Here is a 115,343-nt window from a genome sequence, read left to right on the forward strand (position 1 = left end):
GGGACCCACGCGTTCCCATCTCGAACACGACCGTTAAGCCCTCCAGCGTCGATGGTACTTGAACCGCAGGGTTCTGGGAGAGTAGAACGTTGCCAAGCAATTGAGAGAGCCTTACTTGGAGAAATCCAGGTAAGGCTCTTTTTTACATACATGGATGCCTGCGCCTGCATCCCCGAAGTATTCACCTGAAGAAAGTGCTAACTGTATAACCTACAGTTATTTTCAGCAATTTGCTCGAAATAATTGGATTAGATGGAAGAGCTACAGCTAATATCAGGCAAACTCGCCATCTCAGCCAGTCTAGCCAAAATTAACTACATAAAATCCATCTAGTTTAATAATATTGGCAATTGTAGCGAAATTAACTGTACAAAATCCATTTGTTCGACGGAGGAGCGAGCATGGTCGAGGGTGAATGGTGTGGAGTAGTTAATGACTTCAAGCCAAGCCCCAAGAATTCAAAGAATTTTTGTCATTTTCACAAAAATATATGAAGAATCCTAATAATGGCTTCATTTTATAATACAATAAAGCTTAGTTGACTTTTAGGGGAGTGATACATAGTGGAGAACGCCTATGTTCAGATAGGTACAGCGATGTTTCGGACAGGGATTTTGGGATATGGCGGCGGGCCGTCGATTGTGCCATTAATTCGGTATGAAGCGGTGACGCGTTTTAAATGGATGAAGGATGAGGAGTTCATGGAGGTGCTCGCGATTGCGAATACGCTGCCGGGACCGATTGCGACGAAGTTGGCAGGTTATTTGGGGTATCGGCTCAAAGGGGGCTGGGGGGCGGTAATTGGACTATTGGCACATATTCTGCCTACATGCGTCGCGATGGTGGGGTTGTACTCATTTATTACTTTTTTCAGTACGTCGCATGTGATTAAGGGGATGATTGCTGCTGTAGTGCCGATTGTCGCGGTCATGCTAGGTGTGATGGCGTATGAGTTTGGTGAGAAGGCGATCAAAGGGTTAGGCTGGCCGGCGGGGGTTACCTTTTTCATCATAGCCTTCTTGCTGCTACAACCTTTATCGGTGCACCCCGCTATCGTGATATTCATGTTCCTCCTATATGGGGCCTTCCATCACAAGCTAAAGGACAAGTGGATGAAGAGTAAGAAGACGCTTGGCAAGGGTGATGGCGTATGATGGATTGGTGGCATTTACTCGTTAGTTTCTTTCTTGCCAATGTATTTGGCTATGGCGGCGGTCCTTCGTCGATCCCGCTGATGTTCCAAGAGATCGTGACGAATCACAATTGGATGAACAGCAGTGAGTTCTCCAACATGTTGGCGCTGGGGAACGCGCTGCCAGGACCGATTGCGACGAAAATCGCCGCATACGTAGGCTATCAAATCGGCGGTTGGATCGGCGTGCTGATTGCGGTGGCGGCAACGGTAGTTCCGTCCATAATAGCACTGATTATTTTGCTGAATATGTTGCAGAAATACAAGCAATCCCCTGTAATTAAAGGAATGACGCTGCTGGTGCAGCCCGTTATTGCGATTATGATGGTGCTGGTCACCTGGAGCAGCTGGGTGGAGTCTACGAAAGCGATTGGGTATCTACAGTTTATCGGAATCGCCGCGGTGGCCTTTTATTTAATCCAAATGCGTAAGGTACACCCTGCTTTTGTGATTCTTGCGGGGTTCGTATATGGGGGGATTTTTCTGTCCACGTAATCTAATCTCACACATTTTTGGCGCTAAGCACAAAGCTTGCGCCTCTTTTCGTTACGACACCAAACTTGATGTCACGTTTATTGACGCCCAAGATAGGCGGACCGTATAGTGATGTGAGAAGGGATAGACGTAAACTGATCGATGATCTCGGAATCTGGAAACAGCAAATCCCTATTGGGTGATGCTGTTTTGTCTCCACATTAGAAAGATGTTTTCGGTTCCCGAAAATATCTTTCTAATTGGCGATAAAACCTACCATATATAGGGATCTTTGGTCGGAGACCAAAGTCTCTCCACTTATAAACGCGGTCGCTCATATATGAATGGCCTTGATTGAGGTTTTCTCATATCAGGGTTTGTCTAACGGAATAAGGAGGTCGGGGACCTGTGCGTACACAAGAGAAGGATGCTGTCGAGATGGTCCAAATCGTCAAGCAGTTCGGTTCCGTGCTGGCGAATGATGAGGTGGATTTCAGAGCGAGGTCTGGGGAGATTCATGCGCTGCTTGGCGAAAATGGTGCGGGCAAGAGCACGATGATGTGCATGCTGTCCGGCGTATATCGGCCGACGAGTGGGGAGATTTACATACATGGCGAGCAGGTGCGAATTCGCTCACCGAAGGATGCGATGAAGCTGGGGATCGGCATGGTGTTTCAGAACTTCCGCCTCGTGCAGACCCTGACGGCTGCTGAGAATATTGTGCTTGGGGAAGCTGGCTCTTTCTGGCGCGGCCCTGGCTGGTTGTCGAAGAAATCGGAGGAAATTGAGGCGATTTCGAAGCATTTTGGGCTGCTGTTTCCCGTAGATCGGCCCATCTGGCAGCTATCTGTTGGCGAGCAGCAGCGAGTGGAAATTGTAAAGACGCTCTATCGAGGAGCGGACTTCATTATTCTAGATGAGCCAACGTCGGTGTTGACACCGGGAGAGGTTGATCAGCTTTTTGAGACGCTGAACCGGATGAAGAAGGAAGGCAAAACGGTCATTATGACGACGCATAAGCTCAAAGAGGTGATGTTCGCGGCGGATCATATCTCGGTCATGCGCAAGGGCAAGATGATTGCGACGATGGCGAAATCGGAAACGAGCGAGCGTGAGCTTGCTCAGTTGATGGTGGGCGAGATGAGCTTAGCGAGCCGGGCTCAGTTGAAAGCAAAAGTGACCGGCAAGCCGATGCTCACGGTCAAAGGGCTTGATGTCTATGCGGACCATGGACGCAAGGCGCTGGATGGGCTTCATTTTGAGATAAATAAAGGGGAGATTGTCGGTGTTGCAGGCGTTTCGGGGAACGGGCAGAAGGAGCTTGCGGAAGTGCTGACCGGGCTTCGTATGTGGAAGCAGGGGGAAGTCCATTTTGACGGAAAGATGATGCGGAATGGTTCGGTTCGGGGAGCGATTGAGCTTGGAATCGGGCACGTCCCGGAGAATAGGATGCGCAGCGGCCTTGCGGGGAGCTTGGACTCGGTGGATAATTTGTTGTTCAAAACATACCGTTCCTCGGAACGGTCGCGATTTGGTTTGCTGCGAACAGGGAGCAATCGGAATTGGTCTCAGCGGTTAGTCGAGATGTTCGATGTGAAAACGTCGGGAATCGATTCGCCTGTTCAATTCATGTCAGGTGGGAATCAGCAGAAGCTGCTTTTTGCCAGGGAGATTGATCAGGGTCCTAAGCTTATGATTGCGGTGCATCCGACACAGGGACTCGATGTAGGTGCGTCGGAGGGTGTGTATCAATTGCTGGAGGATTTGCGAAGCAAGGGTCGCTCTGTTTTGCTGATTTCGGAGGATTTGGATGAGGTGCTGGGGCTAGCTGACCGTATTCTGGTGATGTACGATGGGCGCATCGTCGGGAATATGCCGAGGGAAGCGGCGAGCCGCGAGCACATCGGTATGCTGATGGCGGGGTCGGAGGAGGATGCAGGATGAGCGAACAACGAACAGCAGGCAGCATTCCGATCGAAAATAAAGCGAGTAAACGCGGAGCTGGGTTTCGGTTACCATATCGTTTGGAAATCGATCCCGCAGGGGCGAACAGTCCTTGGTGGGTAACGATTATCGCCATCGCTTTGGCGTTGGTGGCTTGTGGGATTTTTATAGCGTTGAATGGGATGAACCCCTTCATGGTCTACAGCAAAATGGTGAAGGGGGCCTTCGGCTCCACCTTTGGATTGACGGAAACGTTGGTGAAGGCGATACCTTTGCTCCTTTGCGGGCTGGGTGTGTCGATTGCCTACCGCATCTCCGTGTGGAACATCGGGGCGGAAGGCCAGTTTGTGGCAGGGGCGATGGCGGCGACGGCGATTACGGTGTATTTCCCACATCTGCCGATGTACCTCTCGATTCCAGCTATGATGGTTGCGGGTATCGTGGCTGGCGGCTTCTGGGGATTGCTGACGGCGATACCACGGAACTATTTTCAGGTAAACGAACTCATTACCTCGTTGATGTTAAACTATGTGGCGTTGCTGGCGCTGAACTATGTGGTTTTCGGACCGTGGAAAGATCCCAAAGGCTTTAACTTCCCAGGATCTCCTATGTTTACTGCTGCGCAGTCCTTACCTACCTTTGGTACGACGCGGCTGCATGTGGGGCTGATTTTTGCCATCGTCGCTGTGCTGATTTATGCCTTCGTTGTCCGGTATACGCGGTGGGGCTATGAGCTGCGGTTGATCGGTGCCAATAGTGAGGCGGCAAAAAATGCTGGCATTCGTATTTCTAGACACGTGCTGCTGGTAATGGTGATTAGTGGCGGATTGGCGGGGCTTGCTGGCATGGGGGAAGTCTCTGGCGTAGCGCACCGTCTCATGTATGGGATCTCTCCCGGGTATGGGTACACGGCTATTATTGTGGCTTGGCTGGCGAAACTGAATCCGATTGGGCTCGTGGTTGCTTCGGTGCTCTTCGGTGGGCTCATTGTTGGCGGGTATAGTGTGCAAACGATCGGGCTTCCGTCTTCTATTTCCTCGATGATTCAAGGAGCGATTCTGTTCTTTCTCATTGCTGGAGGGATGGCGGGGAAATTCCGTATTCGACGCAATAGTTGAGGGCACTGGGGATGAGATGGATCGGTGCGAGAAATGTTGGGGAGTGGGGGAAAAGTAATTTTAGTTAATGGTGTTAATGAACGGTTAAATAAGGGGGTGTAAGGGATGGATGCGATCACACAAATCATTGTTTCGGCGATCTCTTCGGGTACACCGTTGCTTTTGGCCGTTTTGGGCGGCATCTTGATCGAAAGATCCGGCATCATGCAGCTTGGCGCTGAGGGCTTGATGTTAATGGGTGCGGTGACTTCGTGCCTCGTTTTCATACATACAGGAAGTTTAGTACTCGCTATTCTATGTGTGCTCGCGGTAAGTGGGGTACTCGGAGTACTTCATGGTTTCTTGTGCGTAACACTGCATGCGAATCAAGTTGTCTGCGGTTTGGCGATGACGATATTCGGCGCGGGGCTAAGCGCATATTTAGGTAAGCCTGTGAGTGGTCAGCCACTTGTAGGTGCGGTGCCAAAGCTTGATATGCCTTGGTTGGAGCCGGTACCGGTGATTGGCCAAATTTTTGCCCATATGGATTTGTTTACATGGTTAAGTTTTGTACTCGTACTGGCTATGCACTTGTTCATCCATCGCACATCATGAGGGCTTCATCTTCGTGCAGTCGGGGATAATCCGGCTACGGCGGATGTCATGGGGACTCCTGTGATCGCGATTCGTTACGGCTGCATTGTCGTGGGTTCGATGCTGATCGGGATTGGTGGGGCAGATTTGCTGCTTGTTTATACACCGACATGGAACGAGGGGATGACCTCCGGGCGTGGTTGGATTGCGGTGGCGCTCATTATTTTTGCGAGGTGGAATCCGATTCGTGCCCTCGTATGCGCGTATTTCTTCGGCGTGTTGGATAGTCTGGGGTTCCGTGTGCAGCTAATCGGCAGCCATATTCCTTCTTATTTTCTGAAAATGATTCCATACGTCGTCACCATTCTGGTGCTGATGTTCCTCGGATGGCGGAATAAAAATAAGCCATCTGGTGCGCCTGAGGCGCTTGGTGTGCCTTATATACGGGAGCAGAGATTTTAGTTTATGGGAGACGACTAGGAAAACAGGAGAAAAATTAGGAGGACAAATCATGAGTGAATTTGAGGTTCATATTCCATATTTAAAAAGATGTGTAGAGCTTTCTTTGCAGGCCAGAGAAGCTGGCAATACGCCGTTCGGTTCGTTGCTTGTGGGGCCAGATGGCGAGATTCTGCTAGAGCATGGCAATGTTGAGATTACTGAATCGAATTGCACGGGGCACGCGGAAACGATGCTCATGGAGGCAGCCTCCAAGCGATACAGCAAGGAAGAGTTGTGGGCATGCACGCTGTACACCTCAACGGAGCCCTGCGCGATGTGCGCGGGAGCGATTTATTGGGGCAACGTGGGACGCGTGATCTTCGGCATGTCGGAAGCCATGCTTGCAGGGCTGACAGGAGATAATGAGCAGAATCCGACGTTGATGCTGCCGTGTCGGGAGGTTTTTGCCAGAGGGAACAAGCCGATCCAGGTGATCGGTCCTGTTCCTGAGGTTGTGGGGGCGGCCGTCGCTGCGCATGACGGGTACTGGGATTGATAGGAGAGCCATCAGGATGTTTGTTGTCCTGGTGGCTTTTTTTGCGTTATGTGTGGGGGAGGGGCCGGCTCTTCGGAGGGCTGTGTGGAGGGCTCCGTGGCTTCAATGTTGTATTTTGTACAACATGATTGGGTGTTTTTGCCCTGAAAAGGGGGTGAGGTTGTATTCTGTACACAACATTTTCGGCGAAATTGACCTGAAATGAACCGAATTGAAGAATAATGTTGTACGTTATACAACTTGCGAAGTGATTTAGCTTGTTTAAGGGCTCGAATGTTGTATGAAATACAACATTCGGATGAGGTTGGGAGAGGAGTGGAAGGTAGGGAGTAGAGGTGAAGCGTGGAGGTAGGGAGTAGAGGTGAGGAGTGGAGGTAGGGAATAGAGGTGAGGAGTGGAGGTTAGGTGTAGAAGGTGAGAAGTGGAGGTAGGGAGTAGAGGTGAAGAGTGGAGGTAGGGAGTAGAGGTGAGGAGTGGAGGTAGGGAATAGAGGTGAGGAGTGGAGGTTGGAAGTAGAAGGTTGGAGTGGGCTGAGGAGTGGAAGCTGAAGAAAGAAAACTAGTTGTGCAGGAGGTTGATTGTGGAGTAGACAAGCAGTTCGCTTAATGTGTGTGGACAAGGGATAGAAGCCACGCCGCCCGCCGATTTTAGCAAAAATACAAAAAAAGTTAACGATGTTATGAAAGATTACAAACTTCTTTCATATAAATTGACCCATAGGGATGGCGCAATTACAATGAAACAAATCTTGGAAAAGAATGCATGGCATTTAAGGCAGAAATCGAGGTGTCGGGGTTATGAAGATCACACGGAAGCAAGTCAATGACATGAGTCAAGAAGCGTTCATTGTAGCGTTTGGTCCGTTGTTTGAACACTCGCCTTGGGTGGCAGAACGGGCTACAGGATCTCGGCCGTTCGCCGAAATCAAGGATATGATGAGTGCCCTTGAACAAGAGGTAGAGCGAGCGAGTCGTGAAGAGCAGCTGGCGCTGCTTCGGGCTCATCCCGATCTGGGTACACGCGTCCGGATGACCGATCACTCGGTTCAGGAGCAGTCAGGTGCCGGTCTCAACCAGTTAACCCCTGAAGAATACGAACAATTTCTTTCTTTAAATAAACAGTACACAGACCGATTCGAGTTCCCTTTTATCATGGCGGTGAAGGGTCAGACCAAGGATACAATACGCGAGGCGTTACGTCATCGTATACAAGGAACTCCGGAAGTGGAGCTGCTTACCGCACTACAAGAGGTTTGTAAGATTGGGCGATTCCGCCTGGCAGATATCGTGATGAATGAAACGGAGGAGAAAGCGATGGAACAAGCAAAAGGCGCAGAGAGAATCATGTATTACGGGAAAGGTGATGTTTGGGTCTATCGTTCCTATGCTAAGCCGCTCACGAATATCACGCTGATTCCGGAATCGGGTTTCACAGGGCGAGATAATGTGCTGTTCGGCATGAACATTAAAGTAGCGGTGAGCGGAGAGAAGCTGTTCACATCATTTAGCGAGGGAGATAACACCAACGTTGTGGCAACGGACTCGATGAAGAACTTCATTTTACGCAAAGCAGGTGAGTATGAAGGAGCTACGGCAGAGGGGTTTTTGGCTTTCGCGAGCCGGCTCTTCCTTGAAAAGTATCCATGGATGACGGGGATCAAAATGAGTGCAGATCAGGTGGCATTCGAAACATTGCCGGTACCAGGCGCGAATGGCTTCGAAGCAGGAGCTTTGGTATATCGCTACTCACAAAATGAGCACCCAAGCGCTTTCGTGGAGCTCGTTCGCGTTGCAGGCGATATTGTCCTCGCAGATCACTCTGCTGGCATAGCCGATCTAAAACTGATCAAAGTCAAAGGAAGCTCGTTCGCTGGTTTCGTTCGTGATGAGTACACGACACTGCCAGAATCGTCGGATCGCCCTCTGTTTATATTCCTAGACATCGCATGGAGCTATGAATCAGCTGAAGATGCTTTCGATGCTGATCTAGGGCGATACGTAGCCGCTGAGCAAATTCGTGATATTGCGCATACCGTATTCCATGAGCAGCATTCGCCATCGATTCAAAACCTCATCTATCGCATCGGGCAACGTTCGTTACTGCGCTTCCCGCAGTTGAAAGAAATTCGCTTCGAGTCCAACAATCGGACGTGGGAAACGATTCTAGAGGAAGTTTCTGTTGGGGAAGGCAAAGTGTTTACAGAGCCTAGACCGCCGTATGGTTTCCAAGGCTTTTCGATGACAAAGCGTGATCTGGAGGGCCTATGAGCGTAGGAATCACATCGCATGTTCTGGATGTAAGCAACGGCCGACCAGCGGTTGGCGTGAGAATCGACTTATTTCGGCTTGAGGGGGGCGCGGTAGAGATGCTTCGTTCCGACGTTACGAACACAGATGGCAGATTGCCAGGGCCGATGCTGAGTGGGGATGATTTTACAAAAGGGACGTATGAGCTTCTCTTCCATGTAGGTGACTACTTCAGAGGGAAGGGTGTGGAGCTCCCTGAGCCGGCATTTCTAGATCAAGTACCGATTCGTTTCGGTGTTGCGGATAACACTTCCCACTATCACGTTCCCTTATTAATTGCACCGTGGGGGTATAACACGTATCGCGGGAGTTAAGGCAAAGAAGTCATCGTTAATTGAATAGAGAGAGCTTCGAGGGAGGGTTTCGTAGGATGAATCGATTGGATCTTATCATTCGCAAAGGGACTGTGGTCCTGCAAGATGAGTGTCGACAGCTAGATATTGGCATACAGAACGGCAAAATTGCAGCATTAGGCGAAAACCTCGTTGTCTCGGAGCAGACACCTATTTATGACGCAAAAGGCTTAACGATCCTGCCGGGCATGATTGATGCTCATGTTCATTTCAATGAACCTGCTCTTGGTCATTGGGAGGGTTTCGTCACAGGCTCAGCCTCGCTAGCTGCTGGCGGATGCACGACCTACATCGATATGCCGCTCAATGGTGTGCCGCCTACTGTTCGGCTCAGTGCCTTAGAGCTAAAGTTGGACGCAGCCGAAGGGCAATCCCATGTTGATTATGCCCTGTGGGGCGGGCTCGTTCCTGGCAATATAGGCGAGCTTGAAGGGCTGGCACAAGCTGGCGTGATTGGTTTCAAAGCCTTCATGTCCTGCCCAGGCGGAGAGGGAGAAGATATTTTCACGGAAGTGGATGATGAGACGTTAGTTAACGGCATGAAGGAAATTGCGCGCTTAGGTTTGGTGCTCGCTCTTCATGCTGAGAGCGAGAACATTGTCTCCAAGCTCGCTGCGGAGGCTGCACAAGCAGGCAAGCGCAGCGCATTGGATTTCATCGCGACAAGGCCAATTGCCGCTGAATTGGAAGCTGTGAACCGTGCACTAGGCTATGCGAAGCAGACAGGCTGTAAGTTGCATTTCGTACATATCTCTTCCGCAGAAGCAGTGCAGGTCATTACGGAGGCGAAGGCAGAGGGCATGGACGTTACGGTGGAAACGTGCCCGCACTATTTGGCGCTAACGGACGTGGAGGTCGAACGCCTCGGGCCTGTTGCAAAATGTGCGCCACCGATCCGCACAGCGGAAGATCAGACTCGTCTGTGGGCAGAGCTGAAGGCAGGTCGGTTCGACATCGTCGCATCGGATCACTCTCCTTCACCCAAGCACATGAAGCAAGGGGATTTCTTCGCAGCATGGGGCGGCATTTCGGGAGCGCAAAGCTCGCTTGAGCTCATGTTGCACGAAGGTCATCTCCGCAGAGGAATTCCTCTGCCGGAGCTCGCTCGTATGCTAGCGCTAGAGCCAGCTAAGCGCTTCGGGCTATATCCTCGCAAGGGAGAAATCGCCATAGACGCTGACGCGGATTTAGCTTTGGTGGATTTGGCAGCAAGCTATACGCTGCAAGAGAGTGACCTGCTCTATCGCCATAAGCAAAGTCCTTATGTGGGCAAAACGTTCGGCTGCAGCGTGAAGGCAACCTTTCTGCGAGGCGTTACCGTGTATGAAAGAGGCGTGGGAGTTGGAGCAGCGTTAGAGGGAGCTTGGTTGCGTCACAGTGCATCGATCGGAGGCGGGCTAGATGGCTAAAATAAAAGGGCACCCACAGGAAGAAATGCTAGCTCAATACGGGGAGCGTATGCTGCTAGCTTTGGAGTGGTTAGCGACCTTCGGCGCCGATCCGGAAGGCGGTGTGACCCGACTTTTGTATGCAGAGCCTTGGCTTAAGGCGCAATTAGCACTGATAGACAACATGCAAAGCATGGGCCTTAAGGCAGATTTTGATGAAATCGGCAATGTGTACGGTAAATTGCAAGGGTCGAATCCATCATTAAAGCCGATGCTTACAGGTTCACATATCGATACGGTCAAAAACGGTGGGAAATACGATGGCGCCTACGGTGTCATCGCTTCGATGATGGCGCTTGGTTATTTGAAGGCCGTATACGGAGCACCGAAACGGACCTTGGAGATGGTCTCCTTTTGCGAGGAAGAGGGGAGTCGGTTTCCATTGGCTTATTGGGGGTCCGGTCATGTGACGGGAGTACTCTCCTTAGCTGAAGGCGCAGGCCTTGCTGACCCAGAGGGTGTGACGTTACTTGAGGCGATGGAGCGCGCGGGCTTTGACATAGATCAAGGCCAGCTCCATCCAGCAAAACGTGATGATATAGGCGGATATATTGAAATTCATATTGAGCAAGGCGCAGTCCTTGAGTTTAAAGAGAAGCAGATTGGTGTTGTAACAGCCATTGTTGGCCAAATTCGAATGACTGTCGTCGTTACGGGGATACCCAATCATGCGGGAACGACCCCAATGACCATGCGCAAAGATGCGCTGGCTGCCGCCGCCGAAATGGTCGCGCTAACAGAGAAGATGGCACTTGCGGAGGGTGAACCTTTGGTAGCCACCGTAGGGCGCTTAGAAGTGAAGCGTGGAACATCGAATGTGGTGCCAGGCGAGGTCGAATTTACGTTGGATATTAGGCATACTGACAAGCGAAAGATTGAGGATTTTCGTGCGGAGCTGATATCGCGGTTTGTGGAAATCGCCGTGCGAAGAGAACTTTATATAGATACAGTGGAACATCTAAATGCCTTACCAGTGGCCATGGATAGCGGGATATCGGCAGAAATTGAGGCTGCCTGCGATTTCTATGGCTACGAACATATCCGCATGCCAAGCGGGGCGGGACATGATGCTCAACTATTCGGACCGATCTGTCCGTCGGCCATGATTTTCGTGCCAAGTCGGGCAGGCATTAGTCATAATCCCAAAGAGTTCACGAAGCCGGATGATCTTATTGTCGGCTTTCAGACACTCGTTCATGTGTTATATCAATACGGCTACGGGGGAAAAGCAGATGAGAACTTATAAAGATTTATCACCATCCCTTCGAACGATTATGACCCCAGGTCCAGTCGAGGTTGACCCTAGGGTGCTGCGCGCGATGTCGTATCCCATTCTGGGGCAGTTCGATCCCGAATTTACCGAGCTTATGAATGAAACGATGGAGATGCTTCGGGACGTATTCCAAACGAATAATCAATGGGCGTTCCCGATCGATGGGACTTCCCGTTCAGGTATAGAGGCCGTGCTGGTAAGCATCATCGAGCCAGGAGATAAAGTACTCGTTCCGATCTACGGACGGTTTGGAAATTTACTGGTAGAAATTGCCGAGCGCTGTGGGGCTGAAGTGGCAATTATTGAGCAGGAATGGGGAGCCGTGTTCGATCCCATTGACATCATTACAGCCATTGAGCGGGAGAAGCCCACCATTGTGGCTATGGTTCACGGTGAGACGTCGACAGGCTGTATCCAAAAGTTCGATGGGATAGGGGCTGCCTGCCGAGAAGTGGACGCCCTTCTCGTCGTGGACGCTGTAGCCACCATTGGCGGTGTTCCCGTGAAAACCGACGAATGGCTGCTGGATGCGGTGATTGGAGGCACGCAAAAATGTTTATCCGTTCCATCAGGCATGTCACCGATTACGTACAACGATCGTATCGAAGCGAAGGTCATGCGCCGAAAAACGATCGAACGGGGATTGCGGGAGAAAGGTGCTCCTATTTCCTCGGTTAAAGCTGTGGCGAGTAACTATTTCGATCTCGGCATGCTGCAGGATTACTGGAGCCCAAAGCGGTTAAATCACCATACAGAGGCTACGACGATGTTATATGCACTACGTGAAGGTTTACGCATTGTGCTGCAGGAGGGACTGGAAGAGCGATTCTCGCGCCATAAGCGTCATGAAGCAGCTTTGGTTGCTGGCTTGCAAGCGATGGGGTTAACGCTATATGGTGATCCACTGTGTAAGCTGCCAGTAGTAACTTGTATACGTATTCCCAGCGGGGTTGATGGGGAAGACGTTCGATCCATGCTGCTGAACAGCTTCGGCATTGAAATTGCCTCTTCCTTCGGTCCGTTGAAGGGACAGATTTGGCGCATCGGCACGATGGGTTTTAGCTGTAATCAGAAAAATGTGCTCCATGTCCTTGGGGCGCTCGAAGCAACACTTCATTGGTATGGTGTGGATGTATCTGTCGGGAAGGCGCTGCAAGCTGCACTAGCGGTATATGCTCATAAACGGGAGGAATAATCATGCTAAACATCATGCCACGAGCAGAGCGAGCCATGATTGCTACGCCACATTATTTGGCTAGTTCCGTGGGGAGTGCGATTTTACAGCAAGGCGGCAATGCCTTCGATGCAGCAATTGCCATTAGCGCGACCCTAGGTGTCGTTTACCCGCATATGACGGGGCTCGGGGGAGATGCTTTTTTCCTCATGCATGAGGCGGCAACAGGCGCTTATACCGGATTTAATGGAAGCGGGAAGTCCGCTGCGAAGGCTACACCTGATTTTTATAAAGAGCAAGGGATGAATCAGATTCCACAGCGCGGCATTTTAAGCGCAATAACAGTTCCGGGAATGGTGGATGCTTGGTGGCAAGTGTGGGAAAAGCACGGCAAGCTTCCTTGGGCGAACCTATTGAATGCAGCCATTGGCTATGCGGAAAAAGGGTTCCCGATCTCCCGTAACTTACTGTTCTGGATGCGTAAAGATGAGCCGTTCATTCGGGCTTCTGTGCAGCTGAGTGCTTTGTATATGCGAGATGGCGAGCTTCTGAAGGAAGGCGATCGGCTGATCCAGCCTGACATGGCAAGAACGCTGCGTTTCATCCAGCAAGAAGGAAGAGATGTGTTCTACTCGGGCTCGCTCATGCAGACCATTGTGGATAACGTGAAGCTGGATGGCGGGCTGCTTACGGAGGAAGATTTCCGCAGCTTCGCGGGCGAATGGGTGGAGCCCCTATCAACGACGTATCGTGGATACGACATTTATCAAATGCCGCCGAACTCGCAAGGGTTCACAGCACTCATGATGATGAATATGTTAGAACATGTTGATATGAGTGCTGTGCCTAGAGCATCGGCGAACTTTTACCATCTGATGTCGGAAGTGATCAAGAAGGCGTTCAAAGACCGCGATCGTTATTTAACGGATCCACATTTTAGAGAGATACCGCTTGAAAGATTGTTGTCGAAATCGTATGCGCAGGAGCTTTGGAGTGAGATTCAGGCGAATCCATTGAAGGTTAGTGAACATCTTTCACCAGCGATTGGTCAGGACACTGCCTATGCGGCTGTTGTAGATGAAGAGGGGAATTCGGTATCTTTTATCCAAAGTCTCTATTTCGATTTCGGGGCAGCTTACGTACCTGGCGATACAGGCATTATTATGCAAAATCGCGGCTCATTCTTCTCACTTAATCCTGCCTGTGCGAATGTGTTGGAGCCACATAAAAGATCGTTCCATACATTGATGCCCGCCATGGTAAGTAAGGGCGGAAAGCCTTATATGCTGTTCGGTACGCAAGGTGGAGAAGGGCAGCCACAGACGCAGCTTTCGATACTTACGGGGGTATTGGATTACGGTTTATCGATTCAAGAAGCCATTTCACTTCCACGTTGGGTATATGGACGTACTTGGGGAGAAGATGGGGATGCGTTGAAGCTGGAACATCGGCTTGAACCCGAGGTATATACAAAACTCAAGCAATGGGGACATCGCGTGGAGCCCGTGAAGTCGTGGGACGGCATTATGGGGCAGGCGCAAGGCATTGTCATTGATGAGCAGGGGTTCATGAGTGGGGCGGCGGATCCGCGTGGTGATGGGTTGGCGATTGGCTGGTAGCAAGGATAGAACTGGGAGATCACAAGGCGTGAAAGGAAAGGGATAAGTATCAGGTAGCAATTATAAATAGAAGGAGCGATGAGCGATGGAGGCCTATGACATTTTGCAAGCTGTGGAAAATAATACGGGAGCTCGTGTATTAGCGACAGTGATTCATGTGGAAGGTCACGCTTATCGCAAGCAAGGAACTGTCATGCTGCTAATGGCAGATGGAAGCACGGTAGGGAGTATTTCTCCGGGGTGTTTGGAAGGTGATCTCGCTGCTTACGTGCCAGGCGTATGGGAATCGCAGAAACCGCAATTGGTCGAATACGACATGAGGCCTGCCAATGATTTTGGTTGGGGGGAGACGATTGGGTGCGGCGGGTTGATCCGTATTTTGCTTGAGCCACTTGCTGGAGAGCTGCTGGTTAACCTGCTGGTCGTGAAAGACAGATTAGATCATGGTGCAGTTGTGGAGCTCATTCGCACCTATGCCGATGGGTATTCAGATATTAGATATGCGCTGCAGGGATCAGGTATAGAAGAGGAAGGGCTTTCCGCAACTTCTGCTGTGAGAGAGCCGTTTCGCTTAGTGACGAGTACGCTGTTTATGCCAAAGCCAAGAGTCATTGTGTTCGGTGCGAATCCTGATGCGATCCCGCTCGTACAAATGGCAGCAAGCAGCGGTTTTCGTGTGGTGGTCGCGGATTGGCGTGAATCGTTCTGCAACGCAGAGCAGTTTCCAGGGGTAGAAACGATGGTCGCTTTTCCTGAATCGTTAGTCGAAAAGCTTGCGCTGAATGAGCGAGACTACGTCGTGATCATGAGTCATCAGTTCGAGAAGGACATCGCCTTCTTCCGAGGCATTATGGCTTGTCACTTACACTATCTCGGTATTATGGGCTCGAAGGAGCGTACGGCGAGAATGCTGGAAGGTTTCGAGCGCCCCGACTGGCTGCATGCGCCAATCGGTTTAAACATCGGCTCGGAAGGCGCGTTCGAGAATGCGATTAGCATTGTATCTGAGCTGATTGCGATCAAGCGTGGCAAACATGGAGCAGGTGTGTGGTCAGCGTCCTTAGCTCATGGGCGGGACGTAGGGAGCTTTTGCTCATGGTGAAAGTGGTGGAGAAGGTGAAACCGGAGAAGATGGTGAGATCAGGGGAGAAAAAAATCGTTGGCGTCTACTTGGCAGCTGGAAGCAGTCGGCGTATGGGGACTGCGAAGCAGTCCCTCGAGTTGGCGGAAGGTATTCGTCTCGGAGGTATTGCCTTGCTGAAAGCGCTAAGCTGCGCTGCGTTCGAGCAGGTGGTTGTCGTTGTACGCGAAGGCGATACGCTGACGTGGTTGCCGGAAGAGGCTCGTCATGAGCTCGAAAACTCGAGATGTCGAATTGTGGTGTGTCCAGAGGCTAGTCTGGGCATGGCACACTCGCTTCGCACGGGCATTCAAGCGGCAGAGGAGCTGGAGGCTGAAGGTGCGATGGTTATGCTGGCTGATCAGCCATTCATCGAGGCAGTTATGTTGGATGGGTTGATTGATGCTTACGAGGCGGGAGTGGAGTACGATTATGTTGCTAGTGGCGATAAAGGGATCCCAAAGCCACCAGTCATTCTAGGGAGCAGAATGTGGTCAGCTATTGCTTCGTTAGAAGGTGATGCTGGCGCGCGAGCACTGTTCCATTTGCCTGCATTTCGCGGGCAGATCATCGAGGCGGCGGAGCTGACATTTATGGATATTGATACCGCCCAGCAATATGAAGAGGCAAAAACGATCTACAAACCATAGAATACGTTAGATTAAGTAACATAAAATTAGCGAATGAGTGCATTGATACGAATGATGCGCTATTTTTTTATATAAAAAAACAAAATGATGTTATGTTAGTTGACGTTGTTTTCGAATATTGTTTATAGTAGATCTAATTTATCGGAACGATGTTCCACAACATTTTGGAAATGGCGCGCAACGAACACACTAACCACGCAGCAAGCCGGCTTCTCGCGGCAAACTCATAACGCATAATGAGCACGTGGTCATTCAGAATCTCTGAGGAGGGTTGAATATGTCAGTTCCGATGCATCAGCTGCCCGAGCAGCAGCCTTCCGTATGGCAACCGACAAGTGTGGAGGAAGCGATTCAATTGAAGCATAAATGGGGTAAAGATGCTGTTCTTGTTGCTGGAGGCACTTGGCTTCGCACGCGCTGGGAAAATGGGCTCGCCCCGATGCCGCAGCATTTCATTAGTCTTGGACGAATTCTTGTTCTCTCGGGATTAACGGTTAATTCCCAAGGTCAAGTTCATATAGGCCCTGCACTTAGCATAGCAGATTTGATGAAAAATGAGCTGGTTCAGCAGAAATGCGGACTGCTCGTGCAAGCTTGTTCGGAGATTGCAGCCCCGTCGATTCGGAACTTAGCCTCGATCGGAGGCAATGTGATGACACGTACAGGAGATCTAATTCCTGCACTGCTTGTGATGGATGCACAGATTACGTGTACAGATGGACAGAACGAGCGGATGATTGCGTTGAAAGATTGGCTGGCTGCTCCGCAAGTAGCTCTTGATGAGATCATGACGGGGATTATTGTGTCGACAGGGGGATTGGAAAGCAGGGATGGCACGGAGAACACCGTCAAGAACCCTGAGGATGCCAAGTCGAGGGATGGCCAACTAGATGCTGCAGAAGAGCAGGAGAGCACCCATGAGTTCTACCTCAAGGTTGGACGCAGAGAGGCATTCACGCCATCGGTCGTTACCGTCGCTGGTAGGCTATCCCTTCAAGCGGATGGGACGGTTCGCAACATCGCTTTAGCGGCTGGCGGCGGCAACGCGGTTCCTGCGAGGTTTACAGATCTGGAAGCGGGCATGAAAGGGAAACCGTTAAACAAGGCGGCTTTGCAGATGCTCCACAAAGGGGTAATAGCTGACTTCAACGCTGTGGCGGATGATTATGCCGGGGTAGCTTACCGTAAACAAACGGCAGCGAATCTAATCATTTCGGAGTGTTTCAAAGCTATGCGCAAAGGGGGCGGAGCCTATGCTCCTTAATCGGAACGCGAAGAAATGGATCATTAGACCTGATGGCAAGGAGAAAGTGACAGGGGAGCTCCGTTATCTCACCGATTTAACAGCGCCAGGCATGCTGCACGGCAAAGTGCTGCGGAGTCAATATCCGCATGCTTGGATTCTTTCCATCGATACAAGCAAAGCCAAACAATTACCCGGCGTGCGCGTGGTCTTAACAGCTGACGACGTACCAGGATTGAACCTATTCGGAATTGCTTTTCCTCATCAGCCGGTGTTTTGTCAGGATCGTGTTCGATATATCGGGGATGCGTTGGCATCCGTTGCGGCTGATACGGAGGAACTAGCGGAATATGCACTAAGCCTCATTGAAGTCGTGTATGAACCGCTCCCACTTGTTGATGATCCAGAAACCGCGCTGGAAGCGGGGACGATTATGCTGCATCCTGAAGGGAATTTGCTTCATCAAACCTCCTTACAGCATGGGGACACGAATATTGACACAGTTTTCGAAACATGTGCACACGTCGTAGAGGAGACATACTTCACACCTCGACAAATGCACACCTATATGGAAACCGAAGGTGGTCTCTTTATTCCTGAAGCTGATGGGAGGCTGACCGTTTACTCGCCGACCCAGCATGGTTACAAGGATCGCTTCCAGTTAGCGCGAATCCTTGGCATCCCAGAAGAGCAAATCAGAGTCGTTTCTAGTCCGATTGGCGGTTCGTTTGGTGGGAAGGATGAGCTCAATGTGCAGCCTTTCGGGGCATTAATGGCACGAAAGACAGGCAAGCCGATCAAAATGCACAATTCCCGCCGTGAATCCGTCATCTCCGGCATTAAACGTCATCCGATGCGGATCACGATGAAAACAGGCACAGATGCACACGGAAGGCTGATCGCGCACCAAGTTCGCATCCTTGCCGATACAGGAGCGTACGCGACACTAGGCTGTGAGGTACTGAATTTTGCAACCGAGCATGCGATTGGACCTTACACGATCTCGCATGTCGACGTAGAAGGCAAGAGCGTCTACACGAATAACGGTGTATCCGGTGAGTTTCGAGGCTTTGGCGGCAATCAGGTGATTTTCGCCGTGGAGAGCCAAATCGAACGCCTGGCCGAGAAGCTCGGCATGGACGCGTGGGAGCTGCGCAAGCTCAACTTGCGCCAGCCAACCGATCCGGGCCCGATGGGCCAGCAGATCGTGGCCACCGAAGGCGCCGCCCAGGTATGGGCGAAGGCGCTGGAGTCGCCGCTCTTGGCGAAGCGCGCCAGCAGCGCACTCGGGTCAGAGCAAGAGCCGTGGCTGCGCCGTGGCGTCGGCGCTGCGCTGGTGATGCACGGTGCCGGGCTCGGCCTCGGCATCCCCGATCATTCCGGCGGCCGCATCGAGCTCACGCCGGAGGGCAAGATCCAGGCCTCCTTCGGCTTCGAGGAGTTCGGCCAAGGGCTCTATGCAGCACTCACGTTGATGCTGCAGGACTGCTTCGGCTGCGCCGCCGATGACATCCGCATTGTCATCGGCGATACCGACCGCGTGCCGAGCAGCGGTTCGAGCACGGCCTCCCGCGCCACCACGATGATGTGGCGCGCGCTCCAGCGGCTGAAGCCAGCCTTCGTGCTGGCGCTGCTGGAGCAGGCTTCGCTGCTCTGCGGCGTTCCGGCCGCAGAGCTCACAACCGGCGTAGGCGGGATTCATCACAAGGGTGATGAATCGGGGGAGCCGGTTGTCACGTATGCGGAGGCTGCTGCGGCAGCAGCTACGCCGATCCTCGCGCATACGGAGTTCGACTACCCGACGACGCCCGAAGGGCGAGTCGGGGCGCACTACCTGTACTCTTACGCGGCCGCTATCGTAGAGGTAGAAGTCAATATGCTGACCGGACGGGTCAAGGTGCTGCAGACCGACCACGTCATCGCCGCAGGTCCTGTGATTAATCCGATGGGCTTCCTTGGACAAATCGAGGGCGGCAGTGTCATGGCCTTGGGCTATACGTTGACTGAGGATGCGGTTATGAAAGATAGCCGATATGTCAGGCATAATCTCGACACCTATCTTGTTCCCACTTTCAGCGACAGCCCGCATCGCATTCAAGTTGAGGCCATTGAAGCGTTGCCAGAGGGAGATACATTTGGCCCTCGTGGCGTTGGAGAAATCGGTTCTGTCGGCTTGGCTCCTGCCATTACGGCTGCAGTACGGCAAGCGACAGGCATCTGGGTAAATAAGTTGCCCATATCACCAGAAGACATCGTGCAGTCCATCGATTGGTTAGAAGGGGTGGAGGCCAGTGATTAATACATCGTTTGTGCTAGATTGCTCTATTAACGGGAAGGCAGTTTCGATCCCAGTGCCTGCATCCAAAAGGATGTCTGCCATTCTACGGGATGATCTGCTAATGACCGGTACCAAGGTTTCTTGTGAAATTGGGCGCTGCGGCGCTTGCATGATTCTGCTCGATGGTCAACCTGTGAATTCCTGTTTACTGATGGCGTATCAAGCATCGGGCAAGGAGATTACGACCATTGAGGGAATATCGGCAGGCGAAGAGCTGCATCCGATTCAACAAGCGATGTTAGAGGAGGGGGGATTGCAGTGCGGCTACTGTACCGCCGGCATGGTTGTAACCTTAACCGCGTTGTGGGAATCGAATCCTGCTCCAACGAGGGCTGAGGCCGAGAAAGCACTATGCGGGAACATTTGCCGGTGCACAGGGTATGAGGGGATTTTCAGAGCGGTAGAGAAATGCGGATTGTCCATAAAAAGAGAGGGGTAGAAGCCATATGCGAAAAATCATACTTTCTTTAACTGCCATTATGTTAGTCATTCTTAGCGCCTGCTCCACGACAAGTTCCACAACAGAATCGAGTACGACTCCAGCATCCTCGGCAGCTGCTTCTACGGCAGCAACAACAGAGAAGAAGCTGCCAAGAGTTGCTTTTGTCTATATCGGTGTGCCGGGGGATGGCGGATGGACGTTCGAGCATGATCAAGGCCGTTTGATGATGGAGAAAGAATTAGGAATTAAAGCGACGACGGTTGAAAATATTCCAGAAGGCCCTGACGCTGAGCGTGTATTTGAAGAGTTGGCTCAGAAAAATGACATTATTTTCGGAACCTCCTTCGGGTACATGGACCCCATGGTTGCGGTAGCGGCGAAGCATCCGAATGTGAAATTCCTGCATGCCACTGGCTACAAAACAGCACCAAACCTAGGCACTTACATGGGACGTGAATATCAAAGTGCTTACCTCGTCGGTATGGCTGCTGGGAAAATGACGAAAAACAACCATATGGGCTATGTCGGAGCTTTCCCGATTCCGGAGGTTATTTATACCATCAATGCGTTCACACTAGGTGCGCAAAGTGTGAATCCCGATATCGATGTCTCTGTGGTGTGGAGTAACACATGGTTTGATCCTGCAACAGAGAAGCAAGCGGCTATCTCCTTGTTGGATAAAGGTGTAGACGTGTTGGCAGCTTACCAAGATTCACCCGCAAGTATTCAAGCTGCTGCTGAACGCAAAGTATGGGGCATCGGGAACGATTCCGATATGGGCAGATTTGCACCGGATACGTACATATCGAACCCGAAATGGAACTGGGGCCCTTATTACGTGAAAACGGTGAAAAGTGTCATGGATGGTACGTGGAAAGCAGATAGCTACTTCGGCAGTATGAAAGAGGGCATCACAGACATTGCGCCGCTTGGCAAAAATGTGCCAGCGGATGTTAAAGCGCTAGTGGAGAAGAAAAAAGCGGAAATTCTCAACGGCACGTTCGATGTATTCCAAGGGCCTATCGTGGATCAAGATGGTAAAACGCGCTTCGAATCCGGAAAGAAGATGACGGACGAAGAAATTCTTGGCACGACTTGGTTTGTTAAGGGCATTAAAGGTGTTATACCTAAATAAAGGACGAAGGATGTGACTGGCGATGACAATACAAGATATCGCATTAATTCACGAGTGGCACCCGGTGTTGTTGTCGTCAGCACTCACGGATAAGCCGGAGGCTGTTGTTGTACTAGGGGAGAAAGTAGCGGTATTCCGCACCACGCAAGGCGTCCACGCATTTAAGGATCTATGTATTCATCGCGGTGTGCCGCTCTCACTGGGGAAAGTAAGCGGCGATGAGTTGGTTTGCGCGTACCATGGTTGGTCTTACAATGGCTGTGGTACGTGTACCAAGATTCCTTCCTTACCGAAGGAACAGGCCATTCCTTCGAAGGCCAAAGCTTTCGTTTACGCCTGTGTAGAAGCACATGGACTAATCTGGGTGTGCCTAGGGACACCTGCAGAGCTACTGCCTAAAGTGAGTGCCTATGTGCCAGAGGGCTTCAAGGAAGTATTCATGGGGCCCTATACCTTGCAAGCCGCAGGTCCTCGCATTATTGAAAATTTCCTCGATGTGTCCCACCTTATGTTCGTGCATGAGGGGCTGCTGGGCGATAGTGATTTCGCTGAAATCAATGATTATCACGTGTTGGAAGAGGACGGTGTTCTGCGTTCCGAAGAAATCATCGTGTATCAGCCGGATGCGGATGGGACAGGGCGCGGGGTAAATAGTCGTTATGTGTATGAGGTGTTCGGTCCTTTATGTGTAGCTTTTACGAAGAGAGACGACGTGTCGGATCATATCTTTCGGCTGTTTCTGATGGTGCTGCCGGTTACGGAGCAGACTAGCGTGGCTTATATGCTGAAGCAAAGAAACTATGCGTATGACGAGCTCGATGAGGTGTTCATCCAATTCCAAGACAGGCTCATTGAGCAGGATCGGATCATGGTAGAGAACCAGAAGCCGGAGCTGCTGCCGCTAGATTTGCAAGCTGAGCTGCATTTGAAGTGCGATCGTTTGAGCATTGCTTACCGCAAACGCCTGCGCGAGTTAGGTGTCACCTTCGGGACGGCTTAGCGAGAATTGTCGGATCTGGGAAGAGTAGTGCGAATGACATGCATACGAATTAAAAAAAGGATTGTATAATTAGCATGTGGCTAATATGCAATCCTTTTTTGTATTTGGTAAAATAAGACTAATAGATTACCACCAATAGTTAGAAGGCTCATTGGCATTTTGTTTTCTTGTGTCTGAAGGAGTTGTAAATGTTTTGATAAGTGCAGCTGTTTCTTCAGCAGATAGAGGTTGAGCCACCATAAAGGAATCTGCTTGCTTGCGCAGTTCTGCGCGTTTCACTGCTTGTACGGAACGTTGCAATTCTGGGTTCAATTGAATAATCGCCATTGTTTTAGCTCCCTCTTTTTAAATAATAGTTTACAAGAGTGATTATAGCAAAATATTGGAATTTAGGGGAGAGTTAATTGAAAATAGTAGTGAAAATTTCTGTGAGTATGTATATGGTGCTCTTCATTGCCTTGCAAATCTGGTGTTCGTTTGTAACCTTCCATTTTCCCTATAATGGTATCTATTTGGACACGGCTCGTACAGACGAGTGGATTGTCAGTAAACTTGAGGCAAATAGCACGAATGATAAGATACATATCGGCGATAAAGTCATTGCGATTGATGGTAAACCACCAGGTGAATGGTCAACCGTCAAGCGGTGGAATGTGGTTGAGAAGGCGAACTCAGTTGTGATTTGGAGAGATGGCGTCGTAGAATCGATCGATTTGCGGACAAGCCGACCTGCCCTGTTCGATATTATTTCGCTCGCCGAGGAATTCGTCTGTCTATTCATGTGCGTACTATTATTAGTAAGGGAAAGTCGTTCGCCTTCGGCACGTTTGCTCGCTTTCTCGTTTCTTAGCGCTGCCCTCATCTTCATGAGCTTAGGAGCATCCATGCGGGGGGATTTAATAGGCAAGTTGATGATTGCTAGTTCGATGATGGTGCTGCCCATTGTTTTTCTACATTTCCTTGTGGTGTTTTTCAAAGAAAAGGGAGACATGGAGCTGCCCAAGGGTCATTTTAAATATTTGTACGGGATCGCCTTCCTAGCTTTTGTATTGAGAGGTCTATACTTCTTTCCATCGATGGCTTTCGTATATCGGTATGACGGATCGGTCACGATGGGATTCTTCATCATTGTTATTTCCCTAAATATTTCTCTATTGGCAACGTTGTTTGTAAAGGTGAGGAAAGCACAGACGCCGCTCGCTGGTATTATCAAAAGTGTGTTCTACTCCTTGCTCATTTCGTTTCTACCTATTATCTGTCTTTCGTTCCTCCCACAGCTCATTATCGGAGATTGGATATTCGATCCTATTTATACAAGTTGGCTATTATTAATATTTCCCATCACATTCTCTTATTTAATAGCTTCCGATCAGTTATATGATATTGGCCTTGTCGTACGGCGTGTTTTATTTGCTTGTCTGATGGCCGTAGTACCCGTCAGCTTGTTTACTGGCGCTTTTGCTATTATTTTTCATGGGGAAACCAACGGAAAGCAAATTTTGTTCGTATTCCTAGGCTCGATCTTCCTTCTTTCTGCTATGTTGTATGCAGCCGAATATTGGACGACGAGATTAGAGCCCTATTTGTTCCCGAGAAAGTATGTACTGAAATCAGCGCTAAAAAAGATTTCAAAAAATTTAGGAACCATCTCCAGCTTCCGTGATCTGAAGGATATCATTCTAGTGGATATTGTGGGCACGCTGCAAGTGACAGGTGGCGCCATTGTTTTTCGGCATAAAAATGATATTGAAATTTTCTGCGAAGGTGAAGTTGATACGGCAGAAATCCAGCGTTTGGTGAATTCATCTGCGATGCTCAAACATCCTTACTATACATTCTTGGAAATGAACTGCCATGAGGAATATACGAGCTATCTTATCGTAACTCGGAAGAAGACGAACACGCGAATCGCGAAGGAAGAGTTGCATTGGCTGCAGCTAATCACCTCCTACTTGGAAGTAAGTATGGAAAATGTGTATCTGATTCGTAAGTTAACAGGCAGACTTCAGCAAATGGTTTCCCATCTTCCGCAGGAAGAACATCTCTGGTTACGGAAGGTGATGTTTGAACTGCAGGAGGAAGAACGTGTTCGGATTGCCACGGATCTTCATGATACGACGATGCAGGATTTATTCTTCCTTAAGCGAAGATTAACCTCATTGGCTGAGAAACCATCGATGCGTCAAGAGGATCGCGAACAGTTGAACAGCATGAACAATTTTGTGGAAATGATCAATGCCAGCTTGCGTCAGAGCTGCTTCGAATTGAATCCACATCTGTTGAAAGAGGTAGGGTTGAAACAAACCTTGAAGACGTTCGTCGAGAAGGAATCGTATACGACGCCGTTCGAGATTTCCTTCCGAGCCGAGCAAATTTCCGAAATCGAAGGGAAGGATTTATCGGCCAAACGGCATATCTTCCGGATTGTACAAGAATTGCTGAACAACGCTAAAAAACATTCGCAGGCGGCTAATGTCAGCTTTCATCTGTGGGAAGAAGATCATTTCTTTTATTTAAGTTATCGGGATGATGGCGTAGGGTTCCATGTGAAGGAAGAGGTCGCCGTTGAAATCGCCGCATCCGGTATGGGGCTTGCTTATATGAGAAGCCGTGTGCTGCATGTAGGCGGGAGCTTTGAACTGGAGACCGCTGAGGGGGAAGGGACCCATATTTTAATCACAATACCAACTGAGGAAGTGATGTCAGCATGAGTGAAATCGTCAAAACATTAGTGGTCGATGACCATCCCTTATTTGCAAGAGCGACGAAGACGTTGCTTGATGAGATAGATCGTATCGAGGTGGTCGGAGTTGTTAGTAATGCGAAGGAATGTTTGGAATATGTGAAGTTACATCAGCCTGGTCTCATATTTCTAGACTATCAGCTTCCCGATCAGACAGGCACAGAGGTTGCTGCACAGCTCAAACAATTATACCCGCACATTCATATTGTTATCTTCACCGGCATTGAGTTGGCAGGTATTTACAATAAATTGATTGAAATGAAAGTAAGCGGTGTATTGTCGAAAGAGTCAACGGAGCGGACGATCAAGAATATGGTGTATTGTATTTTGGATGGATATACGATGATTCCGCTGTCTGTTTTCAACCAGATGCAATTAAACGAGGCCGATGCAGGCGAAGAATGTGAACTGCAAGAGGAAGAAGTGCTCATGATGAACATGCTGGTTAAAGGGGCTACACACGAACAAATTGCTGAACGAATTTTCATGAGCAAGCGTACGGTTGATAATTATTTGCGTAAAATTTATGACAAATGGGGCGCGAAATCAAGAACAGAGGCTTTGGAAAAGTTTATCAAAAGTAAATATTACACCTGAAAGTAGGCGCTTCGCATGCAGGAGATTCAGCAGCACATGGCACGAATGATGGATGATTATATGTTTGATGAGGATTTGAAAACGCTGCTGAGATCTTGTATGTCAGATAACGAGACTTCGAGTCTGTCTTGGTCCAAAGTCACGTTATGCACACACGCTATGCTTGGTGGGGATTCGTCTAATATCCATCGCCGAGCAGCTTTGACAGAGTTAGTTGTTCTTATCCTGGATATCGTCGATGATCTGCAGGATCAGGACAGCGATAGTAAGCCTTGGATGCGCGTGGACACGGCGAGTGCGTTGAATGCTGTATTAGCGCTAATGATCGGTGTGATAGGTGAATTGGGCAGGATGAATGCCAGCGGAACAATGTTGGTCGAAATTAGCAAAATTATCGCTAGGTCGATTAATGGCCAGCATAAAGATGTGATTAATGCGGTTTCCACTGTTGATGACTATTTATGGATGACGCAAGAGAAATCGGGTTCGTTATTCCGTCTTGCTTGCTTCCTAGGCTATTCTGATACAGCCTGTACCGAAGGAACGATAGAGCAGCTGCATCAGATCGCCGATTGTGTGGGACTTCTCCACCAGATTCAGAACGATGTGCGGGATCTTGTTCGCTATGATGAGAAAAGTGACCTCATGGCGAAGAAGCGGACGCTTCCCATCCTGTATCTACTCTCCATTGAGGATGAAGAGTTCTCACCCGTGAAGGCTTACTACAGGGGGGAGATCACGGCTGAACTTTTTGCGGAAAAGGAAGACGAAGTGAAACAGTTGATTCAGGATTCCGGCTGCTTGGAATATGCACGCATCGTTCAATCCGTGTGTATGCAGAAAGCAGAGGAGATATGGGCAGAGCTGCCGGCGTTGTCGCCATGGAAGGAAGAGTTCCGGGCGCTCACATGGGGCGATTTCGTAAAGCAGGGTGTAGAAGTGGAGCAGGCCTAGTGCCTGCTCTTTTTGCTGTGCAGCGTGCCCTCACCATGAGAAAATGATATGAAACGCAAGAATGTTGAATTTGAATCGGAGGCGGGGTCTGATAGAATTTAGATGGAGTTGGTTTCGGAAGGGAGGAAGCGCATGTTTCAGATCCTCATCGTGGATGACGAGCATATTGAAAGAGAAGGGATTAAGCGATTAATCCACAAATATAAACTGCCCTTGGCTGTGTTGGAAGCTGAGAATGGGGAAGAAGCCTTAGAGATGCTAGCTTCGCATCCAATCGATATTGTATTAACCGACATCAAGATGCCATTTATGGATGGCCTTACTTTGTGTGAGCGGGCACGGGCGCAGTTCCCTGAGTTGAAAATTATTATTTTTAGCGCCTATGGGGAGTTTGAGTATGCACAGAGGGCGATTCATTATCAGATATCCTCGTATTTGCTCAAGCCCATTGATGTGAGTGACTTCCAGAGAGTCTTTGATGAAGTCATTGCGCTCTGTCATAAGGATCAAGAACAAGAGAAGGAAGAGTTGCTCTTAGAGATTCTTCATGCTGCGCAAGCTTCTTCATCACTCACTCGCAAGTTAGATCTTGTCGGGCTTCATTTTAGTCAGGTGTCCGTTCAATTGATTCTGATAGACTACAGTTCATCGGTCTTTGATGTAGAGCACGACTTGCTGCCAGAGAGACTTCAGACCGTCATTCGTGCGCCATTCGATTATTTGAATTTGAATGAAAGTCAGAGCTTGGTTTGTGTGCGATGGGATCACACGGTGCGTAAGGAAGATCTGGAGTCGTTAGGCAGTAAGTTAAAAGCAAGCATTGCGGATGCCTACAACGAAACCTATACGATGGTCATTTCTAGGCTAATCAACACAGGAGATGAGTTGGCTCCCGAGTTTAAGCTCATGGAGAATGTGCTGGACTACAAATTTTTCTTCCAAGAAAGCACAGTGCTCTATACAGATGAAAGCCAAGGGCAAGAAGAAATAGCGAGCACCATCCCTAAGCTGATGGAAACTCTGTATTGGCACTTAGAAGTCAAGGATGAATTCGGCCTACGCCAAGGTGTTGAGCTATTCTTTAAGACGATTGACGGGAGCGGGCAGCATTCCGCGATTTACGTGAAGTACATGTGTACAGAGCTAGCTAAGAAAATAGGGGAAGCGGCAGGGAAAACAGACGTCCACGCGTTTAAGTCAATTGTGGAGGCTATATTCGGGTGTAAGTCCCTAGCCGAGCTAAAAGCGCAGATTCAGACTGTTCTTGGTATGCTAGACGGCGATGCGGATGTTCATAATCCGGAATTCAGCAAGAAAGTGATTAAGGATATCCGGAAACTGATTGAAGATAACTACACATCGGATATCAGCTTGCAATGGATTGCGGAGAAGGTGTTTCTTACACAGACCTATGTGAGCTACCTGTTTAAAAGGGAAGTAGGGGTAACGTTTGTTAAATATCTAACAACCATTCGGATGCATAAGGCGGAGGCACTGCTGCGGGAAACGCATCTAACGATTGCGGATATTAGTCAGCAGGTCGGCTATATGAATACGTCGTATTTCTGTAAAACATTTAAACAGGTTCATGGGCAAAGTCCAGCCAAATTCCGAGAAGGAACGAGCTGATATGAGAACTTTCCTCGCTTATTTCCAAAACTTAAGATTTAAGCAGAAGCTGTTTATCTCCTATATGGTCGTTTCCATTATACCTGTTGTCGTATTGGGGATGTTTTCCTATCACCAGGCTAGCTCTTTCTTACTCCAACAGGCGAAACAGAATTTGGACGGAGCGATTAGTCAAATCGCCGAGACGATTAACTATCGCGCGAAGCAACATGAAGCGATCATTAATTCGATCACACAGAATGTTGTATTTAAGCGCATCTTTATTAGTAACGACGGTGACTTCCCAGTCTTGTATCGGGATTATGTGGATCCGTTCTTCAGTAATATTCTTGATTTTAATCAGGATATCTTACAAATATCAGTGTTTACCGAGAATCAGTCCATTCTGCGAGGTGAATATATTCTGCCACTCGATTTGACATCCGATCTGAAGTGGGCGAATCAGCGGACACATTCGAAAGAAACGCAGTGGAATATTAAGAATGGCAAGCTCTTCGCTACAAGGCCGTTCGTGAGTGAAGAGGGAGTCCCGTTAGGGAAGGCGCCCGCCGTGTTGTTCCTGAGTATCGATGCCGATAGTTTGTTTCAGAGTTTGGATGATATCAAAACGAATGCCTATGGGATTTTGATTTTAGATAAAGAGGGCAATCAAATTCTAACTAAAAACATGAAGATGAGTGTAGAGCTTCCGATCTCCTCGCTGCCGTCCTCCCAGTTAAGGGAGCGAATCGGTTCATTTTCGATGCAGGGGGCGGATTACATGTACATCACAGCAGATATGGCAGAGCCGGGCTGGAAACTCGTTTATTTTACACCTAAAAGCGGAATTTCAGTGGATGCAAGGAGCATTGTCAGTGCGACAGCCTTGATTGTCTTGGTTTGTTTGGCCGGACTGCTGCTCATCATCTGGATATTCTCCAACACCTTCGTCAAACGTATTATTAAGCTCAATAAGAAGATGATGATCGTCGAAAATGGTAATTTGAAGATTGACGTATCCAGTCAGTCTAGGGATGAGATTGGCCAATTGACGAATCGGTTCGGCAATATGCTTGTGAACATTAACACCTTAATCGAAGAAGTGTATCAAAGTAAGATCACGCAGAAAGAAGCGGAGCTCAAGGCGCTGCAGACGCAGATAAATCCACATTTTCTATATAACACCTTGTCGATTATTAATTGGAAGGCTCTAGAGATTGATGCGATGGAAATTAGTCAGATCACGAATACCGTTTCACGCTTCTATCGAACGGTTCTCAATAAGGGGAGAGATTTCATCCCTGTCCGAAATGAATTGGAGAATGCGAAGGATTATATGCATATCCAAAGTATCATGCACAATTATCGTTTTGATTTCATTTGCGAAGTAGATGAAGCGTTATTGCGATATGACATGATTAATCTTATTTTTCAGCCGATTTTGGAAAATGCGCTAGAACACGGTATTGATAAGCTCCGTAAGGGGGATGGGCGCGGCTGTATCACCTTGCGAGGTTACAGGTCGGGAGAGGATCTGGAGTTCTGCATCGCAGACAATGGACCAGGCATGAGTAAGGAGTTGGCCGAAGAAGTTATTCAAGTGAGCTCGATCGGGTACGGGTTGAAAAATGTGCATGATCGCATCCAAATTCGTTTTGGTCAAAGCTATGGTTTGCGAATTGAAAGTGAACTTGGGCACGGCACCAGCGTATTTCTGAACTTTCCCGCCTATACGGCGGAGGGGTATTCAAGGGAAGATGCCTAGTAGTTGAAGCAACACCTATCAAGTCGGCGTAAAGACGTCCGGACTGAATAGGTGTTTTTTTACGTAAAAAAGTGTTACATATCGCAAAAATGTTGGATATTTGCAAAGTCAGTCATGCGCTAAAATTACCTTATTGGATGATTGATTGAAAGGAGTTGGAGTTATTGGGGGATAAGAAACCGCTGCTCATCAAGCTGATACGCAGAGATAAACTGCTGCTGATGATGTTTTTACCGGTGTTTCTGTATTATTTCATATTTTGTTACTTACCGATGCCGGGGATCCTTATTGCATTCAAAAACTTTACACCGGGACATGGTGTATTTGGAGGCGAGTGGGTAGGGCTCAAATGGTTGGACCAGTTCGTCCATTCTCGTTATTTCTGGCGACTGCTGAGGAACACTTTCCTACTTGCGTTTTATCCGTTAGTCATCGGATTCTCGATACCGATCCTTTTTGCCATATGCGTAGTTGAAATTAAGAATGGCCTCTTCAAGCGTTTTGCCCAAACGGTGACCTACCTGCCGCACTTTATCTCAACGGTTGTTATCGCGGGGATGATCATTAACTTCCTGTCTCCGACAGACGGTATTGTGAATACGTTCTTGGATTCGATGGGCATGGCCAAAATTAATTTCATGATGGCGCCCGAATGGTTCCGATCTATCTTCACGGCGTCAGGTATCTGGCAAAGTTTTGGTTTTAGCTCCATTATCTACATCGCGGCTATTATGGGGATCGATCAGGAAATGTACGACTCTGGAAAGATTGATGGCGTTAACAAATTCCAAGAGGTGTGGCATCTCACACTGCCAAGCTTGAAGCCAACGATTGTGATTCTGTTTCTACTCTCTATCGGCGGCATTATGAGTGTGAATTTTGAGAAGGTGTATCTGCTCTACAACGGTGCCACGTATGAAACGGCCGATGTGATCTCGACTTATGTATACAGGCAAGGGATTGAGTCACAGAACTTTGGTTTTGCTACAGCAGTGGGGCTATTCAATTCCATTATCAGTTTCATCTTAGTATATGCGGCCAACCAAGCGAGTCGTCGTGTGAACGACATGTCTTTGTGGTAGCAGCGCCTCAAGAAAGGAGGTCTTCATGGTTAAATCATGGACGGACCGTAGTTTTTATGTAATCGTTTACAGCCTTGTCGCACTTGCGATTGTTGTAACCTTATATCCATTTATTTATGTGGTGAGCATCTCAATGAGCTCGGTAGAAGCCATAGACAATAAGTTAGTCACGTTCTTACCTGTTGATTTGAATTTTGATGGGTACAAAATGGTGCTGGGGTATTCCGAATTATGGAAGTCGTACTACAACACCATTTGGTACACCGTTGTGGGTACCATCTTTAATCTGGTAGCCACTTGCTTAGCGGCTTATCCGCTTTCGAGAAAGACGTTCTTCCTTCGAAGAAAACTCAACTTCTACATCGCATTCACGATGTACTTCTCTGGCGGATTGATTCCTCTTTATATGGTGATCACGGAATTAGGACTATACAACACTAGGTGGGCGATGATTCTGCCTGTTCTTGTAAGTACCTTTAACGTCATGATTTTACGATCTGCCTTTGAGGCAATTCCGAACGAAATATTTGAGAGCGCAAGCATGGATGGAGCTAAGGATTTTACCTTATTGTTCCGCATAGCCATCCCGCTTACCAAGCCGACCTTAGCGGTGCTGACCTTGTACTATGCCGTTGCTCATTGGAACGATTTCTTCAATGCGTTGCTGTACCTCGGGAAGTCGGAACTACAGCCACTGCAGATATTCCTGCGAAGGGTACTCATTATGGCTTCACCCGAAATTATGCAGAAAATGGGGGGCGAGACAGCGGCTAAAGCTCTGGCTGTTTCGACACTACAGGTCCGCTACGTTTCGATTGTTGTCAGCATTTTACCGATTATTACGATCTATCCGTTCATTCAAAAGTATTTTGTACGTGGTATCACGCTAGGTGCAGTCAAAGGGTAGCAATGCTCTTGCTGGATATATAAGTGGGCTTTATACATTGAGGGAGGGTTTCGTATATGAAAAAAACACTCAAAACAACGGCAAGTCTGTCTCTGATTACAGCCTTATTTGCAATGGTAGCTGCAGCTTGTACAAGTGAGGGGAGCTCTACGCCTACGGCTAGCTCCGCGGCAGCAACGATGAAACCAGATGCGAGTGCTGCTGCAGCACCAGCGGGCTTCACGTACACAGGTACAGGGCCAATCACCGATAAAGCGGGATCGCTCAAAATTCTAGCAACGAATGCGTGGACGAACAATGTTGATCTAAACCAAGCTCCGATCGTCCAAGAGTTGAGTAAGCGAGCAGGCATTACGGTCAATTGGGAGCTACTTCCGCCATCGACCTATCAGGATGCGATTAGCCCGCGACTTGCTGCAGGGGCCGATCTCCCCGATGTGATCTATCAGCTGGATCAGGATCAGACGATGAAGAATATTCAAGGTGGCTTGTTCAAACCTCTGAATGATTATATCGATAAATATGGCGTGAACATCAAGAAGTTGTTCGAGAAATACCCTGCGCTGAAAGCAAGCTTAACAACACCGGACGGGAAGATTTACTATTTGCCCCAGCTGGCTGTGACAAAGAACTATATGCCTACGTTTATGGTGAACCAGAGATGGTTAGATAAGTTAGGCTTACAGGATCCAACAACGCTCGATGAATTCACGGATATGCTTCGTAAGTTCAAAGCGAATGATCCGAATGGCAATGGCAAGCAGGATGAAATCCCATTCTCGGTAGCGCCTAATCAACTAGCGAATGCATTTGGACCGGTATTCGGATTAGATTTAGCCAATAACTTCTATGCAGACAAGGATGGCAAGGTGCATTATTCGTACTATGAGCCGAACTATAAGGAATATTTAACCTACTTAAATAGTTTGTACAAAGAGGGATTGTTAGAAGCGGATTTCGCCAGCGTCACCGCGGATCAGATTACCTCGAAATTTTCACAAAACATAACAGGCGCTACGTTTAACTTTAGTTGGTATACCTCAATGGTGTACAGCAAGCTGTTCAAGGATTATGATCCTACGAAACCGCTGATTAAAGGAATCGCTCCATTCAAAGGGCCGCACGGCGATCAATTCTATATAGGACGGAACCCGATTACCGGTATCTTCGGCGTATCTAAGAATGCCAAGGATCCTGAACTGGCGTTCAAATTCTTGGATTATGCGAGCAGTGAAGAATCCAAAGAGATGTATGTGTGGGGATTGAAAGGACAAACGTTTGATGTGGTTGATGGCAAGAAACAATTTACGGAGAAAGGCAAGGATAATGATTTCATTCAGAAATTCGGTATCAATCCAACGAACTTGCCAATCGAGCAATCCGTCGATGCAACAGATGTACTGGTAGCACCGTGGCATGCTAAGATTGATAAAGAGATGGAGAAATATATCAAAGCACCGTTCCCATTCGTATACGCGCTGAAAGCTGAGGCTGACAAAGAGAATACAGTGATGCCGGATATTACGACGTACGTTAATGAAATGAATATTAAGTTTATTACCGGCAAGGAAAGCCTGGATAAATTCGATAGTTATATCAAGTCGTTGAAAAGTATGGGTGTTGAGGATGTCATTAAAGGCAGACAAGCGCAATATGACCGATACCTGACAGCCAGTAAGAAATAAATAACGATTGTCGTTTGTGTAACTAGCACAGCAGCCACGGAAATGGCTGCTGTGTTTATCCATTTACGGCGACGAATCCAAAAAGGGCGGTTTCAGGATGAAGAGATCCACCTATATGCTGCTGTTCATCGTGATTTGTATCTCGATTCTTGTGCTCATGATCGTTGGCAAGGGAGGAGATCCAGGGCTGACACCAGCAGCATCACACACGAACAAAGCGGGGCAAGGCATAGCGCCAACCACCTTACATCTCTTGTTTCCTTTGGAGAAGCCAGCTGCTCAAGATGAAGTTATCCAAGCCGTTGAGAGCAAGCTTGCCAAGGACGGCTTGCCGATTAAGCTGGAATTTACGTATATTCCGTATGATCAGTACTGGAATAAGCTGTGGCTGAATGCGGCAAGCGGGGAGCCTTATGATATCGCATTATCGGCATTTTCGAATATCGCAGATTTAGTTTCGAAGAAAGTACTAGCACCCTTGGATGATGCGCTTCGTGATTATGGTGGTGCAATCGTAAATAGCACGCCGGATTATGCCTTTCAAGGCGTAACGATTAATGGGCATATCTATGGGATTCCTCGTGTGATGCCAATTGCTGAGTTTCAGAGCTTCGTGCAGATTAGAGGCGATCTGCGAAAGAAATACGGTTTACCGGAAATTAAGACGGTGACTGACATGGATATGTACTTGGAGACGATTCATCAGAATGAACCGACGATTACACCGTATTTTTACGACACAGGCCGTTTCTTGCTTCGAGAATATGGGGATGTCGCTTTTTTTGCGGGGGGTTACTTGAATGCTCCTGTGTATATTGACCCAGCGGATCCTCAGCTGAAAGTCAGGGATACCTATGAGTCTGATTTTTTCTTTCATATCATGGGGAAGATGCATGAATGGCAAGAGAAGGGCTACATTCCATATGGGCCGTCGGACACCTCGAAGTATCCAGATCCAGAGCTTGCTTTTAACTCGGGTAAAGTGGCGGCAACTTGGAGTGTTGTTATGAAGCAAACCGAGCGGATAGATGCGTTCAAAGCAATGCTTCCAGCGGGAGAGTTAGAGAATGTGTACTTACATCCAGAGAAGCCGAAGTATTTATATACGGGTGCTGACAATATTCTTTCTGTATTTTCGACAAGCCAGCATGTGAATGAGTCTGTTGCTTTCTTGAATTGGTTGAGAAGCAGCCAGGAGAACTACGATCTCTTCACGTATGGGATCAAGGATGTGAATTACAAGCTGAAGGACGAAGCCATCGTTTATGACGGTATTGCGCCCGAGCATCAATATAACCCCATCAGCTGGACATGGAATGATATTCGGTTTGCTCGGTTTAGTACCTATATCTCACCTGCCTATAGCAAAGAGCTGCGGGACTGGGATAAGGAAACGATTGTGTCCCCAACGCTCGGCTTTGTGCCTGATCTGGCTCCCATTAAATCGGAGATTGCCCAGCTCAATGTCATCATTACGGAGTATTTGCCGATACTGTATGATGCGAAAGTGGATTGGAACGCTACGATGGCTAGCTTCAGAGCCAAATTAAAAGATGCTGGCATGAATCATGTTATTTCGGAAATTCAACGTCAATTTGATACTTACCGAGCTAGTAGAAAGGGTGAAAAGCCATGATTACCGTTGCAGCAGATGGGAGCGGCGACTTCATTAGCATACAAGAGGCTGTTAATCATATTCCCGCGGGGAGAAGAGAGCCAACAACCATCCACATTAAAAGTGGTATTTATAAAGAAAAGTTATATATCGATAAGCCGTGGATTACATTGGTTGGCGAAGGGGCGGAAACGACTGTAATCTCCTATGATGATTATGCGAAAAAGGTGTTTCCGAGCGGAGAACCGTACCATACGTTTCATTCTTACACGGCTTACATAGGCGGGGATCATATTACAGTGGAAGGGATCACCTTCGAGAATACAGCGGGGAGCGGGGACATCGTGGGGCAAGCCCTAGCTGCTTATGTCGATGGGGACTGCGTTGCCTTTCGCGGTTGCCGATTTCTCGGGCACCAGGACACGCTGTTCACAGGGCCGTTGCCACCGAAACCGCGAGATCGCGGCAGCTTTGGCGGTCCAAGGGAGGATGTGCCTAGACGTCCAGTGAGGCAGTATTACGAACGCTGCTACGTGGAGGGGGATGTCGATTTTATTTTTGGTTCGGCGACAGCTGTGTTTCAGGAATGTGAGATTGTCTCCTTGGGACGTGGCTGGATCACGGCAGCCTCTACCCCGGCGGAGGTTCCATATGGTTACTTATTTCTCAGGTGTAAACTAACCGGTGATGCGCCTGAGCAGTCTGTTGGTCTAGGAAGGCCATGGCGGAATTATGCGAAGACAGCGTTCGTAGATTGCTGGGTAGGACCGCATATTAAGGCTGCGGGTTGGGATCGATGGAATGAACAGGAACCAATAGATGAAGTAAGGTACATGGAGTTTGGGAGCGTTGGCCCTGGGGCTAATACTAGCGGTCGCGCGGAGTGGGCACGGGAGTTGAACATGCTGGAAGCGGAGAAGCTGACTGCTCAGCACGTTCTTGCAGGTGCCGATGGATGGGATCCAATTGCCCGCAGCGGGGGATAAGACAATAGATGTGGCTTATTGATCTTGTCGCCGCTGATTTGGATCGTTTAAGCAAGGTAGGAGTGCTTATTTGTCGTTTACATGTTCGAAATTCACGCTGTTGAAGGTATAAGCACACTTGAAGGTCTTATCCTACTCAAAAAGTAATTAGCTGAATAAATAAGCAAGGTTAGCTTGCTTAATGCCGTCAGGAGGATAGCTACTGACGGTTTTCTTTGTAAAGGAGCGGCTGTTTGTTGACAATCATTCTCATTAAAACTATAATAAATACTATATAATAATAATTTTAAATAAAGTTCGAGCGAAGATATCTCGAGTATGTGCAGCATGTGAAAAAATAAAATAAAGTCCCCATCAATGAAAGAGGAGGTTACCCTAATGGTCAAACATGATCTGAATCAAGCATTACAACGGATGCGGGCAAGGAACATCACGTTAACCCCGCAGCGGCAAGCGTTGCTAACGTATCTTTATGCGCAGGAAAGTTACACTACGGTGAAAGACATATGCGAGGCGATGGTCGGTGAATATCCGCATCTGAACGCGATGACAGTCAATAGCTCTCTGCACGTTTTTAAACAGCTGGGATTAGTGAATGAGTTGACGGTTGGCGGAACTTCTTTACGATATGAAGCGGCTATATGCTTGTAGGTGAATCCCCGTATAGATTTAGTATGCAATCAGTCGGCCGTTATCATGCCATAGTCCATATAAGTTATTCAAACGGGTCTGTTCAATAAACTTGGTTAATCGATTCTGATACAACGTTGCATCGTGGCGTACAGATTGAATATTGTCGATTTTGACTCTAACATAGAGCTCTGGCAAGGATTGAAAATGGCGATATAGCACTTCGTCCTGCCGTAATTGCGTTAAGATATCTTCATGTATGATGAAAGATGCAGTGTTCATATCGGGCAATACCTTATATCCTGCTTCTGTCATGAGGCCTAATTTATCTAACCTTCTGACGCGCTCTTTATTGAGCTCTGTCCAGTTACTCTTCTTTTTCCTTGGCGAATATCGGTGCGCTGTTTGCGTCTCATCTAATTTTTTAATGGTGCTATCAATCCAGCCGAAACATAAGGCTTCTTCTACAGAATCTAAGTAACTTTCGGAATGTCGACCTGTAGGAACTAACCAACAATATTCTTCCGTGCTGTGATTCTCACTTAGCCAATTTCGCCAATCTTGTCGTGTGTGTACGTTCACAATTTTATCTATGATCATAGTTTCTGGTCACCTCTAATTATTATTATAACCAAACGCACTGACAGCTGTATGTCAGTGCGTTTGTTGTTTTTCCATAAGAATGAAGTCATGTCGAAAAATATGAATGCTCGTCATACAAATTAAAGAACAAGGGACGATCTCATATAGAGATGTGGAGAAAGGGTTGAGAAACGCATCTTTCCTCATTAACAGGTAAAAGCTAGAAAATGTGCCTAAAAAGCGAACTATTTAAAAGAAATAAGAGAAAATCGTTCGTTTTTTCAAATTGACATGGCACGTTAGTTGGTAGTAAACTAGGAAAGCGGGAAATGAAGCCGCACTAATTGAAAATGTCGAATCAACTCGTATAAAATCAGGAATAAGGCCTGGAAGTATCTACCCAAAAACCATGAATTTTTGGACTACGAGGAAGCGAATGAGGGGAACCATAGGAAATGATGGTCTTTTTGCATTCGGTTCTTTTGCTGTCCAGCGTATAGAATCGTGAATTCTAGCACTGGGCATTTTTTATTATTAGATGAAGATTTTAAAAGTCGGCTTTCAGAAAGAGGTTTGAGATGACGGTACGTGTTGGTGTAATTATGGGAAGCCAGTCGGATTGGGAAACGATGAAGCATGCTTGTGATATGTTGGACGAACTGGGTATAGCGTATGAGAAGAAGGTTGTCTCCGCGCATAGAACGCCGGATCTGATGTTTGACTATGCAGCATCGGCTATCGAACGCGGGCTACAAGTCATTATTGCCGGGGCAGGCGGTGCGGCGCATTTACCAGGAATGGTAGCAGCCAAAACGGAGCTTCCGGTTATTGGTGTTCCAGTCAAAACGTCCACGTTGAATGGTATGGACTCTTTGCTCTCTATTGTGCAAATGCCAGGCGGCATTCCGGTTGCTACAGTGGCTATCGGCCATGCGGGTGCAACGAACGCAGGCTTGCTCGCTGCGCAGATCCTGGGCGCTTTTGATCCAGAGATCCAAGCGAGAGTGAAAGCACGCCGCGCGCGCATCACACAAACGGTGCTAGAAAGCAGTGACCAGCTATGAGTCAGGTATCCAGCGGTAAGGTGATCCAGCCAGGAGGCACAATCGGCATCCTTGGCGGCGGGCAATTAGGGCGCATGCTTACGCTAGCCGGACGCAACATGGGGTATCGCTTCGTAACACTCGATCCGACAGAGGACGCGCCTTGCGGTCAAGTCGCGGATCAGATTCAAGCGAATTTCGACGACGTGGAGGCAGCTAGAAAACTTGCCGCACGATCGGACGTGATCACGTACGAATTCGAAAACGTCGACGCACACGTCACCAACATCTTGATGGAAGAGTCCTATGTTCCACAAGGCAGTCATCTTTTATACACGACCCAGCACCGTCTTCGCGAGAAAAGAGCGATTGAAGCGGCAGGCGTTCCCGTAGCGCCTTATGCAGAGATCACAAGTGAAGCGGAGCTGCGGGAAGCAGCCGAGCGCTTCGGTACGCCATGCGTACTCAAAACCGCTACAGGCGGTTATGACGGCAAAGGGCAATGGGTGCTTCGCTCTTTAGATGAAGTCACTGAAGCTTATGAAACGTTAAGCCGCGCCAAAACCGAGCTGGTTCTCGAACAATTCATTCATTTTGACAAAGAATTATCCGTTATTGCAGCTAGAAGTCCACGCGGCGAGGTAAAGGCATTTCCTGCTGCTGAAAATATACATGTACATAATATTCTGCACGAATCCATCGTGCCCGCACGTATTCCTGTGCCCGTGCAGAAGGCAGCCGAAGAACTAGCGATTCGCATCGCTGAGTCACTCGGTGTGATCGGGCTCATTGCGGTTGAGTTATTCCTAACCAAGGATGGTCAACTTTATGTGAATGAGCTTGCGCCACGCCCGCATAATTCGGGGCATTACACGATGGAGGCTTGCCGAACTTCGCAGTTCGAGCAGCACGTACGCGCGATTTGCAACTTGCCTCTTGGTTCTACGGAATTGTTGACACCAGTGGTCATGGTTAATTTGCTCGGTGAGCACATCGCTCCCCTGCACGATCAGCTTGCTGAGCCAGGCTTCTTGGAGAATGAACAACTAGGCGTTTCTGCGAAGCTTCATCTGTACGGCAAGAAGGAAGCGAAAGAGAAACGCAAGATGGGTCATATCAACCTTTTAACAGATGATGTTGAGAAAGCATTGACTTGGATAGAACAAACAGGCATTTGGGAAAGTAAGTAAATGAAACTCATTGGAGGCATGGTTAAACATGATAGAACGTTATACACGCCCTGAAATGGCACGCATTTGGACAGAAGAAAATAAATTTAACGCTTGGCTAGAAGTTGAAATTCTTTCTTGCGAAGCTTGGTCTGAACTAGGTGTAATTCCGAAAGAAGATGTTAAGGTATTGCGCGAAAAAGCAAGCTTTAATATCGATCGTATTTATGAAATCGAGCAAGAGACGCGCCATGACGTGATCGCCTTCACAAGAGCGGTGTCCGAAACACTAGGGCCTGAGCGCAAATGGGTTCACTACGGCTTAACATCCACTGACGTTGTAGATACAGCACTTGGTTACTTGCTGCGTCAAGCGAACGAAATTTTGGACAAAGACATCCAGAACTTCATCGAAATCCTTCGCAATAAGGCGATTGAACATAGAGATACAGCGATGATGGGTAGAACGCATGGTGTTCATGCAGAGCCAACGACGTTTGGTTTGAAAATGGCGTTATGGTACGAGGAAATGAAGCGTAACCTTGAGCGTTTCCGTTTTGCTGCTGATGGCGTACAATTCGGTAAAATCTCAGGAGCAGTTGGCACGTATGCTAACATCGATCCTTTCGTAGAAGAGTATGTTTGCGGCAAGTTGGGTACGAAAGCAGCGCCAATCTCCACACAAACACTGCAACGTGACCGTCACGCTGAATACATGGCTACACTTGCTTTGGTAGCAACATCCCTAGATAAATTTGCAACGGAAATTCGTGCGCTTCAGAAGAGTGAGTTCCGCGAAGTGGAAGAACCGTTTGCTAAAGGTCAAAAAGGCTCCTCCGCAATGCCGCACAAACGTAACCCAATCGGTTGCGAAAGCATTTCCGGTCTATCCCGCGTGATTCGTGGGCACATGGTGTCCGCTTACGAGAACGTAACGCTTTGGCATGAGCGCGACATTTCGCACTCCTCTGTTGAACGTATTATTTTGCCAGATGCGACGCAATTGTTGAACTACATGTTGAACCGTCTTGGTAACATCATCAAGAATCTGACGGTGTTCCCAGAAAACATGAAACGCAACATGCGCAGCACATATGATGTTCCTTTCTCCGGCCGCGTGATGACGAAGCTGATCGACAAAGGTTTTGCGCGTGAGCAAGCGTACGATACCGTACAACCGAGAGCGATGCAAGCATGGGAAGAGCAACGTTCCTTCCGTGAAATCGTTGAGAATGCATCGGTAATCACAGAAGTATTAAGCCCAGAAGAAATCGCAGATTGCTTCGATCCTAGCTGGCATTTGAAACATGTAAGCACGATCTTTGACCGTCTTGGTTTGAACTAGAAGTTAGTGAACGAACAGATAGATTTTGAAGGGGAAAGGGTGTGGAATTCGTGGCAAACGCAAGCGTGATCGTAGATACAGCTGAGGAAATGATTAATGCGCCCCTGGTGCACAAAGGCAAAGTACGTGAGTTGTATGATCTTGGCGATAGCTTTTTGATCGTGGTAACGGATCGGATTTCGGCTTTTGATTACATCTTGAAGCCTGGCGTTCCAGATAAAGGGTATGTGCTCAATGCTTTGAGCAAGTACTGGTTCGGTATTACTAGCGGGTATATGAAGAATCACATTATCCACACGGATGTTGAGAAGCTTCAGGCGATTATTCCAAGTGCTGAGGATCGAGAGCTTTTGAAAGAGCGTATCATCGTAGCGAAAAAGGCAGAGCGCATCTCCATCGAGTGCGTAGTACGTGGCTACATTACAGGGAATGGCTGGAGACAGTACGCAAGTACTGGCGAAATCAATGGCCGCAAATTGCCTGAAGGCTTGCGCAAGAACGAGCGTTTGAACGATCCGATTTTCACACCTGCGGCGAAAAATGATGTGGGTCACGATGAGGACATTTCCATTGAGCAAATGATCGAGCTTGTTGGCGAAGATTTAACGTATGCTTTGCAAGAGCGCAGCATCATGCTGTACACACTGGCGCATAGCATTTGCGAGCAAAAAGGAATCATTTTGGCCGATACGAAGTTTGAATTCGGTTTTTATGCGGGTGAACTTATTATTATTGATGAGATCTTTACGCCGGATTCTTCTCGTTACTGGTCACAAGATAAATATGCCTTGGATGTCGAGATCGATTCCATGGACAAAGAGCCTGTTCGCACGTATTTAGCGGGATCAGGTTGGGATAAAAATAGTGAACCGGATGAGCTTCCAGCAGCTGTTGTGGAAGAGACTTCGAACCGATATAAAGAAATTTTGCACCGCTTGGTTGACTAAAAATGACGCTGAGGAGCGATTTCACGATGAAAGCAACTGTATATGTAACAATTAAACAGAACGTATTGGACGTGCAAGGAACGGCAGTACAAGGAGCACTTCACTCCATGGGCTTCGAAGAAGTTGGCAAAGTGCGCATCGGTAAATATTTGGAGCTTGAGCTTGGTACAACAGACAGAGCAGAAGCAGAAGCACGCGTTAAAGCTATGTGCGAGAAATTGCTTGCAAACACAGTTATCGAAGACTACCGTTACGAATTGGTGTAATAGACGAAGGAAGTTCTGCTAAAGCATTTTGAGGAGGAAGAAGTCATGAATTTTGCGGTTCTTGTGTTCCCGGGATCGAATTGCGATATCGACTTGTACAAAGCGATTGAAGACACAATTGGTCAACCTGTTGACTATGTATGGCATACGGACGGCGACTTGTCCAAATACGATTGTATCCTAGTACCAGGAGGATTCTCTTACGGGGATTACCTGCGTTGTGGAGCCATTGCTCAGTTTACGAACGTGATGAAGGCTGTCGTGAAGGCTGCGGAAGAAGGTAAATACATTCTAGGTATTTGTAACGGATTCCAAGTCTTGACGGAAGCTCGTCTACTGCCAGGCGCATTGCTGCGCAATAACGGCATGAAATTCCGCTGTCACCAAGCGGTTCTGAAGGTTGAGAACAACACAACGGCATTCACACGTGATTATGCCGAAGGTGAATTGATCAACATTCCGATCGCGCACGGTGAAGGCAACTACTACTGTGACGATGCTACACTAAAAGAATTGCAAGAAAACAACCAAATCGTGTTCCGTTATGAAGCGGGCAACAACCCGAACGGATCGCTTGATGATATCGCAGGAATCAGCAACAAAGCAGGGAACGTTGTGGGTATGATGCCCCATCCAGAGCGCGCCATTCATGAGATTCTTGGTTCCGCAGACGGTAAGAAAATGTTCACATCAATTCTAAGTGCTTGGAGGGAAAAACATGACGCAGCAGCTATCCGCTAAGGAACCATCTCCGGAACAAATCGCGGAACAGAAGATTTACAAGCAAATGGGTGTAACCGACGAGGAGTTTGCTAAGATTTGTGGTTTCCTTGGACGTACTCCGAACTACGTAGAAATTGGCGTATTCAGCGTAATGTGGTCCGAGCATTGTTCTTACAAAAATTCCAAACCTGTTCTTCGCAAATTCCCAGTTACAGGACCTCGCGTTCTTATGGGACCTGGTGAAGGTGCAGGGATTGTAGATATCGGGGACAACCAAGCGGTTGTTTTCAAAATTGAAAGTCATAACCACCCTTCCGCAATCGAGCCTTACCAAGGCGCGGCGACAGGTGTGGGCGGTATTATTCGTGATATTTTCTCCATGGGCGCACGCCCGGTTGCGCTACTTAACTCCTTGCGTTTCGGTAAATTGGAAAACGATCGCGTGAAGTACTTGTTCGAGCACGTTGTCTCCGGTATCGCTGGATACGGTAACTGTATCGGGATTCCGACAGTTGGCGGCGAAGTAATGTTCGACGAGAGCTACGAGGGGAACCCGCTCGTTAACGCAATGTGCGTGGGTCTGATCGACCACGACATGATCCAACGCGGTGTTGCCAAAGGTGTTGGCAACCCAGTCTTCTACGTCGGTCCAGCAACTGGCCGCGACGGTATCCACGGTGCGACATTCGCATCCGAGGAATTGACAGCTGAATCCGAAGCGAAGCGTCCAGCGGTACAAGTTGGCGATCCGTTCATGGAGAAGCTAGTTCTAGAAGCTTGCTTAGAGTTAATCGATTCCGGCATCGTGCTTGGAATTCAAGATATGGGCGCAGCGGGACTTACATGTTCCAGCGCTGAGATGGCAAGTAAAGCAGGTAACGGCATGGAGCTGTACCTGGATGAAGTTCCACAACGCGAAGAAGGCATGACAGCGTATGAAATGATGTTGTCCGAGTCCCAAGAGCGTATGCTATTCGTTGTTGAGCCGAAGGATGAGGCGCAAGCTAAAGGCATTTTCGAGCGTTGGGGCTTGCACTGTGCGAAAGTCGGTAAGGTTACTGACGACGGTTTCTTGAAATTAATCCACCACGGTGAAGTCGTGGCGAACATGCCTGTTGGCGCACTCGTTGATGAGTGCCCGGTTTACAATAAGCCAAGCAAAGTGCCGGCTTATTACGAAGCAAGCGCAGCGATCGATACAACACGTTACCCAGAGGTAACGAAGTTGACGGAAGCGCTGAAATCCGTACTCGCGTCCCCAACGGTAGCGAGCAAAGAGTGGGTTTACAACCAGTATGACTACATGGTTCGTACAGAAACAGCTGTGCGTCCAGGTTCGGACGCAGCAGTCGTAACGATCCGCGGCACGCGCAAAGGTCTTGCGATGACAACGGATTGTAACGGACGCTACGTATACTTGGATCCAGAAGTGGGCGGACGTATCGCCGTTTCCGAAGCAGCACGTAACGTAGTTTGTTCCGGTGCTGAGCCACTTGCTGTGACGGACAACTTGAACTTCGGTTCCCCTGACAAACCGGAAATCTTCTGGCAGTTGGAGAAATCCACGGATGGTATGGCAGAAGCTTGCCGCTTCTTGGACACGCCGGTTATCGGCGGTAACGTCTCGCTCTATAACGAGAACTCCAAAGGCGCAATCTACCCAACTCCGGTTATCGGGATGGTTGGACTTGTTCATGACATCGACCACATCACGACACAAAACTTCAAAAGCGAAGGCGACATCATTATCCTGCTAGGCGAGACGAAAGCTGAGCTCGGCGGCAGCGAATTCCAATATGTGATTCACGGTGTAACAGAAGGCCGTCCTCCTGAGTTGGACTTGGCAACGGAGAAACGCCTGCAAAACGCAGTACTCAAAGCGATTCAAGAAGGTCTTGTCGCATCTGCGCATGACTTGTCTGAAGGTGGATTGGCTGTAGCACTAGCAGAAAGCTGTATCAGCGGCAACATCGGCGCAGAAGTTAATGTAGCGTCCGATCTTCGTCCAGATTTCGCATTGTTCAGTGAATCGCAATCCCGTATCGTACTTAGCGCTACACCAGAAAAAGCGGATGCCCTTAAGCATTGGATCGCTTCCCAAGGTGTACCATATCAAGAAATCGGAAAAGTAACAGGTTCCTACCTCACTGTGAAAATCAATGACGAACAGCGTCTCCAGTCTTCTGTAAACGAGCTGGCGAAAGTCTGGAAGGATGCGATTCCATGTCTAATGGCGTGAAACAATCCAAGGCCCTAAAGCTTCCTGTGGCACCATTTGAACAACTTGAGAATGGGCAGCATGAACTTTGGACAGGCGACTATTACAACGAAGGTATTGGCGGCCAAGGCGGATTGTTCGACAAACTGAATGAAGAGTGCGGGGTGTTCGGGGTGTATGGTCATCCCGACGCTTCCTCCCTATGCTATTATGGGCTGCATGCCCTGCAGCATCGCGGACAGGAGAGTGCCGGCATCTGTACAGTCGATGAAGGCAAATTCAACTATTACCGTGGGATGGGACTTGCGAAGGAAGTTTTTACAAATGATAATTTGCACCCACTTACGGGCTCAACAGCTATCGCGCATGTTCGTTATTCAACAGCAGGCGAAAGCAAGCTGGCGAATGCTCAACCGCTCGTGTTCAAATACCGCGAGGGCGATCTAGCGATTGCGACGAACGGAAACCTTGATAATGCCAACATTATTAAGCGTGAGCTGGAGCGGAAGGGTTCCATTTTCCAAACAACAAGTGATACTGAGGTTATGGCGCATCTGATTGCTCGCTCAGAGCACGATGATATCGTTGATGCTGTGAAAGATGCAATGAATCAAGTCATCGGCGGCTTTGCCTTCCTTATTATTACGAAAGATAAATTAATTGCTGCGCTTGATCCAAACGGCTTACGTCCGTTTATGATCGGTCGCCTTGGAGATTCCTATCTGTTCGCGTCTGAGACATGTGCATTTGATGCGGTTGGGGCAACCTATTTCCGTGATGTACAGCCTGGCGAGATCATTGTGATTGATCGTGATGGCTTCCGTTCGGAGCGTTTTGCAGAGGGTGGTAAGCGCGCGATTTGTGCGATGGAATACATCTACTTTGCTCGTCCAGACAGCGACATTGATACGGTCAATATTCACTCCGCTCGTAAACGGATGGGTAAACGACTGGCGATGGAAGCTTTCGTGGATGCGGACATTGTAACCGGCGTGCCGGATTCCAGTATTTCAGCAGCGATTGGCTTTGCGGAACAAACCGGGATTCCTTATGAGTTGGGGCTGATCAAGAACCGCTACACAGGCCGGACGTTCATCATTCCAAGCCAAGAGCTTCGTGAGCAAGGTGTCAAAATGAAGCTGAGCGCCGTTCGCAAGGTGGTCGAAGGCAAGCGTGTCGTGATGATCGATGACTCCATCGTTCGTGGGACAACGTCCTTACGCATCGTCAACCTGCTTCGTGAAGCAGGAGCAACGGAAGTTCATGTGCGGATTTCTTCGCCGCCTTTTATGAACCCATGCTACTACGGGATTGATACACCGGACCGCAAAGAGCTTATCGCGGCGATGAATTCGATCGAAGAGATTCGCAAGGCGATCAACGCGGATTCGCTTCATTTTCTAACGAAGGATGGATTGTTGGATTCAATCGGTCAGGGTTCCGCAGGCAAAGAAAGCGGATATTGCACAGCTTGTTTCGATAACAGCTATCCGACGGAAATCGTTGATGTGACGAAGGTTGGTTGTGCGTGTGACTAATGGCTGATTCAGCTAATAGCAATAGAGAGAAAACGGGGGTCTAACGACCTCCCCCATATATAGACAAACTAAGGAGTGTTGGTCAGTGTCGGATGCTTATAAAAAGGCTGGCGTCGATATCGCGGCGGGGAACGAAGCAGTAGAACGGATGAAAAAGCACGTTAAACGGACATTCCGTCCTGAAGTGTTAACAGATCTCGGTGGCTTCGGCGGGCTGTTCAGCTTGAACAAAGACAAGTATGAGGAGCCTGTACTCGTATCGGGTACGGACGGCGTGGGCACGAAGCTGAAGATCGCTTTTGCCATGGATAAGCATGATACGATTGGGATTGACGCGGTTGCGATGTGTGTGAACGATATTATCGTTCAAGGCGCAGAGCCATTGTTCTTCCTCGACTATCTCGCTTGTGACAAAGTCATTCCAGAGAAAATTGAAGCGATTATTAAAGGGATCGCCGATGGTTGTGCGCAATCTGGTTGCTCACTAATCGGTGGTGAAACGGCGGAAATGCCGGGCATGTATGCACAAGGGGAGTATGACATTGCCGGCTTTACGGTTGGAATCGTCGACAAGAAAAAGATCATCGACGGAACAACGATCCGTCCTGGAGATGTCGTGCTAGGACTAGCTTCAAGCGGTGTGCACAGTAACGGGTTCTCGCTTGTGCGTAAGCTTTTGCTAGAAGATAACGGTTATACCCTTCAAGGGCATGTGGAAGAGCTTGGCGATAAGCTTGGTAACGTGTTGCTTGAGCCAACAAAGTTGTATGTGAAGCCTGTTTTGGCTATGTTGGAAGACGTAGCGATCAAAGGTATGGCACATATCACAGGCGGCGGTTTCATCGAAAATATCCCGCGCGTTCTGCCTGATGGCGTGAACGTGGATATCCAATACGGATCATGGCCGATCCTCCCAATTTTCTCCTTGATGCAACGTGTAGGTAACATCACGAACAATGATATGTTCCGTACATTCAACATGGGAATCGGGATGGTTGTCATCGTAGCAGCTGACGATGCAGAGAAAGCGATTGCTGCAGCGGAAGCGCAAGGCGAAAAAGCTTATCGTTTAGGCGTTGTTACCGAAGGCGAGCGTGTAGTTACGTTCCAAGGAGCTGACGTCTAATGCAGCCTTATCGCATTGCGGTTATGGCTTCAGGCAGCGGCTCGAATTTCCAGGCTATTGTGGATCAGGTACAGAAGAGGAAGCTTGATGTCAGCATCGAGCTTCTTGTCTGTGATCGCCCAAAGGCATTCGTTGTTGAGCGCGCAAAGGAAGCGAAGGTGCCTGTCTTTGCCTTCAGCCCGAAGGAATACGAAAGCCGCGAGGCATATGAGACGCTGATCTTGAAAGAGCTGCAGGATCGCCAGGTCGATCTGGTTGTGATGGCAGGGTACATGCGGATTATTACGAATGTGCTGGTTGAGCCGTTCTTCGGACGAATGATTAACATTCATCCATCTTTGTTGCCTTCGTTCCCCGGCGTGCGCGCTGTGGAACAGGCGGTGGAGTATGGCGTGAAGCAGACAGGCGTCACGGTGCATTTCGTCGATGGCGGGCTGGACTCCGGCCCGATCATTGCCCAGCGTGCCGTGGAAATCCACGAGCACGAGACGGCAGATTCGCTCACGGAGCGAATCCACGCGGCCGAGCATGTGCTGCTGCCGCAGGTTGTGCGGTGGCTGCGCGAGGGCCGCGTGAGCATGGACGGCCGCAGGGTTAGCGTGCGGAAGTAGGGGAAACTGAGCCAGCCGAAATTGCAGTCTCAGAGGCAGGAAAGAACGGTTCAGCGTAGCTCGCTGCGCTGAGCCTGCAAAAAATGCCGTCTCAGCAGGAAAGCTGAGTCGAAATGCTACTGAGTCTGCCGAAATTGCAGTCTCAGAAGCCTTACAGCTCTCTAGCCTCACCAAATGTGTGGCTCTCCTGAGCCAACCAGTACTTATTCATCATTTTACAAATTCACACTACCATACATTCATTCACATACAATCCCATTCCCTAAGGAGGAAGCATAGTGGCAATCAAAAGAGCACTGATCTCCGTTTTCGATAAAACGGGCATCGTTGAATTCGCGAGCGAGCTGTCAAAGCTGGGCGTTGAGATCATTTCCACAGGTGGTACGCTTAGTTTGTTAAAGGATAAAGGGGTACCGGTTATCGGTATTTCCGAAGTTACAGGGTTCCCGGAAATCATGGACGGACGCGTGAAAACACTTCACCCTAATGTACATGGCGGACTTTTGGCTGTTCGTGACAACGAAGAGCACCAAGCAAGTATGAAAGAGCTTGGCCTAGAGTACATTGATCTCGTTGTCGTGAATTTGTATCCTTTTGCAGAGACGATTGCTAAGCCTGACGTGACTTACGAAGATGCGATCGAGAACATCGATATCGGTGGACCTACCATGCTTCGTTCCGCAGCGAAAAACCATGCTTTCGTTTCCGTTATCGTCGACACGACTGACTATGCGAAAGTGTTGGAAGAAGTGCAAGAGACTGGCGACACTACGCTAGAGACACGTAAACGTCTTGCAGCAAAAGTGTTCCGTCATACTGGCGCTTACGATGCTTTGATTGGCGACTATTTGACTGGCCTTCAGGGCGAGCCTTACCCAGAGCGTTACACAGTGACGTATGAGAAAATGCAAGAACTTCGCTACGGCGAGAACCCGCACCAGAGCGCAGCGTTTTACCGCACGCCGAATGCGGCTGCAGGCAACATCACAACGGCTGAACAATTACACGGTAAGGAATTATCGTACAACAATATCAATGACGCGAATACAGCTCTTCAAATCGTAAAAGAGTTCAGCGAGCCTGCGGTTGTTGCCGTTAAGCACATGAACCCTTGCGGCGTGGGTATTGGTACGAACGTACTTGAAGCTTACACGAAAGCCTACAATGCTGACCCGACTTCCATTTTCGGTGGTATCGTGGCTGCGAACCGTGCGATCGACGAAGCGACAGCACAATTGCTGCATGAGATTTTCTTGGAAATCGTCATCGCGCCAGATTTTACACCAGAAGCACTTGAGATTCTGGCTAAAAAGAAAAACATCCGCCTACTCAAAGTAGCCGGTTTGGATACAATTGCTGGACGCGAGTCTCAGCCAGTCATCACAACAGTTGAAGGCGGCATGCTGGTACAAGCTAGCGACGCTTACCAACTGACAGAAGCAGATTTGAAAGTCGTTTCCGAGCGTCAACCGACAGCGGAAGAGATGAAGCAACTGCTTTTCGCATGGAAAGTAGTTAAGCACGTTAAATCTAATGCCATCGTACTTGTGGCTGACGATATGACAGTGGGCGTAGGCGCAGGTCAAATGAATCGTGTCGGCGCAGCGAAAATCGCAATCGAGCAAGCTGGCGACAAGTCCAAAGGCTCCGTCCTTTCGTCCGATGCGTTCTTCCCGATGGGCGATACGCTCGAAATGGCAGCAAAAGCTGGCATCACAGCTGTGATTCAGCCAGGCGGCTCCATCAAAGACGAAGAATCCATTCGCGTTGCCAACGAAAATGGTATTGCGATGGTTATGACAGGCGTTCGTCACTTTAAACACTAAAACAATTGAGAATGCTCACGATTCGTAAGTGGACCGTGGGCATTCCCCATGAGAGGGGTTTCCAAAGATGCGTGTATTAGTTATTGGACGTGGCGGACGCGAGCATGCCATTGTATGGGCACTAAGCAAAAGCCCGAAAATCAGCAAACTGTTCTGCGCACCAGGAAACGGCGGGATTGCCGGTTTAGCGGAATGCGTACCGATTACAGAGCTCCAGTTCGATGAGATCAGTACATTTGCCAAAGAGCAAGCGATTGATTTGGTTATGGTGGCGCCTGATGATCCGTTAGCGGCAGGATTGGTTGATCATTTGGAGTCAAAAGGAATCGAGGCATTCGGCCCTCGTGCCAACGCTGCGATCATTGAAGGCAGCAAAGTGTTCATGAAGCAGCTGCTCAAAAAATACAGCATTCCTACGGCGGCTTACGAGTCGTTCGATGCGTATGAGCCGGCACTTGCTTACTTGCGCTCGCAAACAGCGCCAATCGTTATCAAAGCAGACGGCTTAGCCGCCGGTAAAGGTGTTACGGTTGCCCAAACGATGGAAGAAGCGGAAGCTGCGCTGAAAGACATTATGGTTGGGCAGGTTTTTGGGGCATCGGCAGGCGCGAGCGTCGTGATCGAGGAGTTCCTAACAGGGCAAGAGATGTCCTTATTGGCATTCGTTGATGGTTCGACGGTGCGTTTGATGGTGCCTTCGCAGGATCATAAGCCGGTTTTTGATAACGATAAAGGACCGAATACAGGCGGAATGGGGACGTACTCCCCACTTCCACATATTCCAGAGTCCATCGTGCAGGAAGCACTTGTGAACATCGTTCAGCCTACGGCAGATGCTATGGTTGCAGAAGGCCGTCCGTTCAAAGGCGTGTTATATGCGGGTCTGATTTTGACGCCTAACGGTGTGAAAACGATCGAGTTCAACGCGCGCTTCGGTGATCCGGAGACGCAGGTCATTTTGCCGCGATTGAAAACAGATTTGCTGGATATTTTCCTAGCGATCAACAACGGCACGTTGGCTGAGCAGCCGATCGAGTGGAGCGAACAAGCCGCAGTATGCGTGATCGTTGCTTCACCAGGCTACCCAGGTCCATATCCAAAAGGATTGCCGATTACTGGCTTGGATCAAGTGCAAGATGCCCTTGTGTTCCACGCGGGTACGGCAGTTGATGAGAACGGGCAAATCGTCACCAACGGTGGACGTGTGCTTGGAATCACTGGCCTTGGCAAAGATATCGTAGAAGCTCGTCAGAAGGCTTATGCAGATGCGGATCGTATTCATTTTGAGGGTAAGCATTACCGGACGGATATAGCGATGAAGGCATTGAGATAGGTTGTAGAAACGTCAGCAGGAGTGGTAACAACAAAACACAGTCCTCTTAGAAGCACATGCCCCCCGATTGCGGGCTTGCGTATGAGGGCTGTGTTTTTTATATGCGGTGGCTGGGGGAGAGAGGATGGAGTTAGTTGAGTAGACGCGGTGCTGCGACCAGTGAATGAGCCTCCGTGCGCCTTTTAGATGTATTTTCTACAGTTAATGAAGTGGAATTTACTCATTTTCTGCAACTAGATGGATTTCCTCCAGTTAATTTGAGGCTTTCGGCCATTTAAGGGGAAAACGATCAGAAATAGCTGTAGATTTTCCATCTAAGTCAGATAATAAGAGAGATAGCGGACAATTAGCTGTAGGTTTTCCATCTACTTTTTATCCCAGCCCCGAATATATTTACTCCTGTTCTTGTAGACGAAAAAACACGCCAATAAGGCAAGAACAATTAATGAAATGGACAGCCAGTGATCAGTGATATAGTCCCAAAGTGCTTGCATAGCGAACCTCCCAGATGTGGAGAAGCATGGTAAGGTTAGTTTCGCGAATGGCGGCTGTTTTTATACAGCATAGAGAAGAAGGGGAATTGCTGATGTGTTATAAAAGAATGCGGATACTCGCTGCGATCATATGTCTTGTTGGTGTGTTGGCTGGTTGTGGAGATAAACAACCAGTACCTGTGGCGTTGCCTACAACGGAGGCCGTGCAGAGTGCTTCGCCGCAGGTTACAGCAGCGCAGGCAACGGCTGCGCCCTCAGAGGTGCAGGCGGCACCTACGCCTTCGCCCTCGCCAACAGCGGCTCCAACACCTGTCGCAACGCCAGAAACGGAGCCAACACCAACGAAGAAGGCGGCTCCAACCACGTTGCCGAGTGTTCCTAAGAGCAATAAGCTCGTGATGATCGACCCTGGACATCAAAAGGTTGGTAATAATGCCCCAGAGCAAGTCGGGCCAGATACGCGGGAAACGAAGGCCAAAGTCAGCTCAGGAACGGTTGGCGTAAAGACGAAAAAGCCAGAGTATGTGCTCAACTTGGAGGTATCCCTGCTACTTAAAGCCGAGTTAACAAAGCGGGGGATCCATGTTACGATGACGCGCGAGACGCATGATGTGGATATTAGCAACAAGCAACGTGCGGATATGGCGAATGAGGCGGGAGCGGCGCTGGTAGTACGGATTCATGCAGATGGTGACGCCTCGGCAAGTACGAAGGGGTTTTCGGTTCTGTACCCGTCAGCTGCGCAACCAGCTGTTAAGCCAATAGCCGCAGACAGTAAGCAGGCCGCTGGTTTTCTTCTAACTGGCTTGCAGCAAGCAACGGGTCAGAAGGGACGTGGCTTATCGGCGCGAGACGATCTGAGCGGATTCAACTGGTCGAAGGTACCTGTCGCCCTCGTGGAGATCGGGTTCATGACGAATCCCGAAGAGGACGAGCTCATGTCGGAAGCGGCGTATCAGCAGAAGCTTGCGATGGGCATTGCGGATGGGATTGAGCAGTTTGTAAACGGTAAGTAGGGTTGTGACGGATCGCAACATGGTTTTATTTTCAGAGATTCGTGAATAATGTAGATAATTGGCACTGATTTGGTTGTGGGAGGGAGGTGTTGCTGTGCTGCCGGCATTTTTTATTGCACATGGCTCACCGAATTTGGCGATTGAGCAGCATGCGTATACAGAGTTTCTGCAGAGGCTTGCGATGTCGCTTCCCAAGCCGAAAGCCATCGTGGTGTTCAGTGCACACTGGGAAAGCGCGGTTCAGAAGATCAGCTCGGCCGTCGAGCCGGAGATGATGTACGATTTCTCTGGCTTCTCGGAAGAACTTTATGACATTAACTATCCGGCCAAAGGGGATCTACCCTTAAGTCTCCATATCCAGCAGTTGTTTCAACAGGAGGGGATAAGCTGTGAGCTGAATGACAGGCGAGGCTTGGATCACGGAGTCTGGGCGCCGCTCTCCATTATGTATCCCAAAGCACAGATCCCTGTTGTGACACTGTCAGTTAACCCGCGGTTAACTGCTGAGGAGCATTACCGAATTGGTGCCGCTTTAGGTCCATTGCGGGATGAACGAGTGCTGATTATTGGCAGTGGCGGAACGGTTCACAATCTACGAAAGTTGGATGATAACAATCCAGTGCCGCAGCTATGGGCTGTGGAGTTCGATGAGTGGCTAGCGGAGCAGCTAGAAACGTGGAATTTGGAGGCGCTGATTCGCTATGACGAAAGAGCGCCACATGCGCGGGAGGCGGTGCCGACACCGGAGCATTTTGCGCCATTACTAGTTGCGATGGGAGCAGGTGATGCTACTCGGAGCGCGAAGCTGCTTCACCACAGTATTCAGATGGGCAGTCTGAGCCTATGCTGTTGGATGTTCGGTAGTCTACGTATACGTAAGCAGGAGACATAGGCTAGTCACTGTAGATGGATGCCGCCTCAATCCAGAAACCGCCCCTTATGTTCTGGCTTCGGCAGCATGCAATGCTCGGTCTTGCCGAACCAGCGATAGCGGTTACGTGCGATGAAGCTGTATCCGAGGTTGCGGATCGGAGCTGGGATCACGATCGCCGCGTAGGCGAGAGGCCAAGCGCCTCGCAAGCGCCTTGCGATACGCAAAGCGGCTGTGCTGCGCGTATAAGCGCGATTGCCTTCGATCAGCACAATAGTACTGAGTCGATCTAGCGGCAGCTTGTGCTCGGCGAGCAGTCGTTGTCCCATCCCCGACTGAAGAGAAGCGAAGTGAAACACGCCCCTTGGGTCGTTGCGCAAGATGAACTGGACCGCGCTGCTGCAGAGCAGACAAACCCCGTCGAACAAGATGACAGCATGATGTTCAAGCGTTGTAGTTGTAGGAATAGGCATAGGATTCTCCTCCGTGCTGCATGGATTTGACTCTATTTTAGTATACCTCAAGGCAGCTTTTCTAAGTTCGTGTGTAGATGCTACAATATGAGGATGATGTGAACGTTTAATCGATTCAGCCAAGGAAAGAGGCAGCTTATGGATAGTAATATGATTTTCAATATTGTGGCACTCGGTTTTATCGTGTTTTTCTTCTATTCTCGTTTTGCAGGGGTCAAAGGGCTGCGCAATTTATCATCCGATCAATTTCAAGAGGCGATGGACAAGGACAAGCATGTTCTCATTGATGTGCGTGAGCCCGGGGAAGTGAAGCAAGGCTACATTCCAGGTGCGGTAAATATTCCTTTGTCCTCGATGGGGAGAAGATTGAGCGAGATCCCGAAGGATCGTCCCATCTATTTGTACTGCCGAAGTGGCATGAGGAGCAAACAAGCTGCACGAGTTCTTCGGAAAAATGGGTTTAGTGAGCTCTCCCATCTGAAGGGCGGCATGATGGCTTGGAAGGGTAGTTTGACGCAGCAAGGCAGCGGCGGGGCTTAAAAAGAATAGCGTAATGGAAAGCTGGCAGCGATTATCTCGCTGTCGGCTTTTTTTTGTCAAAATAGATAAAATCGGATAACGATGTATAAATCGTCTCGTATCTTTGCCCACCGGATTCGTCCTATATTTATCCATGTAATCCATCCACAAAGGGAAGTGAGTAACGGGAAGCGCAGTTGTTAGGCGAAATGAAATCGAGGAGGATTTATTTATGAGGAAAACCGTTATATGGTTGTTACTTTGCACCATGTTAGTTGCACTGTTTCCAACGATGTCAACGCGTGTTCAGGCAGCAAGTTTTATTAATGTGGTTAATCCTGGGTTCGAAGAAACAACGGTGAGTCAAACGAAGCTGGTTCCGACGAATTGGACGACATCCTTATGGAGCAGAACGACGCCGGTTGATACGAGCGTAACAACAGCTGTGTACAACAGCGGGGCAAAATCACTTTATATTAGTTCAACGGATGCGGGAGCTGCTGGTTGGACTTCCAAGGCAATTCCGGTTGACGGCAGCGCTCAAACCATCAAAACTACGGTGAAAGTGAAGAAGTCGGGAGATTATGCCGGCAATAACCCGTGGGTTTTTATCAGCTATGGAAATAGTGGTAGTTTCCTCGGAATAAGCTCGTCCAATATGACCACCGTAAGCAGCACAGAATGGACAGAGATTACGTTAACCGTCAATAGCAGTCAGTTTCCAGCGGGAACGAATATGCTCTGGTTGAACTTAGCGACATCGAAAGCAGGCAGCGGAAGCAATGCGGGGACGCTCTATTATGACGATGTAACGATGGAACTGATGGATACTGTGGCGCCAACAGCTCCGACGAATCTTGCCATTGCTGGTCAAACGGCGACGAGTGTTAACCTGACATGGAATGCCTCAACGGATAACGTTGGTGTCCAAGGGTACGATGTCTACAACGGTACAACGCTGATTGGATCCACAACAGGGTTAACTTATTCCGTAAGCGCTCTCAATGCGGGTACCAATTATACCTTTACTGTAAAAGCGAAGGATGCAGCGGGCAATCTATCTGCGGCCAGTAATGCTGTAAGTCTGACCACGCCAAATGTATTGAGCATCGCCAATCCTGGGTTTGAGATCACGACATCCAGTGGAACCAAGCTTGTTCCGGTCAATTGGAATTCTGCCTTATGGACGCGAACGACACCGGTTGATACGGGGGTCACGACGATTGAGGCCAATAGCGGAACCAATGCCCTATATATTAGCGCAGTGGATGCAGGAGCCGCAGGTTGGGTTTCCAAGACGATGACGATTGACAATAACATGCAAATCAAAGCGACTGTGAAGGTCAAGAAGTCCGCTGATTATGTCGGTAATGATGCGTGGGTTTTCTTCAGTTATGCGAAGAATGGTTCCTTTCTCGGCACTGTGGTTGCGCCAAGTGTTGCGCTGAGCAGCAGTGAATGGAGAGAGATTTCGGTCACTGTGAATACGGCTAACCTGCCGGCAGGCACGAACAACTTGCAGTTGAATCTGGCGTCCCTCCGTGAGGGCAGTGTTGGCCAGCAAGGAACACTGTATTATGATGACGCTACGATCGAATTGATTCCGGATACGGTGGCGCCAAGCGCGCCAACGAATCTCCACGCCGTAGGTCAGACGGCAGGAAGTGTAGATTTGGCATGGAATGCCTCGACCGATAATATCGGGGTGACCGGATACAATGTTTATAAAGACACGGTGTTGGTGGGGACTGTGACAGGTTTAACCTTTACAGCAAGTGGCCTGATCGCAACGAATAGTTATACGTTTACGGTGAAAGCCGTAGATGCGGTGGGGAATGTATCCCCAGCAAGCCAGGCATATGTGACCAACGACACACAGGCACCGACAGCACCAACTAACTTAGCTGCATCAGCTATTAAAATGAAAAGCGTCACACTCACTTGGGATCCGTCAACTGACAATGGGGGCGTAACTGGCTACGAGATCAACGATGGTACGAAGCTAGTAGCAACAGTCACTGGGGTGACGTATACAGTAACGGGTCTTGAAGCATATAGCGGATATACGTTTACCGTGAAAGCGAGAGATGGTTCGGGTAATCTATCTCCTGCGAGCAATCCTGTCGATGTGCTTACCTCAAGCTATTATGATGTAGCAAATCCTGGTTTCGAAGAAACAAAGACAAGCGGAACGAAACTTGTTCCTGTTAGTTGGAGCTCTTCCTTATGGAGCGGGGCAAGCGGAGTCGATATGGGCAGTACGACGGCAACGGTCAATAGCGGCACGAACGCTGTATATATCAACTCGACAAGTACTGGAGCCGCAGGGTTTTCATCCAAAATCATCCCAATTGACAGCGGAATGCAAACCATTAAGATTTCGGTAAAAGCCAAGAAATCAGCTGACTACGCTGGCAATGGCGCTTGGGTGTTTATTAGCTACTTCAAGGATGGTGCCTTCCTCGGAACGGCTGCGGCTAACACGCCAACTTTGAGCAGCACGGTGTGGACGGATATTTCATTTACGATAGATAATAGTCAGTTTCCAGCAGGAACGAATCAAGTTCAGTTGAATGTAGCAACAACGAAATTACCGAGCGTCCCGAATCTGGGAACGATTTATTACGACGACGCCAGCATGCAGTCCGTTGAATATTTCCCGCTGAAGGCAGACGCCTTCGCAAACTGGTGGAAGATCGGCCAAAACGTGGTGTTCAAGGCGATCCAAGATCAGCTGCCCATTTCCGTGCAAACGTTGACGGGGACGGTTTATAATACGGATAATCAGGTTGTTGGGCAAGTAACGGTAGATCGGTCAACGTTACTGACATCGGGTTGGAGTTGGACACCTAGTCACGAAGGTTACTACGAAATCGCTTTTGACTATACGAAACAAGGGGTTTCGGGAACACTCCCGCTACAACAATCGTACCGGATCTTGTCCAGTCCTAAGCGAACAGCTGCAGAATTTGTACGTAATCGAACTTCCGTGGCTGTCGTAGAAAGTCAGTCCATAAGCAAAGCGGATCGTAATCCGCTGTTTGGATTTAGTAATGGTTTTAGTGATTTAAGAGCGATAGAACTCGCAGATTTGGTTGGCTTTGATTTTGCGAGAATTCATACGATCCCATGGGGAGGACAATTCACCGATACGAACATGGCAATTGAAACGAGTCGTGGTGTGTTTAATTGGGCAGGACTTGATGAACATGTCAATAAATTGCAAAGCTATGGCATGGACATCATCGGCAACATTATGTTTACACCGCTATGGGCGTCTTCGCACCCGGAAGATACAACCATTTATATCGGCGTTCCTGGTTATGCTGCCTATGCCCCAACCGACATGAATGATTTTGCTAATTTCCTGAGGGCGCTTGTGGCGCGGTATGGAGATCGGATTACCAAATGGGAAATATGGAATGAACCTCATTTGAAAGGCGGAAGTATTTTCTGGAATGATACACCGGAGAAGTTCGTGGAATTGTTACGTACCGGATATGAGACGATTAAAAGCGTACAGCCGAATTCCGAAATTTGGATCGGAGGTATGGGCGGTCATCGATATTTGCCTTTTTATAATGAGCTGCTGCGTCTTGGCGGAGCGAGCTATTACGATAAGTTGGCGCTTCATGGGAAGTTACCTGATCCCAAAGAGTATCAAGCCTATGATCAAATGTACAATGTCCCCTCAAAGCCGTGGGTGAGTTCTGAGAGCCATGCGGGTCTCGTGAACGCTTCGGAATCACCATTTATCCAAACGGAGCCTGTAATTGCGAGAAAGATGCTGTACGACTATATGTATCAGATGAAAAATGGGGTCGAACAAATCGCTTATTTTGACATGATCAATAATACGGAGATCGAAGCCATTCCATTCGCCCATGCCGAAGGCTGGTTTACGGAATCCTCTGGCTTGTTTCGCAAGAAACCGCAGCTTGAGCCGAGACTTGGTTCCGTGGTCATGCATCGATTTATCGAGACACTGGGGAATGATATTGTCTACAAAGGTGAGTATGCGCTAAGCGGAAATCAGAAAGCTGTCTATTTCGAAAGTGACGGATCGCCGATTCTCGTCGTATGGTCCGAGGATGCGAATACGGGTACAGTCGCTCCAGTCCTTGCCAATGCGTTTACAAGTAACACTGTAGTTCGGGATTGGACCGGCGGTACAGAGGCAGCAACTCCTACGCTGCAAGTGAAACCGAACAAAATGTATTACATCAGCCATGTAAATGCTGCTTATCTTGCTGGATTGACTTCAACGCAAGATATCCTATTGTCTGACTATGAAAAAGCCGTACAAAATACCAATATTCCCGTCGCAGCAGGCAGTAAGAGCAATTTGTTTGACCGTTCCACAGGCGCTTTGAGCACGGATATCCATTGGATTAACGACAATTGGGAGTTTAAAAGCTTGACCTCTGAGCAGCCTGCAGGGTTTGCGGCTCGAGCTGCGGTGGGTGCGGCGACTGATGGACTCGATCTGGTCATAGAGGTGACGGATGCCAGCTTCGTGCAAAACGAGTCCAAAGGTAACTACTATATAGGTGATAGTATTCAATTTGGTCTTGATACGTCAGGAATGGGCATGGTCGGAGCACAAGTGGAGTTCCAGGCCGCACTGACCGCTAATGGTCCAGTCATCTATAAGGGCACTGTTCCGTATATTGGAGGAGATTTGCCATCCAACTGGACGCCTGCTGGTCAGTTCGTTCAAAACGGAAGCATGCTCGTCGACAGTTCCCAAAGCGGAAAGAAAATATATAAGGTTCATCTCGCTTGGTCAGAACTATATCCCTATATGCCAGATACGACGAAACCTATCTTTGTATCGCTGCTTGTCAATAATAACAATGGCAACGGTCGGCTCGGATATTTGGAGTGGGCCAGCGGTATTGGTGGAGCGAAAAACGTAAGTCAATACGGTAAAATCCTATTGCAGGATCCTGCCCCAGAGGCTGATGCTGATGCGGTAAGCGTTCAGTTTAAAGACAGCAGCGGAAATGCTATCAGTGGTGGCGTCGTATCCTACTATGACGGGGGATGGAAAGATTTCGGCGTCACGAATGCTTCTGGAACTGTAAGCAAGTCTTTGCCGGATAAAGCGTATACGTTTGCGATGACCTATGAAGGCACATATACAGAGAAAGTCCAAAACACAGGAACGGACCCGACGGTCGTCTTCCAGACCGTTAATGCGAAGGTGCAGTTGAAGGATAGTCTGGGCAATCCACTTACTAGTGGGGCGGCGAGCTATTATGCAGGGAGTTGGCGGACCTTCGGGGATATATCTGGTGGGGAAATTCGCAAAGAATTGCTGCCAGGCTCGTATACCTTTTCCATGAATTATGAGGGAACGATCAAGGAAAAGGTGCAAAATATCGGAGCAGACCCTGTGGTTATTTTCCAGACGGTAAGCGCGAATGTACAATTGAAGGATAGTCTAGGGAATCCACTTAATAGCGGTTCAGTTAGTTATTATGCAGGGAGTTGGCGAACCTTCGGTAATACGGTTGGCGGTGAGATTCACAAGGAATTACTGTCAGGTTCTTATACTTTTTCGATGAATTATGAGGGAACAATCAAGGAAAAGGTGCAAAATATCGGAGCAGACCCCGTGGTTATCTTCCAGACGGTCAACGTGAATGTTCAGTTAAAAGATAGTCTGGGTAATCCGCTTGATGGTGGTGCCGTGAGTTATTATGCGGGGAACTGGCGGTCTTTCGGTAGTACGGTCGGCGGTGAGATTCACAAGGAATTGCTGCCTGGCGTCTATACGTTCGGTATGTCCTATGGTGGTGTGTACAAGGAAACAGTAGCGAACACATCATTAAACTTGGCGGTAAACTTTCAAATCTAACAAGGAGAAACTGGACCACGCTGATGCGTAGGTTCAGTTTTTTGCTTCGTGGTTAATTTTACATATAGACGATCGAGTAACCCAGCTAACTTCTATTCCCCAACTTTCTAGCATATACTTCTGAGAGATCGATAGTCCACGAGAAGAAGAGGTGCAGCCCTTTTGAAAACACTGCCGTTAATCCGTAAAAGAACTTTGAGCACATGGCTCATACTTGGATGCTCTGTCCTGACCCTTGCTGGTTGTAGTGATGCAACTTCCGTTATATCAACGGCCACCCCGGAAACCGTCCCCGTGACGACTACGGTCAGCCCAACGCCTGCGACGCAGCCTACTACAACGGCGGAAACGCAGCTCCCTTACAAATTCCCGTTAACTGGTTTGCCAACCGATCACGAGGTGAAGACCCGTCCCTATATGGTCATGGTCGAAAATGCGCCGCAAGCCCGGCCCCAAACCGGCCTCGATCAGGCAGATATCGTCTATGAAATCCTTGCCGAGGGAGAAATCACTAGATTCGTCTCGGTGTTCCAGAGCCAAGCAGCCGAAGCGATCGGTCCGGTGCGCAGCATTCGGCCTTATTTTGTGGAGATCGGCGATGCGTTGGATGCCATTATTGTACATGCTGGCTGGAGCCAGGATGCGATGGATATGATGGCAGGCCGCAATCTGGCCCATCTTGATGAGGTCTATGGCGATGGCGCCTACTATTGGCGCTCCACGGATCGGAAGGCACCGCACAATCTCTATACCTCTGTGGATAAAATGAAAAAAGGTGCCGAGGCGCGCAAGTTCCGCACCGAGTGGAACGGGCCTTTGCTCACGTTCGCCAAGGCAGGACAGGTCAAACTCACGGGCGCAGCCGTTCATTATATTCAAATTCCTTATCTCATGGGGTATTTCGCTTCGTATGATTATGATGCTGCTAAGGGTGTTTACCTGCGTTCGATGGAAGGGAAACCGCATCTCGACAAGGAAACAGGCAAGCAACTGCAGACCAAGAATCTGCTTGTCCTAGAGAGCAAGCATCAAATCATCGACAAAGAAGGGCGCCGAATTGTTGATGTGTTCGGGCCGAACAAGGGTGTGATCTTCCAAGAGGGCTTGTCCCAAGCGATTACATGGGAACGCAAGAACGGCATGCTCCGCGCCTACGCCAGTGATGGCAAGGAAGTGCCGCTGCTGCCGGGCAACACGTGGGTGCAGATCGTGCCGGAGGGGACGAAGTTGAAGGTGGAGTAGTCATGTTTAATGATGTTTAACAATCCCTTTACATTCCCTTAATCACAGGCAAACATTGAGATCCTATGATTACAAGTCATAGGAGGGATAAGATGAAGCTATTTCAACGTAAAATTTCGATACCCGCTTATCTCATTGTCATTGTGCTGGTCTTCGGCCTATTGGGCGTTTATTCGGTGTGGGGGCAACAAGATGTGGTGAAAGGCACGGAGGCAGGGAATGCCGCTGAAGCTGCAGAAGTTGATCCAATCGTTAATGACGTTAAGAAAGTAGTCTGGTGGCATTCCATGAGCGGTGAGAACGGGCAAGTGGTGGATAGGCTCGTAACAAACTTCAATGCTGCACATAAGGATATTAAGGTGGAGGCTGTATTTCAGGGCTCCTACTTCGATAGTTTGACCAAGTTAAAAGCATCCATTGGTTCCAATCTGGGACCAACCATGATGCAGGTGTACGATATCGGAACGCGATACATGATCGATTCTAAGGCGATTACGCCGATTCAGAGCTTTATAGATCAGGACAAGTATGATGTGTCCCAAATGGACGAAGCCATACTCAATTATTATCGGGTGGCGAATACGCTGTATTCGATGCCTTTTAACACATCTAACCCGATTCTGTATTACAACAAAGATCTGTTCAAAGCTGCGGGATTAAACCCAGATAAACCACCAGTTCTCTATACAGACCTTGCCCAAGTGGCGAAAAAGGTAACAAGAGACGGTGTGGCCGGCGCCTACTTCGGCACGCATAGTTGGTACATGGAACAGTTCATTGCCAATCAGGGTGCTGAGCTGGTCAACATGGGTAATGGGCGCGAAGGCTTAGCAACAGAATGGCAGTTGAATGGTGAAGTGGGCGTTAAGGCGCTTACTTGGTGGAAGGGGTTAATTGACAGCAAGGCGGCCATTCACTCAGCCGGTAAGAGCGATGAATCCAAGAAGATGTTCGCCGAAGGGAAGGTCGCTATGATCTTCGATACAACGGCAGGGCTGCGAGATATCCTCGATTCCGTTGATGGCCAGTTCGAAGTTGGAACGGGCTTCTTCCCCAAGCCAGCCGAGGGCGTTGGCGGTGTGGTGGTAAGCGGGGCCAGCAACTGGATCTTGAACAGCAAGTCGGATGCGGAGCAGCAGGCGGCCTGGGCATTCATGAAGTATTTGTCCGAGCCTGAGCAGCAGGCGTTCTTCCATGTCAACACAGGCTACTTCCCCATTACTGAGAAGGCTTATGAGCTGCCGATCGTGCAAGACAATATGAAACAGTTCCCACAGTTCAAGACAGCCATTGATCAGCATAACGCTGCTAAGCAGAATCAAGCGACACAAGGCGGTGTTCTGGGGGTCTATCCAGAAGCGAGAAAGCTGACGGAGAATGCCATCGGGCAAGCGCTAAGCGGAGAGAAAACACCGCAGGAAGCACTCGATGCAGCAGCCCTAGCAATTAACGCCAAAATTGATGCGTATAATAAGATGTTAAAATGAAGTAATGGAAGCCGGGCGAACCGGCTCCATTGGGAGTGCTCTAAGTCGAAAAAATCGACTTAGAGCATCGAACCCGGAGCAATGGAGTCCCCTAAGTCGAAAAAATCGACTTAGGGCATCGAACCCGGAGCAATGGAGCCCCCTAAGTCGAAAAAATCGACTTAGCGCATCGAATCCGGAGCAATGGGAACCCCTAAGTCGAAAAAAATCGACTTACAGGATCGAACCCACCTCCAATGGAGTCCTCCCGTTTGTCCAACTGTATACGCTACACACAAAAGAACCTGAGGCAAAGCCTCAGGTTCTTTTCATGCTCTTTTATCTAGCAAATGTGTCCTACGGTACTCGCCGGGGGAAGAGCCTGTGCGGTTTTTGAACATGCGATTAAAGGAAGAGATGTTGCGGTAACCCACTTGAATGCCGATGTCTTGAATGTTCGAGTCGGTATGGACCAGCAGCTCTTGCGCGTAACCTACGCGTCGATCATGCAAATGTTCCATGAAATTGGCTCCGGTTTTCTCTTTGATATACGTAGAGAGGTAGGAACTGCTTAGCGTTAGTTGATCAGCGAGAACATCAAGTGAAAGATCCTCCGCATACTGATCCTTAATGACGTTAAGCACATGATCAATGATGGGATCATTCGTCTCTTTCTTCTCACGGATGAGCTGCGTGACGATACGGAAATAAGTTTCAAATGTTCTCTTGTACTCGTCCAATGTACAGCATTCCTCTAATTGAAGCAGGATGGACCTCAGCTGCAACGTATCGTCAGGTTGAACTTTGTAATGGTCTAGCACCATTTTGGCCTTATCGGTTACAGCAAGCACCATATGCTTAAACATATCCACAGATGCTTCTTTCTGGTCAAGCTCATCCAACCACGGAAGGAAGAGATCCAGCGTTTCCTGCTCTTTGCCCGATTTCAGCGCTGTGGTCAGTTCTTGCTCCTGTGTGAGAGTAAGGAAGTACGTAGCCCGATCTGAACGATACTCAACGACAATTTGCGTTTCTTCCAGTAAGCGGGCTTGCGCAGCTAATTCATTTACCTGTCGGTAGGCATGACCGAATTGCAGAGAATGCTCGAACGCCGAACTGATGGCGGCAGTCACTAAACAGTATTGCCGGTCTTCGTCTAGAACGAGCTTCAACTCTTCGAGCATCCCAAGGATACGCTCACGCTCATTGCCAGGGAACACCGTTAGAAACTGATGATGTTCCATCTGCAGCGTATGGGAATCAGGAAACTGCTCATCTGTTACACGTCTGAGCTGTTCGCCAATCGTTTGCGAGATGTGTTCCCTACTCATCGGGGCATCAATGAAAGCGGGTGAGCGGAACCGCAGCTCGTACAGCACAATAGTGTAAGTTCCCTCGGTGCCTTGAATATGCTGCCATTCATCGAGGTCAGGATGGATATTCTTCAACTTATTCATGAAATGATAGTTAATTAACTCCGATTGTTGCTCCTGCAGCTCCTGCTGAATCTCGCCTTTTTCTTGGATCAATTGGCGGACGGGTTTATGCAGTCGTTTGCTGAAAAATAAAGAGACGAGGAAGGCAATGACAATAGAAACGCCTAACAGAATCATCATGAGGTTATCCAAACGAAGGATTCTAGATGAAAATTCAGGACTCGTCATCTTCATGACATAACGTAATCCGTCTTCATCTTGATACTCAATAGCAACCGGCTCTTGGATCTGGTTTGACTCCTTATTTGTCTCATTTGTCGCATAAATAACTGTTTGGTTCGGCCCTAATATCGTGATGTCCAGATCGGGCGTTTCCTTCAGAATCGCGTCACGCAAACGGTTGCCGTCGATCATCGCAATCATCATATTGTCAGCAAGTGCAGGCTTAATGGAATAAGGGATTAACATTCTTCCCGCTGATTCTCCTGATGATGATGGGCTCCCAAATATAGCCCCAGGATGCAGCACATAATTGTCACTGCGATCAAACTGCGATTGCCAGTAAGAAAGCGGGTATAGGGAGCTTTGGTAGATGCTGCTGAATAAATCGATTGTTGTGCCAGGACCGAGCTTACTCAGAGCCAGATTCGTGGATCTGAACATAAGGATCATATTATCGACATAAAGCTCCGAATCGCTTGCAATGCTCTGCATGTCCAGCACAATAGGACGGGTAGAAAGGGACTCGGGATCCTTCTTTAAAATCACTTGATTGTTAAGTGTAATGACCGTCTTTTCTGTAAATTGCTTATACAAAGCCTCTCGCACTTTATCCAATTGAAATTGATAGCGCTCAGCCACTTTCTGCAGGGTAAGACGATTCTGTGCCATGATCTCGCTGCGGAGGTGGTTTTTGACGAGCCAAAAAATCAAGAGATTAAAGGAACAGAAGATGAGAATCAAGATCATAAAGCTGGCTAGGATGTTTCGAAAAAGGGATCTCTGTATCGTGAAAAGTTTCATAAGTCGCAGGCTCCTTCTGATTGTTCCGCTGCCATGCTTCCGGCGAGTTATATACCTTAATTGTAGATGAAATCCAGAGTGAAGGGTATGGGCTTTTTATTGGAAGCTGGGCACTTTTATGTATTTTCCGCTTTATAAAATATTAAAAGAAGAATCGTAACAATCGCTCAGGAACGCAAATCATGTGTATAGGCAAGCCGTGGGGGGCTGGATATGATGGGCAGGTACCAACGAAGCTCATGGGAAGGAGAGGCAAGTATGGCGGTAAAAAAGCAAGTGCAAATGAATCATGAGGGGTAGAACACATGCGCAGTAGAACAGAGTTGAACATTAGGAAGAGCTTCTTCGTGTTCCTTTTGGCGGTCATCGTTAGCATAAGTGTAGCTAGTACGGTAGGAGCGCATGCTTCTTCGAGCGGTTACTCCGATATACAAGTAGGCTCAGATACGATGCAGTATCATCTATCTTTAGTCGAACACGACCTTCTACAAATCTTTCCTGACAAAGCAGATGGCGGAGACAAGATAAGTGATAAACAATTATCAACCTCGTTGGAAGCATTAACCAAACTAGTTGATGACGGCATTATTGTGACGGGGGATGGCAAGGTTGGAGCGGCGGCCGTTGTTAGCGCTAAGCATGAGAAACGCGCCAGCATGGATATGATTGGCATTGATATCCGATACAAATTCGCCGCTCCAGTGAAGCAGTATCTCGTGCAATATAACTTTTTCTGGTACAGCGGTGTCGATCCAGCCCATAGCAACTATGCCACGATTCAGGTGGGAGGCCAGACGATTCAGCAAGTACTTGGCAGTCAGAATTATATTGTGCAGATCCAAGGTCCTGGGGCTGGGGCAGGAAACCCGACGATGGCGTCAGCGCCTGCTAGCAAGCCTGCGGTCGATATTACAGCCAATCATTCCTGGCAGAATACGCTAAAGACCTACGTCCTTATGGGGATGAAGCACATCTGGTCAGGGCTTGATCACATGCTGTTTCTATTCGGCTTGCTGCTTGCTGCTGAACAAAGAGTGACCAAAATTGTGAAGTTGATTACGGCTTTTACGGTAGGTCATTGTATCACGCTGGTCCTCTCCTCGCTGGAGATCGCCTATTTGTCACCCAAGATTGTCGAGCCTTTAATTGCGCTTAGCATTTTGTATATTGCCTTTGAGAACATATGGAAGAAAAAAGAGAGCGCACGTGTAATGGTCACCATGCTGTTTGGGTTAATTCACGGTTTTGGATTCGCTGAAGTGCTGCGAGGCACATTGTCCGGACAAATGGCGCTGCCATTATTCTCATTCAATCTAGGCGTCGAAATTGGACAACTTGTCGTTGTAGCGATAGTGATTCCAGTTCTTCTGTTGCTTCGCCGCGTGCCGCTGAAAATCAATTGGAACTTATATGCTTCAGGAATCATTGGCGTATTCGGGCTGTACTGGCTTGTTGAACGAATTATTTCCCAATAGATAGAGATAGTTAATAACAATCATTTTGATGATGAGAGGGCGTTAATAAGTTGGTTAAAAAAAGTTTAAAACGATTGGTTTCAGGGATGACCGTAGCCGGAATGATGTTCAGCATGCTGGCCCCCATGGCTAATGCGGTGGACAACGAAATGCAAGTGAATGCCGTAGACTATTCGAAGGTTCCTAAGTTGCTGATTACGGAGCTTGTTCCGGATACCACCAATGTAGCTGGAGTTTCTTCAGATGCTTATGAGTTTATTGAGGTATACAACAATTCAGACAAAACGGTGGACTTTAAGGATTACAACTTGGTATACCGTAATGCAGGTGCAGACACAATTTGGCCGGCTTCATATAAACAAGTACCTTACGGAAGTATGCCGATTCCACCGCAATCCTCCATCGTATTTTGGGTAACAAATGCAGATAATGTGGAAGAAACACCAGCAAAGTTTAATAACACCTTTACTTCCAACCTCCAAGAAGGTGTGAACCTTTTCCGTGTGGAAGGCGGGGGCGGAATGAGTAACGCAGGACCTCGAGATGTGGTTATCCAAGAGAAAACCGGCAGCGATATTTCCATTGCCAGTTATCAAAATGATAATCAAACAAAACCAAATAAAGGTATTTTTTATAAATACCCCGCAAATGGCTCGAAAAATATGGTGATGTACGCTTCGGGCGAAGATACAACTCCAGCTAATGCAACCCCAGGCGTTATTGATCCCACTCAAGTTCCAACGATCCCACGGACTTATTCAGAGCCTCCGGTAATTACCCACACACCGGTTACGCAAGCGGATCAAAAGTTGGATGTAACGCTGCAAGCGCAAATCTCCAATCCGGAGCAGAGTGAATCCGTATCCGCGGCTGTTTATTTTAAAACAGGTTCTCAAGCTGCGTATGATTCGGTACCTATGACGGTACTAGGTAGCACCCAGTATCAAGCTACGATACCTAAGGAAAAGCTGACGGATACGCCATTGAAGTACTACGTTCAGGCGGATGACGGTTTTAGTACGATACGATCAAACGTTTATAGTGCGACCGTGGCTATCGATAAAACGGATTTCACCAAGATCCCACAGCTTCTGGTTACAGAAGTTGTACCCGATTCTACGAATGTGGGCACAGCAGATGGCTATGAGTTTATTGAAGTGTACAACAATACGGATAAAGCCATTAATTTCAAAGATTATCAATTGATTTACCGCTACACGGATACTGGACCTGATGCAGATGTCATTTGGCCAGCAGACAAAGAGGATATGATCATTCCCTCGAAAGGTACGCTAGTCTTCTGGGTGATCAACGCGCAGAATGCGAATACGCCTGTAGCGGACTTCAATACCACCTACGGCACGAATTTGGTTGAAGGCACCAATCTTGTACGCATACACAACGACGGTATGGCGAATAGCGCCAATCGCGGTATTTTAATTGCTACCAATACAGGCGTTGAAGTTTCATCCGCGTATTATGTAGCTGGCGATGCTAAGGCAAATAAGGGAATCTTGTATAAATATCCAGTTGACGGCAAAACAACGATGACGAAATATAGCGCAGGGTTAGCGGCTGCGACACCAGGAACGCTTGACCCGATTCAAGCGCCGATCCAAAGTGTGATTGTGAAGCCAGATACAACCAAGCCTGTAATCTCTGATTTGACCAAAGAGACCGAAATTGAGCAATCCAAGGATCTTGAGATTATTGGGGATGCCAAAGATGAAACATCGTTAAAGACAGTAGCTCTTTATTATAAAACGGAGAAACAGCCTAATTATTCGAAAAAATATTTGAAAGAAAGCTTCGCAGATACGTTATATCATTATACGGTTTTCTCACCTGAGCTTATCGGTAATGCCTACTTAGAGTATTACTATGTTACTTCGGATGGCGTGAATGAAACCACGACGAATACGAAGCGTGTTGCCATTACGGGAGGCTCGGATCACTCAGCCCTGCGTCTGAATGTGAAAGATGGCGATGTGATTGCCAAACCTAAAGTGATTAAAGGAACAGGCGAAGGGTTAGGTGCGGATGACCTGAAGCTTGCCATTGATGGCAAAGAATTAACGCAATCTACCTATCATGCTGTTGAACATGACGCGTATATTGCCTTCGAAGTAACGGGTGTAAATTACTATTTTAAAAACGCCATCACGCAAGATAAGGACATTCTCTTTACATTCCAAGACACTGTGAATAGTTACACAACACTGTCTACGACGATTCAAGCGGACAGATTGAAGGAAGGCAGCAACGTATTTTCCATCCGAGCGGGTTCGAAGGCTTCACCTTTCGATGATCGACCAGCGGAGAATAAAGATAATTTTGACGTAAAGAACGTACGTTTAGTACTGGCTGATGGTACGGTGATTTATGATGCGAAGAACAATGATCCGGCCAAGGTGATTAAAATGGGAGATTCTTCGGGGAAACCTCCAGTTGTCGATTTCGATTTCATCATTCCAGCTGAGAAATTAGCATCCAAGGCTTATGTTTGGGACACCACATCTACGAATGATGGTCAACATCAGATTACGGTGAGCCATGGCAATGACAAGGCAGCTGCATCAACAGTGACAGTCGATAATACAGCTCCAGTCATCCAACCTTCCGTTGAAGAGGGCGTCATGTACCGTGGGGACTTCAACCTGGATGCGGTCATATCTGACGCACTAGCTGGCGTTGACAAGGTAGAGACTACGCTCGATACACTGCCAATCACATTGCCGTATGCCACATCATCTGCAAAGCTTCGAGGTGGGATGCATGTATTTAGCATCAAGGCTGTGGATAAAGTAGGTAACGTGCAAAATGTGACGATCAATTTCGAGGTGCCGAATGAAATCCCGAATTTGCCGGAACAATTGACACCCGGGCAAGGCGCTGTTGACGTAGATCGTAATGCTCCTTTGAGTGTTAAAGTATCGGATCCCATGAATGATGAAATGAACGTAAGCTTTAACCAAGGCTTTAAATACGATGCCAGCGTGCAGGGGCAATTTGCCGGGTTCCGCAACGCAGTAGACACGGAGCCTCCTAGACAGGCAAAGCCTGACGGTGAGACCGCCTTTACGCAAGAGGATTACACTAAAATTAGTGCATTGGATGGGCAGTATCTGGTCGATGATTCTGACGAGAAGTTCCCATATCAGCGATTCGAAATCTCGTTGGACGATGCTGTTAAGAGCACGGATACAGTGGAAATTAACTGGAAAGGCAAGTCGCTGGAAGGCCGTAAAGTTACTTTATATGCATGGAGTCCTAGCGGGCAAAAATGGAACGCACTGAAGACTGTTATTGCTGGTACGGAAGATTTCGAACTGCAAGCTACGGTAGCTGCAGGTACGTATGCCAACAACAAGAAGATTCAAGTGATGGTTCAGGATGAAATTGCTGCAACACCAGTTAAAGCGAATGCGGATGCGACAACCGATTATGATTTCTCCTTTGTTTGGATGTCGGATACACAGTATTACTCCAGAACCTATCCGTATATCTATCAAGAGATCGTGAAATGGATTGCGGATCACAAAGTAGATAACAAAATTAAATATGTGATTCATACCGGTGATATCGTAGATATCGCAGACCAAGAATATCAATGGATAGAAGCAGATAAAGATATGAAGGTTTTGGAAAAAGCCAACATTCCTTATGGTGTATTGGCGGGTAACCATGACGTGGGCCATCAAAACAATGATTACAGTTACTATTCCAAATGGTTCGGGGAAGATCGCTTCAAGGATCAGCCAACGTACGGCGAATCCTACGAAAATAACAAAGGCCATTATGACCTTGTATCCTCCAACGGCAATGATTTTATCATCGTTTACATGGGTTGGGGCTATGGTGACAAAGAGATTGACTGGATTAACGAGGTTCTGAAAAAGTACCCGAATCGGAAAGCGATCTTGAACTTCCATGAGTTCATGTTAGTTTCCAATAACCGCGCGCCGATGGCGGAAAAAGTGTTCGAACGTGTCATCAAACCCAATAAGAACGTTATTGCGGCTCTTTCCGGCCATTATCACGATGCGGAGCTGAAAGTCGACGCGATTGATGATAACAACGACGGAGTAGCCGATCGTAACGTGTATCAAATGCTTGCTGATTACCAAGGGGCACCAGAAGGTGGACTTGGATATATCAGACTTATGCAGTTTGACATGGCACATGGCAAAATCAACATGAAGACTTATTCACCGCATTTGGATGATTACAATTACTATGACCCAGCCGAGTATCCTGGCAAAGATGAGTTTTCCATCGATTTGAATTTGCAGCCTGTTACTAAACGCGTTGCTACGGACTACTTCGGAGTGAACGTATATACGGATAATGTGATCGGCAGCATGAATCATGTGAAGAGCGGTGAAGTTGCCGGGGTCATCTGGAGAAATTTAGCGCCACTGACTAGCTACCAATGGTATGCTGCAGCAACAGATATGTATGGCGGGGAGAAGAAGTCAGACATTTGGAAATTTACTACGGGGACAACATCGACTGAATATATGACCGGTCTAAGTCTCAGCAGCGGAGATCTGAACGAGCCCTTCTACTTCTCAAGAACAAGCTATACGCAAAGTGTGGTTAACAGTGTTGATAGCTTGACAGTCACGCCATCGCTTACCAACGAAATAGCAAGCGTAACGGTGAACGGAAACAAGGTACAAAGTGGTCAAGCGAGTGTAAAGATTCCGTTAAACCTAGGAGACAATACGATTACGATTGTCCATACAGCGGCGGACAGTTCGACCAGAACGTATACAGTCGTTGTTACAAGGATGAGTAACAATGTCTTACTTTCCAACATCGCTGTCAATCAAGGTAGCTTGAATCCGGCATTCTCTGCGTCCCAACGTGATTATGCGGTAGGCGTATCTAACTCCGTCTCGGAGGTAAATATATCCATAACGAAAGAGGAACTCTATCAAAAGCTTACGGTAACAGGTGCCGAGTATACAGCTGTCACAGACAATGTATATGCCTACAAAGCGGCTAATCTAAAGGTCGGGGCCAACCCGATTGAAATTATGGTCGAAGCACAAGATGGTACGAAGAAGCCATATAACCTGACGGTATACCGTGCTGAAAATTCTTCATCGGAACCCTATTATCCAACACCACCAACGACACCGATTGACGATAAAGTGACCTCGACAGATGGTACGTTAACACTTCCAATTGGAAAAACGGGCGAAGTGAGTTATAAGGACGAGGTTTCGGTCTTGATTCCAGCGAATGCTTCTATGAAAGAATTAAAGTTAACCATCGAAAAATTGACAGGAACAGATAACCTATTAACGAATCATGAGGTTCTAGCAAGTCCAGTCTATGAGATTCTCAAAAACTTCACAGAGAACTTCAGTAAATCGGTTACGTTGACGTTTGCTTTCGATCCTACAAGTGTGAAAGCCGATCAACGAGCATCCGTCTTCTATTTCGATGAAGTCAATCAGAAATGGGTGGAAGTCAAGGGTGGTAAAGTTAATGGTAATCACATTACTGTAGACGTGAATCACTTCACAAAATATGCGGTCATGGCTACACCGAAAGAAGATGATAAGCCTGTAACTGATAATCCTGGATCAGATGGAACGAATCTGACTGATATTAAGGGACATTGGGCAGAGGCTAACATTCGTGAATTGATTGGGCAGGGAGCGATCAATGGCTATCCAGATGGCACCTTTAAACCGGAAGGCCGCATTACAAGAGCCGAGTTCGTTTCTATCGTTGTTAAATTCTTAAAGCTCAGCGATCAGGGCGGTAAAGCGTTCAGCGATACCACAAACCATTGGGCTAAGAATGCGATTGCCACAGCGGCAGCCAATGGGATCATCTCCGGGTACACAGATACGACATTTGGTCCAGATGATACGATTACCCGAGAGCAAATGGCTGTAATAATTGTACGTGCAGCACATATGAATGATAAAGGCACAGAAGGCATGGGATTTACCGACAGCTCAGCTATATCAGAGTGGGCACAGGCGGCAGTAGCTGTCTTGACGTCGAAAGGATTATTGAATGGTTACCAAGACGGCACCTTGAAACCGCAAGGGATATCAACGCGTGCAGAAGCTTCAGCAATCATTTTAAGATCATTGAAAAAATAGCAACATGTAAAGAGGCTCCTCCGTCTATGAAGACGGGGAGCCTTTTACGAATGAGTTGGCTTAGATGAGAAAAGCTGGGACGAAGAAAACTATCTGCGCTTGCGCTTAGCCGTGCCGGATGTGGAGCGGCCTTTGCGCCTTTTACCTGTGCCGGATTTCTTACGGCGTTTGCGTTTCGGACGGAAGATCTCTTCTACGTCTCCGGAGGCGACCTTTCCTTTGCCGATAGAGCTAAAGAGGGTCTTCACCATCGGTGCCATTTGCTGAAACGTCGACATGAACTTCTGAACCTTGCCCATCGTGCCGATGATGCCATCAATACCACCCATCCGCTCAACGAAGCCGGAGATTTGCTTCATATTTAAGCCGCTTAATGGGTTCGATGAACCTCCAGCGGCACCACCACCACCGCCAAGGAGATTGCTTAGGAAGTTGCCGCCGCCACCACCACCACCGGCGTTTCCTCCGCCACCGCCAAATAAACCACCGCCTGCATTGCCGCCACCGCCGCCGCCAAAAAATCCACCACCAGCATTGCCACCTGCTGGAGGGCTGCCGAAGAAGCCACCTCCGCCTTCAAAGCCGCCGCCACCACCGAAGGGATTGCCACCGCCTAAGCCTGGGTATTGACCGAAGCCTTCACCGGGAAGGGTTAAGCTCCTTGTTTCCACTTCAGGACGATTTCCGCCATTACCAATAATTTGTTGTCTTGGGTTGGTCACTAGGATTCACGATCCTTTTTATCAGATTTGTCTCCTACAGGATATGTCACTTGCCTACCTTTGGTATGGACGAATGTCACGGGTGCCCGTGATTTGTTGCTATTTAGTCAATTAACGCATAGAAATTTTAACGTTCTGCAATCCTAAAGGAAGGAATTGCTTAGGACGTGTCGAATGATACACAGGAGCTTAGAGAACCATGAAGCCAACATGCTTTTTGACCGGGAGTTGACAGCAGATGCAATTAAAAAAATTAAATGATAAAGCCATAGACCAGCTTTTCGAAGCTGTACTAACGTTGAAGGATATTGAAGAGTGTTACGTCTTTTTTGATGACTTGTGTACGGTGAATGAGATTCAGTCGCTGTCGCAGCGCCTTGAAGTAGCTCGTATGCTGCGCAAAGGATGCACTTATAACCAGATCGAAGCGGAAACAGGGGCTTCAACAGCAACCATTTCGCGGGTCAAAAGGTGCCTGAATTACGGGAACGATGGTTATGTACTGACATTGGATCGTTTGAATCGTTAAATAATTACTTGCAGAATCCTGTATTACCTCGTGTAATGCGGGGTTTTTCTCTGTTTAAGCAGGCTTCAAATTGACATAGGTGGCCACTTTCGTTAGCATAGGAAGATAGGCTTAGTTCGTACGGGTGGGGGAAGTTAGAATGAAGTTGTATGGTGTGCTGGTCATTAGCCATGGATCCCGTGATGAGGGTTGGGTTCAGCTGGTCGAGGATGCCGTGAATGCGGTTCAAGTACCTGATGCCATGCCTATTTATGCGTCATATTTGGAGCTCGTCGAGGGTAAATTGATACAAGATGGCATTTATAGTTTAGAGGCGCAAGGTGTGACCGATATCATCGTCGTTCCGCTATTCGTGTCCTCTGGGAGTACACATATTGATGAGATCAGCTACGCGTTAGGGGTTATTGCTGAGCCTGTGCTCGAAACCGACATGGAGCTCTTAGACATACGCGCGCGAATTCACTTCACGTCGCCGATTGATGATCATCCCGATATTGCAGCTATTCTTTATGGCAAAATCGCAGAGCTTTCCGAGTCGCCCCAGGAAGAGATTCTGCTATTGGTGGGACATGGGAGTAAGGAAGATGGCTTCCACCAGAAGTGGCGCCAAGGACTTACGCAGCTCGCGGAGCGGGTTAGAACGCTGGGCGGCTTCGCCGAGGCGGATATTGCTATGCTTTTGCCGGATCAACTAGCAGAGAAGATGGCCTGGTGGGCCCGTGAGAAACCAACGTATAAGGTGATAGTAGCACCACTTTTTCTGAGTGAAGGGTATTTTACACATAAAGTGATTCCTTCCAGATTGGAAGGGTTAACCTATAAGTATCATGGACGGGCCTTGTTGCCGAGTCCGCAAATTTCCAAATGGATGGAGGGGCAGATTGCCTCCGTATTCCCATACGATGAACAGGGGATGAAATAGAGTGGTCAAACGAGCACGATTGATCTATAATCCGACTTCAGGCCGGGAAGAAATGAAAAAAAGATTGCCTGAAATCCTCCAGCGCTTAGAGCGCGGCGGGTTCGAGACCTCCGCTCACGCGACCATCGGTGAAGGAGATGCCACACTCGCAGCGGCCGAGGCCGTGAGTCGCGGGTTCGATTTAATCATCGCAGCAGGCGGCGATGGTACGATTTGCGAAGTCGTCAACGGTATGGCTGAAAGAGAAGGCAGACCGCCGCTCGGCATTTTGCCGCTCGGGACGACGAATGATTTTGCGCGTGCGCTCGGTATCCCCAAGAACTTGGAGTATGCCTGCGACCTCATCATTCAGCAGTATTCAACCTCGATCGATGTAGGCAAAATCAACAACCGCTACTTCATCAATATCGCTGGGGGCGGCTCGATGACCGAGCTGACGTATGAAGTCCCAAGCAAGCTCAAAACCATGATCGGCCAGTTGGCCTATTATATGAAGGGACTCGAGAAGCTGCCTAGGCTGAAGCCAATCGAGCTCTATATCAAAGCTGGCGATCGCGAGATGCATGAAGAAGTCATGCTCTTCCTCGTAGGCAACACCAACTCCGTTGGCGGCTTCGAGAAGTTAGCACCGGAAGCCAACATTAACGATGGCATGTTCGACGTTATTATTTTGAAGAAATGCAACCTGGCAGAGTTCATCCGTATCGTATCCCTGGCGCTGCGCGGCGAGCATTTGAGTGATCCGAATCTGATTTATTTTCAGACGAATCATATTGAAATTAATTCCCCGGACTACGTTCAGTTGAACCTAGATGGTGAGTTTGGCGGGACATTGCCTTGCGTAATGACCAATTTGCAGAGCCATTTGCAGGTGATCGTGGATGAGTCGGGCCAGTCGATTTATAAAAAGAAATTTCTTGAGGCTTTGACCACGCCGTTTCATTTGAAGGGGCATGGAAATGGGCATGATGAGGGTGAGTAGGGTATAAAAACCTTCTCCCACCTTTTCATTCCATTCGGCTGCTCAGATGAATAGATAAATGATTAATTTTAGCTAGAATTAAGTGAGGTTATTATGAAAACAAAAGGCACATCTGGCTCCGCGCCAGGTAAACATAGAGGTAGTGGCAGGTCTGGATCTGCTGGAAGAGCGGGGAGTTTGGCAGCGGGTAACAGAGGAAATGGGAACAGCAAAGGGAAGAAAGAAGTGCCAGCTTGGATGGCAGGCTTGCCTGTGCAAATCGGACAGCAATACGAGGCTGAGATCATCGGGATCAGCCATGATGGCGAAGGGGTGGGCCGTGTGAACGGCTTTACCCTTTTTGTCGCGGGGGCGCTGCCGGGTGAGCGTGCGCTTGTACGCGTGGAACATTTGAAGAAACAGTATGGGTATGCTAGTTTGGTGGAGCTGCTTGCAGTGAGTCCGGATCGCGTGTCTCCCGACTGTGGCATTTATGATGAGTGCGGCGGCTGTCAGTTGCAGCATTTGAGTTATGAGGCGCAGCTGCGCGTGAAGCGGCAGCAGGTTGTTGATAATTTGGTGCGGATTGGGAAGTTGGCGGTACAATCGGATGAGGGTATAGAAGGAATCGTCGTTCATCCCACTTTGGGGATGACGGATCCGTGGAGATATCGGAACAAGGCTCAGGTTCCTTTTGGGGAAGAGCGGGGCGGCCTCATCGGCGGATTCTATGCGCAGGGAAGTCATCGCATCATTGATATGGAAGAGTGCTTGATTCAACATGAGGCGAACGACGAAGTCGTTGCACGTGTGAAAGAGATCGGCTCGCGCTTAGGCATTCGCGCTTACAGTGAAGAGACGGAATCTGGGCTCCTGCGCCATGTCGTCGTCAAAGTCGGTTTCCGCACGGGCGAGGTCATGGTTGTTTTGGTCACCAATGGTACGGAGATTCCGCGTGCGGATGAGTGGATTGCCGGCATTCGCGAGGCTCTGCCTGCGGTGAAGAGCATTTGTCATAACATTAATGTGAGACAGACCAATGTTATTTTTGGGGATGAGACTCGGGTCCTGTGGGGCAGCGAGGTCATCTATGACTATATCGGCGAAGTGAAATTTGCCATTTCCGCGCGATCCTTCTTTCAAGTGAACCCCGTTCAGACGGAAGTCTTGTACGGGAAGGCACTGGAATACGCCGCTTTGACAGGCGGCGAAACGGTTGTCGATGCCTATTGCGGCATCGGCACGATCTCCCTGTTCCTGGCGCAGCGCGCGGGACAGGTGTACGGCGTCGAGATCGTCGAAGAGGCGATCTCCGATGCACGTAAGAATGCCGAGTTAAACGGCATGACGAACGTGCACTTCGAGGCAGGACCCGCCGAGGTCGTCCTGCCGGAGTGGACACGTCAGGGCGTTCGGCCTGACGTGATCGTGGTCGACCCGCCGCGCAAGGGCTGTGACCCGGCGCTGCTGGCGACCATCCTCGAGCTGCGGCCGCAGCGCGTGGTGTACGTGTCGTGCTCCGCGTCGACACTCGCGCGCGACCTGCGTGTGCTGGTCGATGGTGGGTACGGCGTCGCGGAGGTGACGCCGGTGGATATGTTTCCGCATACGGTACATGTGGAGTCTGTAGCATGGCTAGAATTAAGAAGCGTTTGATGTTAACTTATAATCTTAGTATTTAAAAAACGAAATCCCCGCCTGCAGATTAGCAGCGGGGATTTTTTTAATGAACAACTTCAAATGTCGTATCTTCACTAGAACCATCAGATGAAACAGTAATTCTCCAGCTTCCTAATGTGGTATTTCCTCCAACACGCCAAGACCAACTTACATTCCCGTTGGAATCAGCTTTTTTCGATTCTAATCCAGCGGCTGTACTTGGACCACTTTTATAATGAACAACAATACTCGCTGTTGCTCCTGGAGCTACTTTTGCCTTTAATGTTGCTGTTGAATTTCGAGGTGCTGGAGACGATACGCTAATTATTTGTATAGATGGTTTTTCTTCTTTGGTTATTTTTTCAACTGTTTGTGTTTGTACTGGTTTTTGAGTTGCAACAGGAATTGAGCTGGTGATTGACTTAACAGCTGGAGTCGAAGTTGCAATTGTTGGTGTTGCTGTGGAAGTAGGAGCTTCAGTAGGTACTGCTGTTGGTGCTGTGGTTGGGATTGCTGTCGCAACTGGGGTTGCTGATGCTGATGGTGAAACGGTTGAAATTATCGGTGTTTGTAATGATGTCGGATTTGCTGTTTGAGTACTATCCGTGCTGCAAGCAGTTAAAGATAAAATAGAAACAAGTACCAAGAGAATACTACTTAATTTCTTCATAATGTTTAAGATGCTCCTTCGATGCTAAAGTTTATTTTCTGAACGATCACGATCACTTATCATTTATTCTTCCTAATAACAGTCCTTAAGCTGCATGGAGAGATGCCCCTGGCTGAGTATGTGATAGTTAATTCAACACGAGAGGCTAGAATCCTTTAAAATGTAATATATAATTTACATCCCTAAATGGTTCGAATGTAGTTTTAATAATGAAGGACTAGAATTTATTTACTTGTACAAAAAGGAATCAAATTACGAGAGGAATGAAATTTTAGTGGAAAGCTAAAAGACGTAGCTCCTTTGCCCTTGTAAAAGGAGGGGGATGCTTTCTCTTTGTCGAATGGTTTAGACAAATATCTACAGTTTAGTAAACTTCTCCAGATACTTTTTGACGAAACAGGTGATTAATTTGTCCCTACCAGTAGAACTTCAAAATATATTTTCTAACAAACAAAAATCCTACAAAATGGTGCTCATCCTAGCACTTTTAACAGAGATGCAGTCAACTGGATCGAATCTTGTATCTCTACTAAATTTAAAGCAACGCTTCCTTTCCTTACTCCAAGAAAGAGAGTCAAACGGTCTAGTTGTCGACTCTACACCTGAAAAGGTAGGAACCACCTGGAACAGTATGACTGTAAACAACGTTCAGTCGGTTATTTCCACACCAATCGCAGCACTTTCTGCTATTCTGGAACAAAAAGACGATTTAATTGGCTTCAAGGAAGAGCTATTTGAATCATGGTCTAATGAAGTACAAATTGAGCTTTACGAGTACGCCCAATCCGAATTGGCCAACTACTACAATCAACAAAATAACAATAGTTTCTCCCTAAAAGAAGCTCTTTCTGATATTCTATCCACCTATTTAACCGCAAAAAGAGAAACCTTTGCAGGACACAGACTTGGCAACCTTGTACGTCAAGATATCCCCTCAGCGCTAAGAAAGTTGCCATTTATTCACTCAAAATTAAAGATTCAAGGATCTGTTGGACAAGGCAACTGGGCAACGATTCCATGGATCTCGATTATGGATAAGCGTATTACAGAGACTACCCGCCAAGGCGAGTATTTGGTGTACCTTTTTGCAGAAGACATGCAGTCTGTCTACCTTACATTCATGCAAGGTGTTACGATCCCAGTTGCCGAGAAAGGTAAGCCAGCAGCCTATCAGTATTTCAAACGAAAAGTAAATGAAATTAGAAATATGCTTCCCTTGGAAGGCATGATTAAAGATGATGCTATTTATTTAACATCTGGCGGTCTAGGCCAAGACTACCAAGTGTCCACGATAGCTTACTATCGCTACGAATTGGACCAATTGCCGGATGATGAGCAGCTAATCGAAGACTTAAACAATGCTGTCACCAACTATAACGAATACGTTTTTAAAGTCATTAATACAACTGAAGAAACTGAACAATCAATCAGCTTTAACTACACAATCAGCCATTTGTATGCTGGTCAAGGCATTTTAAAATACCTTCAAGACCATGGACCAACTGCTATATCGTTAGAAGAATTAGTAGCTAATCAAGCTACTGTTCTTCTATCCGGGGATGATGTGAAGCACCCAAAAGAAAGAATCAAACACCTGGGACGAGCTTTGCGAGATCTAGGTTTACTTTCTATAAATGAGAACCAATTCTCATTAACTGATTTAGGTCAGGAATACGCAAACCATTTTAACGAAAATAAATGGATCCTCAGTGAAGCACAAGTAAGGCTGATTCGACGCCAATTAACTAACGTTGAAGACCAACCCCCTCTTGTTAAAAGCATCAACAGAGCTATTCAAATCTGCAAGGAACTAAATTCCTTCACCATAGATCAATTCTCACTGAATTTTAACGAAGCACTTGGTACACTGGAGACTTGGGGCGAAGTTACCCAGAAGCAACGCTCTATTTTCATGCTTAACTGGTTGGAGATATTGAAGTTTGTTTCTAAATCAAGCCAGCAGTATACGTATACGTATATGGAGTGGGAGGAGACACCTCTGGTGGATTCACTAACGGTAATTGAGCGAGTAGCCACAATTAAGAATTTCATTGCTAACAAAGGATTTATGTATCCTGATCATTGGATCGAGAACTTCTTCCTATCGCTAAAAACTAAACCATTCGTCATTCTTGCAGGAGTGTCAGGCACAGGGAAAACGAAGCTAGTCAAGCTGTTCGCTGAGGCTGTTGGAGCTACGGCCAGTAACGGCCAGTTCTCGCTCATTCCAGTACGTCCAGATTGGAGCGATCCTTCCGACCTGTTGGGGTACAAGGATTTATCGGGGGCTTTTCGTCCTGGGAAGTTAACGGAAATATTGGTTGAGGCATCGAAGCCTGGTAACCAACATAAGCCTTATTTTATCTGTTTGGATGAGATGAATTTGGCTAGGGTTGAGCATTATTTTAGTGATCTATTGAGTGTGCTTGAGACACAGGAGTGGCATAACCAAAGGACTGTAACAACGCCACTTATACACATAGACTCCCTACAATATGAGTCAGATAAACAGATGTATGGCAATCTCTATTTGCCAGACAATGTGTACATCGTAGGAACGGTAAATATGGATGAGACTACGCATCCTTTTAGCAAAAAAGTATTAGACCGTGCGAACACAATCGAATTCAATTATATTGAGCTTGGTCAATATCCTTCGTTGGAGGATCTCGCAGATCGTACGGATGCACCGGTGCCTCCTAATTCATTATTACGGAGCGAGTATTTGCAGCTTGTAGATGTGTATAGGAACTATAAGCAGCTAACGGAGAATACGACGGAGTTATTGGTTAAAATCAACGGGATTTTGGAGCAGATCCATTCACATGTAGGGTTTCGGATTCGGGATGCGGTATGTTTCTATATGATCTATAACGAACGATTCGGCTTGCTAAGTAAGGAGGCTGCGTTCGATATGCAGTTGCTTCAGAAGATTTTGCCTCGTATACAAGGTAGTAATGCTTCTGTAAAAAATGCTTTACTACAATTAATGCAAGTGGCTCAGGATCGTACCCTACCTCTTTCGGAATACAGAGAAGATGCTTCTAAGCTTTATCTTTCGATGGAGACATTGGCAGCGTCCAAATATCCACATAGTGCACGGAAAATTGCCTTCATGCTACGGAGGTTAGAAGAAGATGGATTTACCTCATACTGGATCTCTTAATCAAAGTAGGGAACTGCTGCGGATTGAGACGAATCTGTTTAATCTCTATATTCAGGGCAAGCCGTTCCATCCTACTGTTGAGACATTGAATCTCCATCGTAATGCGGATCTGGAGTGGGTGGATGCGCATTTTCATGCTGCTCCGCTAACAGATACACTTACAATTGAGACGATTGCTGTTTTCAACCATGAGGATGGGGGTGTAAGGAGTTGGGGCTCGGGCGATGTGTGTGCGCCAACTTTTTATGAGACGCAAGCTTATGAGCTTGTGGTCGAAAAGAAAGCGGATATTTCTTTATCCTTTTTCCATGATAATGTTCATTTGAGGCAGGCGGTTAAACCGCTAGGGAAGATGATTTTGTCGGGGATTCTTAATTTTCAAAATGAAGTCGGTCAGTCCGAACTGGAGCTTCGTTTGAACGGGGAGGCTATTTTCCGCCTTCAGCTAGAGATTTTTCCAGCCAAAATCGATTATAAGAACGACTATCAAATGATTCTTAACGACGTGAATGCACAGATTTATAATTTATCTTTTGATTTTTTGCGTAAAACATTTAACATGACTGGTCTGAAAGAGACGAATCATCAGAGTTTGACGGAGTATTTTACGATTCTTCAGCATATATTTACGCAGCTTGTTCAGGCTGTTGAACGTATTAAGCTCTCACCACATTCCAAGCTTCAAAGCGAGAATCGCTTAGTAGACGCTGCACGTGTAAAAAGAGCTGGGAAAGAAAACATAGGCTTCCTAGCAAAGCGTCCTCAACTATTAGTGAAAGACTCGCTAAACGGTATTATTTCGGTAAGTGGAGAGCGATATACCCCAACTCACATGTTAGAAACCAGGCGTCATGTTAATTATGATACGGCTGAGAATCGTTTTGTGAAATGGGTGCTGGTACGTATTGGGCAAAAGCTTAAGGACATTAAAACACGTTTGTCTCAGAAGAGTCGCGTGGAAGATCCTGAACTTACGAGGAAATTGAACCTAATGCTGAGTCATGTACAGCGGTTGTTGCAACATGATTTCCTAAATGTAGCTGAAATGCGGCAATTGTCGATATCCTTAGTCTTGCAAATGGCATCAGGGTACCGAGAGGTGTATCGGTATTATTTAATGCTATTAAAAGGTTTGTCGATCCAGAATGATCTATTCCGACTATCGATGAAAGATTTGGCTCAACTCTATGAATATTGGTGTTTCTTGAAGATTCACCATCTTTTAAGCAAAAAATATGAACTACTTAAACAAGATATTATTAAACTCAATCGGAGTGGGCTATTCGTCACACTGGATAAGTCGCAGCAGGCTAAGATGGAGTATAGGAATCCTGTGAATGGCGAGATTTTCACGCTTTTTTATAATGCGCTGCCTAAGGGAGATAAGAGTCCAACCCTTTCTCAGCGACCAGATAATGTCCTGACCTTGAAGAAGAACGATGCCGCGGCAGAGTATAAGTATATTTTTGATGCCAAATACCGGATTAATCCGGCTTATGAGGGGACGCCTTATTTTGAGCGATACCGGATGCCGGGTCCGGAAGAAGATGATATTAACACGATGCATCGTTACCGAGATGCGATTGTGTATTCGGAGGGGCAAGGCCGAGAGTATGAGCGGAGCATGTTTGGGGCTTATGTGTTGTTTCCGTATCACGATGAGGAGCGGTTCCAGCAGCATAAGTTCTATAAAAGTGTTGAGCTTATCAACATTGGGGCTTTTCCCTTTTTGCCGAATTCAACGAGCTTGATGGAGAAGTTCTTAGATGAGATCATTATGGATAGTCCTGAGAAAGCATATGAACGGACGACTAGGCCGAGAGGTACGAAGGAGTACTACAAGGATAAGATGTCTGGTAAGAATGTCTTGGTCGGGGCATTGAGTAAAAAGCCTCAGCTGGAGGCTGCTTTGGAGCATGGATTTTATCATACGCCATTGCGGAATATTACGGATCATAAAGTATTGACCCGTATAGAGTATGTGGCGTTGTACCAGTCGATTCGTTTGTTTGGCATAGAGGAAGCGGGTATTTCCTGGTATGGGAAAGTGAAGGATTGGAAGGTTGTTCCACGCTCTGCCATAACGGCAATTCCCTCAAGTCGGGGGGCGACGGATGAGCTTTATGTTGTATTTGAAGTGGACAAGTGGGTCCAAAGAGAGACCGCTATCGTTCCCGCGGGGCATGGGATTTATCGGATTTTATATACGACGGATTATATATTTAATAGAGCTAAGGAAGTTTCTGAGCTGCGTTTGGAAACGGAAGAGGAGCTAAGGGATTGGCGTGAGAAGCGGCGTGCGGGTAAGGTGAAGGTGACGTTGGATCGGGAGCATGTGGATCAGGGGAGTTCGGTTGTGGGGATTGAAGTGGAGTAGGATGGAGGATAACGATATGGATGCTATCATAAAGAAAATCATTGAATTTCGCGATGAGAGAGATTGGAAACAATTCCATAACCCTAAAGATTTAGCTATTTCGCTAACATTGGAAGCGAGTGAATTACTCGAGAATTTTCAATGGAAAGAAAGTGTTGAAGCAGTAAATAAAAATAAAGAGCAAATTCAAGATGAGTTAGCTGATGTACTCATTTATGCCCTTATGATAGCCCACGATTTAGAGATTGATGTAGAACATGCGATAGTACATAAATTAAAGAAAAATGCTGAGAAGTATCCCATTGAGAAATTTAAAGGTACATCTAAAAAATATACTGAGGGATGAGAATAGAGGACATTATTCTATGATTATTTATGAGGCTACCAAGGAAGAGTTTATGAATCATGTGACTGAGGATAGTATCGCGGTAAGGATTCATGATGTATTAGTAGAAAAAATAGGTGGAACTTCTGCTATGAATTATATGTATAAAGTTCTTAATACGTCCGATATTCCAGATGATATTACAATTGCAATCGAATACAAGGTGCCTTCTAACTCTAGAAGAATAGATTTCATACTTACTGGACTAGATGCAGATAATCAGAGTTCAGTCGTCATCATTGAGTTAAAACAATGGCAGAATTTAAGTAGTGTTGATAAAAAGGATGGCATTGTGCAAACGTATCTTGGTCGTCGCTTGAGGGAAACGACACATCCATCTTATCAGGCTTGGTCCTATGCCAAGTTAATCACAGAATATAATGAGTCGGTAAGAAACGAACAAATCTCTATTTACCCTTGTGCTTATTTGCATAACTATGTGAAGCCAATCAATGATCCACTAACCAATGAACAGTATGAAAAATATGTTACAGAAGCACCCGTATTTACTAAAGGAGATGCCTTAAAACTAAGGGGTTTTATTTCTCTTTATATTAAGAAGACTGACCGGAAGAATCTGTTGTATCTTATTGAACACGGGAAAATTAAACCATCGAAATCACTTCAAGACGCCTTAGTAGGAATGTTAGATGGCAATGATGAGTTTACAATGATTGACGAGATGATGTATTAGGCATTCGTGAGACAGCGAATTTTGATGGTTTTGATTTTGAGTATGACTTTCAAATCTTCGATGACCCTAACGAACTCAGAAGACAAATAATTGAGAAGAATCAAATTGATAATAAAGCAAGAATTGTTGCAGGTTACTGTTGGGATTGGAAATCAAACGGCAAAAGTAACGGTGATATTCATGACATAACTATTGCAGAGCATAATTTTAATATGAGTTGGAACTTGGATAATACGACAACATGGGCAATTGATCCAGAATCAGTAGAACAAGCTGGATGCATTCATACTTCACAAGGACTTGAATTTAATTATGTTGGTGTCATTATCGGTGAGGATTTGCGTTATGCGAATGGCGTATTAATAACGGATCCTTTTAAACGTGCAAAGACGGATAAGTCACTTTCAGGATTTAAGAAAATGTACAAGGAAGATAGAGATCGTGCAATAGGGATCGCCGATCAGATCATTAAAAATACATATCGTACTTTAATGACTAGAGGGCAAAAGGGATGCTACATTTACTGCGTTGATCCAGAACTGAAAGCATATTTAACACAGAGGATGAAGAAGAAACAGGAGTTTATATACATACCTTATACGAGTAGTGTGTTGCTAGCTGCTGAAGAAGCTGCGGGGTATCATTCAAAAGATTATGAGGGCGATTAGATCATTTTAAACAGAAGATCACCAGAGTCAATGTCTACTAAGTGGAATTGAATGAATTTATAAGCATAACCCACCTGAAACTTAGGCTGGATTATGCTTTTTTATGTTTTAATCGGTTTTTATTTATACTCCAGCATGGACCAAATTTTTAACATGAGGACAACCTCCGTAACAATACATTTAGGAAGGATGAAAATTAAGGGGGAATGTGGATGCCAAAAGTGATAAGTATTATTAATCTAAAGGGTGGCGTTGGAAAAACAACGATCACAGTTGCCTTAGCGGAATTTCTAGCAATTGAACATAATAAACGTGTATTAGTGATTGATTTAGATCCACAGACGAATTCAACGGTGGCTTTGATTGGCGAAGATGAGTGGACCAAAAGAAATCAAAACGGACAAACGCTTCATGCATTATTTAAAGATCATATTGATGATACATATACATTTGAAATTGAAAGTAGCATTGTTCGTAAGACATCCAATTTGCATGGTGGGCTGGACACATTGCATTTGCTACCTTCGAGTTTAGATTTTGTGAAAATACAAGATAGGCTCATTCATATTTGGCAAACAGCTCTAATTCGTCCATTTGACGTGTTAAAAAATGCCGTAAATCAACAATTGGAGAACTATGATATTGTCTTGATTGATTGCCCTCCTAATTTAGGAATCGTTACACAGAATGGATTGAATATTAGCGATTGGTATCTGATCCCGACGATTCCTGATCATTTGTCAACGTACGGTATTCCACAAATTATCTCAAGCGTAAAGAACTTTAATCGGAAGAAATCTGATGGTGAAGTAAAGCTTTTAGGTGTTATTGCCTCTATGTATCGTTCTAATGTTAACCGCCATAACTTAACACTACGAAGTTTAGAATCTCAAGTGCAACAAGGTCTACTACCCCGGTTGTTTGAAACAAGAATTCCCTTGGCTTCCAAGGCAGCTGACGCTACTTATTTCGATGCCGAAGGGATTAATACACTTAAACAAAAGTACGGAAATAATGGTGATTACCTATATCAATCCTTTCAAAGGTTGGCGGAGGAACTTCAAACTTATGTCCAAATTTAGTGATGCTAACTTTAGAAAACAACTTTCAACGATATTTATCAGACTTGCTGAGAAAATTGAACAAGATGAACAATTCGCGAAATGGATATTCGAAGGTATCAACTTTTCTAAAAGAAAAAATTCTCAAGGGAAACGCGCGGTACAAATGGAAGTTAAGTCGGTTGTTTCGGAAGCAATTCCTTTGCCTGATATTTTTGCAATTTTTTCAACAGGAGGCCCTGAGGGTTTAAGAGATCAATTAAATACATATGAAGTTGAGATTCTTATAGATATTGTATTGAATAACGGCCTGGATCCAGTAAGGAAGGTACGAAAATGGAAAACCAAAAAGAAAATTATAACTTATATTGTCGACGTTATCTCCAAGCAAATGTCCAAAGGGAATACCTTTCTTGATAAGGGGTAAATGAGAGTCTCAGGAGGAAGCACCCGACTACAGGGTGTTTTTTTTATATTACAAAATGGAAGGATTTATGTAACATAATGTCGAATTTATCCAGAAATCTACTCCCCTATTTAAGATTGGAAAAGAATCCACACCTATGAATAGCGATCTATCTCAATTAGCAATTCAAAGTTTTGTTGCCCCATTTTATTTCATTGCCATGTGTATTGCTCTGTTTACATTTATAGGAGCATTGCTTTATTACCGTTTTCTAAGTAATTGGTTGCACGAGAAGCTTGCGACACTAGTCTGGTTCATTGGAGCCGTTTTTATTTTATTTACAAGCTCTGAGAGGTCTGATGAAATAAAGGATTTCGTTAAAGACTGGACAGTTACAGGGATGATTATAGGAATGTTAATCTCCGCCGTCGCTCTTGGTGTTGTATTTGGTTTACTCTCTAGAAAGAAACGAGGCAGAGCCAAGAAAACGAAAATAAAATCTAGTAGTGTTAAAGTTCAAAGGCCTCGAATGGTACAAAATAGATCAGATGATGAAATATTAAGTAGTTCGCTCGATCGCTTATCTGGAGCAGAGTTCGAACGATTGCTTGCGCTTTATTTTCGGGATAAAGGCTATGAGGTTAAAGAAGTTGGTATAGGTGGTAAGGATGGGGGAGTAGATCTAGTCATTATTGACCAACGTGGTGAGAAGACAGCTGTACAAGCCAAATGCTACGCAAACCATAACACTGTTGGTGTACAAATTGTTCGGGAACTGGTCGGAGCTAAAAGGAATCATGATTGTATCTTATCGTTACTAATCACTACTTCGGATTTAACGGAACCTGCCAAAAAAGAAGCTGAACAATTCAAAGTTGATTATTGGCATGGGGCGGTTGTAGAGCAGAAATTGAAATCATGGGGAAAATGGCAACCAACGAACAAGAAGATAAAGGTACAACCTGTCAAAGATACAGTTCAAAAAGTAGTACAAAGATCCCAAGCTCAAGTCGCAGTTACTAATGAAACAATATGTACATGTGGTGCTCCTATGGTTACGAGGAAAGGGAGAGAAGGCAAGGCGTTCTTGGGCTGTTCCACATTCCCTAAGTGTAGGCAGACGAGATCTGTTTAATCTTATAAAAATAAGAAGGCCTGCTCCAGTTCAGTCAATGACTCAAGTAGGCTTTTATTTTGTACCATGTACTTACTCTTCTTGATTATCCTCAACAAGATCAATAATCTCCCGTATATCCTCAATATTTAAAGCATCAGCAATCCTAACAATATGAGAGAAATTCATATTTTCCCTTTTTCCATTGGATAACTCACTTAATGCTACATGCCTTACATCAGATAACCTAGATAATTCACGTAAGGATATTTTGTGTTGTTTGGTTAGGTTCGCGATCGGGCATTCTTTGTTCAGTTGTCATTGCGCAGCACAGCTATAAGAGGACCAAAAGAAAAGTGCTCCTAATCTTCAGTCATTTAGGCTTTGATTGTCTTCTTCTTTTGATTTTTTATAATCTAAATATTTTTTAATGGCAACAGCTAAATTAAGAACACCTGTAAGCATTACACCGATGTTTGCAGCAAGTTGAGCAGGAGTAAAAGCCACTTGTGTGCCATCACCAACAGGTCCAATTTTTGGCCGGCTGGCATCCCAATAGCCATATAATAATCCTATTAACGGTATTAATATCGCTATAACACTAAATACGATATAAGAAATATATTTATTCATCCTTGCATCCTCCTTATAAAACATATTTATACAAGTATTGTACCATCATTATCATCCATTATGTAGATGATTTACTATAATTGGTATTTTTTTCCTATTCTTTCGACATTTGATAGTAGTGTATTATGCCATTGTTCTTTAAAATTTTACCAAAAAAGGAGAAATTATGTTGAGAAGAGAGAAAAGAGGAATGATGACAGCTAAGAAATTCATTACTGCAGTATGTATAGGTTCAATAATTAGTGTAACCGCACTGCAACCAGTATCAGCAGAAAGTTCACAAGGGGAGAGTCTAGCTAAAGCGACAACGCCCTTTAAAACGGTTGAATCCTACGTAATTGAGACCTATTCGGATACCAAAAATGCTGAAGGATATTACGAGAAAACAGGCTATGAAGTTGTAAACGCGGTAACAAATGTATTTGTTGGTAAGGGAGAGACTGTATCTTCAGAAATAAAATAAACATCAGATCACTATGATAAATTGAAATTATATAAAAACTGTCATAAAAAATGATGAAGCTTCTAATGATTTTATTACCGGCAAAGCACTCATTAAAAGTGAAGGCACAGAAGTATCGGAACGACTTAACGATAGTTCTTTATTAATGCCAGCTATTAATAGTAAAGACACATTTGAGCAAGTTAAATTAGATCCTTCTCAAGAAAAAACGATATTGGATAAAGTAGAAGGTAAAGTTTCGAAACTTCCTAAAGGAAATTATAAAGAAATTCGAGGCATTACTTCTGAAGAGTTAAATGAAATTAAACAAAAAGCTGCCGAAAAAGCGTCAAAAGAAGTAGTTATGAAAACTACTAGTGATACTTTCATTGATACCACTCTTCCAACTAATACATTATCAAGTGATTTCTTTAGCACATGTCCTTCATCTGCTAATGGAGTTGAATCGTGTGGTGCGTATGATAACTATTATAGACATAACATTCTTAATGGAGATTTTACTGTGCAAGTTCTGGGGCATGCTGGCGAAAATAGCAAGTATACTGTGTTACACGGAAGCACTGGTTCTAGTACTGCAAAAGCTCAAAGGCTTTCTACTTTTAAACAACAAATAAATACTTATGAGAGATATATTGTTGATGATTTAGAAGCTAATACTTTTTCAGAACTTGTAGGTTGGGCTTCAGCTCTTGCCTCATTTATATTATTAGTGCAAGGTTTTGGTACTGGTCCTGTAGGATGGGTAGCTGTAGTAGCAACTTATGCTAATGCGCTAAATACATTTGTAAGTTTTACGTCAGCATTTTATGCTACAGCGTCAAGACTACAGATAAGCAAAAATGCAGCAGCTCAACTAAATAATGCTACAACTACGCATTACAATATGTTCAGCTTAGGTGATGCTAATTACGGTTCGGAATATGTAAATGGATTTTAGAAAGTAATAAAAAGCCCGAAGAACACCTGATTCCCCAATCAGGTGTTTTTGTTTTAGCTAGTTAGATTACGCATCAATAATTTTAACTACTCATTCCCATACTCCCCCAACATCCGCCAAATTCACCCCTTATTTCCCTATATCTCTCCCATTTACACAAAATTATTCCATTTTAACAATTTGATCATAATCTTTTAACTCATTCATAACAAAGTTCCAACAACGAACACAATCATCTTGAAATGATCATAATGTTTAACACTTTGAAAACAGACATTTGCACTTTCCTGTCGTACCATGGCAATAGACAGATGAACTCAGCAAATAATCGAAGGTGAATATGATGCGCAAGTGGCTCAAATTGTTGGTAAGGTTAGGTCTTGTCCTCGTGATTGTAGCCGGTGCGCTTTATTATTGGCTGCGTCCGCTTTTGGTCAGAATCGAAAGCACGACGCTGGCTAGCGGCATACATGTGAAGTTTAAGACCGAAGGAACGAATGTAGAAGAATACACGAATGAAGCCTGGCAGCCCTATTTTGCCAAGGGAATTAATATGGGGGCGACGGTCCCTGGACATTTTCCTGGAGAGCTGGTCATTTCGGAGGACGAGTACGAGAGATGGTTTGGCATGATTCAGGACATGGGTGCGAATGTGATCCGGGTGTATACGATTATGATGCCTGAGTTTTACGAGGCGCTCTCCAAATACAACATGAAACATCAGAAAAATCCGCTTTTCTTTCTTCAGGGCGTATGGAGCCCCGAGGAACAGCTGATTGAAGGGCAGGATGCCTTCGATCCTAAGATCAAGACGAAATTCGAGCAAGAGATTAAAGACGCGGTTGCGGCGGTCTATGGCAAGACGACACTCACGCCCGAGCCGCATTCGGGAAAAGCCGGAGGTGCCTATACCTATAATGCAGGTCCTTATCTCATGGGCTGGATTATCGGGACAGAATGGGATCCGAAGATGGTGAAGGGGACCAATGATTTGCACAAGGACACCCCAGACTATGAGGGGAAATATTTCCGGAACAAACCAGGGGCGAACGCTTTTGAAAAGTGGCTGGCCTTGATGGTCGACACGGCGGCGCAAACGGAAATTCAGTATGGCTGGCAGCATCCCATGGCTTTTGCCAATTGGGTGACGACAGATCCGCTCACGCATCCGGGCGAACCTTTGGTTGAAGAGGATCTGGTTAGTGTCGATCCAACGCATATTGAGGCGGCGAATTGGGAGGCGGGCTATTTTGCCTCGTATCATGTGTATCCGTATTATCCGGATTTCTTTGCCTTTGATAAGTCGTTTCAGGAAAAGACCAATAGCAAAGGTGAAATCGATAGTTACTACACGTATCTGAATAAATTAAAAGAAGCGCATCCCAATCTGCCGGTCATGGTGACGGAGTATGGCGTGCCGGCTTCCGTCGGTGTAGCCCACTTGGGTACGCTCGGCCGCAATCAAGGTGGTCATAGCGAGAAGCAGCAGGGAGATATTGATGCGGAATTACTGGGGCAGATTCACGAGTCTGGCTATGCCGGAGCGATTCTGTTCACGTGGCAGGACGAATGGTTTAAGAAGACGTGGAACACGCAACGCTATGATGAAGCAGATCGCCGGGCGTACTGGTATAACACGCTGACGAATGAGTCGTTCTTCGGGGTGCTCGGGATGTTCCCGGGCAAAGACGAAGCGATTCATATCGATGGGGACGCCTCGGATTGGAACAAGCTAAAGGATAAGACGAAGCTGGATGTGCAAGCTCCTGGCTTTGAGGAGATTTGGGCCACGCATGACGAAGGCTACCTGTACTTGCAGGCCAAGTTATCTGAGCCGTTCGACCCGTCCAAGGAAAGCATCTATTTCGGGGCGGATACGCTGCCCGGTGGCAATCGCCATGGTCCTGAGCTTCACGGCATGACGCTTGATGAAGGATTGGAAACATTGATCGAGCTGTCCGACGAAAATAAAAGCCGCATGACGATTGCTTCCAATTACGATATTCATGCTCGCTTGTATGAGCGTTCCGGACTGCCGGACATCGATCCGAAGGAAAAGCAGGATGACTCGGGGATTTTTAAACCTTGGAAGCTGGCTGTCAATTATCTACTGGAACATCCCGACTCCCGGGTGGATCACCCCTTCGGGGATGTAGAGGTTGGCCTTTTAGAGAGAGGCTACAGTGATCCGTCGCGCGCCGAATACAATTCGAAGGCGATGTGGCAAGTGCAAGGGCAGGTGCTCGAAATGCGAATCCCGTGGATGCTGCTGGGATTCAGTGATCCAAGCTCGCTGAGCGTTATCAACTACAAACAGCCGAGTAAGAATAAATTTGAAATGACGCACGTGAAAGGTGTTCGCTTTGTTCCATGGATTGTGAAGAATGATAGCGTTATTGGTCGAGACAGCTCAGCTTCGGCGCAGCAGGTGCAGGTGTCCACGATGCCGCTATACACATGGCAGGGCTGGGAATATAAAGTGAATTACGTGGAACGGCCGAAACAAAGTTACTACATCTTGAAAGAGGCGTTGCATAAGATCAACGGACCCGTTACCAGTACCGTTCCATCGAGCAGTTAAAGAAGAGGAGAGTGCAGGTGTGTACACCAATCTTAATGCAGCCATACAAGCGTTATATATCATTTTGGCTTTTAATCTAGTTTGTGTGGTCATCATTTATGCCATCAAAGTGAGAAGTATAAGAAGGAGAAAGCTGAACGACCGATTCCAAATAAAGTTTAAGGATTACCTAACTTATGTTCAAGCGAATCTGGATGGGGGAGAGCCGTTAAGAGTCCCTCCCTGGACGATGAATCCGGTGGAAAGGGAGGCGATGCAGGAGAAGCTGAATGATATGATGGAAATCTTCTCCGGCGAACAGCGGCACAAGCTGGCTCAGCTTTGCGTAGATTTGGGGCTCGTGCAGCATCATATGGAGCGCTTGAGCAGCCGATCTTATCCAGTGAAGCTGGATGCCGCGTATCATTTGGGATGCATGCGGGTGAAGGAGGCGGTGCCGGTTTTACTGGACATGTTAAAGGTGCATCCGCTCAATTCGTCGCTGTTTGTGGTAGCCCGAGCTGTCGCCAAGTGTTCCCGCAGCCAGCAGGAGCTCGGAGCCATGGTTCAGACGCTGCTTCAGCACAACAAGAAATGCTACGAACTGATTGTGGATATGATCGCCGATTCGGACGTGGATGCAGGTTCCTTGTACGCGGGCTATGTGAGTCGTCAGGATCCAGCTTACGTTCGGATTGGGTTGATTGGGCTCAATGTTTACACAGATCCGGCAGCAGCTTCTGCGGTTTATCGTCTTATGGACTCCAAGCACGAAGACATTCAATTCAAAGCGGTGGATTTGTACCTGAAAAGCTCCCGTCTGCTGCCTAGAAATGTTGTTAGCAAGCTGTTGAGTCATCCCAATCTGGGCATTCGTCGATTGACGATAGAAGCTTTGGCCGACATCAAAAGTACGGCTTACATCGAGCTGATGAAAACCAGTCTGAGCGACGCCGATCAGCGAATCGTGTATGCGTCGGCCAAAGGGTTGCTCCATTTGGGAGAAGCTGGTATGGTGGCGCTTTGTGAAAGTGCAGCAGCGGTTCAAGGGATGGAACGCGGGCAGTTCATGCAGCAGCTGATTGATGATGAGATCAAGCATCTGTCTATGCAGCTGCATAATTGGGATAAGCTCATGCAATATAACACACTGATGTACACCTATGACAAAGTATTTAACAGGTCTAAACGTATCTATCGTGTCGTATAGGAGGGTAGTGTAAACATGTGGGTTTTCGGTTATCAAGTAGTGTTGGGTTCATTCCTGCACGGGTTAAGGGAGTTTTTGCTCTATTACAGCTATGTCGCGATCTTTTACGTTATTCTCGTCACACTGCTCTATTATTTTATCTTTGGATTCTCGGTTCGGCATATTTTCTCGCTTAAGCGGGGAATCCAATACAATCGGATCAATAAGCTATCCAGTTCCAGCCAGCTCCCGCCGGTATCCCTGTTGGTACCGGCCTATAATGAGGAGTTAACCATTATTGAGAACGTAAGGTCACTGCTTGCGCTCAATTATGCGGAATATGAGGTGATCGTCGTCAATGACGGTTCACAGGATGGGACCTTAAAGTGCATGCTTGAAGAATTCAAGCTGGAGCTTGTTCATCCGGTGCTTTCCAGTTCCATTAAGACCGGAAAAATTAGAGGGGTGTACCATAATCCCGAGTATCCCAATCTTTTTTTCATAGATAAAGAAAATGGCGGGAAGGCGGATTCGCTAAATGCAGGTATCAACCTCTCCCACTATGCGTTGATTTCCACGATTGATGCGGATTCTTTGCTTGAAAAGGACGCTTTAACGCGGATTGCCAGGGTCTACATGGAGAACCCCGAGGAAACGATCGCTGTTGGGGGCAATGTTCGAATCGTGAACAGCTGCACGGTGGAAGATGGCATTGTGAAGGATGTTCAATTTCCTCGCAAGCTGCTGCCGGCGCTGCAACACGTCGAATATACGAAAGCCTTTCTCGGCGGCAGGATCGGGTGGAGCGCCGTCAATGGTCTCATTATTATCTCGGGAGCTTTCGGTGTGTTTCAAAAGGAAAAGATCATCGCCGTCGGCGGTTACCGTGGGGGCTACCCTGGTGAGGATATGAACATTGTCATTAAGCTTCACCGCTACTGCTTGGATAATAAAATCCCATACCGGGTAGCGTTTTGCCCAGATGCGGTTTGCTGGACACAAGCCCCTGATTCGTACCGGATCTTGAGCAGCCAGCGTAAGCGCTGGGGGCGGGGAAATCTGAAAAATATGATTGAAGAAGGTATTCACATGGTGTTGCGTCCGAAATACAAAATATTCGGGCTGCTGACACTTCCCTATAACATTGTGTTTGAAACACTGAATCCGTATTTCCGCCTCAGCGGCTTGTTGGCTATATTAGGCTACTGGATGCTGAATATGACGGATTGGCACACGGTCGTTATCTTTTCGTTAGTCAATTTATTTTCCTGTTTTACCTTAAGCCTGGGGGCCTTATTCATTGAAGAGGCGGCCTTCAGCCGATATCCGAAGCTGCGTGACCTGAACAAAATGATCTTGTATTCCCTCTTAATGTTTGCAGGGTATCGGCAAATTGGTGTTTGGTGGAGGTTAAGCGGACATGTCCAATTCCTGCGAAATAACAACTCGTGGGGAACGATGGTCCGTACTAATTTTAATAAATAGATAAGAGGAGTGGAGAAGATGGCGGTATTAGTTCATGATCCGATTCAAGAAGCCATGTTGCAATTAGCAGAAAAGGTTCAGGTTTCCTATGAAAAGGGTGCTCCATGCGGGATGATCCTTGCGCCATGCGCAGCGGTGGGCCAGAAGGTACTGGAACAAATGCAGTCCTATGTGAGCGGCTTTGAGCCGGAGGCAACCCTTCATTGCTTCTACTTGGATCCAAGTGGCCTTCTCGGAATCGTTCTGTCTGGGCAAAAGCTTATTAATACCCACTATGCATCGCTCGTGCTCAAAGAGTTCCTAGACCAGCAAGATTTGCTCGAAGGTCAGACGGTCGTCGCAAGTTTCCCAGAGAGTGGGGAGCTGACGGAACAATCGATGTCACAGATGCTCCAGACGACGCTGCTAGGGAAAGGGGAGAGCAAAGATATTCACCTGTTCATGAATCATGGGGTTCAGCAGGGAATTACATCGATTCTCATCGCCGATCCGGACGAGGTGAGCAGAGAGTTCGTCAAGCTGCGTCTTGAGATCAACGGTTACAAGGTAGAAGAGGCGAAGGACGGCAGTGAAGCGCTCGAGAAATTTGAGAAAACAATGCCGAACTTGGTGATTACGGAGCTGAACCTGCCAATTCTTGACGGGTACCAGTTGATCGACAAAATCAAGAGGGATTATGACGGCGAAGGACAAGTCATCGTTCTTACCGATAAGCAGCTGCCGAAAAGTATGGACCGTGCCTTCGAATTGGGCGCATCCGATTATGTGACGAAGCCCTTCTCCATTTCGGAGCTGGAGTGGAGAATTAAAAAACTAAGTTCCCGTCTGAGCCAATAAAACGAGAAAACGTGAGAGGGTGGAATCATAATGAACGCATATAACCAATTAAAATATAAATTTCAGACAAAAACGGCCGAAATCGGGGTCATCGGTCTCGGCTATGTAGGGCTGCCTCTCTGCATGGAGATGGCGAAGGGCGGGTTTACCGTATACGGCATCGATCTCGATTTCCGGAAGGTAGAGTCACTTCAAAGCGGCCAATCGTATATTCAAGACGTTCCGAGCGAAGAAGTGGCGAAAGCGATCGAGTCCGGCCGGTTTATTCCGACCGACGACTACCATACCGTTCAAAGGCTGGATGCGATCTCCATCTGCGTACCGACACCACTTAGTGAAAACCAAGATCCGGATACCTCTTATATTCAGAGTGTAGTCCGTGAAATTAAAAAGAATCTAAAGCGCGGAGCTTTGATCATCTTGGAGAGCACCACCTACCCGGGAACGACGGAGGAGCTCATCCAGTTTGAGTTGGAAGCGCAAGGACTTAAGGTAGGCAAGGATTTCTTCCTCTGTTTCTCGCCGGAGCGGGTCGATCCGGGTAATCCCAAATTCAACACCTTTAATACGCCAAAGGTTATCGGTGGTACGACGGAATCGTGTATTGACCTCGGCGTAACCTTATACAGCCACGTAGTGAAGGACGTTGTACCTGTCTCCTCGCCGAAAGTAGCGGAGATGTCCAAACTGCTGGAAAATACGTTCCGTAGTATTAACATTGCGTTCATTAACGAAATGGCCATGATGTGCGACAAAATGGACATTGACGTCTGGGAGGTCATTAAGGCAGCGTCGACGAAGCCGTTCGGCTTTATGCCGTTCCATCCAGGACCTGGCATCGGCGGTCACTGCATCCCGCTGGATCCGATGTATTTATCGTGGAAAGCCAAGGAATTCCGCTTTTACAGTAAGTTCATCGAACTCGCACAATCTATTAATGATAATATGCCGGAGTATGTCCGATATAAAGCTTCGCAGATTCTTAACATGTATGCAAAATCCATCCGTAATTCAAAGATTCTTATTCTAGGCATGGCGTATAAGCCGGATGTGGATGATCTCCGTGAATCGCCGGGGCTGGAGCTGTACGAGCTTCTTCGGGAGAGCGGAGCGAAAGTGGACTATTACGATCCACATGCCGTTTCCTTCCTCGATAAAGATGGTGAGACGGTACAATCTGTGAACTACGATCTGTCCGCTTTTGCCGAATATGACGGCATGGTGCTGATTACGAATCACCGCTGCTTCAACAACCGTGAGCTCGCGGAGCTTGGCGTGCCGATCATCGATACGCGCAACGCTTTTGTCGATATTCAAGGGGACAATATTTATAGATTGGGTACGGGTATTCGCAAGCGAGAAGTGAAGATCGCTGTAGGCGTTTAAGCGCATCCTAGAAGAGAGAGGGGAAAACAACGATGTGTGGCATTGTAGGATATATTGGAAAGCGAGATGTACAGCCGATTCTGCTCAGCGGATTAAGCAAGTTGGAGTACAGAGGGTATGATTCTGCGGGGATCGCTGTCCTAGAGCAGGATCAGGTCAAGATTAGCAAGGCGGAAGGACGTCTGGCCAACTTATCAGTTCAGCTGGATAAACAGCCGTTGAAAGGATCGATGGGCATCGGGCATACGCGCTGGGCTACGCACGGCAGACCGTCGAATGTAAACTCCCATCCGCATACGGATATGTCGGGTAAATTTACAGTCGTGCATAACGGCATTGTGGAAAACTACATGGAGCTGAAAATAGAACTGGAGCAAAAAGGCGTCACCTTTGCTTCTGAGACCGACACCGAGGTCATTGCTCACTTGCTTGCTGAGCATTATGAAGGCGACCTCTTCACCGCCATGCTTGCGGTCATTCAGAGACTGCAGGGGTCTTACTCCCTTGGTGTCATGACGGAGTATGAGCCGGATAAGCTTGTCGCGGTTAGACAATCGAGTCCGCTTGTTATTGGGGCGGGTCAGGGAGAATACTTCATGGCTTCGGACATCTCCGCTCTTATTGAGCATACCCGTGAGGTCTATATTTTGGAGGATGGCGATTTGGCCATCCTTACACAGGAGGGTGTCTCCATTACGAAGGTCGAGACAGGGGAACCGGCGGCGTGTAAGCTGATGCATATTGATTGGAGCGCAGATCAGGTGGAAAAGGGACCGTTTGAGCACTTCATGCTGAAGGAAATTCACGAACAACCGTTAACCCTGCGCAATACGATGCTCGGGCGCATCAACGACCAGAACGAAGTGATTTTCCCGGAATTGGCGCACGCAGCAGGCGCGTTCCAACATGTGGATAAAATCTTTATCGTGGCTTGCGGCACCGCCTTCCATGCCGGACTAGTCGGCAGCACGGTTCTTGAGAAGCTAACGCGAATCCCGGTGCAGTGCGATATTGCATCGGAATTCAGATATCGTGACCCGATCATCACGGAGCGAACGCTCGTTATCGTCGTGAGCCAATCTGGGGAGACAGCGGATACGCTTGCTGCTATGCAAGAGAGCAGAAGACAAGGTGCTAAAGTGTTAGCCATTACGAATGTACCAACCAGTTCTGTGGCGCGAGATGCGGATTATGTTATCGCAACGAAGGCTGGCCCGGAAATTGCCGTGGCATCGACCAAAGCGTATACCGCTCAGCTGCTCGCCTTCTATTTGTTCAGCATTTACTTGGCCCAGGAAAGACAGACGCTGTCTACCGAGCTTCATACGAAGCTGGTCCAAGGCTTGAAGGCCCTTCCCGTTCAGGTGGAGAAGGTGCTGGAAAACGCCAATGACGTGAAGCTATATGCGGAATCGATCAAAGATGCGGACAGCCTATTCTTTATCGGAAGGGGCTTGGACTACGCTGTTGCACTTGAGGGATCTCTCAAATTGAAGGAAATCTCTTATATCCACTCGGAGGCTTATGCAGCTGGAGAGCTAAAGCACGGCACATTAGCGCTGATCGAGAAGGATACGCCAGTGATTGCGCTGGCTACACATATGGATCTGTACGAAAAAACAGTTAGCAATATTAAAGAAGTTAAGGCGCGTGGAGCGCATGTCATGGGGATTACGGTGGAAGGCAATGTGGGGCTGCTGAATAGCGTCGATGAAATTTGCTTTATCCCGCCGTCCCACCATCTTCTGGCACCAATATTGGCCGTCGTACCGCTTCAGTTAATCTCCTATTACGCCTCCCTGGCTCTGGAGAACGATATTGATAAACCGCGCAACTTGGCCAAAAGCGTAACGGTTGAATAACCATCCAGAGGGGAGCTGAACCACACATGGAAGCATTCGCTATTTTGTTAGCTGCAGGGAAGGGCACACGGATGAAGTCGGAGCTGCCCAAAGTGCTTCATCCCGTCGGAGGCGTTCCGATGATCGCCCGTTTGGTGGGCAAGCTGGAAGCGATGCCGATCACTAAGATTTTGGCAGTGATCGGTCATCGGGGAGAGCTGGTGAAGAAGTGCTTGGGAGCGCGGGTTACCTATGTCCAGCAGGAGGATCAGCTTGGAACGGCACATGCCGTTCATCAGACTGAGCCTCTGCTCCGTAACCGCAGTGGCTCGACTTTGGTGCTTACGGGCGATACGCCGCTCATCCGACAATCCACCATTGAAATGCTGTTGGCGGCCCAGCGGGCACACACAAGTGCTGGTGTGGTGTTGACCGCGATCGTTCCCGATCCAACCGGGTATGGAAGAATTATCCGAAATCCTACAAGCGGCGAAGTTGTCGATATCATTGAAGAGAAAGACGCAACTGCTGAGCAGAAACTGATTAACGAAATTAACACAGGGATTTTCTGTTTCGATAATGAAAGCTTGTTTCAAGCGCTCCCTGGCATTTCCAATCACAATGCGCAGCAGGAATACTACTTGACCGATATCGTGAAGGTCATGCGACAGACCGGTATTGCCGGTGGCCAGAAGAAATTCGAGGCGATGATCCTCGACGATCCGACAGAAGTGATGGGGATTAACACCCCTGAACAATTGGAGGAGGCGAATCGAGCCTTTTATGAACATATGGGGATTTTTGCCTAATAAGTGATAAGGAGGAGAGCTGATATGGGAGCTATTTTCGGTACAGATGGAGTCAGAGGGGTTGCCAATCGCGAATTAACGCCAGAGCTGGCTTTTGAATTAGGGCTTATCGTTGGCTATATGCTGACGCGCAGCTGTGAAGGCCGTCGGCCCACCGTCGTCATCGGACGGGATACCCGCATCTCCGGGCAGATGCTGGAAGCAGCGTTGGCTGCCGGGTTGTTATCGGCCGGGGCGGATGCCGTAAAGCTGGGCGTAATACCGACGCCTGGTGTGGCTTATGTTACACGGCAATCAGGCATGGCTGCAGGGGTGATGATCTCCGCATCTCATAATCCGGTGGAGGATAACGGGATTAAATTTTTTGGCAGCGACGGCTTCAAAATGCCGGATGCGTGGGAAGCGGAAGTAGAGAGCCGCTTACAGGGTGACGAGCATCGGATTTCCCGCCCTACGGGAGCGGGTATTGGCACCTTGCGTGATGATCCGCAGGGCGCACAGGACTATGTGAGCTACGTGAAGTCGACGGCTGCGACGCCGCTGTCAGGATGCAAAATCGTGCTCGATTGTGCGAACGGGGCGGCTTCCTTCCTAGCTCCGCAGCTATTCGCGGAACTGGGAGCGGAGACTATTCTATTGCATCATCAGCCAGACGGTTTAAATATTAATCAGGATTGCGGCTCAACGCACCCAGAGCATTTGCGTAAGGCCGTGCTGGAACAGGGGGCTCATGCGGGACTTGCGTTCGACGGTGATGCGGACCGGCTAATTGCGGTTGATGAACGAGGCGAGATTCTGGATGGGGATCACATCCTCTATATCCTTGCCGCTCGACTGGCCAAGCAGGGACAGCTGAGACAAAATACTGTCGTTTCTACCGTCATGAGCAACCTTGGCTTTCATCAAGCGCTGCAAAGCATCGGTCTCGATTCGTTAAAAAGCAAGGTCGGAGACCGGCATGTTATGGAAGCGATGCAAAGTGGCGGCTACAACTTAGGCGGAGAGTCCTCTGGACATATCATTTTACTGGATCATTCCACGACAGGAGATGGCCTGTTATCGGCCGTTCAACTGCTGCAGGTCATGCTGCAAGAAGGGAAGCCTTTGTCCGAACTGGTGTCCCCCGTTGTCAAATACCCTCAGTTGGTGGTTAATGTGCGTGTGAACCATAAATCCAAGCTAGAAGGCAATCGTCGCATTGATACCGTCATCCGTCAGGTGGAAAGTGAGATGGCCGGCCGTGGCCGTGTGTTGGTGCGGCCTTCGGGCACGGAATCACTCGTGCGTGTGATGGCGGAGGGACCGGATGAAAGGGAGTTGTCTGGTTATGTGGAAGGCATTGTAGAGGTGGTCAAGGAAGAGCTTGAATATAGCGTGGTTTAATCCGTTCGTCCCTATGAGAAAGACGATTGTATGCTTGATTCTTATTCAAATCTTAACAAGCGTTCCATTATTTTTTCCGGTGTACTCGCTTAACACGGAGCTTGGGGTGCAGGTCAACGGGGAAAAGATTGTCTTCACGGATGTCCAACCATACATCGATGAACAGACGAGTAGTACGATGGTGCCGGTAAGAGAAATTGCTGAAAAACTAGGTGCTAAAGTGGAATGGAATCCTTCCTTGGAACAGGTGACCTTTCGCAGCAAGCACGCTACAGCATTATTAACTATTGGTCAAAAGATTATTTCGGTTGACGGCAAGCAGGTGGAAGTAGATGCTCCGGCTGTCTTGAAAAATGACCGAACCATGGTTCCGCTGAGAGCGGTTAGTGAGAGCCTCGGGGCCGATGTCGATTGGGTGGGAGAACGGAATTTGGTACTAATCACTTCGGCGGATAAAGCGCAAAGGTCCACTTGGATCTGGGACAGCAAGCTGATTGAGACGGATGGTGATAGCATCCTCGCGTTTGCTGCGAAGCAAAAACTGACTGCCATCTATCTGCGCTATGAAAAAACATACCCGGCTCAGGATGTTTACCGTAATTTCATACGCAGAGCGAATGAGCAGGGCATCAAGGTTGAGGCGCTGGCTGGCCAATCGGATTGGATTTATGAAGATAAGCATATCTATATCAAGCAATGGATTGCAGCGGTTACGCAATATAACGCTTCGGTAGGTGCTATCGAACGCTTCCAAGGCTTCCATTTTGATATTGAGCCCTACACATTGGGTCTGTGGAAGACGAATCAAACCTGGGTGCTCGAACGGTGGATGGCTACAATTAGATTCATTGAATCGGAAGTGACAAACACGGATCGCAGCATGACGATGGCCTTCGATATTCCCTTTTGGATAAACACGCTTACCGTTCCGGGATCCAGCTACTCCTTTAGCGCGTGGCTGCTGGAGAAGGCGGATAGTGTCGTCATTATGGCTTATCGGAATAAGGCACTCGGCAGCAATGGCATCATTGCCGTAGCCAAATCCATCATTTTAGAAGCAGCTACACTGAAGAAACAGGCGGTTATTGCCGTGGATACGCTGTCCAGTAAGGAAGCCGATTATACGACCTTTTATAAGTCGAATTCTTCACTTATGGAGTCGGAATTGAAACAGGTCAAGGAAAGCCTCTCCCCTTATCCGAGCTATATCGGCATCGCTATCCATGATTACGTGAGGTGGATCGACCTATTGAACGCTAATCGCTGAGCGGGTTCGATGAACTAGAAGGAGGAGGATGCAAAATGAAAAAAATAGGCTTGATGATCTCTCTGTTGGCTGGTGCGGCGATCGGTGTCTCAGGAATGGCTTTCGCTTTCACAGGCGGCCATGAGACGGCTGGCACCTTTCAGGAATCGTCTTTACCGGGTGGAGGCCTTGAGGTTCCTCATAATGATCGGATTCATCTTTCTACCGATAAGCAGTGGATCTCTTCGGAAGGTCACTTATCGGATCTTATTCGCCTACAGTGGACGAAAGATCGAGCGAAGCCGGCCATCGCATGGCTAGATGAGAATGGAAAAGACAAGGCGGCTATTATCGCGCATGCTAAAGCGAATAACCCGGAGCAGCACGATCATAATCATATGTCGTTTGAAACAACAATGGCACCTGATGGCAAAAATCCGAATGAGCTGTTCACGCGTCTGGAAATTCCATTCGACCAGGATGTGGCTGAAATTCGGACGCATTCCTCTAATTTCAATGTGATGGACGGGATTTTAAGAGTTGCCGGAACCGATGGTGTCAATCGTGATCTGACTTGGGCCAAAGCGGATGCTGGAAACGTGACAACACCACGCTGGGCAATGCGTGCAGATAACTCCGAAGAAACCGGAGGAAATGCCGGCTCCAATCTGCAAATTATCCGTTATTCGGATGACGGTAAAGCACTGGACAATCCGTTAACCATCAATCGCAGCAGCGGCAATATCGGCATTGGGAACTCGGATGCCAAGACCAAGCTTGATGTTAGTGATGACAGCATCCGCATCAGGAAATCGATGACGCCGGCTTCGTCTACTGCCCCTGGAGAAGTAGGGGAGATGGCGTGGGATGACGGGTTTGTCTATGTGTGTGTGGCACCTAATACATGGAAGAGAACAGCACTATCTTCGTGGTAAAAATAATTTCTTTAAGTCCTCTATTTCATAGAGGGCTTTTTTTTGAGGGATAAGCGGGGAACGCCTTGTGCGACGCGGGATCTGGCGGCATGAAATGCGCTTGCATAGCGGATTTTTGTCACTTTTTGTAAGCGGTGTCATGCAATTCCTAGTGTGTAATATAAGAAACACAAGTTCGTATACCCCCTTAAAATGGAAAAGATTGTAGAAATCTATGAGAGGATCATAGAAAGGTGTGAACCGTTTGTGACTTGGAAAGTGTTGATTGCGGATGATGATCCGAATGTGAGAGAAATCATCCGGTTATATTTCCGTCAGCAGCTCATCGAATTAATCGAAGCCCCTGACGGTGTCGCGGCCCTGACCATTTTAGCAGAAGTAAAGCCTGATATTGTGATTCTAGATGTGATGATGCCGGGGCTCGACGGTTATGAAACGTGCCGTGAGATTACCAAACGTTATGATGATGTGCCGGTCATTATGCTGACCGCGAAGAACGATGAGTTTGATCGGGTGCTAGGCCTTGAATTAGGCGCCGATGATTATATGACCAAGCCCTTCAGTCCGAGGGAGCTAGTGGCGCGGATTAAAGCGATCTTTCGTAGAATGCAGAAGGGACAGCGGGTTATTGAGGTAGATGCCCCCGTCCAATATGAGTTTGATGATTTGGTCATTCATGTGGCTCGCCGAGAGGTGCTCGCGGGGAGTGTGAAGATTGACATGCGGCCAAAGGAGTTTGAACTGCTCGCCTTTTTTGCGAAATCTCCGGGCGACGTGTTTACAAGGGAACAGCTGCTGGAGCAGGTGTGGGGATATGATTTTCTAGGCGATATGAGAACAGTGGACGTTCATATAAAAAAACTTCGTGAAAGATTAAGCCCGTGTCATCATGTTTGCATTCATACGGTTTGGGGAGTGGGCTATAAATTTGAGGTAGCTGCATGTTCCTAAATGCAAATAAAAGCATTCTCCGCAAAATGCTAACCAGCTCCATCGTTACGGTGCTTCTGGGGCTATGTGCGGTGGGGCTCGTTATTTCGATATTTGCCAAGGATTATATCGTCGACTCCAAAAGTAATGAGATGATCCGGCAAGCCAAGCAGGTGAATCTCGCCATTCAAAATCAGACGGAACCGAGTGATCGATTTAAGGAGCAGCTGCGCTTTTTCGATGAAGCCTTTGATTCGCGTATTTGGATATTTGATTTGAATGGAAACATCGTTACTACCTCTTCAAAGGATGAGGTGAACGTAGGCAAGGTCATCAGCACGGAAGTGGTAAACCAAGTCCTGAATGGTGAACCCACCATATGGAATCAATCTGATAGTTTTAAGGAAGGCATGCTTTCGATTGCCGTCCCATGGGGAAAAGACAACGACGTATACGGTGGTATCGTTCTGCATTCGCCTCTTAAAGGGATGAATGAGACGATCACTCAGCTGAGAGAAACCATCCTTTGGGTGACCCTGCTCGGTATCTTCTTTTCATTTGGTGTATCCTTCTATTTGTCCTGGTCCATTAGCCGACCTATCCAACAGATCGACAAGGCGGCAGCCAAGATTGCCATCGGTGATTACAGTGAGAGAATTCAAATCGATTCCAAGGATGAGATTGGTGAGCTTGCGACAACTATTAATCACATGGTGGAGCAGCTTGCACGCGTTGATCTGGAAAAGAGACAGCTGAATCAGCTGCGGCATGATTTTTTGGCTAATGTTTCCCATGAGCTCCGAACGCCGCTTACGGCGATGCGGGGTTTTTTGGAGGCACTTCAGGATGGTTTAATCGAAGAGGGAGCGCGGGATAAATATTACGATATCATGTACAACGAAACTCTACATATGAACCGACTAGTCGATGATATTACCGACTTAATGAAGTTGGAAAATAAGGAAATCGATCTTGTGTGGTTGCCGGTCGATGTTCAGGCGATGATGTCCAAGCTGGCCTTTAAATTCCAACCGGAAGCAGAACTTCGCGGGACGGTGATTCACTGCCTCGTGGATGAAAATTCGCCACAAGCTCACGCCGATCCGGATCGACTGGAACAAATTTTAAATAATTTGATCAAAAATGCCGTTAAGTTCACCGAGAACGGAACAATCGAATTGAAGGCGATGGCCGTTCCATCGGAAGGATGTGTCCTCATCACGGTAACCGATACGGGAATCGGTATAACACCGGAGGATCAAGGGCTCATCTGGGAGCGCTTCTTCAAAGTGGAGCGAGGCAGACCCGTGAAGCATAAAGGCTCATCCGGTCTGGGGCTTGCCATTGTGCGAGAGCTTGTCGAGCTTCACAATGGAAGCATTCGCGTGCAAAGCGATCTGGGGATCGGAAGCGCCTTTGAGGTCAGAATTCCGCTTTATGACAGCCGTCCGTATGTGCAGCCGTTGGCAAATTTAGCTGGTGTTGGATAGCTCGTATCCATCTATCGATAGAAAGACCGCAGAGAAGGGAAGTTCCTTTTCTGCGGTTTTCTGCTTTATGTTGTATTTGAAGTGGACTAAATAGTTAGAAGACGCCAAAATCACGGACCAACAGTAATGCTCCCGACACCCCCGCTTGAACTAGGAGTAAAAGTCCAAGTACCAACATTAAATAAATAATTTTGCCCATTATTGTTATCCCAAGTACCGCTGCCATTATTGAAAACAACTTCTAATTGGGAAGCCGTGCCAATATTAACGGTTATTTTGGCATAACCGCTTAATTCCGAGTTAGGCATGGCGATTCCGGGTACAGCTGTCCAAGTACCGCTTGCGGGGCGGTAGTGGATGAACGGTGTCGTGAAGCCTTTTTTGTAGTAAACGGTAACGGAGTTGCCCACAGGTGTAGGATTAGTCGTTACACTAATAGCTGCGCTGTCAGCGGACAGATTACCCGCCGCATCATAAGCTTTAACGGTATAACTATAAGCCGTGTTAGCTATTAAACCAGAATTGGTATAGCTGGTGGTAGTCGTTGTAGCTATTTTCACACCATTGCGCCAAATTTCATAGCCTGTCACACCAACTGTATCAGTGGAAGCTGACCAGCTCAGGGAGATGCTTGTATCCGTTTTACTCGTGGATGCCAGATTTGTCGGAATGCTCGGGGCTGTGGTGTCAACGCCTTGTGGTAGACCCGCTGTAATAGTTCCAACTCCGCCTGTAGAGCTAGGGGTGAAAGTCCAAGTGCCGACATTAAATAGGTAGTTTTGGCTGTTATTATTATCCCAAGTGCCACTTCCGTTATTGAAAACAGCTTCTAATTGGGAGGCAGTGCCGATAGTAATGCTGATTTTGGCATAGCCGCTTAATTCTGAATTCGGCATAGCTGTTCCTGGAGCTGTTGTCCATGTTCCTCCCGCTGGACGGTAGTGAATATATGGCGTTGCGTATCCTTTCTTATAGTAAACGGTAACAGAGTTGCCCACAGGTGTAGGATTGGTCGTTACACTAAGAGCTGCGCTGTCAGTGGATAGATTTCCTGCCGCATCATAAGCTTTAACGGTATAACTATAGGCTGTGTTAGCCGTTAAACCTGAATTGGTATAGCTCGTGGAAGCTGTTGTAGCTATTTTCACACCATTGCGCCAAATCTCATAACCCGTAACACCAACGGCATCTGTTGAAGCTGACCAGCTCAAGGAGATGCTTGTATCTGTTTTGCTCGTAGATGCTAAATTCGTAGGAATGCTTGGTGCGGTCGTGTCGACCCCTTGCGGCACTCCTGTAGTAATTGTACCTGCGGCACCATTATTACCAGGTGTGTAAGTAGAAGTACCTATGCTGAAGAAATAGTTCTGTGAGTTATTGCTGTCCCAAGTGCCGCTGCCATTGTTAAATGCGGCTTCCAATTGAGTTGCTGTACCGATGTCGATCGTGGTTTTGGCGTAGCCGCTCAACTCAGAGTCTGGAATGGCTTTCCCAGGTGCTGTTGTCCATGTACCCCCTGCTGGACGGTAGTGGACGTAAGGGGTCGTGAACCCTTTTTTATAATAAAGAGTCACCTTATTTCCTTCTGTGTTATCGTTGCCATTTTTCGTGTGATTAATGACATACTGCTTGAAACCAGCCATATTGCCATTTGCCGAACCATCACTATTAACGAGATTAGCTAGTCTCAACAGCGTGAAGCCGTTGTATCCCCATGACATGATTTTTTCTTCGATTTTTTGAAAATTGCCAGTTGGCAAAGCATTCTCACCGTTTAGTCGAACACCAAGGTTGTTGGCAATGGAAGAGACGTTATCTACCAACGTAGAAGGTTTCGAGTAGGCTGGAGCACTGCCATCATCATTCATTTCCAAAGCGGTAAATGTCAGATCCAAATTGTTGTCTTTAAATTTCTGTATCAGTGTCGTGTAATTGTAATAACCTGCGGTATTTTCAGCGCTGTGGGGAGCAGATGGATTGTTGTACTGCCAGTGGAGACCGGATATTTTAGCTCCTATACGGACACCGAATACGGCATCGAAGTTGGTATGCGCTGCAGCTGCAATGACACCAAGATGGTTTTCAAGCACACTTTGGTACCAGGTGAGGAAATCTTTGCCGTACGTTGAATTGTATCCACCTGTGGAGTAGAAGGTATCTCCATCACTTGGAGGGTTGATTTGGCTTGCGTTGGTTAAGGATAAGTTCCAAGCTTGGTTGACACCGTTCAATGAGCCGTATTTCGTAATCATGGCATTTCGAAAAGCATTTTTAGCCGTATCTGTATATACTTGAAACTTCCCTCTTGCAGGGTAGCTCCAGCCGGCCGAATTGTAGTAGGAAGGATAGCGGAGTTCACCGGAAGGCCCAGCGCTTAAATAAATTTTGGGGATTATGGACTTATAGCTTGTGAAGTTGGCAGCAAAAGAGGCAAATAATTCATTATACTGCTGTCCGATACCACTCCAAAAAGGTGAAATGGCCTCATTGTTTACATAACCAGTTTCACTTTTGTACTTCATTTCATCAGCGGTACCCTTGCTCCACAGCCAGGAGGGGATAGGAATATTGCAATCATCGCCGGGATTCCCTCCGCAAGTATGTGTGGATAAGATCGGTACCCACTTGAGTCCAGACTGACTAACAACATTGGCATACGTCGTGTAGTAGCTCCAGTCAAATTGATTATCACCTGCGGCCTCAACATCGCCCCACCACACATCAGTGGTCAATGCGTAAACGCCATTATTTTTTAAGGTAATTAATTGATTTTTAAAGGCATTCCAATCAGTGATTTTCGTCAATGGAGCCATAACTGAAGCTTTGAAATCGTTGGCTACATCAGCGGAAGCCGTATTCGAGTTGCTGAACAAGCCGAGAATTGTGCTGAAAACCAAGAAAAATCCTAATACAAGTATGCGAGCTTTCCTCCAAGCGATCGTAGATAAACTCAATTTTACCATTCTCCTTTTTGTAGCGATTTGTGGGGCTGGTGGATAAAAGGGCCTTCGAGTAGTACATGAAAGAGTTGGAGCCACATAAAAAGGAGGGCGTGTGCCGGTCATCGTGTAGGTGTGTTGGAGATGGTGAAGCGCAGAGTTTTGCAAACGTTTGCGGTTTTTATTCTAAGCGATTTCCTTGGGTTTTACAGTGGAATTTATTGTTAAAATAGGTTGATTTTGTTGACGGTAAAAGTCGGACGCTCGAGGTTTTAAGGATAATTCAGCCATAAATGAGGCCGTGCAGCCTTATGTTTACTACACAGCGAATCGTGGCATTATGGAAGGAGATACGGCCGCATTGCATATCAACTCCTATTGATTTATTGGGCGATTGAGTAACAACTTTAATTCAATATGAGCAGAATATGTAAAGTTCGTAGGGATAAAACGAACAAAAGTTCGATTTTAACGCTTTTCTGAACCCTTTCCTTCTAGGCGTGACAAAGTGGACTTTAATTGCATACAGTTAGTATTGTGCCAAGGAAAGTGATACAGTCCGAAGAGTGCGGCAATATTCGACCAAAATCACAGAAATCTTAACTTTTTCACTTTCTTCCACTTTGCATGAAAGCCACAATCTGTTAGTATATAAAGAAAGACGATAGATTTAGTAAGGATTAAAAGGAGGCACCTTTCCATGGAAAAATTGATGCTTGATTCTATAGATGAAATGACGCATCTGGATCAACTCGAGGCTGAAGCGATTTATATTATTCGAGAAGTAGCGGCGGAATGTGAAAATCCCGTAATGCTGTATTCGATCGGGAAGGATAGTTCCGTGATGCTGCATTTGGCGCTGAAAGCATTTTATCCGGAGAAGCCGCCGTTTCCTTTCATGCATATCGATACAACGTGGAAGTTTAAAGAAATGATTGAATTCCGCGATCGTAAAGCCAAAGAATTCGGAATTAAGATGATTGTTCACTCCAATCAGGAGGGGATTGATCAAGGGATCAACCCGTTCGATCATGGTTCCGCGTATACGGATATTATGAAAACCCAAGCCTTGAAAGAAGGATTGGACAAATACGGATTTACAGCTGCATTCGGCGGCGGAAGACGTGACGAGGAGAAGTCGCGCGCGAAGGAGCGGATTTTCTCTTTCCGTAATAAGAACCATGCCTGGGATCCGAAGAACCAACGACCAGAAATGTGGAAGCTTTTTAATACAAGAATCAATAAGGGTGAAAGCACACGCGTATTCCCAATATCCAATTGGACGGAAAAAGATATCTGGCAATACATTCGTAGAGAAAACATTGATATTGTGCCACTTTATTTTGCCAAAGAAAGACCTGTACTCGAACGCGACGGACATCTCATCATGGTTGACGATGATCGCATGAAGCTCGAACCTCATGAGAAAATTGAAATGAAGAAGATGCGGTTTCGTACATTAGGCTGCTATCCTCTTACGGGCGGAGCCGAGTCGGAGGCGAATACGATAGATGCCATTATTGAAGAAACGCTTGGTGCGGTCTCATCCGAACGGACAACGCGGGTAATTGACCAAGAAGCGGCGGGAAGTATGGAAAGACGTAAACGGGAGGGTTATTTCTAAAATGAAAAGTCTGCTTAAATTTATTACTTGCGGAAGTGTAGACGACGGAAAATCCACCTTAATCGGACATATGCTATATGAAGCCAAGCTATTATTCGCCGACCAGGAAAGAGCGTTGGAGCTGGATAGCAGATTAGGCAGCCGCGGCGGCAAAATTGACTATTCCTTGCTTCTAGATGGGTTGCTTGCAGAGCGCGAACAAGGGATTACGATTGATGTGGCTTATCGGTATTTTACGACAGACCACCGTTCGTTCATTGTAGCGGATACACCTGGGCACGAAGAATATACCCGTAACATGGCCGTAGGCGCATCTTTTGCTGATCTGGCTATCATTCTTGTGGACGCCAAGAAAGGGGTTATTACCCAAACCAAGCGCCACACTCGGATTTGTGCACTTATGGGTATTAAACATCTTGTTTTAGCTGTGAACAAAATGGATTTAGTGGGTTTTGATCCTAAAATATTCGATGCAATCAAACAAGAATTCTTGCAGTTGACTGCTGAGTTCAACTTTGAAAGCATTCAGGTGATCCCTGTTTCTGCCACAGAAGGGGATAACATTACGAAAAAATCGCCAAATACGCCTTGGTACGAAGGCCTTGCCTTGTTGCCATATTTGGAAAATGTGGACGTTCATCAGAACGACAATGCAAAGCAATTTATGATGCCGATTCAGCGTGTATGCCGTCCGGATCATACATTCCGCGGTTTCCAAGGCCAAATTGAGGCTGGGCGTATCGCAGTTGGCGATGAGCTGACAACGTTGCCTAGTCATGAGAAGGCGAAAGTCAAACGGATCCTCGTGGGAGACCAAGATCGCGATTATGCCTATGCCGGACAGCCCGTAACCATTCAATTGGATCGAGAAGTCGACGTTTCGCGGGGCTGCGTATTCACGAAGGATAGTCAGCTTCAAGAGGCGGACCGTTTTAGTGCTACGATTCTTTGGATGGATGATTCTGTACTGACGCCAGGCAAGAACTATCTGGTCAAAGTAGGAACGAAAATCCTGCCAGGTACCGTAACGGCCATTACGCATAAAATTGATGTTAATACGGGAAAAACGGTGACAACCAATCATATTGTCAAAAATGAATTGGCCAAATGTGAGTTTTCTTTATCTGACGCTATCGTTATTGATTCTTTTGAACAAAATAAAAGCATAGGCGGATTTATTCTGATCGATCGTGTCACCAATATGACATCGGCTTGCGGAGTGATTGAGCAAATCCTTCAAAGCTCCGACAATGCTCTACAGTTAGATACGGAAATCACCAGAGAAGTTCGTGCTCAGCAAAAAGGTCAGAATCCTTTGACCCTTTGGTTCACTGGTTCGGTTTCAGAGCAATCGGCCCTTGCGAAGGAAGTCGAAAAACGTTTGGTATCGACAGGGCACCATACCATGTTACTGGGGAATGGCCATGGAGAATCGTTGCAGCGATTAGCGGAGATTGCGAAATTGATGAACGATGCTGGACTTATTGCATTAGTATCAAATGATTCCTTAAACGGTAACGACCAAGAAACTGCGCGTGAGATCATTGGCAAAGAGTATTTTGAGGTTTATGTTGCAGGCAACTCGAGCAATGATATACCTGGGAATCCGGAAATTGTAATTGATCTAAGCAAGCTTTCAACCGAAGAAGCTGCAAATAATGTCGTGAAACGTATTATTAAATATTTAATCAATGAGAGCAGTGTTGGACAATTTCTTAATTTCTAATGCAAACATATCCCTACATCACCGTGAATCGTGATGTAGGGATTTTTTTACGGTGGCATGAGAATAAATGAGAAGCGCAACCACCCCCAACAAATATGAAGCGGAATTTCAGTCACTCCTGAGTAATTATTATTTACTGTGATATAATGGTAATAAAAGTATGCGGGGAGGGGCAGCGTGAACTTTTCAAAAATAGATCTATTAAAAAATGAATTAGATGGATTGCGTCCTCTGCCAACGGCTGCTGTAAGAAATTTGGAGCAAGTATATAGAGTCGAATGGACGTACAACTCTAATGCGATTGAAGGTAATACATTAACACTATTAGAAACTAAATTAGTTCTAGAAGAAGGATTAACAATTGTACCGACTGTGTTGAAGATAGTTTGCAAAAGTACATTGGTGCGGTAAAGTGACTTTTGCTATTTAATTTATATAAACAAGATTAACAGCTAGAAAAGGAATATAAATTCCTTTCTCAAGCTGTTTTTTTGTTTTTTAAGAGAATGTTAGGACTCGTTATTTAAGTTTGATTTAAGTAATCTGCATTATGATTTACATATGTCAGGAAGCGATAATGCTTTTTGGATATTAATCAGATGATGACTACTTCATATACGAGGAGTGTTAATTCATGAAAAACAAAAACCTGAAAAGCCTAAGGGTCATTACTTTGGCCGCATTACTTAGCGTAGCAGCGGTGGGCTGCTCTAACGCACAAGTCGGTAGCGAGGACGCTACTACTCCTGCAACTACACAAACAGCAACTTCGACCGTATCGTCAACAACTTCATCAACAGCAACAGCAACATCAACTTCCAAAGCTTCCGTTCAAGACAAATCGAATTTATTCAGTGATCGGGATTTAGAACAGTCGGCGGATCTAGCAACGGCCACACCAATGAAATTGGAAAGCAATCAAGATGTGACACTGAATAAGGAAGGCATTTATGTTTTAAGCGGTGAGGTAGAAAATGTGACGGTAGTAGTTGATGCTGCCGAGGAGGCAAAAGTTCAAATCGCTCTTGACGGTGTCAGTATAACCAATGAAGATTCACCTGCCATTTATGTGAAAGCAGCAGATAAAGTCTTCGTTACATCCACTGGCAGTAAGAACCATATGGAGGTTTCCGGAAGTTATGTGGCGGATGGAGATACCAATGTGGATGCCGTCATTTTCTCTAGAGCAGATATGACCCTGAATGGAACAGGAACCTTAGACATTGTATCCAAAAAAGGTAATGGTATTTCTTCAAAAGATGACCTCAAAATTACTGGAGGCGTGTATACCATTCAGTCATTTGCGGATGCTGTAGAGGCCAATGATGCCATTCTTATCAATGATGGAACGATTACAATAGATTCAGATAAGGATGCCCTGCATAGCGAAAACGATGAGGATGCTTCTAAAGGATATATCTATATTGAAGGCGGCACATTAAATATCTCCGCTGCCGATGATGCCATCCGTGGCAACAGCTTTGTTCAAATCGATGGCGGCATCATTAACATAAAGACAAGTGAAGAAGGCATCGAGGCCAACAATATTAAGGTGAATGATGGGCAGATTACGTTATATGCAAATAATGATGGCATTAATGCCTCATCCAAAGTTAATTCTGATGTGTCGATTGAAGTCAATGGCGGTACCATTGATGTTAGTATGGCTAGCGGTGATACGGATGCATTTGATTCAAATGGTGATCTCTATATCAATGGAGGAACCATTAACGTAAAAGCAGCCTCCGCCTTTGACTCGGATGGTACAGCGCAATTAAATGGCGGTAATGTTACGGTCAATGGAGAAAAAATCACTCAAATTACCCAATCACGCGGGGGTGGTGGAGGTCGAGGCGGGTCAGGTGGCGGCAAAGGAATGCGCCAATAGCAAT

Annotated in this window: 87 protein-coding genes, 1 rRNA gene, 3 pseudogenes and 1 riboswitch; of the genes and pseudogenes, 81 read left to right on the plus strand and 10 right to left on the minus strand. The window is 47.2% G+C overall.

Translation table 11 applies throughout. From position 1 onward, the window contains the following. The 20 genes and pseudogenes from rrf to L6I86_RS27665 all read left to right on the plus strand — a co-directional run. Nucleotides 1–98: ribosomal RNA gene (rrf, locus tag L6I86_RS27570) — 5S ribosomal RNA — on the plus strand; the annotation flags it as partial. 465 nt (nt 99–563) lie between these two features. Further along, complete coding sequence (locus L6I86_RS27575; RefSeq protein WP_276574903.1) at nt 564–1,154, plus strand: chromate efflux transporter ChrB; 591 nt, start codon at nt 564–566, stop codon at nt 1,152–1,154. Further along, on the plus strand, nt 1,151–1,687 hold the full coding sequence (locus L6I86_RS27580) for a chromate efflux transporter ChrA (protein ID WP_276574904.1): 537 nt from the start codon (nt 1,151–1,153) through the stop codon (nt 1,685–1,687). The genes L6I86_RS27575 and L6I86_RS27580 overlap by 4 nt, the downstream gene beginning before the upstream one ends. A gap of 417 nt (nt 1,688–2,104) precedes the next feature. After that, the gene (locus L6I86_RS27585) at nt 2,105–3,610 is read left to right on the plus strand and encodes an ABC transporter ATP-binding protein (protein WP_236291783.1); all 1,506 of its coding nucleotides are present in this window, start codon (nt 2,105–2,107) and stop codon (nt 3,608–3,610) included. Continuing rightward, on the plus strand, nt 3,607–4,728 hold the full coding sequence (locus L6I86_RS27590; RefSeq protein WP_236291679.1) for an ABC transporter permease: 1,122 nt from the start codon (nt 3,607–3,609) through the stop codon (nt 4,726–4,728). The genes L6I86_RS27585 and L6I86_RS27590 overlap by 4 nt, the downstream gene beginning before the upstream one ends. Before the next feature lie 105 nt (nt 4,729–4,833). Further along, nucleotides 4,834–5,763 (plus strand): annotated as a pseudogene (locus L6I86_RS27595) (ABC transporter permease). 49 nt (nt 5,764–5,812) lie between these two features. Then, nucleotides 5,813–6,298 (plus strand): nucleoside deaminase, encoded by a 486-nt coding sequence (locus tag L6I86_RS27600; protein WP_236291680.1) that lies wholly within the window; start codon nt 5,813–5,815, stop codon nt 6,296–6,298. 797 nt (nt 6,299–7,095) lie between these two features. Then, a complete protein-coding gene (gene pucL, locus L6I86_RS27605; protein WP_236291681.1) occupies nt 7,096–8,565 on the plus strand; it encodes a factor-independent urate hydroxylase in 1,470 nt (489 codons plus the stop codon). Continuing rightward, nucleotides 8,562–8,918, plus strand: coding sequence for a hydroxyisourate hydrolase (gene uraH, locus L6I86_RS27610; RefSeq protein ID WP_236291682.1), 357 nt, complete (start codon nt 8,562–8,564; stop codon nt 8,916–8,918). The genes pucL and uraH overlap by 4 nt, the downstream gene beginning before the upstream one ends. 56 nt (nt 8,919–8,974) lie before the next feature. Continuing rightward, complete coding sequence (gene allB, locus L6I86_RS27615) at nt 8,975–10,366, plus strand: allantoinase AllB (protein WP_236291683.1); 1,392 nt, start codon at nt 8,975–8,977, stop codon at nt 10,364–10,366. Further along, entirely contained in the window at nt 10,359–11,651 is a 1,293-nt protein-coding gene (locus tag L6I86_RS27620) for a Zn-dependent hydrolase (protein ID WP_236291685.1), read from the plus strand. Before allB ends, L6I86_RS27620 begins: the two co-directional genes overlap by 8 nt. Next, nucleotides 11,638–12,873, plus strand: coding sequence for a pyridoxal-phosphate-dependent aminotransferase family protein (locus L6I86_RS27625; RefSeq protein WP_236291687.1), 1,236 nt, complete (start codon nt 11,638–11,640; stop codon nt 12,871–12,873). The genes L6I86_RS27620 and L6I86_RS27625 overlap by 14 nt, the downstream gene beginning before the upstream one ends. Nucleotides 12,874–12,875: 2 nt before the next feature. Beyond that, entirely contained in the window at nt 12,876–14,471 is a 1,596-nt protein-coding gene (gene ggt, locus L6I86_RS27630; RefSeq protein ID WP_236291688.1) for a gamma-glutamyltransferase, read from the plus strand. A gap of 85 nt (nt 14,472–14,556) precedes the next feature. Continuing rightward, nucleotides 14,557–15,573, plus strand: coding sequence for an XdhC family protein (locus tag L6I86_RS27635; protein ID WP_236291690.1), 1,017 nt, complete (start codon nt 14,557–14,559; stop codon nt 15,571–15,573). After that, nucleotides 15,567–16,241: a nucleotidyltransferase family protein gene (locus L6I86_RS27640; RefSeq protein ID WP_236291691.1), complete on the plus strand. Its 675-nt coding sequence runs from the start codon at nt 15,567–15,569 to the stop codon at nt 16,239–16,241. Before L6I86_RS27635 ends, L6I86_RS27640 begins: the two co-directional genes overlap by 7 nt. Nucleotides 16,242–16,518: 277 nt before the next feature. Next, entirely contained in the window at nt 16,519–17,505 is a 987-nt protein-coding gene (locus tag L6I86_RS27645; protein ID WP_236291694.1) for an FAD binding domain-containing protein, read from the plus strand. Continuing rightward, nucleotides 17,495–19,783, plus strand: a complete 2,289-nt coding sequence (pucD, locus tag L6I86_RS27650; protein ID WP_236291695.1) for a xanthine dehydrogenase subunit D — start codon at nt 17,495–17,497, stop codon at nt 19,781–19,783. The genes L6I86_RS27645 and pucD overlap by 11 nt, the downstream gene beginning before the upstream one ends. Further along, nucleotides 19,776–20,261 carry a (2Fe-2S)-binding protein gene (locus L6I86_RS27655; RefSeq protein ID WP_236291697.1) on the plus strand — a complete coding sequence of 162 codons (486 nt, stop codon included), beginning with the start codon at nt 19,776–19,778 and terminating at the stop codon, nt 20,259–20,261. Before pucD ends, L6I86_RS27655 begins: the two co-directional genes overlap by 8 nt. Before the next feature lie 7 nt (nt 20,262–20,268). Further along, nucleotides 20,269–21,399, plus strand: coding sequence for a BMP family ABC transporter substrate-binding protein (locus tag L6I86_RS27660; protein WP_236291699.1), 1,131 nt, complete (start codon nt 20,269–20,271; stop codon nt 21,397–21,399). Nucleotides 21,400–21,421: 22 nt separating this feature from the next. Continuing rightward, on the plus strand, nt 21,422–22,399 hold the full coding sequence (locus L6I86_RS27665; protein WP_236291701.1) for an aromatic ring-hydroxylating dioxygenase subunit alpha: 978 nt from the start codon (nt 21,422–21,424) through the stop codon (nt 22,397–22,399). Nucleotides 22,400–22,525: 126 nt separating this feature from the next. On the opposite strand, the gene L6I86_RS27670 is transcribed toward L6I86_RS27665, so the two are convergent. After that, nucleotides 22,526–22,726 carry a hypothetical protein gene (locus L6I86_RS27670; RefSeq protein ID WP_056612737.1) on the minus strand — a complete coding sequence of 67 codons (201 nt, stop codon included), beginning with the start codon at nt 22,724–22,726 and terminating at the stop codon, nt 22,526–22,528. A gap of 77 nt (nt 22,727–22,803) precedes the next feature. On the opposite strand from L6I86_RS27670, the gene L6I86_RS27675 reads away from it, so the two are divergent. The 11 genes and pseudogenes from L6I86_RS27675 (at nt 22,804) to L6I86_RS27725 (ending at nt 36,992) form a co-directional block, all read left to right on the plus strand. Next, nucleotides 22,804–25,110: an ATP-binding protein gene (locus L6I86_RS27675; protein WP_236291703.1), complete on the plus strand. Its 2,307-nt coding sequence runs from the start codon at nt 22,804–22,806 to the stop codon at nt 25,108–25,110. Further along, nucleotides 25,107–25,739, plus strand: coding sequence for a response regulator transcription factor (locus L6I86_RS27680; protein ID WP_171637586.1), 633 nt, complete (start codon nt 25,107–25,109; stop codon nt 25,737–25,739). Before L6I86_RS27675 ends, L6I86_RS27680 begins: the two co-directional genes overlap by 4 nt. A 36-nt stretch (nt 25,740–25,775) precedes the next feature. Next, entirely contained in the window at nt 25,776–26,693 is a 918-nt protein-coding gene (locus L6I86_RS27685; protein ID WP_236291704.1) for a polyprenyl synthetase family protein, read from the plus strand. A 132-nt stretch (nt 26,694–26,825) separates the two neighbouring features. Continuing rightward, the gene (locus L6I86_RS27690) at nt 26,826–28,322 is read left to right on the plus strand and encodes a response regulator transcription factor (protein ID WP_236291706.1); all 1,497 of its coding nucleotides are present in this window, start codon (nt 26,826–26,828) and stop codon (nt 28,320–28,322) included. 1 nt (nt 28,323) lies between these two features. Further along, the gene (locus L6I86_RS27695) at nt 28,324–30,066 is read left to right on the plus strand and encodes a sensor histidine kinase (RefSeq protein WP_236291707.1); all 1,743 of its coding nucleotides are present in this window, start codon (nt 28,324–28,326) and stop codon (nt 30,064–30,066) included. A 164-nt stretch (nt 30,067–30,230) separates the two neighbouring features. Further along, entirely contained in the window at nt 30,231–31,148 is a 918-nt protein-coding gene (locus L6I86_RS27700; RefSeq protein ID WP_236291708.1) for an ABC transporter permease, read from the plus strand. A gap of 19 nt (nt 31,149–31,167) precedes the next feature. After that, nucleotides 31,168–32,055, plus strand: a pseudogene (locus L6I86_RS27705) (carbohydrate ABC transporter permease); the annotation flags it as partial. Nucleotides 32,056–32,111: 56 nt separating this feature from the next. Further along, a complete protein-coding gene (locus L6I86_RS27710; protein ID WP_236291710.1) occupies nt 32,112–33,740 on the plus strand; it encodes an extracellular solute-binding protein in 1,629 nt (542 codons plus the stop codon). 97 nt (nt 33,741–33,837) lie between these two features. After that, nucleotides 33,838–35,376, plus strand: coding sequence for an ABC transporter substrate-binding protein (locus L6I86_RS27715; protein ID WP_236291711.1), 1,539 nt, complete (start codon nt 33,838–33,840; stop codon nt 35,374–35,376). Next, complete coding sequence (locus tag L6I86_RS27720; RefSeq protein WP_236291712.1) at nt 35,373–36,341, plus strand: pectinesterase family protein; 969 nt, start codon at nt 35,373–35,375, stop codon at nt 36,339–36,341. Before L6I86_RS27715 ends, L6I86_RS27720 begins: the two co-directional genes overlap by 4 nt. Before the next feature lie 378 nt (nt 36,342–36,719). Next, complete coding sequence (locus tag L6I86_RS27725) at nt 36,720–36,992, plus strand: Fur family transcriptional regulator (protein WP_236291713.1); 273 nt, start codon at nt 36,720–36,722, stop codon at nt 36,990–36,992. An 18-nt stretch (nt 36,993–37,010) separates the two neighbouring features. Here L6I86_RS27725 and L6I86_RS27730 read toward each other — a convergent pair whose 3' ends face one another. Next, a complete protein-coding gene (locus L6I86_RS27730; RefSeq protein WP_236291714.1) occupies nt 37,011–37,571 on the minus strand; it encodes a YdeI/OmpD-associated family protein in 561 nt (186 codons plus the stop codon). A gap of 325 nt (nt 37,572–37,896) precedes the next feature. Further along, nucleotides 37,897–37,998: riboswitch (purine riboswitch) on the plus strand. A 133-nt stretch (nt 37,999–38,131) separates the two neighbouring features. On the opposite strand from L6I86_RS27730, the gene purE reads away from it, so the two are divergent. The 12 genes from purE to purD all read left to right on the plus strand — a co-directional run bounded on the left by purE (nt 38,132) and on the right by purD (nt 51,698). Continuing rightward, complete coding sequence (gene purE, locus L6I86_RS27735) at nt 38,132–38,617, plus strand: 5-(carboxyamino)imidazole ribonucleotide mutase (protein ID WP_236291715.1); 486 nt, start codon at nt 38,132–38,134, stop codon at nt 38,615–38,617. Next, nucleotides 38,614–39,786: a 5-(carboxyamino)imidazole ribonucleotide synthase gene (gene purK / locus L6I86_RS27740; RefSeq protein ID WP_236291716.1), complete on the plus strand. Its 1,173-nt coding sequence runs from the start codon at nt 38,614–38,616 to the stop codon at nt 39,784–39,786. Before purE ends, purK begins: the two co-directional genes overlap by 4 nt. A 28-nt stretch (nt 39,787–39,814) precedes the next feature. Further along, entirely contained in the window at nt 39,815–41,110 is a 1,296-nt protein-coding gene (purB, locus tag L6I86_RS27745) for an adenylosuccinate lyase (RefSeq protein WP_056612767.1), read from the plus strand. A gap of 65 nt (nt 41,111–41,175) precedes the next feature. After that, nucleotides 41,176–42,057 carry a phosphoribosylaminoimidazolesuccinocarboxamide synthase gene (locus L6I86_RS27750; RefSeq protein ID WP_236291784.1) on the plus strand — a complete coding sequence of 294 codons (882 nt, stop codon included), beginning with the start codon at nt 41,176–41,178 and terminating at the stop codon, nt 42,055–42,057. Between the two features lie 26 nt (nt 42,058–42,083). Continuing rightward, nucleotides 42,084–42,323 carry a phosphoribosylformylglycinamidine synthase subunit PurS gene (gene purS, locus L6I86_RS27755; protein WP_028556672.1) on the plus strand — a complete coding sequence of 80 codons (240 nt, stop codon included), beginning with the start codon at nt 42,084–42,086 and terminating at the stop codon, nt 42,321–42,323. Nucleotides 42,324–42,368: 45 nt separating this feature from the next. Next, nucleotides 42,369–43,064: a phosphoribosylformylglycinamidine synthase subunit PurQ gene (gene purQ, locus L6I86_RS27760; protein ID WP_056612769.1), complete on the plus strand. Its 696-nt coding sequence runs from the start codon at nt 42,369–42,371 to the stop codon at nt 43,062–43,064. After that, nucleotides 43,042–45,285: a phosphoribosylformylglycinamidine synthase subunit PurL gene (gene purL, locus L6I86_RS27765; protein ID WP_236291717.1), complete on the plus strand. Its 2,244-nt coding sequence runs from the start codon at nt 43,042–43,044 to the stop codon at nt 45,283–45,285. Before purQ ends, purL begins: the two co-directional genes overlap by 23 nt. Continuing rightward, nucleotides 45,270–46,802, plus strand: coding sequence for an amidophosphoribosyltransferase (gene purF / locus L6I86_RS27770; protein ID WP_236291718.1), 1,533 nt, complete (start codon nt 45,270–45,272; stop codon nt 46,800–46,802). Before purL ends, purF begins: the two co-directional genes overlap by 16 nt. 85 nt (nt 46,803–46,887) lie before the next feature. Further along, entirely contained in the window at nt 46,888–47,928 is a 1,041-nt protein-coding gene (purM, locus tag L6I86_RS27775) for a phosphoribosylformylglycinamidine cyclo-ligase (RefSeq protein WP_056612773.1), read from the plus strand. Further along, nucleotides 47,928–48,539: a phosphoribosylglycinamide formyltransferase gene (gene purN, locus L6I86_RS27780; RefSeq protein ID WP_236291719.1), complete on the plus strand. Its 612-nt coding sequence runs from the start codon at nt 47,928–47,930 to the stop codon at nt 48,537–48,539. Before purM ends, purN begins: the two co-directional genes overlap by 1 nt. Before the next feature lie 278 nt (nt 48,540–48,817). Then, a complete protein-coding gene (gene purH / locus L6I86_RS27785; RefSeq protein WP_236291720.1) occupies nt 48,818–50,365 on the plus strand; it encodes a bifunctional phosphoribosylaminoimidazolecarboxamide formyltransferase/IMP cyclohydrolase in 1,548 nt (515 codons plus the stop codon). 67 nt (nt 50,366–50,432) lie between these two features. Then, nucleotides 50,433–51,698 (plus strand): phosphoribosylamine--glycine ligase, encoded by a 1,266-nt coding sequence (gene purD / locus L6I86_RS27790; protein WP_236291721.1) that lies wholly within the window; start codon nt 50,433–50,435, stop codon nt 51,696–51,698. A gap of 365 nt (nt 51,699–52,063) precedes the next feature. Here the strand turns inward: purD and L6I86_RS35735 are convergent, their stop codons facing one another. After that, a complete protein-coding gene (locus tag L6I86_RS35735) occupies nt 52,064–52,192 on the minus strand; it encodes a hypothetical protein (protein ID WP_276574905.1) in 129 nt (42 codons plus the stop codon). Between the two features lie 92 nt (nt 52,193–52,284). On the opposite strand from L6I86_RS35735, the gene L6I86_RS27795 reads away from it, so the two are divergent. Together L6I86_RS27795 and L6I86_RS27800 are read left to right on the plus strand one after the other, a co-directional pair. After that, the gene (locus L6I86_RS27795) at nt 52,285–53,208 is read left to right on the plus strand and encodes an N-acetylmuramoyl-L-alanine amidase (RefSeq protein ID WP_236291722.1); all 924 of its coding nucleotides are present in this window, start codon (nt 52,285–52,287) and stop codon (nt 53,206–53,208) included. Between the two features lie 94 nt (nt 53,209–53,302). Then, entirely contained in the window at nt 53,303–54,100 is a 798-nt protein-coding gene (locus L6I86_RS27800; protein WP_236291723.1) for a DODA-type extradiol aromatic ring-opening family dioxygenase, read from the plus strand. A 26-nt stretch (nt 54,101–54,126) separates the two neighbouring features. On the opposite strand, the gene L6I86_RS27805 is transcribed toward L6I86_RS27800, so the two are convergent. After that, complete coding sequence (locus L6I86_RS27805) at nt 54,127–54,552, minus strand: thiol-disulfide oxidoreductase DCC family protein (protein WP_236291724.1); 426 nt, start codon at nt 54,550–54,552, stop codon at nt 54,127–54,129. A gap of 138 nt (nt 54,553–54,690) precedes the next feature. Here L6I86_RS27805 and L6I86_RS27810 point away from each other — a divergent pair, with 138 nt between their 5' ends. The 4 genes from L6I86_RS27810 (at nt 54,691) to L6I86_RS27830 (ending at nt 63,663) form a co-directional block, all read left to right on the plus strand. Continuing rightward, a complete protein-coding gene (locus L6I86_RS27810) occupies nt 54,691–55,092 on the plus strand; it encodes a rhodanese-like domain-containing protein (RefSeq protein ID WP_236291725.1) in 402 nt (133 codons plus the stop codon). 211 nt (nt 55,093–55,303) lie between these two features. Then, nucleotides 55,304–60,934 (plus strand): fibronectin type III domain-containing protein, encoded by a 5,631-nt coding sequence (locus tag L6I86_RS27820; protein WP_420851939.1) that lies wholly within the window; start codon nt 55,304–55,306, stop codon nt 60,932–60,934. 381 nt (nt 60,935–61,315) lie between these two features. Next, nucleotides 61,316–62,176 carry a DUF3048 domain-containing protein gene (locus L6I86_RS27825; RefSeq protein ID WP_236291726.1) on the plus strand — a complete coding sequence of 287 codons (861 nt, stop codon included), beginning with the start codon at nt 61,316–61,318 and terminating at the stop codon, nt 62,174–62,176. A 92-nt stretch (nt 62,177–62,268) separates the two neighbouring features. After that, a complete protein-coding gene (locus L6I86_RS27830) occupies nt 62,269–63,663 on the plus strand; it encodes an ABC transporter substrate-binding protein (protein WP_236291727.1) in 1,395 nt (464 codons plus the stop codon). Nucleotides 63,664–63,971: 308 nt separating this feature from the next. Here L6I86_RS27830 and L6I86_RS27835 read toward each other — a convergent pair whose 3' ends face one another. Continuing rightward, nucleotides 63,972–65,969, minus strand: a complete 1,998-nt coding sequence (locus L6I86_RS27835; RefSeq protein WP_236291728.1) for a helix-turn-helix domain-containing protein — start codon at nt 65,967–65,969, stop codon at nt 63,972–63,974. A 437-nt stretch (nt 65,970–66,406) separates the two neighbouring features. Between L6I86_RS27835 and L6I86_RS27840 the strand changes: the two genes are divergently transcribed. Together L6I86_RS27840 and L6I86_RS27845 are read left to right on the plus strand one after the other, a co-directional pair. Next, nucleotides 66,407–67,576 (plus strand): HupE/UreJ family protein, encoded by a 1,170-nt coding sequence (locus L6I86_RS27840; protein WP_236291729.1) that lies wholly within the window; start codon nt 66,407–66,409, stop codon nt 67,574–67,576. A gap of 50 nt (nt 67,577–67,626) precedes the next feature. Further along, a complete protein-coding gene (locus tag L6I86_RS27845) occupies nt 67,627–73,704 on the plus strand; it encodes an S-layer homology domain-containing protein (protein ID WP_236291730.1) in 6,078 nt (2,025 codons plus the stop codon). 89 nt (nt 73,705–73,793) lie between these two features. Here the strand turns inward: L6I86_RS27845 and L6I86_RS27850 are convergent, their stop codons facing one another. Then, nucleotides 73,794–74,426, minus strand: a complete 633-nt coding sequence (locus tag L6I86_RS27850; RefSeq protein ID WP_236291731.1) for an aminotransferase — start codon at nt 74,424–74,426, stop codon at nt 73,794–73,796. Nucleotides 74,427–74,664: 238 nt separating this feature from the next. Between L6I86_RS27850 and L6I86_RS27855 the strand changes: the two genes are divergently transcribed. From L6I86_RS27855 to rlmD, 4 genes are all read left to right on the plus strand, one after another. Continuing rightward, nucleotides 74,665–74,955, plus strand: a complete 291-nt coding sequence (locus L6I86_RS27855) for a YerC/YecD family TrpR-related protein (RefSeq protein WP_056612830.1) — start codon at nt 74,665–74,667, stop codon at nt 74,953–74,955. 139 nt (nt 74,956–75,094) lie between these two features. Then, on the plus strand, nt 75,095–75,877 hold the full coding sequence (locus L6I86_RS27860) for a sirohydrochlorin chelatase (protein WP_236291732.1): 783 nt from the start codon (nt 75,095–75,097) through the stop codon (nt 75,875–75,877). A 1-nt stretch (nt 75,878) separates the two neighbouring features. Next, nucleotides 75,879–76,859: a diacylglycerol kinase gene (locus L6I86_RS27865; protein WP_236291733.1), complete on the plus strand. Its 981-nt coding sequence runs from the start codon at nt 75,879–75,881 to the stop codon at nt 76,857–76,859. Between the two features lie 93 nt (nt 76,860–76,952). Further along, the gene (rlmD, locus tag L6I86_RS27870) at nt 76,953–78,494 is read left to right on the plus strand and encodes a 23S rRNA (uracil(1939)-C(5))-methyltransferase RlmD (RefSeq protein WP_420851941.1); all 1,542 of its coding nucleotides are present in this window, start codon (nt 76,953–76,955) and stop codon (nt 78,492–78,494) included. A gap of 67 nt (nt 78,495–78,561) precedes the next feature. Here rlmD and L6I86_RS27875 read toward each other — a convergent pair whose 3' ends face one another. Continuing rightward, nucleotides 78,562–79,167: a hypothetical protein gene (locus L6I86_RS27875; protein WP_236291734.1), complete on the minus strand. Its 606-nt coding sequence runs from the start codon at nt 79,165–79,167 to the stop codon at nt 78,562–78,564. 631 nt (nt 79,168–79,798) lie between these two features. Between L6I86_RS27875 and L6I86_RS27880 the strand changes: the two genes are divergently transcribed. The 8 genes from L6I86_RS27880 to L6I86_RS27915 all read left to right on the plus strand — a co-directional run bounded on the left by L6I86_RS27880 (nt 79,799) and on the right by L6I86_RS27915 (nt 89,059). Beyond that, nucleotides 79,799–82,333, plus strand: coding sequence for an MrcB family domain-containing protein (locus tag L6I86_RS27880; protein WP_236291735.1), 2,535 nt, complete (start codon nt 79,799–79,801; stop codon nt 82,331–82,333). Beyond that, nucleotides 82,305–84,710: a restriction endonuclease-like protein gene (locus L6I86_RS27885; protein WP_236291736.1), complete on the plus strand. Its 2,406-nt coding sequence runs from the start codon at nt 82,305–82,307 to the stop codon at nt 84,708–84,710. Before L6I86_RS27880 ends, L6I86_RS27885 begins: the two co-directional genes overlap by 29 nt. A 16-nt stretch (nt 84,711–84,726) precedes the next feature. After that, nucleotides 84,727–85,056, plus strand: coding sequence for a nucleotide pyrophosphohydrolase (locus tag L6I86_RS27890; RefSeq protein WP_236291737.1), 330 nt, complete (start codon nt 84,727–84,729; stop codon nt 85,054–85,056). Between the two features lie 19 nt (nt 85,057–85,075). Continuing rightward, nucleotides 85,076–85,789, plus strand: a complete 714-nt coding sequence (locus tag L6I86_RS27895; RefSeq protein ID WP_236291738.1) for a hypothetical protein — start codon at nt 85,076–85,078, stop codon at nt 85,787–85,789. A gap of 2 nt (nt 85,790–85,791) precedes the next feature. After that, nucleotides 85,792–86,457: a DNA/RNA helicase domain-containing protein gene (locus tag L6I86_RS27900; protein ID WP_236291787.1), complete on the plus strand. Its 666-nt coding sequence runs from the start codon at nt 85,792–85,794 to the stop codon at nt 86,455–86,457. A 212-nt stretch (nt 86,458–86,669) separates the two neighbouring features. After that, the gene (locus tag L6I86_RS27905; protein ID WP_236291739.1) at nt 86,670–87,539 is read left to right on the plus strand and encodes a ParA family protein; all 870 of its coding nucleotides are present in this window, start codon (nt 86,670–86,672) and stop codon (nt 87,537–87,539) included. Continuing rightward, nucleotides 87,526–87,945 carry a hypothetical protein gene (locus L6I86_RS27910; protein ID WP_236291740.1) on the plus strand — a complete coding sequence of 140 codons (420 nt, stop codon included), beginning with the start codon at nt 87,526–87,528 and terminating at the stop codon, nt 87,943–87,945. The genes L6I86_RS27905 and L6I86_RS27910 overlap by 14 nt, the downstream gene beginning before the upstream one ends. Before the next feature lie 136 nt (nt 87,946–88,081). After that, nucleotides 88,082–89,059, plus strand: coding sequence for a restriction endonuclease (locus L6I86_RS27915; protein ID WP_236291741.1), 978 nt, complete (start codon nt 88,082–88,084; stop codon nt 89,057–89,059). Nucleotides 89,060–89,131: 72 nt separating this feature from the next. Here the strand turns inward: L6I86_RS27915 and L6I86_RS27920 are convergent, their stop codons facing one another. Then, complete coding sequence (locus L6I86_RS27920) at nt 89,132–89,353, minus strand: helix-turn-helix domain-containing protein (RefSeq protein ID WP_236291788.1); 222 nt, start codon at nt 89,351–89,353, stop codon at nt 89,132–89,134. Between the two features lie 54 nt (nt 89,354–89,407). Next, nucleotides 89,408–89,671: a hypothetical protein gene (locus L6I86_RS27925; protein ID WP_236291742.1), complete on the minus strand. Its 264-nt coding sequence runs from the start codon at nt 89,669–89,671 to the stop codon at nt 89,408–89,410. 169 nt (nt 89,672–89,840) lie between these two features. On the opposite strand from L6I86_RS27925, the gene L6I86_RS27930 reads away from it, so the two are divergent. From L6I86_RS27930 to L6I86_RS27995, 14 genes are all read left to right on the plus strand, one after another. Then, nucleotides 89,841–90,134: a hypothetical protein gene (locus tag L6I86_RS27930; RefSeq protein ID WP_236291743.1), complete on the plus strand. Its 294-nt coding sequence runs from the start codon at nt 89,841–89,843 to the stop codon at nt 90,132–90,134. 145 nt (nt 90,135–90,279) lie between these two features. After that, complete coding sequence (locus L6I86_RS27935) at nt 90,280–91,071, plus strand: hypothetical protein (RefSeq protein WP_236291744.1); 792 nt, start codon at nt 90,280–90,282, stop codon at nt 91,069–91,071. 343 nt (nt 91,072–91,414) lie between these two features. Continuing rightward, nucleotides 91,415–93,652 carry a hypothetical protein gene (locus L6I86_RS27940; protein ID WP_236291745.1) on the plus strand — a complete coding sequence of 746 codons (2,238 nt, stop codon included), beginning with the start codon at nt 91,415–91,417 and terminating at the stop codon, nt 93,650–93,652. Nucleotides 93,653–93,671: 19 nt separating this feature from the next. Beyond that, nucleotides 93,672–94,841, plus strand: a complete 1,170-nt coding sequence (locus tag L6I86_RS27945; protein WP_236291746.1) for a HEAT repeat domain-containing protein — start codon at nt 93,672–93,674, stop codon at nt 94,839–94,841. A 15-nt stretch (nt 94,842–94,856) separates the two neighbouring features. After that, a complete protein-coding gene (locus L6I86_RS27950; protein WP_236291747.1) occupies nt 94,857–96,305 on the plus strand; it encodes a glycosyltransferase family 2 protein in 1,449 nt (482 codons plus the stop codon). A gap of 18 nt (nt 96,306–96,323) precedes the next feature. Next, nucleotides 96,324–97,142 carry a response regulator gene (locus L6I86_RS27955; protein ID WP_236291748.1) on the plus strand — a complete coding sequence of 273 codons (819 nt, stop codon included), beginning with the start codon at nt 96,324–96,326 and terminating at the stop codon, nt 97,140–97,142. A 30-nt stretch (nt 97,143–97,172) separates the two neighbouring features. Next, on the plus strand, nt 97,173–98,528 hold the full coding sequence (locus tag L6I86_RS27960) for a nucleotide sugar dehydrogenase (protein WP_236291749.1): 1,356 nt from the start codon (nt 97,173–97,175) through the stop codon (nt 98,526–98,528). 32 nt (nt 98,529–98,560) lie between these two features. Beyond that, nucleotides 98,561–100,390, plus strand: a complete 1,830-nt coding sequence (gene glmS / locus L6I86_RS27965; protein ID WP_236291750.1) for a glutamine--fructose-6-phosphate transaminase (isomerizing) — start codon at nt 98,561–98,563, stop codon at nt 100,388–100,390. Nucleotides 100,391–100,416: 26 nt separating this feature from the next. Beyond that, complete coding sequence (locus tag L6I86_RS27970; RefSeq protein WP_236291751.1) at nt 100,417–101,178, plus strand: NTP transferase domain-containing protein; 762 nt, start codon at nt 100,417–100,419, stop codon at nt 101,176–101,178. A 24-nt stretch (nt 101,179–101,202) separates the two neighbouring features. Beyond that, nucleotides 101,203–102,561: a phosphoglucosamine mutase gene (glmM, locus tag L6I86_RS27975; RefSeq protein WP_236291752.1), complete on the plus strand. Its 1,359-nt coding sequence runs from the start codon at nt 101,203–101,205 to the stop codon at nt 102,559–102,561. A 13-nt stretch (nt 102,562–102,574) separates the two neighbouring features. Beyond that, nucleotides 102,575–103,828 carry a copper amine oxidase N-terminal domain-containing protein gene (locus L6I86_RS27980; protein WP_236291753.1) on the plus strand — a complete coding sequence of 418 codons (1,254 nt, stop codon included), beginning with the start codon at nt 102,575–102,577 and terminating at the stop codon, nt 103,826–103,828. Nucleotides 103,829–103,863: 35 nt separating this feature from the next. After that, the gene (locus L6I86_RS27985) at nt 103,864–104,742 is read left to right on the plus strand and encodes a hypothetical protein (protein WP_236291754.1); all 879 of its coding nucleotides are present in this window, start codon (nt 103,864–103,866) and stop codon (nt 104,740–104,742) included. Nucleotides 104,743–104,934: 192 nt separating this feature from the next. Continuing rightward, complete coding sequence (locus tag L6I86_RS27990; protein WP_082595345.1) at nt 104,935–105,693, plus strand: response regulator transcription factor; 759 nt, start codon at nt 104,935–104,937, stop codon at nt 105,691–105,693. Continuing rightward, on the plus strand, nt 105,684–107,162 hold the full coding sequence (locus L6I86_RS27995; RefSeq protein WP_236291755.1) for a sensor histidine kinase: 1,479 nt from the start codon (nt 105,684–105,686) through the stop codon (nt 107,160–107,162). The genes L6I86_RS27990 and L6I86_RS27995 overlap by 10 nt, the downstream gene beginning before the upstream one ends. A gap of 110 nt (nt 107,163–107,272) precedes the next feature. Here L6I86_RS27995 and L6I86_RS28000 read toward each other — a convergent pair whose 3' ends face one another. Continuing rightward, the gene (locus L6I86_RS28000; protein ID WP_420851942.1) at nt 107,273–110,059 is read right to left on the minus strand and encodes a family 14 glycosylhydrolase; all 2,787 of its coding nucleotides are present in this window, start codon (nt 110,057–110,059) and stop codon (nt 107,273–107,275) included. 742 nt (nt 110,060–110,801) lie between these two features. Here L6I86_RS28000 and cysD point away from each other — a divergent pair. The 4 genes and pseudogenes from cysD to L6I86_RS28020 all read left to right on the plus strand — a co-directional run bounded on the left by cysD (nt 110,802) and on the right by L6I86_RS28020 (nt 115,339). Further along, complete coding sequence (gene cysD / locus L6I86_RS28005; RefSeq protein WP_253074980.1) at nt 110,802–111,725, plus strand: sulfate adenylyltransferase subunit CysD; 924 nt, start codon at nt 110,802–110,804, stop codon at nt 111,723–111,725. 1 nt (nt 111,726) lies between these two features. Continuing rightward, complete coding sequence (locus tag L6I86_RS28010; RefSeq protein WP_236291757.1) at nt 111,727–113,451, plus strand: GTP-binding protein; 1,725 nt, start codon at nt 111,727–111,729, stop codon at nt 113,449–113,451. A gap of 177 nt (nt 113,452–113,628) precedes the next feature. After that, a pseudogene (locus L6I86_RS28015) lies at nt 113,629–113,814 on the plus strand (cell filamentation protein Fic); the annotation flags it as partial. A 271-nt stretch (nt 113,815–114,085) separates the two neighbouring features. Beyond that, nucleotides 114,086–115,339 carry a carbohydrate-binding domain-containing protein gene (locus L6I86_RS28020; RefSeq protein ID WP_236291759.1) on the plus strand — a complete coding sequence of 418 codons (1,254 nt, stop codon included), beginning with the start codon at nt 114,086–114,088 and terminating at the stop codon, nt 115,337–115,339. Nucleotides 115,340–115,343 lie beyond the last annotated feature (4 nt).

The organism is Paenibacillus allorhizoplanae (genome assembly GCF_927798215.1).
Lineage (GTDB): Bacteria > Bacillota > Bacilli > Paenibacillales > NBRC-103111 > Paenibacillus_E > Paenibacillus_E allorhizoplanae.

Coding starts and splice junctions, on each gene's coding strand:
- L6I86_RS27685 (WP_236291704.1), top strand. CDS start 25,776: ATGGCACGAATGATGGATGATTATATGTTTGATGAGGATTTGAAAACG.
- L6I86_RS35735 (WP_276574905.1), bottom strand. CDS start 52,192: ATGCAAGCACTTTGGGACTATATCACTGATCACTGGCTGTCCATTTCA.
- L6I86_RS27950 (WP_236291747.1), top strand. CDS start 94,857: ATGTGGGTTTTCGGTTATCAAGTAGTGTTGGGTTCATTCCTGCACGGG.
- L6I86_RS27985 (WP_236291754.1), top strand. CDS start 103,864: ATGAAAAAAATAGGCTTGATGATCTCTCTGTTGGCTGGTGCGGCGATC.
- L6I86_RS27820 (WP_420851939.1), top strand. CDS start 55,304: ATGAGGAAAACCGTTATATGGTTGTTACTTTGCACCATGTTAGTTGCA.
- L6I86_RS27580 (WP_276574904.1), top strand. CDS start 1,151: ATGATGGATTGGTGGCATTTACTCGTTAGTTTCTTTCTTGCCAATGTA.
- glmS (WP_236291750.1), top strand. CDS start 98,561: ATGTGTGGCATTGTAGGATATATTGGAAAGCGAGATGTACAGCCGATT.
- purD (WP_236291721.1), top strand. CDS start 50,433: ATGCGTGTATTAGTTATTGGACGTGGCGGACGCGAGCATGCCATTGTA.
- L6I86_RS27660 (WP_236291699.1), top strand. CDS start 20,269: ATGCGAAAAATCATACTTTCTTTAACTGCCATTATGTTAGTCATTCTT.
- L6I86_RS28010 (WP_236291757.1), top strand. CDS start 111,727: ATGAAAAGTCTGCTTAAATTTATTACTTGCGGAAGTGTAGACGACGGA.
- L6I86_RS27620 (WP_236291685.1), top strand. CDS start 10,359: ATGGCTAAAATAAAAGGGCACCCACAGGAAGAAATGCTAGCTCAATAC.
- L6I86_RS27830 (WP_236291727.1), top strand. CDS start 62,269: ATGAAGCTATTTCAACGTAAAATTTCGATACCCGCTTATCTCATTGTC.
- L6I86_RS27695 (WP_236291707.1), top strand. CDS start 28,324: ATGAGAACTTTCCTCGCTTATTTCCAAAACTTAAGATTTAAGCAGAAG.
- L6I86_RS27925 (WP_236291742.1), bottom strand. CDS start 89,671: ATGAATAAATATATTTCTTATATCGTATTTAGTGTTATAGCGATATTA.
- L6I86_RS27710 (WP_236291710.1), top strand. CDS start 32,112: ATGAAAAAAACACTCAAAACAACGGCAAGTCTGTCTCTGATTACAGCC.
- L6I86_RS27730 (WP_236291714.1), bottom strand. CDS start 37,571: ATGATCATAGATAAAATTGTGAACGTACACACACGACAAGATTGGCGA.
- L6I86_RS27935 (WP_236291744.1), top strand. CDS start 90,280: ATGCCAGCTATTAATAGTAAAGACACATTTGAGCAAGTTAAATTAGAT.
- L6I86_RS27805 (WP_236291724.1), bottom strand. CDS start 54,552: ATGCCTATTCCTACAACTACAACGCTTGAACATCATGCTGTCATCTTG.
- purB (WP_056612767.1), top strand. CDS start 39,815: ATGATAGAACGTTATACACGCCCTGAAATGGCACGCATTTGGACAGAA.
- L6I86_RS27810 (WP_236291725.1), top strand. CDS start 54,691: ATGGATAGTAATATGATTTTCAATATTGTGGCACTCGGTTTTATCGTG.
- purE (WP_236291715.1), top strand. CDS start 38,132: ATGACGGTACGTGTTGGTGTAATTATGGGAAGCCAGTCGGATTGGGAA.
- L6I86_RS27600 (WP_236291680.1), top strand. CDS start 5,813: ATGAGTGAATTTGAGGTTCATATTCCATATTTAAAAAGATGTGTAGAG.
- L6I86_RS27895 (WP_236291738.1), top strand. CDS start 85,076: ATGATTATTTATGAGGCTACCAAGGAAGAGTTTATGAATCATGTGACT.
- L6I86_RS27690 (WP_236291706.1), top strand. CDS start 26,826: ATGTTTCAGATCCTCATCGTGGATGACGAGCATATTGAAAGAGAAGGG.
- L6I86_RS27645 (WP_236291694.1), top strand. CDS start 16,519: ATGTCAGTTCCGATGCATCAGCTGCCCGAGCAGCAGCCTTCCGTATGG.
- purQ (WP_056612769.1), top strand. CDS start 42,369: ATGAATTTTGCGGTTCTTGTGTTCCCGGGATCGAATTGCGATATCGAC.
- L6I86_RS27840 (WP_236291729.1), top strand. CDS start 66,407: ATGCGCAGTAGAACAGAGTTGAACATTAGGAAGAGCTTCTTCGTGTTC.
- L6I86_RS27990 (WP_082595345.1), top strand. CDS start 104,935: ATGGAAAAGATTGTAGAAATCTATGAGAGGATCATAGAAAGGTGTGAA.
- L6I86_RS27725 (WP_236291713.1), top strand. CDS start 36,720: ATGGTCAAACATGATCTGAATCAAGCATTACAACGGATGCGGGCAAGG.
- L6I86_RS27670 (WP_056612737.1), bottom strand. CDS start 22,726: ATGGCGATTATTCAATTGAACCCAGAATTGCAACGTTCCGTACAAGCA.
- uraH (WP_236291682.1), top strand. CDS start 8,562: ATGAGCGTAGGAATCACATCGCATGTTCTGGATGTAAGCAACGGCCGA.
- allB (WP_236291683.1), top strand. CDS start 8,975: ATGAATCGATTGGATCTTATCATTCGCAAAGGGACTGTGGTCCTGCAA.
- ggt (WP_236291688.1), top strand. CDS start 12,876: ATGCTAAACATCATGCCACGAGCAGAGCGAGCCATGATTGCTACGCCA.
- L6I86_RS27880 (WP_236291735.1), top strand. CDS start 79,799: ATGACTGTAAACAACGTTCAGTCGGTTATTTCCACACCAATCGCAGCA.
- L6I86_RS27635 (WP_236291690.1), top strand. CDS start 14,557: ATGGAGGCCTATGACATTTTGCAAGCTGTGGAAAATAATACGGGAGCT.
- L6I86_RS27835 (WP_236291728.1), bottom strand. CDS start 65,969: ATGGCACAGAATCGTCTTACCCTGCAGAAAGTGGCTGAGCGCTATCAA.
- L6I86_RS27905 (WP_236291739.1), top strand. CDS start 86,670: ATGCCAAAAGTGATAAGTATTATTAATCTAAAGGGTGGCGTTGGAAAA.
- purK (WP_236291716.1), top strand. CDS start 38,614: ATGAGTCAGGTATCCAGCGGTAAGGTGATCCAGCCAGGAGGCACAATC.
- L6I86_RS27640 (WP_236291691.1), top strand. CDS start 15,567: ATGGTGAAAGTGGTGGAGAAGGTGAAACCGGAGAAGATGGTGAGATCA.
- L6I86_RS27890 (WP_236291737.1), top strand. CDS start 84,727: ATGGATGCTATCATAAAGAAAATCATTGAATTTCGCGATGAGAGAGAT.
- glmM (WP_236291752.1), top strand. CDS start 101,203: ATGGGAGCTATTTTCGGTACAGATGGAGTCAGAGGGGTTGCCAATCGC.
- cysD (WP_253074980.1), top strand. CDS start 110,802: ATGGAAAAATTGATGCTTGATTCTATAGATGAAATGACGCATCTGGAT.
- L6I86_RS27680 (WP_171637586.1), top strand. CDS start 25,107: ATGAGTGAAATCGTCAAAACATTAGTGGTCGATGACCATCCCTTATTT.
- L6I86_RS27970 (WP_236291751.1), top strand. CDS start 100,417: ATGGAAGCATTCGCTATTTTGTTAGCTGCAGGGAAGGGCACACGGATG.
- L6I86_RS27980 (WP_236291753.1), top strand. CDS start 102,575: ATGAGAAAGACGATTGTATGCTTGATTCTTATTCAAATCTTAACAAGC.
- L6I86_RS27860 (WP_236291732.1), top strand. CDS start 75,095: ATGAAGTTGTATGGTGTGCTGGTCATTAGCCATGGATCCCGTGATGAG.
- L6I86_RS27885 (WP_236291736.1), top strand. CDS start 82,305: ATGGATTTACCTCATACTGGATCTCTTAATCAAAGTAGGGAACTGCTG.
- L6I86_RS27720 (WP_236291712.1), top strand. CDS start 35,373: ATGATTACCGTTGCAGCAGATGGGAGCGGCGACTTCATTAGCATACAA.
- purL (WP_236291717.1), top strand. CDS start 43,042: ATGACGCAGCAGCTATCCGCTAAGGAACCATCTCCGGAACAAATCGCG.
- pucD (WP_236291695.1), top strand. CDS start 17,495: ATGCTCCTTAATCGGAACGCGAAGAAATGGATCATTAGACCTGATGGC.
- rlmD (WP_420851941.1), top strand. CDS start 76,953: ATGAAAACAAAAGGCACATCTGGCTCCGCGCCAGGTAAACATAGAGGT.
- L6I86_RS27940 (WP_236291745.1), top strand. CDS start 91,415: ATGCGCAAGTGGCTCAAATTGTTGGTAAGGTTAGGTCTTGTCCTCGTG.
- L6I86_RS27795 (WP_236291722.1), top strand. CDS start 52,285: ATGTGTTATAAAAGAATGCGGATACTCGCTGCGATCATATGTCTTGTT.
- purN (WP_236291719.1), top strand. CDS start 47,928: ATGCAGCCTTATCGCATTGCGGTTATGGCTTCAGGCAGCGGCTCGAAT.
- L6I86_RS27955 (WP_236291748.1), top strand. CDS start 96,324: ATGGCGGTATTAGTTCATGATCCGATTCAAGAAGCCATGTTGCAATTA.
- L6I86_RS27665 (WP_236291701.1), top strand. CDS start 21,422: ATGACAATACAAGATATCGCATTAATTCACGAGTGGCACCCGGTGTTG.
- purF (WP_236291718.1), top strand. CDS start 45,270: ATGTCTAATGGCGTGAAACAATCCAAGGCCCTAAAGCTTCCTGTGGCA.
- L6I86_RS27915 (WP_236291741.1), top strand. CDS start 88,082: ATGAATAGCGATCTATCTCAATTAGCAATTCAAAGTTTTGTTGCCCCA.
- L6I86_RS27715 (WP_236291711.1), top strand. CDS start 33,838: ATGAAGAGATCCACCTATATGCTGCTGTTCATCGTGATTTGTATCTCG.
- L6I86_RS27910 (WP_236291740.1), top strand. CDS start 87,526: ATGTCCAAATTTAGTGATGCTAACTTTAGAAAACAACTTTCAACGATA.
- L6I86_RS27960 (WP_236291749.1), top strand. CDS start 97,173: ATGAACGCATATAACCAATTAAAATATAAATTTCAGACAAAAACGGCC.
- L6I86_RS27585 (WP_236291783.1), top strand. CDS start 2,105: ATGGTCCAAATCGTCAAGCAGTTCGGTTCCGTGCTGGCGAATGATGAG.
- pucL (WP_236291681.1), top strand. CDS start 7,096: ATGAAGATCACACGGAAGCAAGTCAATGACATGAGTCAAGAAGCGTTC.
- L6I86_RS27590 (WP_236291679.1), top strand. CDS start 3,607: ATGAGCGAACAACGAACAGCAGGCAGCATTCCGATCGAAAATAAAGCG.
- L6I86_RS27995 (WP_236291755.1), top strand. CDS start 105,684: ATGTTCCTAAATGCAAATAAAAGCATTCTCCGCAAAATGCTAACCAGC.
- L6I86_RS28020 (WP_236291759.1), top strand. CDS start 114,086: ATGAAAAACAAAAACCTGAAAAGCCTAAGGGTCATTACTTTGGCCGCA.
- L6I86_RS27855 (WP_056612830.1), top strand. CDS start 74,665: ATGCAATTAAAAAAATTAAATGATAAAGCCATAGACCAGCTTTTCGAA.
- L6I86_RS27625 (WP_236291687.1), top strand. CDS start 11,638: ATGAGAACTTATAAAGATTTATCACCATCCCTTCGAACGATTATGACC.
- purS (WP_028556672.1), top strand. CDS start 42,084: ATGAAAGCAACTGTATATGTAACAATTAAACAGAACGTATTGGACGTG.
- L6I86_RS27875 (WP_236291734.1), bottom strand. CDS start 79,167: ATGAAGAAATTAAGTAGTATTCTCTTGGTACTTGTTTCTATTTTATCT.